Here is a 112,637-nt window from a genome sequence, read left to right on the forward strand (position 1 = left end):
AAATCATCTGGTTCTGTCGTTCAACCTGTCTCCGATCCAGCTGAGCGACCGGTTGCTGGGCCTCAGGATTCTGAAGATATTGGGCGATGTCGGCCTGCCCGCGCACAGGATCGAGCTGGAGGTGACGGAGAGCGCCATCATCCAGGATGCCGTCACCGCACGAATCGTCCTCGACGATCTGGTGAACGCCGGCGTCCGGATTGCTCTCGACGACTTCGGCACGGGCTATTCCAGCCTCTCGCAGCTCTCGAACTACCGGTTCGACAAGATCAAGATCGACCGGAGTTTCGTCGCTTCGTTCCAAACCAACGACAAGCAGGACAAGGTGATCAAGGCCATTATCGCTCTCGGCGCGGGCCTCGGCGTGAGGATAACGGCCGAAGGCATCGAAGAGGAAAGCCAACTTCAACGGCTTCAGGATCTCGGCTGCGATATCGGCCAAGGTTACCTGCTTGGCAGGCCGGCGCCGGCCGAGAGCCTTGCCGCAGATCAGGTCAGCGCCAGGATAGCGCAACGTCGCTGATGCGCCGACGGGTCGTCGAGGCTGGCTTGGAAGTCTTGTCGCACTGTTTCGAAAGACGAGCGGCCAGTATTAAACAAATGGTCAGGTGGGCTCGCGTGTCATGCTGCACATCTTCTGTTTTCGCCTGTCTTCAGCGCAAGACCGCTGCACGCAATTGCGCGACATGCTCTAGACTTCGGCAGTTTGCCGATTTACGCTGGTATTCGCGAGCCTGAAACTGCATCAGGTCTCGGCCCTTGCGCAACGCCGACCGCAGTGAGTCTCGGTTCCGGCCTGCTCCTCAGCCCACAATGTCAACGTATCTCACCGCGCAAGCGGAAGGAGTTTCCATGGCCGATGCCCAATGCGCCTGTGGCGCTCTCCAATTGAAGCTTAGCGAACCACCACGATTGACTGCGCTGTGTCACTGTTATGCCTGCCAGCGGCGAACCGGTGCACCGTTCAGCGCCAATGCGTTCTACTCGATTGACTGTGTCGAAATATCTGGAACGTCTACGGAATTCATTCGGACCGCCGACAGCGGTCGTCAGGTCCGCATGCATTTCTGTCCAACGTGTGGGTCGACCGTCTATTGGAAGGCCGATGCCGCGCCACTTTGGATCGGGGTGGCGATCGGGTCACTTGCCGACCCGGCCTTTGCGCCGCCTGAACTATCGGTATTCGAGCAATCGAAACATGGATGGGTGCAGCTTGCGGAAACGGTCGAGCATTTCCAGGGCCGTCCAAGCGGCCGGACTTAAATCAAGCTGGGAGCCTCGGTCCAAGGTCATTGCGGTCCGGTTGCGCATAATGGCTGCCACTCACCCTAGCCCTTACCTGGGTCGAGCCACTGGTCTCGACCCGTCCTGCGGACCCCCCGTAAACGGGGCGAGGGGACATGCCCTGCGAGAGGTTGGTGGGGAACGGAGAGGTCGCGGCATGGTCCCTTCGCCCCGTTTACAGGGAGAAGGTGGCGGCAGCCGGATGAGGGGCCGGCTTGCCCAATCTCCTCGGTTCGACGCCGCTCAAATCTCCCCAGCTTGCGGCCCCCAGACATCCGTCAAAGCAAAGCCGCCGGGGTGCGGGTCGAAGGGATCGAGCGCGACCTGGGTGAGGCCGAAGGTGAAGCCGCGGCCGGTGATGGTGGGGATGACCGCCGGGCGGCCGGCGACTTCGGTCACTGCCTGCAGGCCGACCTCGAATTCCGAGCCAATGATCGACTTCGAGGTGAAGACGTCACCGACCTTGGCCTTGCCGCGGGCATAAAGGGTGGCGAGATTGGCGGAATTGCCGGTGCCGCAGGGGGAGCGGTCGGCCCGGCCTGGCCACATGGTGGTGCAGGTGCGCACCGTGCCGTCCGGCTCGATATCGCGGAACATCACATAGGCGACGCCTGAAATCGCCGGGATTTCGGGATGGACGACCTTAAGGTCGCGGTTGATCAGCTCTTTCAGGATCATGCCGGCCTGGACGAGGCCGGCCGCATTGGCCTTCTCGATCGTGAGATTGATCTGGCCGACATCGACGAGGGCATAGAAGATACCGCCATAGCAGAGATCGGCTTTGATCTTTCCCCAATGGGGCGTGTCGATCCCGATGTCGAGCTCATGGACGAAGGAGGGCACCATGGTGAGCTTCACCTTCTCGCAGCGCCCGTCGCGGCAGGTCGCCACCGCCTTGACGAGACCGGCCGCGGTCTCCAGCGTCACGATCGTCTCCGGCTCCTTCATTTCGACGATGCCGGATTCGAGCAAGGCCGTCGTCACGCAGATCGAGTTCGAGCCGGAGCTCGCATGTGCCTGGTCGGGCTGCAGGATGATGAAAGCAGCGTCGGCGTCGGGGTGCCTCGCCGGCAGCAGCAGGTTGACCGAGCCGATCGGAGCACCGCGCGGCTCCAGGCAGAGAAAGCGGCGAAGCTCGTCACCCTTCGGATCGGTGTTCAGCCAATGCAGCTGGGCGGCGATGGTATCGCCGGGGATCTTCGGAACGCCGCCGATCGCGACGCGACCGATCTCGCCCTCGGCATGAACGTCCAGCAGCTGGATCGTGCGCTTCCATCTCATCTCGAAACTCCAGTTCGGACGTGACGGCTGATGCCGCCGACGCGGTTCTAACTTGTTTTAACGCAATTCCGAACGGAAAACCGCTTCACACTTTTCCTGGAATTGCTCAGTATCGGTCTATCCGGAACGGGGTCATGTCGACCGACGGTTTTGCTCCGCTCACCATATCGCCGATCAACCGCGCTGTCGTCGCGGCATATGTCAGGCCGAGATGGCCATGGCCGGTGGCATAAAAAACCCCCGGCATCTTCGAGGACGGCGAAATGATCGGGATCGTATCGGGCAAGGCCGGGCGGTGACCCATCCATTCCGTCGTCTCCTCGGCCTTCAGCCCGGGAAGCGCGCGCTGGGCGTGGCGCACCAGCACCCGCGGACGGCGGAAATCGGGAGCGGCGTCAAGCCCGGCCAGCTCGACATTGCCGCCGACGCGGATGCCGCCGGCAGTCGGCGTCACCATGAAGGCGCGATGCGGCCAGATCAGCGAGTAACGCATGGAAATGCCGGGCTTCATGATCTGCGTGTGATAACCGCGCTCGGTCTCCAGCGGGATCGGTTCGCCGAGCTTGGCCGCCAGGAAACGGGTGTGGACGCCGGCGGCAAGCACAACGGAAGCCGCCTCGACACGGCTGCCATTGTCGAGGAGGACGACGACGCTGCCATCGCCCTTGCGCTCGATATTCCTCACGGTGCCGGAGACGAAGGTTGCGCCGGCCGCCAGGGCGGCGTCGGTCAGTTTGACCACCAGCTTGTAGGGATCGCGGACCGACTTATTGTCGGGGAGCAGCACCGCTTTGGCGATGACAGACGACAGGGCGGGCTCATAATATTGGATGGCGCCGTTGCTCAACACCTCGAATTCGAGGCCGTAGCGCTGCATCATGGCGAGGTGGCCGCGATCGGCGGTAAACTCAGCCTCCGTCTCGTAGATCGCCAGGCAACCTTCCTCGGTCAGCAGATCGGATGCGCCGATCGCCTTCAGCATTTCGCGGAAATCGGCGAGCGCCCGCAGCGACAGGCTCATGCCGGCATCCTCGATCTCCCTCAAGCGCGAAGGCCGGCCGGCGGCGAGGAAGCGCAGGAACCAGGGCAGCATCTTGGCGGCATAGGACGGCCGCAGCCAGACCGGGCCTTCGGGGTCGAGCAGCCAGCCGGGGATCTTCTTCCAGGTCGAAGGGCCGGAGCCGGCGGCGAAATCGAGCGCGATGCTCGCCATATTGCCGAAAGAGGTGCCACGTCCGGGCTCACCCTTGTCGATCAGCGTGACCTGAAATCCGCGCCGCTGCAAATCGAAAGCGATCGAGGCGCCGATCACGCCCGCGCCGACGACAGCCACCTTCTTCTTCGTCTCATCCGTCATGCGATCAACCCACCCGCACGGCATACAGTATCGCCGTTCGCAAACCTGATATATCAGATCAGCGATGCTGCCTAGAGCGGTTCAGTTTTTCACGGAAACGCGGAACCGCTCTAACCTTTTGGATTTACGCAATTCCGAAACGCGAAACCGCCGTGCACTTTTGCTGGAATTACTCCGCGGAATTCTTACTGGCTTTCGGGCAGGCCGGCGCCGACACTGTCACCGACCGAACCGACGGTGTTGTCCATCGACTGGCCGAGCCGCTTCAGCTGCGCATCGTAGTTGCGCCGGGTGCGCGGATCGAAGATTGCGATCGGCGTGCTGACGGCGACGCTGACCGCACTTCCGGCCGTCTGAGCCGCCCCCATCGCCACCGCGCCGACGGCCTCGCCGAGGCCGACATTGGAATCGGTGATCGTCTGGCCGGCAATCAGCCGGTCGCCGATCAGCTTCACCACTTCCGGGCTTTCGGCGAATTTGCCGTGGTTCAGCCGGTCGCCGCCCTTGAGCTTGGTGAGATCGAGCACGGTGATGCCGGCCGCCTCCAGCTTGCTGCGGTAAGGCTCGGCGGAAGGATCGATCTGGCCGAGCCGGTCGATATTGCCCGAGATGCGCCGCGACAGCGCCAGCGCCCGATCATCCCTGGAGACGAAGATGGTGAAATGCGGCCGGTCCTTGCCGAGGCTCATGAACTGCCGGCCGAAGACGTCGACATCGAGATCCGGCGAGGCAAGGATGACATTGTTGATCTTCGAAGCGACGTGACCGTTGCGGATCGCCATCTGCCGGAGTGCTTCGACGGTCAGCCAGGTGCCCATCGAATGGGCCATGACGGTGACGTCGCTGACGGCGGGATTGGCGGCGGTGCGGGTCAGCAGCTCTTCCAGCGCATCGCGGGAATAGTTGGTGCTTTCCTTGTCGTAATTGTAATCGAAGATGCTGGCGCGCGACGGCCAGGTGAAGACGACGGGCGCAACGTCGGCATGCGAATCGTGGACGATCTGCGCGAAACGATAGACCGCGTCTTCATAACGGTTGTTGAAGCCGTGCACGAAGACGAGCACGCGGCGGCTCTTCGGCATATGGGTTTTCAGCCAGCTCTCGCCTGCCCGCTCGCCCTCGAGCGGATCGACGGAAACGGTGACGAAGTCACGGAGCGGATCGGCCGGCAGGCGCTTCGGCCATTGCACCTGGCCGACCGTGCGGTTGGCTTCCGGCGGAATCGAGACATCGACGGCGTTAACGGCAAGCCCCGTGCCGCGTTCGCCGGAGAAAAGCACGGCCGGGTTGTCATCGGCAGCGCGCGTCGTCGCCACCAGGAGATCGACCTTCGACGTGCCCGGAGGCACGGTGCCGGCCGCCTGCATCACCCCGACCGGTCGGCCGCCGCAGCCGGCGAGCACCATCGTTGCGACCAGAAGCCCTGTCAGAGCCGCATGCGAGCCGCGCCATCTGCCGATCATGACTAACTCCAACCGGTTCACGCGCCGGACAGACGGCACAGGTTCAAATAGTCCGGCGAAGGCTGTCGAGTCAAATTGTGCACGGCAAAGCAGCGCCGGCGAAATGGCATGAGGGGAAAAGAAAAGAGCCTGGCGCGGGAGGAGGTGCGCCAGGCTCTCGATCCTGACCGACAACTGGGAGGAGGAGTGTTGCCGGTCCGATGTAAGAGCGCTTGGGAGGAGGAGTGCGCTGCTTACGAAGATAGTGATACCCCATTCATTTGATCGGGAATAGCGAAATTACCGCAATGCAGCAATGCAATGAGCGCAATGCTCGCCACTTCAAGCGGCAGTGCGCGCCTCATTTTGCGGCATCTTTGACCGGGTGGTCAAAATTTGCTGAAAGATGTGGCAGTGGCGGCAGCCCCTCATCCGCCTGCCGGCACCTCTGCCTGGGTCGAGCCGCGGGTCTCGTCCCGTCCTTCGGACCCCCGTAAACGGGGCGAAGGGATATGCGGCAACCTCTCCGTCCCTCGCCAACCTTTCCCAGGGCACGTCCCCTCGCCCCGCGAGCGGAGAGAGGGTTAGGGTGAGGGGGCCGCCGCTTGCATCACTCCTCAAGCGGCCTTGAAGACCTTCCTGCCCTCGGCGTCCAGCGCGGTAAACTCCTCATCGGACAGCGTGATGTCCACCGCCGCGACGTTTTCTTCCAGGTGCCTGACCTTCGAGGTGCCGGGGATCGGCAGCATCACCGGGCTGCGCTTCAGCACCCAGGCGAGCGCGACCTGGCTGGGAGCGGCATTGTGCTTCCTGGCGATCGTATCGAGCAGCGAGCCTGATTTGGCAAGATCGCCGGCGGCGAGCGGGTACCAGGGGATGAAACCGATATTGTGCTTGGCGCAATAATCGAGCACGTCTTCGCTGGTGCGATCGACGAGGTTGTAGCGGTTCTGGACGGTGGCGACCTTGAAGTGCTTCGAGGCCGCCTCGATCTCGGCGACGGAGACTTCGCTCAAGCCCGCATGGCGGATGAGGCCGGCATCGAGCAGCGATCTGATCGCGTCGAACTGCTCCTTGGCAGGCACCTTCGGATCGATGCGGTGAAGCTGCCACAGATCGATCTGCTCGACGCCGAGATTGCGCAGGCTCTTATGCGCCTGCTGGATCAGATATTCCGGACGGCCGACGGGCAGCCAGATGTCGGGACCATGGCGGGTGAGGCCGCCCTTGGTGGCGATGACGGATCCCGCGTCATAGGGATGCAGCGCCTCCTTGATCAGCCATTCGGAGACATCGGGGCCGTAGGAATCGGCCGTATCGATGAAATTGACGCCAAGCTCCGGCAGGCGCTTCAGCGTCCGCATGGACTCGGCATGGTCATCGGGCTCGCCCCAGATCCCCTTGCCGGTAACGCGCATGGCGCCGAAGCCGAGACGATTGACCTCGATCTCGCCGCCGATCCTGAAGGTTCCTGACTTGGCTGCGTTGTGACTGAACATGATCTTTCCTCCCTTCGTCACTAAAATCATTCAATGTCGATGAAATGGCCGAAGCCGCCCGCTTCGCCAGGGCCGGGATGCCGGGCTGGCGAGGATGGATCCAGTTCTGAATGTCTGCCGGGTCTGGTGATGCCCGGCATGGTGATGACCCGGCCGCCGCGGCGATATCGGACATGCGGCCGTGGCGACGCTTGCACATATAGGACGACCCCGACGGGATAACAGGGAGGGGCCGAAAACATCGTCCTTCGACCGGCGCCGCTGCGGTGCGCCGGAATATCGGCCGGGCTGCGACGAAGCCTGTCGCTTCCGCTCAGCCGTTGCCGCGTTCAGCCGGCCGATTCGCCGGAAAAGGCGGCGACTTCGATGTCCGCCTCGCGGTATCTCAGGCGCTCGCGCGAGAGTTCCAGCGGCTTGCGGCGCGAGATCCGGTAGACGGAGGCTGGCGGGAGGTTGCGAACCGTACCGCCGATGCGCACCGCCTTCAGGCCGAGGCGATCGAGGATCGGCCGCGGCACCGGGCAGCGCGGACCATAGGTGAATTGATAGACGGCTCCGCCCGGGCGCATATAGGTGAAGACGCCGGCAAGGATCGAGGCGATCTTGCGCGGCGACATCGACAGAAGCGGCAGCCCGCTGATGACGGCGCCGACCGGTTCGCCTTCGAAAATATCGGCCTGGGCAAGGTGGGCCGCGTCCATCTGTAATATGCGCGCCGCCGGGAACCGCGCCTGCAGCGCATCGATGAATTCCGGGCCGTATTCGATCAGCGTCAGATCCGTCTCGCTGATGCCGCGGGCAAGCAGCGCCCGGGTGAAGACGCCCGTGCCGGGGCCGAGCTCGATGATCGGCCCGTCGAGCGCCGCAATTTCGCTGGTCATGATCCTGGCAAGTGAATCACCCGACGGCGCGATGGCGGCCACCCGAAGCGGATTGCTAATCCAGGAGCGGAAAAAATGCAGGAAATCCGAGCATGCAGCCTTTGCGGTCATGACTGTCCCACCTGTCTGAAATTCAATTGATTATGAATGCGACCATCGCGGCTAGCATGGCAATTCCAAGGCAGAGACGTCAATCGCCCTTGTGAGCCGGCATTTCCCACCTCTTTTCCCACTGGCGTCCGGCATTTTTGCATCTATGCAGCTATGACATAGCGAGCGCCCTCGTCTGCGGCAAAAAGGGCGGCCGGGAAGCCGCCCCTCACCGCGATGGCCTGGTCGCCACCGCAAAGCGCCGCGTTAATAGTTGCAGCCGGAACTGCTGGTCGGATTGAAGCCGAGCTTGCAATCCATGTTCAGCGGCTTCTTCGGGTTCATCATGGAGGGCGAGGCCATGCCCTTCGGGTTGCCTTCACCGATCGAACCGGTCGTGCTCCTGTCGTGCTGCAGGCGGGTCTCATGCTCGACAACCTGCTGCTTGACCGAACCCTGCTGCGTCGCGCTCGACTGGAGGGGAGCCGCTTGCGCCGCGAAGGTGGCAAGGCCAAGCATCGCACCCAGGACCGCGGCGGCCAGGCCGCTCTTGAACGTCGTCATATTGTCATCTCCTTGGGAGGATCGGGTGATTTACGCCGAGGAGGTAGGAAGCGGATTTGTCACAATCTACCGCGACGCAATAGAGGTCACGAACATGTGAGCGGCGCCCGAACAGGAAAAAGGCGGCACGCGCCGCCTTTTTCATTTGCCGGCTCAATAGCCGTTATCACAGGGCATGCTGGACCGATCGACCCCGAAAACGTAGGGTTGCACATCGTCGGAGCCACCGGCCTGTCGGCGGGTTGGCGGACGATGGAGTCGGTGGCGCCGGCCTCATCGCCGAAGGCGGCAAGCGGGTACCAGTAGCCATCGGAGTGACGGTGGGTGCCGGGGCGCTCCGTTCGGAAACCTCGATAGCCCTGCCAGAGACCGGCATGCGGCTTATATTGCACGGTTTTTGCTTCGGAAATATCGGGCGGTCGAACCGTTTGAACGGGAGCGGCTTCAGCTTGGCCGATCGGCGCAAGGGCGAGAAGTACACTGAACGCAATGGCGGAACGGACAAATTGAAGATCTTCATGTTAAACCCTCCTTCGTGGATTTAACCTGAGAAAATGCCGACACGAAGGGCGCGCTTCCCAGCGCGTGCGAAACTTCCAAAACTCGTGATTGCAGGCGATCCGGCGTGAGTTTTTCGCGAGAAAACGTGAAAGCTGTAACAGCAGAATGGCGCGATCCGGCGCTGGTCAAGAATGCGAATTCTCTGTTTTCAATTCGCGTATAATGCCCGGTAACCTTGGGCCGAGAGACAGGCGACATACTGGCGATGGGCGGCGGCGCGCGCCACGGTTTCCGCTTCGAACGCATCGGCCTGCGCATATCCGGTCAACTGGGCGCGCAGCTCATACTGGCGCTTCGCCTCGCCATACATGGCATTGCCGTCAGTCATGCAAAGGCTGTGCGCAACGGACGGCGGATTGACCGGTAAGCCGACTGCCAGCAGCACCGGCTCGTTGGCATGGTCGATGCAGCCGGCAAGGGCGGCTATCGTCGCGAGGATCGCCAGGACCCGAAAAATTCCCACCGTCATGCATTCCTCCGAGATCATCAGGCCTGCGAATACATCAGGAAGGTTGCGCGAAGCTAAGCATGCGGGAAAACCAATGCCGCTGCCGACCGAGGACGGTCGTCACGCTCCACCGCGGGAACCCCCACCAAAATCTATATAGCACCTCGGAATCCCGAAATAGGCCGCGGCGTTGAAATCATTGCGTTTCCGCTCAGCCGAAAAGCTTACGAAGCGCGGCGAATTTCGGAATCCCGAAGCGGACGGATTTCGGGATCCCGAAGCGAGGTTTTTTTCTTCCGGCCGAGGCGGCCGCGTTTGTCGGCGGCGATTTTGCGGTCGGTCTCGGACCATTTCCGGCACCTTTCCGCCGTGCACCGCTTCCACTCGTCGGTCGGCGGCGCGCCTTCAAGGTCGCCGACGAAGGTGAGCGTGAACAGGTTGGGATGGGCGACCCCGCTTCCGGCCCGGCCGCGGCGGACCTTTACGAGCCCCTTATATTCAAGCTCGTCGAGCGCATCGGCGACATATTCTCCGGTGACGCCGTAGGAGACGAACTGGTGATGCGTCACGACAAGCCTGCCATTCTGCAACGCGGCATGCGAGAGGTGCTCGATGACGATGCGGAAGAAGGCGCGGCAGGCATTCGCACTCAAGGTGGTAAAGGCCGCCGATTCCAGTAGCTGGATCGTCAACCATTGCCATCGCAGGCTGCCGTCATCGCTGGCGCTCGGCGGCGCGGTGTGTTTGCGCACCAGCGATCGCGTCTTGCCGGAACTGGTGCGGCTCTTGTCACGAGAGTTGAATTCCGCCATCAGCCCCTCGCCCCGGCTGCGAGCACGTCCTTCCGGCAAGCAGCAGAAGAACTGGTTTTTTCCCGCATGCAGAGGGAAAGACCCGGCCAAGCGCCCACTGCGCCAATCGCTACAAAATTCTTTGACATTCAACATTCCATGGTTGCAACAGCGTGCAATCTAGCGTAAGAACGTTTCAAGAACTAGGAAAATAATCTTAGGATTCGGATTAGACCCGATCACCGTTTGGAGGGCAGGATGCGAATGATCTGCATGGGGGAAAAGTTCATGGTGGGTTACAGCAGCCGATTGCTGGCATTGATTTCGCTCTTGCTGGGAAGCGCCGTCCAGGCGTTTCCCTGCGATCAACCGATCACGATATCGAATTGGTCGTTCTGCGCGACCGGCAATGTGAGCGCTGAGGGCGGCGCCGCTGATTGGAAGGTCGTTCCTGCATGGACTCGCGAGCAAGCCATAAGCGCGTATTTCGGAAACGATCCGCGGCTTCTGGCAAACCACGGGCTTTGCAATGCCAAATTCCATCGCGTCGTCCTCTGCCAGCCCGGATGGCAAACGGGCAACCCGGATGCGTGCTCATATCTGGTTTGCAGCGGCTTTTACTCCGCCGTGTTCGGGAAGGAAGAAAGGGAAGCCTATGAGAGAGAGCATCCGAACGCTCAATAGCTTTGCCTTGCTGCCTTGCGGCAAAGACGGCAGCGGCCGACGAGAAGCGGCGGCCGGAAATAAATATGCCGGCGTTTCAGTAAGCAGCTCACTGCTCCGGAAAACGTCTCGTTCAGACGGCATCTCGACACGCCGGAACAATTGCCTTAGGCGAGCAGGTGGCCGAGAAGGCGCAGCGGAGATCCTGCATTATGCAAACCCTATGGAAGAAGCCGGTGACGCTTGCCCTTGAAGGGCCGGATCAATGGGCGGTCATCCAGACGACCCAGGCCGCAACATGGGCGCTGATCGAAGACTGGCCGACCGAAGAGGGGCCTGCGCTCGACAGAGCGTGTGCGGTTTGCGCCGATGTCATATCTGGGAAACGAAGCCGGGAAGAGGCGCGGCAGGCGTTCATCGAGGCTGCGATCGAAGCCGGGATTCCCATCAAGGAATGAGGCGGCCGCCCCAGCTATTGTTCACGCCTCCAAGGAGGCGAAGCGAGGAGCGAAGCGCTGATTGGAGCGGCACCGATTTCGGGCGCCTGGAACTTTGCTGATGCATTTGGGAAGAATGGCGCACCCGAAGAGATTCGAACTCCTGACCCCCAGATTCGTAGTCTGGTGCTCTATCCAGCTGAGCTACGGGTGCGTGCAAATTGCGGCGGTGCCGCTTGCGTGGGCGATCCTCTAAAGGGTCCTTTCGGACATTGCAAGAGCATTTCGAAAAAAATCGCGTCTTTGCCTGCTTGCGGCCGCGCCGGCTGAAATTCCGTCACTTCTCGCCATGCGTCCGGTTGCGGTAATCGTCCAGCGAAACCGGGCGATCGGGGATCTCGATGCGGAATTGGGTGCCGACCGTCGGCTTTTCCACCAGCGCGATCGTGCCGCCATGGGCGAGCACCAGTTCGCGGGCGATGGTCAGGCCGAGGCCGGTGCCGCCGGAACGGGCCGAGCCGCGGAAGGCGGCAAAGAGGTTCTGGCGCGCCTTCAGCGGCATGCCGGGGCCGGTATCGTCCACGGTGATGCTGACGACGCTGCCGACACGCTGGGCGGAGACGGTGATGCGCCTGATGGCGCCGGGGCCGCCCTCGCCCGGTGATGTCAGCGCCTGCAGGGCGTTGCGGCAGAGATTGTGAATGACCCGGAAAAGCTGCTCGCCGTCGGCATCGATCTCGAGATCGGCAGCGAACTGTTCGACAAACTCGATGCCGCTTTGCGGATCGATCGCCAGCATGTCCCTGACGTCCTGCGTGAGTGCCAACAGCCGAACATGGCGGCGGCGCGGCGCCGATTCGCTCGCCTTGCCGTAGGACAGCACCTCCGTCGTATAGCCGACGGCGCGGTCGATGGTGCGCAGCAGCTTCGGCGCGAAGCTCTTGACCATCGGATCATCGACATCGACGAGCCGGTCCGACATCAGCTGCGCGGAAGCCAGGATATTGCGCATATCGTGATTGATCTTGGAAACGGCGAGGCCAAGAGCGGCAAGGTTCTTCTGCTGCTTCAGCGTCTTCTGCAGCTCCATCTGCATCGAGGTGAGATTGCGGCCGGCCACCGCCAGCTCGTCACGGCCGCCGTCTCCGATATAGATGTGGGCCGGGTTCTCGGGATCGGAGGAGAATTGCTGCATGCTGCCGGTTAGCCGGCGAATCGGGCCGATGAGAATGCGGTTGATCGCAAAGAAGATCAGCGTCGCCGTGAAGAGCGAAATCAGCACCGAAAGCAGCAGCACGTTGCGGGAATAAGCAAACATCGCCGTGCGCAGCGGCCGGTCCTTCATGACAACCTCGACGCCGACCTTGTTTTCGCCGACGGGGCCGTAAACGCGGATCATCCTGCTGCCGCCGAAGATCAGGGTATCGAGCGCGTCGCGGATCGCCGTCAGCGGCGGCACGTCGGTGAGATCGTAGGATTCGTCGACGGAGGTCGGCATGTCGGTCGTCGCCAGCAGCCGCGAAGTGCCCTCCTTGCGCAGCACGATCGCCTTGGTGCCGGTCGCCTCCAGCGTTTCCTTCTGCAGGGCGCGCGGCAGCTCGATCGGCTGCAGCCCGTCGATGACGATGGCGGCGGCGGCGGCCGTGTTCAGCCTGTCCTGCAGCCAGCGCATCCGCATGCTGGCGACCGAGGGAAAGAAAATCAGGATCTCGGCGAGCATGATGAAGACGACGGTGAGCCAGAGCAGCTTGCCAGACAGCCCGCCGAACAAGCCGGACGGACACCGCCCCTTGGCAGCCTCGCCGGCCGCCGGGATGTCAGCCGAAGGATCTTCGCCCTGGTCTCGAACCGGCATGGTCATCTCGCCCGATCGGCAGCGCTCGCCGCCCTCACCGTAGGGTTCTTATATTAGACCAAGACGCTCCGCTTTCAAATCTTTGCGAGCAGCGTCACCTCGTCACAACAAAACGCCGCCCGGGGGCGGCGTCGTGCTTTCGTTATGTTGGTGCAGTAGCTCTCTGGTTCGCGCAAGGGGCAGCCCCTCATCCGCCTGCCGGCACCTTCTCCCCACTCGCGGGGCGAAGGGAATATGCCGTGATCTCTCCGTCCGTCGCCAACCTCTCGTGGGGCACGTCCCCTCGCCCCATTTTACGGGGAGAGGGCGAGGGTGAGGGTGAGGGGCAAAAGCCAGGCATTGGAAAAGTCTTCTATTATGGAAAATCAGAACTCTTCCCAGCTCTGTTCGGCCGGGGCGGAACTGCCGCCGAAGGCGCGGGCGACCTTGGCGATCGCCCGGCGGGCGGGCGAGGCAACCGGCTGCCTGTGCGGCTCGTTGCGCACAAGCGCCACGGGCGCCGCCGCATCCGACAGCTTGAAGCGGGCGATGAGATGTACCAGCCCATTGGCTTCGGCCGAAAGCCGGTGCGTGGCGGCAGAGGTTTCCTCCACCATCGCGGCATTCTGCTGGGTCACCTGATCCATCTGGTTGACGGCGGTGTTGACCTCCTTGAGGCCGGTCGACTGTTCGACCGCGGCCGTGGCGATCGAATGGATATGGTCGTTGATGGCGATGACGCGGGTGCCGATTTCGGACAGAGCCTCACCGGTCGCCTGGACGAGCTTGACGCCGACCTGCACCTCGTCGCCGGACTTGGTGATCAGCGCCTTGATGTCCTTGGCGGCCGTCGCCGAACGCTGGGCGAGTTCGCGCACTTCCTGCGCGACCACCGCGAAGCCCTTGCCGGCCTCGCCGGCGCGGGCGGCTTCGACGCCGGCGTTCAGTGCCAGGAGGTTGGTCTGGAAGGCGATCTCATCAATGACGTTGATGATCTGGCTGATTTCGCGCGAGGCCTGCTCGATGCGGCCCATGGCCTCGACGGCGTTGCGGACGACGACGCCGGAGCGGCCGGCATTTTCCTTGGCTTCGGACACCATGACGGTTGCTTCATGCGCCCGCTCGGTCGAGTTCTGGACGACGGCGGTAATCTCGTCGAGTGCCGCAGAGGTCTGTTCGAGCGCTGCCGCCTGCTGCTCGGTGCGCTTCGAGAGGTCGTCGCTGGCATTGCGCAACTCGGCGGTGTTGCCGTTCATCGCTTCGGTCGTCTCGCGCACTTCGCGCATCGTCGCCTGCAGCGTTACGAAGCTGTTGTTGACGTTCTGCTGCAGCTCGGCGAAGGCGCCCTGGAAATTGCCGTTCATCGTCTGGGTGAGGTCGCCTTCGGCAAGGCTTGCGATGACGCGGCGGGTCTCGCCGATGCCGGCATCGACGCTCGACAGCAGCGTGTTGATATTGCCGGCGAACTGATTGAGGTTCTCGTCCTGATAATCCTTGTCGATGCGATGGCTGAAATCGCCGGCCGCAGCCGCGGCCACGACGACGGACATGCTCGACTGCAGGTCATCGCTCTTGGCGCGCATCGCCGCCTCTTGGGCGTTCAGGCGCTTGACGGCAAGGCCGTTCTCCTTGAAGACCGCCACCGCGGCGGCCATCTCGCCGATTTCGTCCTTGCGGCCGGCAAAGGGAACCTCGGCGTCGAAATTGCCGTTGGCGACCTCCTTGATCGCGTGGGTGACACGCTTGATCGGGCGGCTCAGATGGCTGGTGCCGATATAAAAGCCCATGCCGATGCCGACCGCGATACCGATGCCGGTAATGCTGAGCACGAGCATCAGGACCCAGGAGCGGAAACTTTCGATCTCGGCGTTGACGGCTTCGAGCGCTGCCTTGTCGGTCGCGACGACCGCGTCGATTTCAGCCTGGAAGGCCTTGCGGTTGGCGCGATTGGCCTCATTGTTGCCCTGCTGGCTGGCGGCCTCGGGCCCGACTTCCGTGCCGAGGCGGGCCGTTTCCGTGCGGAAGGTGCGGAATTCGGCGGCGCGGGAGACGAGCTTGGCGAAATCGGCCTTCTCGCTTTCGGGAACGAGCGGCGCCCAGCCGGCGATGACCTTATCGATCTCGTCGAGAGCGGCCGTGATGCCCTTGGCGAAATTCGGCGTATCCTTGATCGTCTTGGCCGCATAGATGCCGCGCGATTCCATGACGACCGCGGTAACGAAACGGTTGAGGCGCTCGCCGGCATAGGCGCGGGCGGCGGCCTGCTCGTAGGCCGTGAGGTTGCGGCTGTATTCGTGCATGGCCGACAATGCCGTTGCGCCGATCAGAAGCGCCACCGCGCCCATCACGCAAACCAGCAAATTAATTTTCCCGCGGATCTTCAATGCAGTGCCTCCTAGCTACCCCAAACTGCCTGGAAAGCAAATTCCCAGCCGATGAGCCGACTATCGGCGAAATTCCTTAAAGTTGGATTTCTAATATTTACGATTATGTCACTGAGAATGAGCGATGCCGGCGCCCGCCCCGAACGCAAGTCGCTGAAAATCATGATTTTCTATCGCGGCTGCGACAAAGCACAACCTGCCAGAGCAAAGCAAACTTGTTAACACTTGCGTGCGAAAACCAAGCGCCGATCAGCATTACCAGTGAAATGATCTGATATAATTGACTTTGGCGGCCTTCATCCGTATAAGCCGCCGCACGTCCGGTCACCCAAGGCCTTCATGGCCCGCCCGTTCGAAAAACAACGCTCCTTGCATCATGCAAATTCAAGAAGGGCCGCACTCCGCGGTGTTTAAATAAATGAAGCGTACCTATCAACCATCCAAGCTTGTTCGCAAGCGTCGCCACGGCTTCCGTGCGCGCATGTCCACGAAGGGTGGCCGCAAGGTCATCGCTGCCCGCCGCGCGCAGGGCCGCAAGCGTCTCTCGGCTTAAGGCCGGGTTGCCCGAGAAGAGATGGCGGGCGAATTGACGACCAGTGAGAAGAAACACACTGTCGGGCGGCTGAAAAGCCGCCCGCAGTTTCTTGCCGCGCGCGAAGGCGAAAAACGCCGCGGCGGCCTCTTCCTGCTCGAAGTGCTCGACCGGAAGGAACCCGACAGCCAGGCGCGCGTCGGTTTTACAGTCACCAAAAAACATGGCAACGCGGTCGAACGGAACCGTATGCGCCGCCGCCTGAAAGAGGCGGTGCGGCTTCATGCGGGATTTGCAATGCAGCCCGGACACGACTATGTGGTTGTCGCGCGCAGGGACGTACTTGATGCGTCCTTCCAGGAATTGGCCGCGGAGCTGAAGCTTCGCGTGGAAACCAGGCCGAAACACCGGCGCTCCGGAGACGGACGCCCCAGGAACGTATGATGGAAAACAACCGCAATTATTTCATTGCGATCGCTCTCTCGGTGCTGATCGTCCTCGGCTGGCAGTTTCTCTATATGAATCCGCGCATCGAAGCCCAGCGCAAGACGCAGGAAGCCCAGAAGGCGCAACAGCAGACCGAGCAGACGCAGCAGCCTGCGGCAGGCGGCGGCCAGGCACCTGCCCAGACGACCGGCGCGGCCCCGTCCGGCCAGGCGGCCGCGACGGCGACGCGCGAGCAGGCGCTCGAAAAGACGCCGCGCATCGCCATCGATACTGCTGCGCTTTCCGGCTCGATCAACCTTGCCGGCGCCCGGCTCGACGATCTGAAGCTCAAGGGCTATCACGAGACCGTCGACGACTCGAGCCCGACCATCACGCTGTTCAGCCCGGCCGAAACCAAGGATGGTTACTTCACGGAGCTCGGCTATATCGGCAGCGACGCCACGGGCACCGTCCCTGGTCCGTCGACGCTGTGGACGGCTCCGGAGGGCGCCAAACTCACCGAGAAGACACCGGTGACGCTCTCCTATACCAATGACAAGGGCCTGACCTTCACCCGCACGATTTCCGTCGACGAGCGCTACATGTTCACCGTCGTCGACAAGATCGAAAATACCGGCCAGGCGCCCGCCTCGCTCTCCTCCTACGGCCGCGTGATGCGCTACAACAAGCCGACGACGCCGTCCGTCTACGTCCTGCATGAGGGCTTTATCGGCGTCATCGGCGACGACGGCCTGATCGAAAGCAAGTATAGCGCCGTCGAGAAAGAAGCCGTGTCGCCGGCGAAATCCACCGGCGGCTGGCTTGGCATTACCGACAAATACTGGGCGGCGACGATCGTTCCGCCGCAGAGCGCTGCATATGAGGCGAAATTCTCTTATTTTTCTGACGGTCAGCCGCGTTATCAGGCCGACTACAAAGATGACGCCTTCACAGTTGCGCCAGGTCAGTCGATCGAGCTCAAGAACCTCGTTTTCGCCGGCGCCAAGGAAGTGCCTGTTATCGACGGCTACGAGGCCTCCTATTCGATCCCCAAGTTTGACCGGCTGATCGACTGGGGCTGGTTCTATTTCATCACCAAGCCGATGTTCAAGCTGATGGACTTCTTCTATCGCTTCTTCGGCAATTTCGGCGTGGCGATCCTGTGCACCACGATCGTCGTCAAGGCGCTGTTTTTCCCGCTCGCCAGCAAGCAGTACGCTTCGATGGCGAACATGAAGCGCATGCAGCCGAAGATGGAGGAGCTGAAGGCGAAATTCGGCGACGACCGCATGGCGCTGCAGCAGGCGACGATGCAGCTCTACAAGGACGAGAAGATCAACCCCATCGCCGGCTGCTGGCCGGTGGCGCTGCAGATCCCGATCTTCTTCTCGCTCTACAAGGTGATCTACATCACCATCGAGATGCGGCACGCGCCTTTCTTCGGCTGGATCAAGGACCTTTCGGCGCCCGATCCGACGACGATCGTCAATCTGTTCGGCCTGCTGCCCTTCGAGGCGCCGACCTTCCTGCATCTCGGTGTCTGGCCGCTGATCATGGGCGTCACCATGTTCCTGCAGATGCGCATGAACCCGACGCCACCCGATCCGACGCAGGCAATGATCTTCAACTGGATGCCGCTGGTGTTCATGTTCATGTTGGCAAGCTTCCCGGCCGGTCTCGTCATCTACTGGGCCTGGAACAACACGCTCTCGGTGATCCAGCAGTCGGTGATCATGAAGCGCCACGGCGTGAAGATCGAACTCTTCGACAATCTGAAGGGTCTGTTCCGACGAAAGACGGCGCCGTCGAAATGATGCCCACAAGCCCCGCTCCGGCGGGGCTTTTCATTTCCGGCCGCCTCGTACGCAAGACGCTGCCCGCCTGAAAGCTTGACATCCGCCCGTAAAACCACGAAGCCGACAGAAGACCGAACCCCGAGATTGCCGAGCCCGCATGCCCGAAACCGAAAAGCCGCTCTTCGGCCACCCATGGATCTTCATCCGCGGCGTCCCGTCGCTCAACTTCCTGCCGCCGGAAGGACCGCCTGAAGTCGCCTTCGCCGGACGCTCGAATGTCGGCAAGTCGTCGTTGATCAATGCGCTGGTCGGCCAGAAGGGCCTGGCGCGCACATCGAACACGCCGGGGCGCACGCAGGAGCTCAACTATTTCGTTCCGGACGGTTATTCCGGCGAGGCCGGCGACCTACCGCCGACGGCAATCGTCGACATGCCGGGCTATGGTTACGCGCAGGCGCCGAAGGAGCAGGTCGACAAGTGGACCAAACTCGTCTTCGATTATCTGCGCGGCCGTGCGACGCTGAAGCGCGTCTACGTGCTGATCGACAGCCGCCACGGCATCAAGAAGAACGACGAGGAGGTGCTTGATCTGCTCGACAAAGCGGCCGTCTCCTACCAGGTGGTGCTGACCAAGACCGACAAGATCAAGGCGCCGGCCGTGCCGAAGCTTCTTGCTGAAACGGCGGAGAAGATCCGCAAGCGCCCGGCCGCCTATCCCTATGTGCTGTCCACCTCGTCCGAAAAGGGCGACGGACTCGATGATTTACGCCAGGCGATCGCGGAAACTGTCGGGATAGCAAACTGGAAATAACGATCCGACCTCCATGCACTCGCTGAAACAGCTAAAAGTTTATTTTACCATCAAACAGAAAAACTAAAGGTTGACGCGCCGGAATAGGCGACCTATATAGTGCTTATCGAATTTTGCTTGCTGGCTTGGTTATCGCGCGATTAGCACCGCGGCCTGAACGAACTTCCTTTCAAAAATCGTTACCACCATCCGCATCGCGTTGACGCCTTGCGGTTTCTCAATATTGCTATGAAAGGGTTCATCATGACCACTGGCACAGTTAAATGGTTCAACTCCACCAAGGGCTTCGGCTTCATTCAGCCCGACAATGGCGGTGCTGACGCCTTCGTTCATATCTCCGCCGTCGAGCGCGCTGGAATGCGCGAACTCATCGAAGGCCAGAAGATCGGCTTCGATCTCGAGCGAGACCACAAGTCGGGCAAAATGTCCGCTTGCAATCTCCAGAAGGCTTAAATCGGTATCTGCTTCCCTTTGACCACGGATGTACTGGCACTGCCGGAAGCACCGATTCATTTAAGGCCGGGCAATCTGCCTGGCCTTTTTGTTTTCGCTCGCAGTCGAGCCCTTCAATATCGGAGAAGAAATGACAGAAACATACAGCAAATCGCGTCAACGGGCGGAGATCGCCTTCGGCAACATCCAGTCCCAGTTTTTCGCGAAGAACAAGGCGATGGAAGAGCTGGAATCCAACGCCCAGTCGCAACAGGCAAAGACGATGCGATTGCGGGAAGCACGGCTGGCGAAGCAACGCGACGATCGCGCCTCGGCCATGTCTGCTCTCCTTGCGAAACGCGCCAAAGCCTTCTGATCACCGGAAAAAGGTCGCTGCGAGCCCTATGCGGCTACCCGCAGACATGCCGATCTGCGCCGGTTCTCGCGCACGAACCGCACCGCATCGCACCGTCCGACGCAACTTTCAAGAGGAAGTATTCGCGGGTTCAAAAAGCGGCAACAGGACGGGCAGAACCGTGCTGACAGTTCACTCATATCAAAGGACACCGCAATGGCAGAGGATACGAAGGAACTCCAGTCGATCAATACAGCATGGCAGATCGCCATCCAGGAGATTTTGCGCATGGTGATCCGAGACATGTATCATGGCGGCGGCGAGGCGTCGTTCAAGTCGCATATCAAGCGCATAGAGGAGGCAGCCGTAGACAGTATTTATACGGATTTGCGGCTGCGCGGGACGGACGAGTGGACGGAAGTTCTGGTCAAAGAAAGGGCCAGCAATTTTGTCACCACGCTACTGACCTCGTTCACTTTTGACCGGGCGTAAGCTCGCGACCGACGCTGACGCATGATCTTGCGGCCAACAGAGGCCTGCCGACCAGTAACGTCGACCGCCGCGTTCACGGCAGCTGCAGAGCATCGAGATCCCTGACAGTTGCAGCATTTGAACACCGGCTGTTTAGACGTGCGACATCGATTGTGCTTGCGCCATCGCAGTTTTTGAAGCAACGCTTGATCTCATGCTGTTGAAGCGCAGCGGCGTCCGCGAGAAACCATCCATGACTGACAGCAAAGACGAAGCCCTTTCGCCAGAAGGCGTCGGCAACCTGCCCCATCTTGCCGAAGCCCTCGATGACGATCGGTTTCGACACTTTCTCGATCATGTCCCATTTGCAGTGGCGGTCTCCGAGCTCGGCACCTGTGAAAAGCTAATTTACGTAAACCTCGAATTCGAACGGCTGACAGCGCTGACCGCCAGACAGGTGGAGGGGAAACGCTGGACGGACATCGAGGTGAATTGCAGTGCAGTCTCCGGGGAGACAACGCTTGCAGCCGCTGTGACCACGGCGGAGGAATATATTGGCGCCTTCTCGCTCGTGGCAGAACCGGAAAGCGATGTGACTATCGACGTGTGGTCGAACACGATCGTCAACGATGATGACGTCCCGCTTTTCCGTCTGGTCGCCTTCGCTGCCCGCAACGAGGTGACGGGTGGCCAGAGCTTCAGCGAGCTGCTGGCCGAGAAGGATGTCCTTCTGCGAGAACTTCAGCATCGTGTGAAGAACAATCTGCAGATGATAACGGCGCTGATCCGAATGGAAGCGCGTAATGCTCAAAAGAACGAGGAGAGCGAGCGGTTTGCACGTCTTGCGGGTCGGATCGAAGCCTTGGCTCTGCTTTACCGCGCACTGTCGGACGAAGACAAAGGCGCGATGATCGATCTCGGCAGCTATGTGAGCCAGATCGCCGCGTCGGTCATGGCCGCCCACGCTGTGGAAGGGATCCGAATCGACATGAAGGTGGACACCTGGCCGGTTTCCGTGAACGTGGCAATGCCTGCCGGACTCGTCGTTAACGAGCTCCTGACCAACACATTCAAGCATGCCTTCGTAGGGCGAGATGGCGGAGAGATCATGCTGCGTTGTGTCGTCAGCGACACCGGATGCAGGATCACTGTCGCCGATAACGGGGTCGGCCTTCCTGAGAATGTGCCTTGGCCGAACCCCGGAAAACTGAGCGCCATGATCATCCAGTCCCTGAAACAGAACGCCCGCGCCCAGGTCGAAGTCAGCTCTTCCCCCGGCAGGGGAATGAGTGTCTCGCTCGCGTTCCCAAGAGTCGAAGCGGCCCAATAGCTATATCAGCGGCGCCGCCGCTCCATTAGCTAGCGGAACCGCTAGACGCTGGGCACCATTCGCAGGTAGTTTGGAGCGCGCCCGAAGAGCGCGCCCTCCGCCGATACACACACTTACATCTTCGGCAGCAGAACCTTGTCGACGACGTGGATGACGCCGTTCGACTGCTTGACATCGGCGATGGTCACATGGGCGACAGTGCCGTTTTCGTCGGTCAACGTGATCTTGCCCATATCCTCCCTGGCTTTGATCACGCAGCCGCCGACCGTCCTGATGTCGTGTTCGCCGCCGTCATCCTTGATCATCTTGGCGACGGTCCTCGCCATCGCGTCGGCCGCCACCACGTGGCAGGTCAGAACCTTTGTGAGCGTCGCCTTGTTCTCCGGCTTCAGCAAAGTATCGACGGTGCCCTTGGGCAAGGCGGCGAAAGCCTCGTTGGTCGGCGCAAAAACGGTGAAGGGCCCTTTGCTCTCGAGTGTGCCGACGAGACCGGCAGCCTTGACGGCGGCGACCAGCGTCGTGTGATCCTTGGAGTTTACGGCATTTTCGACGATGTTTTTGGTTTCGAACATCGCAGCGCCGCCGACCTTGGGGTTCTTCGCATAAGCGGCGAAGGCCACGGCTGAAATGGCAGCCGCGAAGGTGAGGCCGCGCAACAAATTCTTGGTCATGATTTTCTCCTCTGGCCGGGCACTGTCCGCCGGCTTTATGCCTGAGCGTCGTCCCGACATTTCGAACTACGAAAGGCAGCGCCGAAGAGTTTCAGGCAGGAGAGATGATTTTCGTTCTAGCCAGCGTTATGGCCGGTGCACCGTGCCGCTCGCGATGACCGGACCGGTCGCCTGCCCCGTCGGCGAACCGCCGAAAGGTTCGAGGCTGACGGCAAGGTTTGCGCCGTCGGCAAGATTCTTGCGCAGTTCGGCGGGAATGACGAGCTCGCCGCTTTCGCCCGGCTGGAAGACGCCGAGCGATTTCGGCACGCCACTGCCCGGCACCAGCCAGAGTTCCAGCGACTTCTCCTCCGGCTTGCCGGCTGCGACCGGCACGATCTTCAGCCGACCGCTCTGGATCTCGTAGGAGGCGCGGAGATTGATGGCGTTGTTTTGGCCCGAAAGTTCGGCGACCAGCGGTGCCGGCCCCTGCGGCTGGGGTACGAGGCCGGAGGCGAAGATGACGGCGCTGACGGCAACGACGATGCAGGCGAAGGCCAGTGAGCGCCAGAAGACCGCCGAATTCCACAGTCCCTGCGAAAAGGATCCGGGCTTTCCGGCATCGCCGAACAACCGAGACTCGATCTGCTTGAAGGTTTCCCGGCTCGGCGCGACGCCGTCATATTCGTCGTTGAAGGCGGAAAGGTTGGTTTCCCAGCGGCTGACGATGGCGGCAAAGGGCCGATCGTGGCGCATGCGTTCTTCCACCACCCGGCGATCCTGCAGCGATAGGACGCCAAGCACATATTCGCCGGCGAGAACCTCGTCGCGGGAGCGGTCTCCCTTGCTTTTGTCGGGCGATGTCATCGTTCCATGCACTCTCTCAGTTTCAAGAGGCTGCGCCTGAGCCAGGTCCGCATCGTGTTCAGCGGAACGCCGAACTGATCCGCCAGTTCCTGATAGCTCAGCCCTTCGACATAAGCCCGTTTCACCGCGACCGCACGATCAGCTTCCAACTCTTCCATGCAGGTGTCAATCCGCCTTCCTTCATCCTTCGTCACCGTCTGCCTTTCCGGGTCGGGTGCGGCATCGGCAAGATCGTAGGCGCTGTCGATTTCGTCGGCGACGGGCTTGCGCGCCCGCAGCGCATCGATCGACCGGTTGCGGGCAATCGCCGAGAGCCATGCCGAGGACGAACCCGCGGCTGCCTGGAAGCCTCGGGCCCTCTGCCAGATGCTGATATAGACTTCCTGCAGGGCCTCCTCGGCTTCCATGCGATCCTTCAAGATGCGCAGGCAGATCGCAAAAAGTTTCGGTCCGGTCTGGTTGTAGAGAGCCGTAAAGGCCGTGCGGTCGCCAAGCGCGACGCGGCCGATCAGGTCTGCAATCTCATCGCCTTGCATGCAGTTCCTCATATCATGCTCACGTATGCCGGACGGTCAGGGCCACCGGCTCCGCGCCAGATACGAAAAACTATTGCCCTCTGGATTATTCCCTCTGTCAGAAACTTGCGATAAAAGGCCCGCGATCAACTCCTGCGGGGTCCCCATGAACGAGTCCGAAAGCGAAATCCAGGCACGTCTTCTCGCCCAGGCGCTGCCTTTCATGCAGCGTTATGAAAACAAGACGATCGTGGTGAAGTACGGCGGCCATGCGATGGGCAATCCCGAGCTCGGCAAGGCCTTTGCCAGCGATATCGCGCTTTTGAAGCAGTCGGGCGTCAACCCGATCGTCGTTCACGGCGGCGGCCCGCAGATCGGCGCCATGCTGACCAAGATGGGCATCGAATCGAAATTCGAAGGCGGGCTTCGCGTTACCGACCAGAAGACGGTCGAGATCGTCGAGATGGTGCTCGCTGGCTCGATCAACAAGGAGATCGTCGCGCTGATCAACCAGACCGGCGAATGGGCGATCGGCCTTTGCGGCAAGGACGGCAACATGGTCTTCGCCGAAAAGGCGCGCAAGACCATTAAAGATCCGGATTCCAACATCGAGCGGGTGCTTGATCTCGGCTTCGTCGGCGAAGTGGTCGAGGTTGACCGCACGCTGCTCGATCTGCTCGCCCGCTCCGAGATGATCCCGGTCATCGCGCCCGTGGCGCCGGGGCGCGACGGAGCCACCTACAATATCAACGCCGACACTTTCGCCGGCGCCATAGCCGGCGCGCTCAACGCCACCCGTCTGCTGTTCCTGACCGACGTGCCCGGCGTGCTCGACAAGAAAGGTCAGCTGATCAAGGAGCTTTCCGTCGCCGAAGCGCATGCGCTGATCGCCGACGGCACGATCTCAGGCGGCATGATCCCGAAGGTCGAGACCTGCATCGATGCGATCAGGGCCGGCGTCCAGGGCGTCGTCATCCTGAACGGCAAGACCGCCCATTCCGTCCTGCTCGAGATTTTCACCGAGCACGGCATCGGAACGCTGATCGTTCCCTGATCAAGGCTGCGCCCCTCAGCGGAACGAAGGGCGCATCTTTTACACGCCGCGCACGGGCGCAAATCGGAGCCGCTAGCAGGCGCTCAATCGTCGCGCCCTTTTTAGCCCATCGGAGGACGCAGGCGTCTGCCCGGCGCTCAAGGCGCCTCCTTCACGCGGGCGCGCGCCTTGCTTTCCTTCTTGATCGGCCGACCGACCGGGCAGACCTCCTGCACGAAGCCGTTCAGCGTATTGACGAGATTGTTCTCGATCAGAGAATAATGGACGAACTGGCCCTGTTTCTCCCGTCTGATCAACCCCGCAGTTTCGAGGACGGACAGATGCTGCGAAACGGCAGGCTTGGACATGCTGAAGCGGTCGGCGATCTCGCCGGCAGTCAGGCCGCAGGCCGAGAGATAGGCAAGGATCTTCCGGCGCGGCGCACTGGAAAGCGCGTGGAACACCCGCTGGGCAGCGCCGACAGAGCTGCCTTCTGCAATGTCATCGAAAGTCTCGCCTTCCAAGTCCCGTCTCCGTGCTGCGGCATCATCGCGTCGATCCATGAATTAAGCAATTAATGTATTGCTTAATTATTTTCATTGGCGCAAAGTAATTAGGTAATTGCTTAATTAATGAATTAGCGGGTGATGTTCAAGGACAGAATGCGCCCGGTCGGAAGGAGTTTGCCATGAGCAGTATTTCCACCGGACGGATGATCGACGACAGCAGCGATTCATTGAAGGGCAAAGTCGTCTGGGTTCCGGGAAAGTCGATCTGGATCACCGCCATGACCGTGATTGCCGCTATTGGCGGGCCGCTGACCTTCAGCTGGAGCGCTTTTGCCGTCTTTATCGTCCTGACTGCCGTCACGATCTGCCTCGGTCATTCGGTCGGCATGCACCGGCTGCTCATCCACCGCTCCTTCAGCACACCTCTCTGGATCGAGCGCTTCCTCGTCTATCTCGGTACGCTGGTCGGAATGGCCGGTCCCTTCGGCATGATCTACGCGCACGACATTCGCGACTGGGCGCAACGGCAGCGAGACTGCCATGACCTCTTTGCCCATCGGAAACCTTTCTTCTTGGATGCCTTCTGGCAGATGCATTGCATGGTGGCGCTGGACCACCCGCCACGTTTCGTCCTCGATGATCGCGAGCGACGCGACCACTTCTATCGCTTCCTGGAGGCGACATGGATGGGGCAGCAGATTCCCTTGGCATTCGTGCTTTTCGCGCTCGGTGGGCTGCCGTGTGTGGTCTGGGGTATTGCGGTGCGGATATCAGTCTCGCTGACCGGGCACTGGCTGGTCGGTCATTTCGCACATCGAGCCGGCCATCAGGGCTGGAGTGTCGACGATGTCGCGGTGCAGGGTTATAACCTGCCGCATTTCGGGCTGGTGACCTTCGGCGAGAGCTTCCATGGCAACCACCACGCCTTTCCGGAATCAGCCCGGCTCGGCGTCGAACCGGGGCAAGTGGACCTCGGTTGGCATTTCATACGGCTGCTGGCCGGGCTCGGCCTTGCTTCGGCGATCAAACTTCCACACATGATCGCGCCAAGAAGAGGGTTGAGGCGCGTCGCAGTCTCTGAAGCTGCTGACAACCGGCATCCGCCACAAGGTTCGATGGACACCGCCTGATGTCCGTGGCGGCATCCAGGTTGGGGCAGATGGAGGCCGGCCCGACCTTCGAGGCCCCTGCGGGGCATACACGGATGAGGGAGGTCGGAGGATGCCGCGGCTGATCGTCAGCGTGGTTGCAAGCCTCCGCAGCGACGATATTCGCTCCGACAGGTCGCAAAACGCACGATCTAGCCTTGGCAAGATTTCGAATCGTGCTTTAGGTTGCGGCCCGAAATATAAACGGGTCGAGCAAAAGATGCGCCTTACAGACTGCTATAATTTCCACGATTTCCGGCGCATGGCCAAACAGCGTCTTCCCGGGCCGATCTTCGACTATATCGATGGTGCCGCCGATGACGAGGTGACCTATCGGCGCAATAGCGCGGCCTTCGAGGCTTGCGATCTGGTGCCCGACGTCTTGCGCGGCGTGGCCGAGGTCGACATGTCGGTGACGGTCATGGGGCAGAAGCTCGCCATGCCGGTCTATTGCTCGCCGACGGCGCTGCAGCGGCTTTTCCATCACCAGGGGGAACGGGCGGTCGCGGCGGCAGCGGCAAAACACGGCACGATGTTCGGCGTCTCCTCACTCGGCACGATCAGCCTGGAGGAGGCCAGGCAGATCAGCGACGGGCCACAGGTCTATCAGTTCTATTTCCACAAGGACCGCGGGCTGAACCACGAAATGATGGCGCGGGCGAAAAATGCCGGTGTGCAGGCGATGATGCTGACGGTCGACAGCATCACCGGCGGGAACCGCGAGCGCGACAAGCGCACCGGTTTTGCCATTCCCTTCAAGCTCAATCTCGCCGGCATGATGCAGTTTGCCATCAAGCCGTCCTGGGCGATCGACTGGATGACGCATGAGGCGTTCCGGCTGCCGCAGCTCGAAAACCACGTCAAGATGGACGGCGGCGCGCTGTCGATCAGCCGCTACTTCACCGAAATGCTCGACCCCTCCATGTCATGGAACGACGTGGCTGACATGGTGCAGGCCTGGGGCGGGCAATTCTGCCTGAAGGGCATCATGTCGGTTGAGGACGCCAAGCGCGCGGTCGAGATCGGCTGCACCGGCATCGTGCTTTCCAATCATGGCGGACGCCAGCTCGACGGCTCGCGCAGCGCCTTCGACCAGCTCGCCGAGATCGTCGATGCCGTCGGCGACCGCATCGACGTGATGATGGATGGCGGCGTGCAGCGGGGAACGCATGTTCTGAAGGCCCTGTCGCTCGGCGCGAAGGCCGTCGGCCTCGGCCGCTACTATCTCTTCCCCCTCGCCGCTGCCGGACAGCCCGGCGTCGAACGTGCGCTGGAGACGATGCGCACCGAGATCGAGCGCGACATGAAGCTGATGGGCTGCACCTCGGTCGACCAGCTGACGCGGCGCAATCTGCGCTTCCGCTCTTGAGCGCAAACGCGATGTCGCTGCGGGCCGCAACCTTTCGTGCGGATGCGGCCCTCGAGCGTATTGGCTTCAGAGCTGGCTATAAATCGCCGCCGCCGCCTGCTTCAGCTTTTCCATCATCGACCGGTAGGGTCCCGGCCCATAGCTGATGCGGCCGACGCCGAGCTTTGCCAGGGTTTTCACATCGGGGGCGCCTGCCCGCATCATGATGTTGACCGGCAGCGACGATGCCGCGCAGATCTTTTCGATCAAGGCGGGCTCGATCAGGCCGGGCACGAAGAAGCCGCTGCCGCCCGCTGCCGCATAGGCCCTGCCCCGCTCGATCGCCTCATCCACCAGGCCGGCATGTTTGGAGAGATCGCTCTCGGCCAGAAAAAGGTCGGTGCGGGCGTTGATGAAGAAGGCGATGTCCCTGCCGTCGGCCATGGCGCGAATGGCGCGGATGCGGGCCGCCTGGCTCTCGACAGGATAAAGTCCGTCGCCCGAGACCACACGGTCCTCGAAATTGATGCCGATGGCGCCGACCTCCATCAGCTGGGCGACATTGGCGGCCGCCCTGTCAGGATCTGCGGAATAGGCGCCTTCGAAATCAACCGAAAGCGGCAGGTCGACGGCATCGGAGATGGATTTGGCCGTCTCCACAAGCACCGACATCGGCAGTTTCTCGCCGTCGGCAAAGCCGTGGGCGGCGGCGACCGACCAGCTTCCCGTCGCAAGCGCCTTGGCGCCGGCATCGGCAATGGCCTTTGCCGTGCCGGCGTCCCAGATATTGTAGAGCACGATCGGATCGCCCTTCCGGTGAAGCGCGGCGAATGCCTTGGCGTTTTCAGTCTGGTTCATGCTGTCTCCTCTATCCTTGCTTGCGTACTGATCTTCTCTTCGTGCCGCAGCAGCCATTGCTTGCGCCAGAGCCCGCCGCCGTAACCGGTCAAAGAACCATCGGCGCCGAGGATACGGTGACAGGGCACGATGATGGCAAGCTGGTTGGCGCCATTGGCGCGGCCGACTGCACGCACGACCTCCGGCCTCTCCATCTCCCTGGCGAGATCGCCATAGGCGCGCGTCTGCCCGAGGGGGATCTCCATCAGGCTTGCCCAGACATGCTTTTCGAAGGGCGTGCCGCCAAGCGCCAGAGGCGTCCTGAAGACGGTCAGCCGACCTTCGAAATAATCGCGGATCTCCGCCTCGATCTGATCGATCACCAGGGTGCGGCCGATCGCGACGGAGGAGCGGACGCGCTTCTGCAGCACTGCCAGTTCGCTCGGCAGCGCCTTGCGATCGTGAAATTCGAGAAGATGCAAGTGTGTCTTGTCGGCGACCGCGATCATCGGTCCGAGCGGCGTATCGAACCAATCGGCAAAGAGCAGCTCGCGATTCTGCGAGAGCTCCGGCGCCTTGCCGACGAGCCGCTGGAACGCCGACCGGAAACCGCTCGACGATTCGTACCCGGCGTCGATCTGGGCATCGATGACACGCGCCCCATCCGCCAGCTGCCGGGCCGCTTCTCCGAGCCTGATATAGCGGACGATGTCATGGAAGGTCATGCCGAGCGCCCGCTTGAAGGCGCGCCGCACGGTCGAGGGATCAAGGCCCCGGCGCACGAGCTCATCCTCACACCAGCGAACCTCCGGCTCGTCGTCGAGCGCGGCAAGCAGCAGATCGACGACCGGTTCCCTGCCGGGCTGTTCCAGCGGCCTGCAGCGCCGGCAGGGGCGGAAGCCGGAATGCATGCAGGCGGCAATCGTCTCGAGGAAGAACGTGTTTTCCCGCTTCGGCTTGTGCGCCGGGCAGGTTAGGCGGCAGAAGATGCCCGTCGTCTTCACGCAGACATAGGCTTGGCCCTCATAATCGGCGCTGCGCGCAATCAGGGCATCATAGAGCGTATCGTCGTCGGGGCGTTGGAAAAGCATGTGCGCTTTCTAACATCCAACGCCGGCCGCGTCCGCCGAAAATCGGGCGTCTATTTTTTCTTGTCGATTTCCTTGGGCGAGCAGCCGTGCGATAAGGGCGGCCATGACCAAGATCGACCGTACGCCTGAAAAAGCCGATTTCGAACACGTGACAGACTGGGTGTTCGACCTCGACAACACCCTCTATCCCCATCACATCAATCTTTTCGCGCAGATCGACAAGAACATGACCGCCTATGTCGCGGCGCTGTTACAGATGGAACGGGAAGAAGCGCGCAAGCTGCAGAAGCAGTATTATCTCGACCACGGCACGACGTTGCAGGGCCTGATGATCCATCACGGCATCGACCCGAACGACTTCCTCGAAAAGGCCCATGAGATCGACTATTCGGCGCTGATGCCACAGCCCGAACTCGGAGAAGCGATCAAGGCGCTGCCGGGGCGCAAATTCATCTTCACCAATGGCAGCGTCAAACATGCCGAAATGACCGCCGGAGCGCTCGGCATTCTCGAGCATTTCGACGATATCTTCGACATCGTCGCCGCCGATTACGTGCCGAAGCCGGCGCAGGCGACCTACGACAAGTTTGCGGCGCTAAAGCGCGTCGAAACGAACAAGGCGGCGATGTTCGAGGATCTGCCGCGCAATCTGACCGTGCCGAAGGCGCTTGGCATGCAGACCGTGCTGCTGGTGCCGCGCAATCTGGAAGAGACCGTCGTCGAATGGTGGGAAAAGACCAGCGGCGACGAGGATCACATCGATTTCGTCACCGACGACCTCGTTGCATTTCTCGGCAAGGTGACCAGATCCGGCGGCTGACCGCCAGGTTACGAAAGTTTCACCCAACTTACCGATGTTTAACTGGGTCTTTGAGGCCCGCTGCCGTAGCGTCTTTCGTGAGGGGACACCTTACGAAAGGGAAATACGATGTACCGCAACAAGCCGATACTGGCAGCGCTCTCCTCCGTCCTTATCTTCGGCGTCGCAGCCGGGGCAAGCTTTGCCGCACCGGGCGACGGACCGCGCCCGCATCATGCCGGCATGGACCGACCGGGCCGCGACGCCTTCCTTGAAATCACCTATGTCCGCATGCTCAAGGAGTTCGACGCGAACAAGGACGGAAAGGTCTCCAAGGAGGAGGCGAGCAGCGGCCTCGACAAGATCTTCGCTGCGATCGACACCAACAATGACGGGTCGCTGACGCCCGGCGAAATCCGCCAGTACCGCCAGACGCAGCTGCAGGCGATGAGAGATCAGCACAAGCAGGACGCCGGCGACGAGAAGGACGCGAACGCCGCGCCCGACATGCCGGACAGCGAATCCGGGCGGCCGCCGCGCGACGGCCATGATGGTCATCGCTGGATGCGCCACGGCGGCAACATCATGCACGCCTCGATGATGATGCATCGGATCGACACCGACGAAAACGGCCAGATTTCCAAACAGGAGGCGGTCGCCGCCTTCGACAAGCTGTTTACGCGGATGGACCGCGACAAGGACGGCGTCATCTCGATCGACGACATGCCGGATCGGCCGCTGCTGTAAGGGCGGACGAACCATTGCCCTTGCTCTTTCCCCGTTGCGACGGGGAAAGAGACGTGTCTTACGAGTGTTCGTAGAAATCCTGGACGATCTTCCATGCGGCGTCGGCGGTGTCGACGAAGCTGATCAGCTTGACATCGTCGGGTGCGATCGTGCCGAATTCGGCCAAGGCCTCGAAATTGATGATGCGGCGCCAGAAGGCCTCGCCGAAAAGGATCAGCGGCAGACGTTCCATGCGGCCGGTCTGGATCAGCGTCAGGCATTCGAAGAATTCGTCGAGCGTTCCGAAGCCGCCGGGAAAGACCGCGATTGCCTTGGCGCGCACCATGAAATGCATCTTGCGAATGGCGAAATAGTGGAAGTTGAAGCTGAGTTCCGGCGTGACATAGACGTTCGGAGCCTGTTCGTGCGGCAGCACGATGTTGAGACCGATGGAGGGTGCGCCCTCGTCGGCCGCACCGCGATTGCCCGCCTCCATGACGCCGGGGCCGCCGCCGGTGACGATGACATATTCCTGAAAGTCGAAGCCCGCCGAATATTTCGAGCAGAGCCGGGCAAATTTGCGCGCCTCGTCATAATAGATGGAGGCCGCCTCCAGATTGGCGCGCTGGATGTCGTTGCGCGCCGCCCAGGCACTCTGGCCGGGGGCGGGAATACGGGCGCCGCCGAACATGACGACGGTCGAGCGGATGCCGCGTTCGGTCAGCATCATCTCGGTCTTCAAGAGCTCCAGCTGCAGCCGGATCGGCCGCAACTCCTCGCGGCAGAGGAAATCCTCGTCGACATAGGCGAGGCGATAGGCCGGCGACAACGTCTGCGGCGTCTTCGGCACGGCTTCGGCGCGCTGCCTGTCGGTCGAGCTGCTCTTCAACGGGTCCCATACGCCATCCTTGCGCCGCGAACCGCCGTTTCGTCCCTTTGCCATGTCGAAATGCCTTTCAGTATTGCCGGCCGTGAAACCGGATATGTCGCTATAACGCCTTGAAACCAGGTATGATCTTGTTCGAAAAATCATTCCGTTCTACGGGTGCATGCTGTAGAGCAGGACAAACCCACGCCGATCGCATCTCCGGAGACTCCGCCGTCTCCACGATAAAGATCGAAGTTTAAGGAATTCTCATGAGCGCCACCGACCTCGCATCCCTGGAAAAGACCATCGAAGCTGCCTTCGACAATCGCGACAATGTGAACGTGTCGACGAAGGGCGAGGTCCGTGATGCGGTCGAAGCGGCGCTCGATCTGCTCGATTCCGGCAAGGCCCGCGTCGCGACCCGCGGCGCCGACGGCGCCTGGACGGTCAATCAGTGGCTGAAAAAGGCGGTGCTCTTGTCCTTCCGCCTCAACGACATGGAGGTGGTCAAGGGCGGCTCCGGCAACTCCACCTGGTGGGACAAGGTTCCCTCGAAGTTCGAGAATTGGGGCGAAAACCAGTTCCGCGCCGCGGGCTTCCGCGCCGTGCCGAATTGCGTCGTGCGCCGCTCGGCCTATATCGCCCCGAATGCGATCCTGATGCCCTCCTTCGTCAATCTCGGCGCCTATGTCGGCGAAGGCACGATGGTCGACACATGGGCGACGGTCGGCTCCTGCGCGCAGATCGGCAAACACGTGCATCTCTCCGGCGGCGTCGGCATCGGCGGCGTGCTCGAACCGATGCAGGCCGGCCCGACCATCATCGAGGACAATTGCTTCATCGGCGCCCGTTCCGAAGTGGTCGAAGGCTGCATCATCCGCGAAGGCTCGGTGCTCGGCATGGGCGTCTATATCGGCAAGTCGACCAAGATCGTCGATCGCGCCACCGGCGAGGTGATGTACGGCGAGGTGCCGCCCTATTCGGTCGTCGTCGCCGGCTCGATGGCCTCGGCCAATGCGACGATGGCAAACGGCCAGCCGGCGCCACACCTCTACTGCGCCGTCATCGTCAAGCGCGTCGACGAACAGACCCGCTCAAAGACCGGTATCAACGAGCTGCTCAGAGATTGATGACACCGGGGCATTGATCCGGTAAACAGGCGACGTCTTTTTGGGCGAGGCGGCCTCGCCTTGCCATGTCTTTGCCATTCCCGCCGGATAGTTCGACCGCCATGACCGCTACCGATCCCGTCGCCAATCTGCAGACGCTGATTCGCTGCCCCTCCGTCACACCAGCCGAAGGCGGCGCGCTGACGGCGTTGGAAGCGATGCTCGCACCGCTCGGCTTCAACGTCGACAAAGTGAAGGCGAGCGAAGAGGGAACACCCGACATCGAGAACCTCTATGCCCGCCTCGGCGGCGACGGACCGCATCTGATGTTTGCCGGCCATACCGATGTCGTGCCGGTTGGCGATGAAGCTGCCTGGACGCACCCGCCTTTTGCCGCGGAGATATCAAAGGGCGAGCTCTTCGGACGCGGCGCCGTCGACATGAAGGGCGGCATCGCCTGTTTCGTCGCCGCCGTCGCCCGCCATATCGAAAAACACGGGCCGCCGGCCGGCTCGGTCTCTTTCCTGATCACCGGCGACGAAGAAGGCCCGGCGATCAACGGCACGATCAAACTGCTGCAATGGGCGGCGGAGCGCGGCGAACGCTGGGACGCCTGCCTTGTGGGAGAACCGACCAATCCGGACCGGCTCGGCGACATGATCAAGATCGGCCGGCGCGGCTCGCTGTCGGGCAGGATCATCGTACACGGCGTTCAGGGCCATGCCGCCTACCCGCACCTTGCCGACAATCCGGTGCGCGGCATGCTGCAGCTGACGCAGGCGCTGATGGATCCGCCTTTCGACGGCGGCACCGACGATTTCCAGCCGTCGAACCTCGAAGTGACGACGGTCGATGTCGGCAATCCTGCGACGAACGTCATTCCGGCCAAGGCATCGGCAAGCTTCAACATCCGCTTCAACGACAGCTGGACCGTCGAAACGCTGCGCGCCGAAATCCTGCGCCGACTCGAAGCCGCCGCCGGCCATGGCCAGTTGCGTCCGGGCCGCGAGCCGGTCAGATACGATATCGTCTGGGCCGACCGGCCAAGCCATGTCTTCCTGACCCGCAACAACGCCCTGATCGCTTCGCTGTCGTCTGCCGTCGAAAGTGTGGCCGGCCGGTCCCCGGCGCTTTCGACCACCGGCGGCACGTCGGATGCGCGCTTCATCAAGGACTATTGCCCGGTCGTCGAGTTCGGCTTGGTCGGCCAGACGATGCACATGGTCGACGAACGCGTCACTGTTGCCGATCTGGAGACGCTGACGGCGATCTACGAGACTTTCATCGACCGCTGGTTCGCCCATGCCGGGTCTTAGGGAAGTCCAGTATTACCTGGCCGGCCTCTGGCTGCTGATCCGGATGGATCCGCGCGGCTTCCGCTTCCTCGATCTGTCGGAGCGCGGCGTCAACCGATCGTTTTGGGCAATGGCCTGGTGCCTGCCGCCGATGGGCATTTCCTGGCTCTGGTGGCGACAGGCCTTCCTGCGGTCGATGCCGCCGGAGGCCGATGTCGACTTTGCCTTCTACATCAGGCTCGGCCTCGTCGAGGTCGCCAACTGGTTCGTGCCGCTGGTCTTTGCCGGACTGCTGCTGCTTGCCTTCCGCATGGGCGAGCGCTTCGCCCCCGTCGTCGTCAGCGTCAACTGGCTCGGCGTACCGCTCTCCTATATCAACGGTCTGCTGCTGGCTCTGGTGTTCTTCCTGCCCGGCACCGTCGGCCTCGTCTCGCTGCTGCTGCTCGCCTTCATGCTGGCGCAAGTCTTCGCTTTGGCGCGCATTCTCAGAATGATCTGCCACGATCACGCGCTGATGGTCGGGGCGCTGACGCTGGTGCTGCTGGTGCCGTCGATGATCCTTTCGGAATATCTGCAGCACTTCCTCGGCATTTATCCGGCCTGACCAGCCTCGGCGGAGGCTTTACGACAGATCATCGTCGTTTTCATCGGCGGGCCTGCGCCGGTCGGTGATCACCTCGGGATAATCCACCTGCATGAAATAGAGCCCTTCGGGCGGCGCCACCGGGCCGCAGGCCTTGCGGTCGCGCGCCTCCAGCGCTGCCTGCACATCTTCGGGCGTCCATTTGCCTTCGCCGGCGAGCTTCAGCGTGCCGGCGAAGGAACGGATCTGGTTGTGGAGGAAGCTCTGCGCGGTGGCGCGGATTTCAATCAGTTCGCCGCTGCGCGTCACATCAAGCCGGTCGAGCGTGCGCACCGGGCTGTTCGCCTGACAATGGGCGGAGCGGAAGGTGGAGAAGTCATGCCGGCCGACCAGCTTCTGGGCGGCGGCGTGCATGACTTCGTGATCGAGCGCCTTCGGCACCCACCAGGCCTTGCCGGCTTCGAGCGCCAGCGGCGCCCGGCGGCTGACGATGCGATAGAGGTAATGGCGCCGCAGCGCCGAAAAGCGGGCATCGAAAAAATCGGGAACCGCCTCGACGTCGAGAATGGAGACACGCTCGCCGGCAAGCCTCAGATGCGCATTCAACGCGTTCTGCAGCTTGTAAGGCGACCAGGCCTTGGAAAGATCGGCATGGATCACCTGTCCCATGGCATGGACGCCGGAATCGGTGCGGCCGGCGCCGCGGATCGACACGGTCTCGCCGGTCAGCGACAGTACTGCCGCCTCAATCGCCCCCTGCACCGAGGGCCCATTCTCCTGCCGCTGCCAGCCGACATAGGAGCCGCCGTCATATTCGACGGTCATGCGGAAACGCGGCATCAGGAAAGCCTCGTGCCCGCCGCAAGCGGCGTGCCCCTGAGGAAATCGGCCGCGGCGAGCGGCTTGCCGCCTGCTTTTTGCAGCCGTGTCAGCCGCACTGCGCCAGAGGCGCAGGCGACGACCAGATCGTCGGTCAGCAACTGTCCGGCCGTCCCCTGCCCCTCAGCCAGCTCTGAGCCCAGGACCTTCACCCGTTCAGGCCTGCCGCCGATCTCAAGCTCGAACCAGGCGCCCGGAAACGGCGCCAAACCGCGGATATGGTTGTGCACATCCCGCGCCTGCCTGGCGAAGTCGATGCGCGTCTCGGCCTTGTCGATCTTGGCGGCATAAAGCACGCCGTCTTCCGGCTGAGGCGTCAGTGGCAGGTCGTTCATTTCAAGCTTCACCATGGCTTCCGCCATCGCCTTGGCGCCGACCTGCATCAGTCGGTCGTGCAGTTCGCCTGCCGTCATGTTCGGGCCAATCTCGACCTCGCGGGTCAGCGCGACAGCGCCGGTGTCGAGCCCCTTGTCCATCTTCATCACCATCATTCCGGTCTTTGCATCGCCGGCCATGATCGCCCGCTGGATCGGTGCGGCACCCCGCCAGCGCGGCAGCAGCGAGGCATGGCCGTTATAGCAGCCCTCGCGGGTGCCGTTCAAAACCGCCTCCGGCAGCAGCAGCCCGTAGGCGACGACAACGGCGACATCGGCCTTGAACGCGGCAAACTTCTCGTGCTCCTCTGGATCCTTGAAATTGACCGGCGTGAAGACCGGCAGACCGAGCAGTTCGGCCGCCTGATGCACCGGCGATTTCTGCAGATCGAGCCCGCGCCGGCCCCCCGGCCGCGGCGGCTGCGTATAGACGGCGACGATGCTATGGCCGGCATCGACGAGCAGGCGCAGGGTCGGAACCGAGAACTCCGGGGTTCCCATGAAGATGATGCGAAGAGACATTTTATCTCGCCAGTTGAGGATCAGCCGTCTTCAAACGGGTTTACGAGCTTGAGATCAAGCCCCTCGAAATCTCTGGTCCTGCGGGTGGCGAGCAGTGCGCCGTTCCCGACCAATTCTCATTGCGTTATCAGAGCGCCTTGGATTTCGCAGCCTTGGTGAACTTCTTGATCACCATCTCCCGCTTCAGCCGCGAGATATGGTCGATGAAAAGCACGCCGTTCAAGTGGTCGATCTCGTGCTGCAGGCAGGTGGCGAGCAGCCCGTCGGCTTCCACTGTCTGTTCCTTGCCGTTGCGGTCGAGATACTTGACCGAGACGGCAGCCGGCCGCTCGACCTCGGCATAATAATCAGGAATCGACAGGCAGCCTTCCTCATAGACTGAGCGCTCGTCGGACGATTTGACGATCTCCGGATTGATGAAGACCTGCGGCTGCTTTTCCTCGCCCTCGCGGGAGACGTCGATGACCAGCATGCGGCGCGGCACGCCGATCTGGATTGCGGCAAGGCCGATGCCCGGCGCGTCGTACATGGTTTCCAGCATGTCGTCGGCAAGGCGCTGCAGGTCGGCATCCACACGCTCGATCGGCTTGGAGAGCTGACGAAGAACGGGGTCGGGAAGAATGATGAGTGGCTTGATGGTCATGGGCGTTCCCATAACCCATCTTTTCCCGCTATGGAATTATCCGGCGCGCGGGGAAGGCGCTTTTTTGCATCCCCGCCCGGAATTTCGCCATATTCGCCTCACGCCACCCGGCGAGCCGCGACGACGGCAGGGCCTTCCGAGCGGGCGCGGAAGCGGCGCAGCAATTCGATCAATTGGTCCACCTCGTCCTTGAGGCGACCGGTTTCCGCCGACGTGCGCTCAACCATGCCGGAATTCTGCTGGGTGATCTCGCCCATGCTGCGGATTGCCACGCTGACCTCGTTGACGCCGGTCGCCTGATCGCGAGCGGCGGCGGCGATATCGGCGACGAAGCGGTTGATGATGTCGATGCGGCCGATCATGTCGTTCAGCGCTTCGCCAGTGCTGGAGACGATGCCGACACCCTCATTGACCTGGGTCGAGCTCTGCGAGATCAGGTTCTTGATCTCCTTGGCAGCCTCGGCCGTGCGCTGGGCAAGTTGGCGCACTTCCTGGGCGACAACGGCAAAACCCTTGCCGGCATCGCCGGCGCGCGCTGCCTCGACGCCGGCGTTCAGCGCCAGAAGATTGGTCTGGAAGGCGATTTCGTCGATGACGCCGATGATCTTGGAAATCTCCGTCGAGGATTTCTCGATGCCGGCCATCGCCGAAACGGCGCTGGTGACGAGCTCACCCGAATTCTTCGCCTTCTGCTGCGTCTCGCGTACGGCGTCCGAAGCCTTCTCGGCATTGGCGGCCGTCTGGCCGACGCTGACGGAAAGCTGCTGCAGGGCGGCCGAGCTCTCCTCGACGCCCGCCGCCTGCTGGGCAGTGCGCAACGCCAGGTCGTTGGTCGCATTGGAAATGACGTCGGCGCCGTTCATGATATGGCCGGACGTGTCCCGCACCGATGCAAAGGACTGGCGAAGCGCCTTGACGGCACGATTGTAATCCTCGGCCATTTGCCGGAAATCACCTGGCAGGTCGGACGGCAGGGTAGCCTCGAGATCGCCGTTCGACAGCGCCTCCAGGCCGCGGCGCAGCTGCTCGAGCGCAAGCGCCTGGTCGGATTGGGCTTGGGCGCGCTGCTCTTCAAGAGCCTGGCGTTTGGCTTCAAGCGTCTCGAGATAGACCGAGATGGAATAATCCATGTCGAGCATGCCCGCCTTGATGACCGCCGACAGCTTCTCGGCGAGCAGTTTGCCCTGCTGGCGCGCGAAGACCGACGGCCACTGCTTCTCCATGATGCCCTTGACGAGTTCGGACATGACAAGGGCGTAGCCGCCGACATACCAGCGCGGCTCCAGCCCGATGCGGGCATGCGTTCGGCCGACCGCGGTCACGCCGTCCACATAGCTCTCGTCGAAGGCGCCGCCGGCAAGCTTGCTCCAATGATCCTGCTGGTGCTTCTTGGCGTGGGCGACATGGTTCTTATCGGCGAAAAAAGCCGATACGGTGGGGGTCCTGGCGATCTTGGCATAAAACTTATCGAGGGCAGCGCCGATCAGCTCTGATATGACGGGGCTGATATCCCGCATCGACCGGCGCGCCGCCTCGTCCAGTTTGATGAAATCGAGACGCTGTCTGAGGGCACTGTCGGTCTGCTGGGATGTCATGGAAATCTCTGTACTTGGCGCAACGGCGCGGGAGGGAATTCATTGGCACAGATTTTGGCCAATATGGTTGAGCAATGATTAAACTGGCAGCGATTTTCCGCGTCGGCGAGGAAAGCGACAGAGAGGATATTGGGAATTGCCGATTTTGTTCACGTTTTGATCTATATATTGCCCCATCTTCTGTTATGGTTGCGGCATGACCGTTCATCCCGAATCGCTCGCCCTCTCCGTCGCCTCGCTCAGTCCGGCCATGCTGGCGCTTGCCGGCGGCGTTCTCATCGCCTTTGTGCTTCTGGTGATCATCCTTCTCTTGCGCGGCATCAGCCTCCGCCGCGAGCAGGCGGAGGAGGCGAGCCTGCGGGCTGGCGAAAGCGAGGCGCGCATGGCCGAGCTTTTGAAGATCCAGGCGGAGATGCAGGGCCGCATCACGGCCATGGCCGAGGTTTTCGGCGCGCGTCAGAGCGAGCTCAATCAGGCAATCAGCCAACGTCTCGACGGCATGTCGCAGCGCGTCAGCTCGACGATCACCGAGCAGACGAAATCGACGCATGAGAATCTGCAGCGGCTGCAGGAGCGGCTGGCGGTCATCGATGCGGCGCAGAACAATATCCAGACGCTCGCCAAGGACGTCGTCGGACTGCAGGCGATTCTCTCGAACAAGCAGACGCGCGGCGCCTTTGGCCAGTCGCGGATGGAGACGATCGTCGCCGACGGCCTGCCGATGGGCGCCTATGCCTTCCAGCAGACGCTCTCCAACGGCTCGCGGCCGGACTGCACGATCCGCATGCCGAACGGCGCGCCGCCGCTTGTCATCGATGCGAAGTTCCCGCTCGAAGCCTGGAACGCCATCCGTGACGCCGGCAGCCCCGAGGCCGCCAAGATCGCCGGCCAGCAGTTCCGCCGCGATATGGAGATCCATATCCGGGATATTTCGGAGAAATATCTGATTCAGGGGGAAACCCAGGAGACGGCCTTTCTCTTCGTGCCGTCGGAATCGATCTTCGCGGAGATCCACGAGAACTTCGAGCCGCTGGTGCAGAAGGCACACCGAGCGCGCATCGTCATCGTCTCGCCATCACTTCTGATGCTGTCGATCCAGGTCATCCAGGCGGTGCTGAAAGACCAGCGCATGCGGGCGCAGGCGCATCTGATCCAGGGCGAGGTGGCACTGCTGATGGACGATCTCGGCCGCCTCGACGAGCGGGTGCGCAAGCTGCAGGGCCACTTCGCCATGGCGCAGAAAGATATCGACATGGTGGTCACGTCAGCCGACAAGCTCACCAGGCGCGGCGCCAAGATCGAGGCGCTGGAATTCGAGGCAGGCGGTGACGCCAAGCCCGCCCGCGATGGCGAGGCTCCGGCCAAATCGGTGGAAAGCCGTACCGGCCTTCTCAAGCTTCGGGTGGTTGACGAGGAGTGACCGCTTCGGGCAGTGTCTCGCCCCATGGAATAGCAGGGGCATGATGTCATTCGCATGCTCTAAAAGACGGGACAGCCTGATGATCACAGTTTTCGGATCCATCAACATGGATCTCATCGCCACGACCGAGCGACTGCCGAAGCCCGGCGAGACGGTGGCCGGCAACGGTTTTGCCACGGCTGCCGGCGGCAAGGGCGCCAACCAGGCGCTGGCAGCCCGCCGCGCCGGCCGCTATGTGCACATGGTCGGCGCCGTCGGCAAGGATGCTTTTGCCGCCGATGCGCTTGCCCTGCTCGATGCGGCGGGAACCGATCTCTCCCTCGTGAAGCATGTCGACGGCCCCACGGGCACGGCGCTGATCCTGGTCGGCGCCGACGGCGAGAACATGATCGCCGTGGTTCCGGGCGCCAACGGCCTGGTCACGCCAGCTGATGCGGAAATCGCGGTCGGCCGCATGAACGAAGGCGACATGCTGATGTTGCAGCTCGAGGTGCCTGTCGCGGCCGTCGAACGCGCGCTCTCGGCCGCGCGCGCCAAGGGCATCACCAGCATCCTCAACCTCGCCCCCTTGATCCCCGATGCACCGCGCCTCGGTCGCCTGGCCGATATCGTCATTGCCAATGAGACCGAGTTCGAGCGGCTTGCCGGACAGGACGGCATGGACGCACAAGCGCGCGAGGCAGCGCTTGTCCGCCTGCATCAGGAAACCGGCCAGACCCTGATCGTGACGCTCGGCGGCGATGGCGTCATCGCCATCCGGGATGGGGTCATTTCACGGGCGCAAGGGCTGGCGATCGATCCTGTCGATACGGTCGGGGCAGGCGACACCTTCTGCGGCTATCTCGCCGCCAGTCTCGACGAGGGCCTCGACTTTCGGACGGCGCTGCACCGGGCGGCAGTCGCCGGTTCACTCGCATGTCTCAAATCAGGAGCGCAACCGTCGATTCCTGTGAGTGAGGAAGTCGCAGACAGAATATAGGCTAGCCTGCCTGCGAAACTCGCCAGATCTCCTTCAATTTTAAGGGAGATTTCTGCGGCTTTCATCATACAAACCGCTAAAGTTTCACTCAAATTTAAGAGGTCTCCGGCGATCTTCCCAGTGATCGCCGGGTCTTCGCGCTTGCGGATCCGCGGCTGATGCGGCTGCTCCATGACGGAGCCATGCCTTCGCTCCTGCGCCGGAGAATGCACGTTCGGCGTATCCTTGCCCGAGGACCCCATGTTCATTTTTCGCATGAAATCGCTTGCGGCGAAGCTCATCGTCATCACCGGCGTCGCTATCGCGCTTGTTCTCATCGTTTCGAATCTCTTCCTCATCGGCCAGACCCGGGACCGCGTCCAGACGCTGACGATGGACCAAGCCAATCTCGAGGCGAAAGCGATCGCCAACGAAATCGCCGCCAATGTCGGCGAACTCGCCAGTGCCGCACGCAGCATGACAGGCGTGATCGGTCGAGCCCACGAAGGCAAGTCGCTCGACCGCGGGGGCATGATCAACGTGCTGAAAGCTAATCTCGAACAGAACGCCTTTGCCTTCGGCAGCTGGTTCTGCGAGCAGCTCGGCGCGCTCGACGGCAAGACCACCGAGATCGCCAACAATAATGACGAAGGCACGAACAAGAACGGCGCCTTCACGCCCTATTGGTCGAAGACCAAGGACGGTGGAATCCAGTACTCCACCTTCGACAATGATTATACCGCCGAATGGTGGAAGCTTGCTGCCGACAGTGGCAAGGGCGCGATCACGACCCCCTACCTCGCCCAGGGAACAGATGTGCCGACGCTGCTGACGTCCATTGCCTATCCCGTCATATCGGGCGGCAAGATGATCGGTGTCGGCGGTGTCGACATCTCGCTGAAGTCGCTGACCGACAAGCTGCAGGCGCTGCATCCCTTCGGCTCGGGCCGGGTGACGCTGCTGTCCCAGGCCGGCAACTGGATCGTCGCACCGATCCCCGACCTGATGACGAAGCAATATGACGGCGAAGGCGCCGACGTCGTCAAGGCGGCGCTGTCGAACAAGCAGCCCGGCCTCGTCCGCAACCTCACCTATGACGGCTTCGATCCCTTCGACCGCGTCGTCTATCCGTTCGAGGTCCCCGGCGTCAATGCCACCTGGCTCGTGCTTGTCGACGTCCCGCACGCCGCGATCAACGCGCCGGTACAAGACCAGACTTACATGATGATCGCCACCGGCCTGATCGTGCTCGGCGCGGTGATGCTCGCGCTCTATTTCGCCGTCCGCTCACTCGTGCAGCGGCCGCTCGGCAGCCTTGTCGCCAGCGTCAAAACCCTCAGCGACGGCGAATATGCCGTGCCGGTCACGGGGCAGGATCGTACCGACGAAGTCGGTTCGGTCGCCAAGGCGCTCGAAGGCTTCCGCTTCAAGCTCGCCGACTCCAGGCGACTCGAAGACGAAGCCGCCAGAGAGCGGGGGGCCGCGGAGGCCGAGCGCGGCCGTTCTGAATCGGAACGCCAGGAATCGCTATCGCTGCAGCGCCAGATCGTCTCGATCGTCGGCGCCGGTCTTTCGGAGCTGTCGCGGGGCAATCTCGGTCACCGCATCACCGACGAATTTCCCGGCGAATACGGCAAGCTGAAACAGGATTTCAATGCCGCGCTAGCAAGCCTCGAAGAGACCATCGTTACAATGAACCTCAGTGTCGTCAATATCGGCGCCGGCACCGGGGAGATCAGCAACAGCGCTTCCGACCTCGCCAAACGCACCGAGCAACAGGCGGCAAGCCTGGAAGAGACGGCGGCAGCGCTGAATGAGCTCACCGCCCAGGTCGATTCGAGTGCCGAGAATGCACGCACGGCTGCCGACAACGTCAACCTCGCCTGCCAGGATGCCGAAAAATCCGGCGAAGTGGTGCAGAAAGCCATCGCCTCCATGCAAGGGATCGAGCAGTCTTCGACGGAGGTTTCGCGGATCATCGGCGTCATCGACGAAATCGCCTTCCAGACCAACCTGCTGGCACTGAACGCCGGCGTCGAAGCGGCGCGCGCCGGCGAAGCCGGCAAGGGTTTTGCTGTCGTCGCCCAGGAAGTGCGTGAACTCGCGCAGCGTTCGGCCAATGCCGCCAAGGAGATCAAGACGCTGATCAACACCTCGGCCGTCCAGGTCAAGGAAGGCGTCGATCTCGTCGGGCGCGCCGGCGGTGCGCTGCACAAAATCGCCGAGCAAGTGATGGGGATCAACAGCCTGATCCGGGAGATTTCGGCATCGGCCAGCGAACAGGCGGTCGGGCTGAAGGAAATCAACCAGGCCATGAACCAGATGGATCAGGTAACTCAGCAGAATGCGGCGATGGTGGAGGAAGCGACTGCCGCCAGCGTGGCGCTCAACGACGAGGCGCAGACACTGAAGGCGCTCGCTACGCGCTTCAGCGTCTCCGGCTCCGCCAATGCGACTGCACTCGCCTCCGTGGCAAGGCAGATGCGTGCGCCGGCTGCAGCCCCCTCGCATTTCGCGGCCGCTCCCGCCGTTCGCCACGCCCCGGCGACCCGCCGCACCACACCTCAATCGCATGGCTCGGCTGCCCTGGCTGGGGATAACTGGGAAGAGTTCTGACCGTTCAGCCCTCCATAAACAAAAAGGCCCCTGCGAAATCAGGCGCCTTTTTCGTTTGGGTATCCATGCAGCTCAGGCAGCGTTCGACGTCTGCTCCTCGTTGAGGAAGGCATAGATCGCCGAGGCGGAATCGGTGGCGCGCAGCTTTGCAACCAGGTCTTGATCGCGCAGGACGCGGGCGATGCGCGACAGGGCTTTGAGATGATCGGCGCCGGCGCCCTCCGGCGCAAGCAGCAGGAAGACGAGGTCGACGGGCTGGTCGTCCAGCGCTTCGAAATCAACAGGCTGCTCCAGCCGGGCGAAGATGCCGACGATGGAATGAATGTTCACCAGCTTGCCGTGGGGAATGGCGATACCGTTGCCGACGCCGGTCGAACCCAGGCGTTCGCGCTGCAGGATGACGTCGAAGATCTCCCGTTCGGAGAGCCCGGTGATCCTCGCGGCTCTTGCCGCCAATTCCTGAAGCAACTGTTTCTTGGAATTTACTCTGAGGGCGGGAATGATCGCATCCTGATGGAGCAAATCTGCCAATGCCATTTCTTTTTCCTTCTGTCGCCGGGATCAGTTGATGCGAGGAGCGGCGGCGATACCGCCGCTCACCGCCCTGATCTCAGGCTTTGATATTGGCCGAATCGATCCAGCCAATATTTCCGTCGTGCCGACGATAAACGATGTTCAGATGTTCCTTGCCGGGACTGCGGAACAGGAGAAGCGGCTCATCGGTCATGTCGAGCGCCATCACGGCGGTGGCGACGGACATGGTCTTCAACTGCTTCGTGCTTTCAGCGACGATCGCCGGGGCGAAATCGTCGGGGATTTCATCCTCGTGATCAGGAACGGAGTCCATGACCGTGTAGGAGACTTCTGCAAAGCCATTCAGGTGGTTTCCGGCATGGTGGTCCTTCAGCTTGCGCTTGTAGCGACGCAGGCGTTTCTCGATGCGCTCGGAAGCGGCGTCGAAAGCAAGCTGCGGATCCGTGGCTTCGCCGGCGGCATGAAGCACCACCCCGCTGTCGAGATGAAGCTTGCAGTCTGCCGAGAAACGAGAACTCGCCTTTTCGACGGTCACTTGACCGGAATACCCCCCATCGAAGTATTTCGTGATGGCCGTAGCAATTTGGTCCTCGATCTTTTGACGGAAGGATTCACCAATTTCCATATGTTTCCCGGATACACGCACACTCATGGAGTTTCCCTTCTTATGGTCGTTTGCGGGTATCAGTTTACGCCAAGCCTCGGGTTCATCCAAGCACTTCGCGCAATCTCAAGCAAGATCGGCGTAGGCCTGTGGGCCCTCGGTTCCCTTGGGATGATGGGGATAACTTCAAAACGCCGTTCACGGCGCCGATTGCGGCGGGCTTCTAGCCACAGGTTACCGGAAAGTCAATAGGACGTCGAATCAGGCCCGGGCGCGCTCGCAGAAGGTGTGGCAAATCTCTTGCGGAAGGAGCCTTCCAGCGACTTTCCTTTCATGATCTCACGCGCTTCGCGCCTGCGTTGTGCGCGGCATCGTCATGGCGATGACACCGAGAATGACGCAGGTGAGCCCGATCAAGGCCGTCGGGCTTAGACTTTCGCCGAGGAAGATGGTGCCGATCGCGACACCGATCGGCACGCGGAGATAGGCTTGCGATGTGGTTCCGACCGAACCCAGCGTCTGAACGAGACGGAAATAGATCGTAAAGGCAAGCGCCGTCGAGAAGGCGGAAAGGGCAAGCAGCGCCAGCACCGATGCGGCCGAGGGATCGAGCCCCCACGGCCGGTCGACGAGCAGGCTCACAGGCATCAGAATGACCGCGCCCGAGATCAGCGAGCCGGCCGCCGGCACGGCAGGATCAAGGCCTCTGAAGTTCTTGCTGAAAATCGCGGCCCCGGCATAACAGATGGTCGCCAGGATGATCGCGATTTGCGCCATCAGGCTTTCGCCAAGACCGCCGAGCGCTTCGACGCCGATGACAAGGCAGATGCCGGCAAGCCCGGAGACGACGCCGAAGAGCTTTCGCGCCGTCGCCTGCTCATGGCGGGTTATCGACACGGTCAGCAGGAAGGTGAAGATCGGCGTCGCCGAATTCAAGATCACCGCCAGTCCGGCATCGACGGACTGCTCCGCCCAGGCGATCAGCGTGAAAGGAATGACGCTGTTCAGGCAGGCCTGGACGACGAACAGGCGCCATGTCGCGCCATCGCGCGGCAGGCGGACATGCCGATGGCAAAGCACGGCCAGCAGAATGGCGCCGGCAATCAGTGTGCGCACGGCGATCAAGGTCACCGGCGGGATCGTTTCGACCCCGATCTTGATGAAGGTGTAGGAAGAACCCCAGAGGGTCGCCAGCACCAAAAGCAGGACAAGTTCTCTGGCAAGCTTCGGCTTTTGCGGCGTCATAGACACGTCGATATTCGTTCAAGACACGGGAGAAATAGGCCAATTGCGAAGTGGATGCTTCGATCAAGATCGAAGCGTTCTGCTGCGTCAGAAGCCCGCGACCTTGGCGAGCGCCCGTTTCTCGCGGCGGCGCTGGACCGAGGAAGCGATGTTCATCGCTTCCCGGTATTTCGCGACCGTGCGGCGGGCGAGATCGACGCCGCCCTTCTTCAGCATGTCGACGATGTCATCATCGGAGAGCACTGCGTCCGGGCTCTCCTGCATGATCAGCGCGCGGATCTTGTGACGCACTGCCTCGGCCGAATGGCTGTCGCCGCCCTCGACGGCGCCGATCGACACGGTGAAGAAATATTTGAGCTCGAAGAGGCCGCGCGGCGTCAGCATATATTTGTTCGAGGTGACGCGGCTGACGGTGGATTCATGCATCTTGATCGCCTCGGCCACCGTCTTCAGGTTCAGCGGCCGCAAGTGGTCGACACCGTGCAGCAGGAAGGCGTCCTGCTGGCGGACGATCTCGCTTGCCACCTTCATGATGGTCTTTGCCCGCTGGTCGAGGCTGCGGGTCAGCCAGTTGGCGCTCTGCAGGCACTCGGAAAGGAAGGCATGATCCTCACCGTTCCGGGTCACGCGGGAAAAATAGGACTGATTAACAAGCACGCGCGGCAGCGTATCCGGATTGAGCTCGACCAGCCAGCCACCCTCCGCGGAGGGCCTGACAACGACATCCGGCATGATCGCTTCGGAAACACCCGTCTCGAATCCGCTGCCGGGCTTCGGATTGAGCTGGCGGATCTCGCCGAGCATGTCGAGAAGATCTTCCTCGTCAACGCCACAGAGCCGCTTCAGCGTGACGAAGTCACGCCGCGCCAGGAGTTCGAGGTTTTCGACCAGCGCCTGCATGGCAGGGTCGTAACGGTCCTTCTGCCGGAGCTGGATCGCCAGGCATTCGGCGAGGCTGCGGGCGAAAACACCCGGCGGATCGAGTGTCTGGAGTGCGGCGAGCACGTGTTCGACCTGCGTGAGACCCGTGCCGAGCCGCTCGCCGGTCTCGACGAGATCGAGCTGGATGTAACCGGCATCGTCAAGCTGATCGATAAAATTCTGGGCGATCAGCCGATCGCTCATATCGGGCAGGACGAAGGGGATCTGCTGGGCGAGATGATCGCGCAGCGACACCTGACCGGCGACAAAATCATCGAGATCGTAATCGGCGCCGTCGGCGCTGCCCGGCATGGACTTCCACTGACCGACGAGTTCCGGTGCATCGAGGCGCTGCGGACCACCGTCATCGGGAAAAACATTGGTGTAATTGGCGTCGAGCTCGTCGTTCAGCCGGCTGCTGCTTTCGCTGCCGCCATTATCGTACCAGTCGCTCGACAGCGCCTCGGCGCGATTGTCGGCGCTGTCGTCCGAGCCGGCATCCTCCGGCGTGTGACCGAATTGCTCGTCCTCGCCTGCCGCCCGTTCGTCGCCCGCCTCGCCGTCATTCGACGGAAATTCGAGCAGCGGGTTCTTCTCCACTTCCTGAGCGATGAACTGGTTGAGCTCAAAATGGGTCATCTGCAGCAACTGGATGGATTGCATCAGTTGCGGCGTCATGACCAGGGACTGGCTCTGGCGCAGAAATAGATTGGCGGACAGTGCCATGACGGACGCGAAACTCCCTCGACTCCAGGAAACCGCGCCCGATCCACGCTTCAGGCCACGGAAATCCGAGTTGGCCCAAAAATTGCTTTTTTATCTCATTTGGTCAAGCGGAACTACGCGGGAAGGTGAATCAGCGCGGGGTCAGAGGCTGAACTTGTCGCCGAGATAGAGTCGGCGCACTTCCGGATTGTTGACGATGTCGTTCGCCCGGCCGTGGGTCAGCACCTCGCCGGCATGGATGATATAGGCGCGGTCGATGAGGCCAAGCGTCTCACGCACATTGTGGTCGGTAATGAGAACGCCGATGCCGCGCGCCGTCAGGTGGTGGACGAGGTTCTGAATATCGGCGACCGAAATCGGGTCGACACCGGCGAAGGGCTCGTCGAGCAGCATGAAGGTCGGGTCGGTTGCAAGCGCTCGCGCGATTTCGAGACGGCGGCGTTCGCCGCCGGAAAGGGCGACGGCGGCACTCTTGCGCAGCTTCTGGATATGAAATTCCTCCAGCAGCTCGTTCAGCTTCTGCTCGCGCTCGGCCTTGTCCTTCACATGCACTTCGAGGACGGCGCGGATATTTTCTTCAACCGTCAGTCCGCGAAAGATCGAGGCTTCCTGCGGCAGGTAACCGACGCCGAGCCGCGAGCGGCGGTACATCGGCATGGTCGTGACATCGTTTCCATCGATCTCGATCGTGCCTTCATCCACCGGTACCAGGCCGGTGATCATGTAGAAGCAGGTCGTCTTGCCGGCGCCGTTCGGGCCGAGCAGGCCGACGGCTTCGCCGCGACGCACGACCAGGGAGACGCCGTTGACGACACGGCGCGTCGCATAGGTCTTGGTCAGACCACGGGCGATCAGCGTCCCCTGATAGCGGCTCTTGTCGGCGGCACCCGCAGCTTGCGGCTCAGGCCTGCCGAACATGGTGGATAGCGATGATAATTTCACGTGGGAGGCCGGTTCAGTTCTGCTTCTGCGCGTTCGGCTGCGATTTCGGATCGAGCTGAATCTGGACACGACCGCCGCAGCTTTCAAGCTCCGCCTGGCCGGTTTGCATGTGAACGGTCAGCTTGCAACCGGTGAAGACGTTCGGACCGTCCGACAGGATGACCTTGTTTCCCTGATCCGCGGTCAGGATGAATGTCTGCGAGGCCATGTCGAAATTGCCATCGTCGGCAGTCGCCGTCTGCGTGCCCGAGACCAGGTAGACCTTGTCCGTCACCAAGATTTTGTCGATATCCGCACTTCCCGACGCCAGGGAGGCCGACTGCTCGGGTTTCGCCTCGGGCTGGGCCGGCGCGCCGGCGCCCGACTTTGCCGCCTTGTCCTTGTAATAGACGGTCATCTTGCCGGATTGCATCGTCGTCGTGCCCTGGACGACCTTGACGTTGCCGGTGAAGAGCGCCGTGTGCTCCTGGTCGCGAATCTCCAGCTTGTCGCTTTCGATCTGGATCGGCTGGTCGTTGGAAAGCTTCATGCCCGACATGGTCGTCGACTGCGCCCCCGCGCCCGAGACCGTCAGAATAAGGGCAAATGCGCCGGCAACGAATGCGATGCCCGTCTTGCAAGCTGAAATGCGACAATCTTTTGTCATGGGTGACCCGGCTGGTTAAGTGCCCTGTTTATGAATGGTGGATGGATCGACATTCATGCGAACATTCCCCTCGAATGTGATCACGCGCCCCTTATCGGTTATCTCCAGCGTCTTCGCAACAATGGAAGCATTGTCCTTGGTGATGGTGACGGGATCGTCGCTGCGCATGTTGCCGCCCTTGATGTCGAGCCGGGCGGACTGGAATTGTGCGTTGAGGCCGCTGCTCAGCACCAGGGTGAAGGGAGCCGTCATATGCAGATTGTCGGTGGCGCGGTTATAATCGGCAGTCGAAGCGATGACGCGGGCAACCAGCCCGTCATTCATCGGAACAGCGGCCTTGATGGTCTCGAGGGTGATGAGATCGGGATTGCGGATATCCTGCAGCGCCCTTTCGGCAAGCATGGAATAATTGACGCCGTCGGAGTTGCGTCCGGCAATTGCCGGCTTTTCCATCACGACCTTGCCGTTCTCGATCTTGGCGCCTTCAAACTTGACGTTTTCAGGCAGGTACAGGCTCACCAAGGCCACCGTCGTGAGGGCGCCGGCGACGACAAGGGCGGCCAACGGCAGCAAAATCTTCAGCCGCCGCACGCGGGCGGAATGGAACAACGCATCGCCATAGGGGCTCCTGCCGGAGCCCGCATAAGCGGCATGTCCGTTGTTCTTCAGGGTATCGAGCATAGGTCTCGTTCCATGTGCGGTGATTGCCTCGCCTGCGTAACAAAGCCGGCCGGCAATCACAGTTCGTTTCGCATTATTACATTGGCTTGCCAATACGGAATTTTTTCTGCAACAAGCAACAAAACGGAAAAACATACAAAAGTGGCATTCATACGCGCCGCTTCCACCAATTTCACCGGGCCTATCGGCGCCATGCCGACCCTGGGCCAGCGCTGGAGGTTTCTATGGACAGTTCGATCATCGCGGATCGCCGGCGGCTGCGCCGCAAGCTCGGCTTCTGGCGCATCGTCGCGGTCGCCCTCGTCGTGGCGCTCGGTTTCGCTTTCTACCGTTTCGCCGTCGGCGAGGCCGGCACGGCAAGTCCGCATATCGCCCATGTGACGATATCGGGGCTGATCGTCGATGACGACGAGCTGCTGGAGCGGCTAAAGAAGGTCGAGACCAGCGATCAGGTGAAGGCCGCGGTGATTTCGATCTCCTCGCCCGGCGGCACGACCTATGGCGGGGAAAAAATCTTCAAGGCGATCCGGGCCATATCAGCCAAGAAGCCCGTCGTCTCCGACGTGCGCACGCTGGCCGCCTCCGCCGGCTATATGGTCGCCACCGCCGGCGACACGATCATTGCCGGCGACAGCTCGATCACCGGCTCGATCGGCGTTATCTTCCAGTACCCGCAGATCCAGCCGCTACTCGACAAGATCGGCGTATCGCTGCAGGAGATCAAGTCCTCGCCGCTGAAGGCCGAGCCCTCGCCCTTCCACGAGGCGAGCGAGGAGGCCAAGGCAATGATCCGCAACATGGTGGTCGACAGCTACAACTGGTTCGTCGACCTGGTCGCCGACCGGCGCAAGCTGCCGCGCGAGGAGGTGCTGAAACTCGCCGACGGCACAATCTATACCGGCCGGCAGGCGCTGAAGGCAAAGCTCGTCGATACGATCGGCGGCGAGGCGGAAATCCGCGCCTATCTCAAGTCGCGCGGCATCGACACCGATCTGCCGATGGTCGATTGGGACAAGAAGAGCAACACGCCTTTTCTGCTCGCTGGAGCTGTTTCGCGGCTCATTACTATCCTGGGTTATGATGATCTGGTCAAAGGCCAGGATATCAACGGAATCCTGCCCCCAAAGTTGCTTCTTGACGGGCTGCTTTCAGTTTGGCAGGTTGGCCGCGATTGATAAGAAATCAATAATTTAAGGGGGCGACTGTGATCAAGTCCGAATTGGTGCAGATTGTTGCGGCACGCAACCCGCATCTCTATCATCGCGACGTCGAAAATATCGTCAACGCGGTTCTCGACGAGATCACCGATGCACTGGCTGCGGGCAACCGCGTCGAATTGCGCGGCTTCGGCGCGTTTTCGGTCAAGAACCGCCCGTCCCGATCCGGCCGCAACCCGCGCACCGGCGATACCGTCTTCGTCGAAGAGAAGTGGGTTCCCTTCTTCAAAACAGGCAAGGAACTGCGCGAGCGGCTCAATCCCGGCCAGGCCGACGAAGAGGATTGAGCGGCGCGAGCCGCCTGCGGCGAAACCGCACTTGAACTTGAACACCGTTTTCCTATTCTGCTAGCGCATCGGCCTGAAAGTCGGAATCGATTTTCGGGCCGGTGCATATAAGGCGCATGGAGAGCTCAAATGGCCAAGAAGATCGTCAACCTGTTGATTTTGCTGCCGCTCGGCGTCATCCTCATCGTCTTCTGCGTCGCCAACCGGCAGAGCGTCACGCTCGCCTTCAATCCCTTCAGGCCCGAAGACCAGGTGCTTGCAGTTTCCGCGCCCTTCTTCGTCTTCCTGTTCATCGCGCTGATAGCAGGCATGCTGATCGGTTCGGCCGCTACCTGGTTCAGCCAGGGCAAACACCGCAAGCGTGCCCGCACCGAGGCCAAGGAAGCCATTCGCTGGCAGGGCGAGGCCGATCGTCACAGGAGCCGCGCAGAAGATATCGCCGGCCAGCTGCCGTCGCGGTAAGATCGGCTTTACCGCCCGCGTCAAATCGGAGAAAAACTCAGCTCCTCATAATCGCCTTCCGGCGACGCGCCATTGCCGGTCACGGCAAAACCGTGGGAAAGATAGAAGGCCTTCGCCCGCCGGTTGTTCACCAGGCATTTCAGCCGGTACTTATGTCGCGGCCATTCCGGCAGCGCCCTGAGCAGCGCCGTGCCGGCGCCGAGCCTCTGGAATTCCGGCCTTACATAAAGCATATGAATGAAATCATCCTCCGGCCAGAGCGACAGGAAACCGGCAAGGCTACCATCGGTATGTTCGCAGACGAGGATGGTTTCACCGTTGGTATGAGCCGAAAAATCCTCGCGGTGAAACTTGCCGGGATCGACCCAGACGAATGTCTGGCGACGCACGGCAAGATAGATGTCCGCGAGCATTTCCTGGTCTTCCGCCCGCGGCGGCCTGATGGTCCATGTCATCCTGCCGGAATAGCTCAGGCGCAGGTCCGCGCCAAGCCGCAGCGAAAGCCTTTGGCGCTCAATCCGCAGCCATTTTTGCAACGACCGCAGCATTGAAATCCGAGAAGAAGCCTTCAGCGAGCTTCTGCGAAGTCGAGTCGAGCAGACGGGCGCCGAGCTGGGCAAGCTTGCCGCCGAGCTCGGCCTTGGCCCGGTAGTGCAGGATCGTCTCCTCGCCCCTCGCCTTGAGTACGACATCGGCGCTGCCCCTGGCGAAGCCGGCAAGGCCGCCCTTGCCTTCGGCCGATAGCGTATAGCTTTCCGGCGCATCGATATTGGAAAGCGTCAGCACCCCATGGAAGCTGGCGGAGAACAGGCTGAACTTGACCTTGATCGTCGCCTCGAAAGCGCTTGGCGACAGTCGCTCAATGCCCTGGCAGCCGGGAATGCAGCCACGCATGATCTCCGGATCGTTGAGCGCTTCCCAGACCATGTCCCGCGGCGCGGCGATGCGTTCTTCGCCGGTGAAATCCATTCGATAGCCCCATCTGCGATTCGCCCATCTTATCCCAGCGGTAAAGCGCTTTGCTACGGCGGAGGGGAATGTTATCTGGCTGGCTTGCGATCCCGCGCGTGGAATGACGCCCGCACCCATGCGCAGTTGATCCGGTACGGTTTTCTGGGCTACTGCATAATACAAGGTGCTGCCGAGGACGCAGCGCTATCACGCCACCCCGACAGAGACGCGGAAGAGCACGTTGAAACAAAGAGAACGCCGGCCGGGCCAGAAGAAGACATCGGGTCCCGCCGGTGAAAGCCGCAGAGACGATCGGGCCGGCCGAGCACCGAAGTCCGCGGCACGGCCTGCGGCCACACGCGACACGGTTCGCGAGACTGCGCCGGCCGCGGTTTCGCGCCCGCTCATGGCGCGCAGCGGCGATCGGCCGGCGGAGCGCGTGCCTGTCATTCTCGAATCGCTCGGCGCCGGCGATTTCCACCTGATCGACAGCGGCGACGGCCAAAAGCTGGAGCAATATGGCCCCTACCGCATCATCCGCCCGGAAGCCCAGGCGCTGTGGCGGCCTTCGCTAGCACCGCAGATCTGGGAGAAGGTCGATGCCGTGTTCACCGGCGACACTGACGAGGAAGGCACCGGCCGCTGGCGTTTCCCCGAGGAGGCGCTCGGCGAGGCCTGGCCGCTCAACCTGCTCGGCGTCGATTTCCTCGGCCGCTTCACCTCCTTCCGTCACGTCGGCGTCTTTCCCGAGCAGATCGTCCACTGGAGCTGGATGAAGGAGGCGGTCGAAAAGGCCGGCCGGCCGCTGAAGGTGCTGAACCTCTTCGGTTATACCGGCGTCGCCTCGCTGGTCGCCGCCGCCGCCGGCGCCGAGGTCACCCATGTCGACGCGTCGAAGAAGGCGATCGGCTGGGCGCGCGAGAACCAGGCGCTCGGCCGCATGGAGAAGCTGCCGATCCGCTGGATCTGCGAGGATGCGATGAAATTCATCCTGCGCGAGGAACGCCGCGGCAGCCAGTACGACATCATCCTCACCGATCCGCCGAAATTCGGCCGCGGCCCCAATGGCGAAGTCTGGCATCTCTTCGAGCATCTGCCCCTGATGCTCGATATCTGCCGCGAGATCCTGTCGCCGAAGGCGGTCGGCCTGGTGCTGACGGCTTATTCGATCCGCGCCAGCTTCTATTCGATCCACGAGCTGATGCGTGAAACGATGCGCGGCGCCGGCGGCGCGGTCGAATCCGGCGAGCTGGTGATTCGCGAGGCAGGCCTCGACGGCAAAACGCCGGGCCGCGCGCTTTCCACCTCCCTCTTTTCCCGCTGGGTGCCGCAATGAGCAAGGACTTCCACGATCAGGGGCCGCGCAGGGTCGGGCAGGTGAAGGAAGTCACCTCGCTCGCCAATCCGATCATCAAGGACATCAAGGCGCTGACCAACAAGAAGTCGCGGGAGGAAAGCGGGACTTTCCTCGCCGAAGGGCTGAAGCTCGTCATCGATGCGATAGAGCTCGGCTGGACGATCCGCACGCTGGTCTATGCCAAGGCGGCCAAAGGCAAGCCGCTGGTCGAGCAGATGGCGGCAAGGACCGTCGCCTCCGGCGGGCTGGTGCTCGAAGTCAGCGAAAAAGTCATTGCCGCGATCACCCGGCGCGACAACCCGCAAATGGTCGTCGGCATCTTCGAGCAGCGCTGGGCGCCGCTCAAGGGCATCCGGCCGCAGGAGGGTGAGACGTGGGTGGCGCTCGACCGGGTGCGCGATCCGGGCAACCTCGGCACCATCATCCGGACGGCCGATGCGGCCGGTGCGTCCGGCATCATTCTGATCGGCGAGACCACCGATCCCTTCTCGCTGGAGACCGTGCGGGCAACCATGGGCTCGGTCTTCGCCGTTCCGGTCGCACGGGCGACGCCGGAAGAATTTCTCACCTGGCGGAAGTCGGCCGGCGTTTCCATCATCGCCACCCATCTGGCCGGCGCCGTCGACTATCGCACGATCGACTATCGGAAGAAGCCCGTCGTGCTGTTGATGGGCAACGAACAATCCGGGCTGCCAGACCAGCTCGCTGGGGAAGCCGATGCGCTCGCCCGCATCCCGCAGCAGGGCCGCGCCGACTCCCTCAACCTCGCCGTCGCCACCGCCATCATGCTTTTCGAGGCGCGCCGCCATCTCCTCTCACTTGCCGAGGGCAAATGACCGAACCGACGCATGCACGCCCCGCCCTGTTTTCGCGCCCGGCGCCGATCCTCTTCTTCATCCTCTTCGCCGTTTTGATCGACCAGGTCGTGAAGGTCGCCGTCGATCATTACCTGCCGCTGCAGGAAGCCGTGCCCGTCATTCCGATGCTGGCGCTCTATCGCACCTATAATCTCGGCGTCGCCTTTTCGATGCTGGAGGGCATGGACGGCTGGTTCATCGTCGGCATGCGGCTCGTCATCGTCGCCTTCGTCATCTGGCTGTGGTACCGCACGGCAAAAGACCGCTGGCTCGCCCATCTCGGCTATGCGCTGATCATTGCCGGGGCGATCGGCAACCTTGTCGACCGTTTCGCCTACGGGCATGTGATCGACTATATCCTCTTCTACACCGAAAGCTGGTCGTTTGCGGTGTTCAATCTCGCCGACAGTTTCATCACCATCGGCGCCGGCTGCGTCATTCTCGAGGAACTGCTGCTGCCGAAAAAGGCCGGCCGCTAAAATTGTATCGAATTCCTGAAGGCATTCGGAACAAGCCTCATGTTATCCAGATACCATGCAGAGTTTGGGACAGTTGCAGGAAAGATTGTCCGCCGCCTTCGGCGGAACCGCCGTCAAGCCGCCTCAGGAGCGGACGGAGGAACCCTCTCCGCGTCCCGGCGTATCGACAGCGCACCCGGGTGCCGCTTCCCTATCAGGGCCTGCAGCGACGCGGCGCATGCTGTTCTACTGGCTGAGCGGCGTCGGCTTTCTGGCCGCCATGATCCTGACGCTGCTTGCTCATGCCGGCGAGCCGCTGCTCCTTTCGGGCGGTCTTGTTGCTCTCGGCCTTGCCGTCATCGCCTGTTATGCCGTGCTGATGGTTCGCCGGCAGAGAAGCCGGCAGCCGGCCGGTCGATCCACTCCGAACGGCGATGATGGCGCGAAGCTCTTCGCCGAGGTGCATGACGTGCTCGGCGACATCACCCTCACCCGCGCCATGGACCGGCGCATCATCTCGGCCAACGACACGTTTCGCCGTCTGACCGGCCGGCTGCGTCCGGAAGGGCGGACCTGCGAAGAGATCGGGCTTGCCTTCCGCCCCGGCCCGATCCCGCACTGCTACGACGTCGAGATATCGACGCCGGAAGGCCAGCGCATTTTCCTCTGGCGCGACGTTGTCACCCGCGATCCGGGCAGCGGGCGCCTACTGCTGCAGAGCGTCGCCCGTGATGTCACGGAGGAGCGGCTCATCGCGCAGAGCCGCGAGTCGGCCCGCCAGAAAGCCGAGTATAACAGCGCCGCGAAATCGCGGCTGCTTGCAACCGTCAGCCACGAAGTGCGCACGCCGCTTTCCGGCATTCTCGGCATGACGCATCTGCTCGCGGAAACGCGGCTGACGCAGGAACAGCAGAATTATCTGGCCAACATCCGCCAGTCAGGCCACGCCTTGACGCAGCTCGTCGAGGATCTGCTCGATTTTTCCACCATCGAGGTCGGCCGATTCGAGCTTCACCCGCGCTCGGAATCGCTGCGGAAGCTTCTGGAAAGCGTCGTCGAAATGCTCGCTCACCGGGCGCATGAAAAGGGGATCGAGATCGGCGCTACCGTGTCATCAGACGTTCCGGAGAAAATGAACTTCGATGCGGCGCGGCTGCGCCAGGTTCTGTTCAACGTCATCGGCAATGCCGTCAAATTCACCCAGGCTGGGGGCGTTTTCATCCGCGTATCGCTCGATGCCCGCAACCTCCTGATCACCGTCACCGACACCGGTCCGGGCATGACGGCGGAGGAGCAGGCGCGCGTCTTCGGCGAGTTCGAACAGGGTGGAAACGTTGCCGACAAGAGCGGCGGCACTGGGCTCGGCCTTGCCATCTCAGCCCGCATCATGCGCGAATTCGACGGCGCCCTGACGGTCACCAGCGAAAAGGGCAAAGGCAGCACGTTCACCATCCGCTTCCCCATCGAACTCGACAGCGAGCGATCCGAGCGGCGAAACACGCTGCTTGCCGGCAACAGCGTCGTGCTGCTGGCGCCGGCGGGGGCCGCCCGCTCCGCCATTGCCGAAACGATCACCGCGCTCGGCGGGATCTGCCATCTGGTCGACACCGGCGAGGCTGCGCGCGCGAGGCTGCTCGGAATGGCGAGCGGCGGCCGCCGGCCGACCGATATCATCGTCGATCATCGTATGTCGGCGGAATTTTCAGCGCATCTCGCCGATCGCGCCGAGATCGCTGCCCTCGGCCTGCGCAAAGTCCTGCTCGTCAATCCGGAAGAGCGCAGCGCCCATCCGCTCGACCTGTTCGACGCCTGGCTCATCCGGCCGCTGCGCGAACAGTCGCTGATCGATGTGCTGCGCGGGCGCATGCGCGGCATGGAGAAGCGCGACGCGCTGAACGACAACCAGCCGGGTTTCGGCCTGCCGATGGCCGAGACCGTGGTTGCCGCACACGGGCTGCGCATCCTGCTCGGAGAGGACGATCCGATCAATGCTATGCTGGTGCGCGTCATGCTCGAAAAGGGCGGACACAAGGTGCACCATGTCGAGGATTTCGAGACGCTTCTCGATTGCGCCCTCGGCGAGGCGAACGCTCGGCCCGACATCATCATCAGCGATCTATCGATGCCCGGCGGCAACGGCATCGACATGCTGGGACGCCTGCGCGGCCACGAAAGGCGACTCGATCTCGACCCGGTGCCGGTGATCGTGCTCACCGCCGACAAGAGCGACGAGTCGCGCCGCCAGGTCTTGCTCAATGGCGCCAACCGCGTCATGGTAAAGCCGGTCGACCCGGTGCGGCTGCTGACGGAAGTTCAGGCGGTCGCCGCTCTTTCCGCCCGCCGGGCAGAGGCGCGATAGGTCACTGGATTGACTGCGCGCGCTGCTTGCGCCGGGAAATTCAATATGTCACTTTCCTGTCGTACAGAAGTGTTTTATGGCGTCGATAAGCCGGCAACGGGAGAATCGCCATGTCCTCCATCGACATCCTGAATCACGACGTTACCGCGGAGGCTGCACGGCCGTCGGCGGCTGCGCAGAAAGACGGCGACATCCTCGGCCGGATCGGCAATCTCGAAACCCGCCTTGCCCGCACGGCACGTGAGATCGATGCGGCCCAGGCCGTGCGCTACCGCGTCTTCGTCGACGAGATGAAGGCGCAGCTGCCGCCGGAAGCCATGCGTCGCGAACGCGATTTCGATGCCTATGACGCTTTCTGCGACCATCTTCTCGTTCTCGACCGCTCGCTCGAGGGTGATCCGGAAGACCAGATCGTCGGCACCTATCGGCTGCTGCGCCAGGACGTCGCCATCGCCAATGGCGGTTTCTATTCGGCTTCCGAATTCGAAATCGAGAGCCTCCTCGTCAAGCATCCGGACAAGCGTTTCATGGAACTCGGACGCTCCTGTGTGCTGCCGGAATACCGCACCAAACGCACGGTCGAGCTTCTCTGGCAGGGCAACTGGGCTTATGCGCTGAAGCACGGCATGAGCGCGATGTTCGGCTGCGCCTCGTTTCCCGGCGTCTATCTCGAAAGCCACGCGCTGGCGCTGTCCTTCCTCTACCACAATGTGCTGGCGAAGGACGAGTGGGCCATCGGCGCACTGCCGCATCTCGCCCGCACCATGGACCTGATGCCGGCCGAGGCCGTCAACCCGAAACGGGCGCTGATGGCCCTGCCGCCGCTGATCAAGGGCTATCTGCGTCTCGGCGCGATGGTCGGCTCCAGCGCGGTCATCGACCATGCCTTCAACACGACCGACGTGCTGATCGTGCTGCCGATCTCCAGCATTTCCGACCGCTACCTGAACTACTACGGCGCCGACGCCGGCCGCTTCGCAAGCTGATCGCTTCGTCGCACTGACGTCTGGTAGGCTCAATGGCTGCCCCACTCTAACCCTCTCCCCGTAATGACGGGGAGAGTGGACGTACCCTATGATAGACCTGCGAGGAACTGAGAGGTCGCGGCACGGTGCCGGCAGGCGGTTGAGGGGCCGATTCGCCGAACTCCCCGGTCACTGAATAGCTCGCTGTGCGAGCAGATGGCCTTATGATCCGCCATAGGCGGCAATCGCCGCCATGTTGACGATGTCGCTGTCCTTGGCGCCCATCGAGGTGATCTGCACCGGCTTGTCGAGGCCGACGAGGATCGGGCCGATCACGGTGGAGCCACCGAGTTCCTGCAGCATCTTCGTCGAGATCGAGGCCGAGTGGAAGGCCGGCATGACGAGGACATTGGCGGGGCCGGAGAGCCGGCAGAACGGATATTGCTCCATCACCTTGCGGTTCAGCGCCACATCGGCCGCCATCTCGCCGTCATATTCGAAATCGACGCGCCGCCGGTCAAGGATCTTCACCGCTTCGCGCACCCGCTCGGACCGTTCGCCGGAGGGATGGCCGAAGGTGGAATAGGCAAGCAAGGCGACGCGCGGCTGATAACCCATGCGCCGTGCGAGACCGGCGGCCTCTTCGGCGATATCGGCAAGCTCTTCGGACGTCGGCATATCATGCACGGCCGTATCGGCGACGAAGACGGTGCGGCCGCGGCAGAGCGCCAGCGACACGCCGATGACACGGTGGCCGGGCTTCTCGTCGATGCAGCGGCGTATATCCTCGAGCGCGGTGGAATAGTTGCGGGTGATGCCCGTCACCATGCCGTCGGCGTCGCCGAGCGCCACCATGGTGGCGGCGAAGTGGTTGCGGTCATTGTGGATCAGGCGCTGAGCATCGCGATGGAGATAACCGCGCCGCTGCAGCCGGGCATAGAGATAATCGATATAGGCCTCGACGCGGGTCGAGATACGGGCGTTGACGATCTCAAGGCCCGGCCGGTTGAGATCGATGCCGGCGCGCTCCGCCGTCGCCCGGATCAGGTCCTCGCGGCCGAGCAGGATGGCGGTGCCGAGCTGCTGGTTGGCGTAGGACATGGCGGCGCGCAGGACCTGTTCTTCTTCGGCCTCGGCAAAGACGATCCGCTTCGGGCGGCGGCGGACACGTTCGTAGAGGCTGGCAAGCGTCGAGGCGATCGGATCGCGGCGCGCCGAGAGCTCGCGGGCGTAGCCGGCCATGTCGGTGATCACCTTGCGGGCGACGCCGCTTTCGATCGCGGCCTCAGCGACCGCCACCGGGATTGCCGAGATCAGGCGCGGATCGAAGGGAACGGGAATGATGTATTGCGGCCCGAAACGTGGGCGGTTGCCCTGGTAGGCGGCGACGACATCATCGGGCACGTCCTCACGGGCAAGGTTTGCCAGCGCCTTGACGGCGGCGATCTTCATCGCGTCGTTGATGGTGGAGGCGCGCACATCGAGGGCGCCGCGGAAGATATAGGGAAAACCGAGGACGTTGTTGACCTGGTTCGGATAATCGGAACGCCCCGTCGCCATGATGGCGTCGTCGCGGATGCGGGCGACCTCCTCCGGGGTGATCTCGGGATCGGGATTGGCCATGGCGAAGATGATCGGCCGATCGGCCATCGAGCGGATCATCTCGGCCGAGAAGGCGCCTTTCTGCGACAGACCGAAAATGACGTCGGCGCCGTTCATCGCCTCTTTCAGCGTGCGCGCGTCAGTCGTTGCCGCATGCGCCGATTTCCACTGGTTCATGCCCTCGGTGCGGCCCTGATAGATGACGCCCTTGGTATCGCAAAGGATGACGTTTTCGGGTGCAAAACCCATCGCCTTGATGAGCTCGACGCAGGCGATCGCCGCAGCGCCGGCGCCGTTGCAGACGAGCTTCGTCGTCTTCAGGTCGCGGCCGGTCAGTTCGAGCGCGTTGATCAGGCCGGCGGCGGCGATGATCGCGGTGCCATGCTGGTCGTCGTGGAAGACGGGAATGTCCATCAGCTCGCGCAGCCGGCTCTCGATGACGAAGCAATCCGGCGCCTTGATATCCTCGAGATTGATGCCGCCGAAGGAGGGGCCGAGGAAGCGCACGCAGTTGATGAACTCGTCGACATTTTCCGTATCGATCTCGAGGTCGATGGAATCGACATCGGCGAAGCGTTTGAACAGCACAGACTTGCCTTCCATGACCGGCTTGGAGGCAAGCGCGCCGAGGTTGCCGAGGCCGAGGATCGCCGTCCCGTTCGATATGACGGCGACCATATTGCCGCGTGCGGTATAGTCATAGGCGGTCTGCGGATCGGCGGCGATCGCCTTGACCGGGACGGCGACGCCCGGGGAATAGGCGAGCGAGAGATCGCGTTGCGTTGCCATGGGCTTGGTCGGGTTGATCTCCAGCTTGCCGGGGCGGCCCATGGCGTGAAAATCAAGCGCCTCCTGATCGGTCACCGAGGTCACCGGTCGGTCCTTCTTGTCGATATCGGGCATAAATCCTCCAACGTCCTGTGGGCGACGCTTCGCTCTTCCTCAAATGCAGTTGTCATCTATAGCGGCGCGCGGATAGGGTTGGCACCTGTTTTTTTGGGAAAAACTGCACCTCCGTGAACGCACGTATAGACATTGGGAATGAAGCCTTTTCGGCTGCCGAGCTCGCCACGGCGGAAAGCCGCGCCTCGGCGACGCCGATGATGGAGCAATATATCGAGATCAAGGCGAACAATCCGGGTTCGCTGCTGTTCTATCGCATGGGCGATTTCTACGAACTGTTCTTCGAGGATGCGCTGGAAGCCTCCCGCGCGCTCGGCATCACGCTGACGAAGCGCGGCCAGCACATGGGTCAGGATATCCCGATGTGCGGCGTGCCGGTGCATGCGGCCGACGACTATCTGCAGAAGCTGATTTCGCTCGGCTTCCGCGTCGCCGTCTGCGAACAGATCGAGGATCCGGCCGAGGCCAAGAAACGCGGCGCCAAATCGGTCGTCAAACGCGACGTGATCCGTCTCGTCACGCCCGGCACGATCACCGAGGAGAAGCTGCTCTCGCCTTCGGAATCGAACTATCTGATGGCGCTTGCCCGCATCCGCGGCGGCGGCGAACCGCAGCTGGCGCTCGCCTGGATCGATATTTCCACAGGCGTCTTCCGGCTTGCCGAGACGGAAAGCGCGCGGCTGCTGGCCGACATCCTGCGCATCGATCCGCGCGAATTGATCCTGCCCGACACGATCTTCCACGATGCCGAGCTCAAGCCGGTCTTCGACGTGCTTGGCCGCACGGCGGTTCCACAGCCTTCCGTGCTCTTCGACAGCGCCAGCGCCGAAGGCCGGATCGCGCGCTATTTCGGCGTCTCGACCCTCGACGGCTTCGGCAGCTTCTCGCGCGCCGAGCTGGCGGCGGCCGCAGCCGCCGTCGCCTATGTCGAGAAGACGCAGATCGCCGAACGGCCGCCGCTTGGCAGGCCGGAGCGGGAAAGTGCCGCGTCGACGCTCTTCATCGACCCGGCCACCCGCGCCAACCTGGAGCTTGCCCGAACGCTCTCCGGAGATCGCAATGGTTCGCTGCTGAAGGCGATCGATCGCACCGTCACCGGCGGCGGCGCGCGACTTCTCGCCGAACGGCTGATGTCGCCGCTCACCGACCCCGCCCGCATCAATGCGCGGCTCGATTCGATCGGCTTCCTGATCGAAGAGCCCGCGCTCTGCGGCAAGCTCCGCGACACGCTGAAACATGTGCCCGACATGCCGCGCGCGCTCTCCCGCCTGGCGCTCGACCGCGGCGGACCGCGCGATCTGTGGGCAATTCGCCAGGGCCTGCAAGCGGCCGGCGGACTTGCCGATCTGCTTGCAAGCGCGATGCTGCCGGAAGAGCTTGATCAAGCGCTCTCCGGGCTGCAAGCCCTTCCGGCGGGCCTCGAAACCCTGCTTGCCGAGACGCTCGCCGATGAATTGCCGCTGTTGAAACGCGATGGCGGTTTCCTGCGCGACGGCGCCAGCGCCGAGCTTGACGAGGTCCGGGCGCTGCGCGATCAGTCGCGCCGCGTCATCGCCGGGCTGCAATTGCAATATGCCGAAGAAACCGGCATCCGGTCGCTGAAGATCAAGCACAACAATATCCTCGGCTATTTCATCGAGGTGACCGCCGGCAACGCAGCTCCGATGACGGACACGGCCGAAGCGAAGGCCCGCTTCATCCATCGCCAGACGATGGCAAGCGCCATGCGATTCACCACGACCGAACTTGCCGATCTCGAAAGCCGCATCGCCAACGCAGCCGACCGGGCGCTCGCGATCGAACTCGAAGCCTTCGACAGGATGACGGCGGCCGTCGTGGCGCAGGCCGAAGCGATCAAGGCGGGCGCGCGGGCGCTTGCGGTGATCGACGTCGCCGCAGGCCTGGCGCTGCTCACCGAAGAGCAGGCCTATTGCCGGCCGCAGGTCGACGGCTCGAAGATGTTTGCGATCGAGGGCGGGCGCCATCCGGTCGTCGAACAGGCGCTGCGCCGCCAGGCGGGCGGCCCCTTCGTCGCCAACAATTGCGATCTGTCGCCGAAAACGGGCGACAAGGACGGGGCGATTTGGCTGCTCACCGGCCCGAATATGGGCGGTAAATCGACGTTCCTGCGTCAGAACGCGTTGATTGCGATCCTGGCGCAGATGGGTTCCTTCGTGCCGGCGACATCGGCCCATATCGGCATCGTCGACCGGCTGTTCTCCCGCGTCGGCGCCTCCGACGATCTGGCGCGCGGGCGCTCGACCTTCATGGTCGAGATGGTGGAAACGGCTGCTATCCTCAACCAGGCGAGCGACCGCTCGCTCGTGATCCTCGACGAGATCGGCCGTGGCACCGCCACTTTCGACGGGCTGTCGATCGCCTGGGCCGCCGTCGAGCACCTGCATGAGGCCAATCGCTGCCGCGGCCTCTTCGCCACGCATTTCCATGAGTTGACCGTGCTGTCGGAAAAGCTTGGCCGGCTATCGAACGCGACGATGCGTGTCAAGGAATGGGACGGCGACGTGATCTTCCTGCACGAGGTCGGGCCGGGTGCCGCCGACCGCTCCTACGGCATCCAGGTCGCTAGGCTTGCCGGACTACCGGCCTCGGTCGTGTCGCGGGCCCGCGACGTGCTCACCCGCCTCGAAGATGCCGACCGCAAGAACCCGGCGAGCCAGCTGATCGACGACCTGCCGCTCTTCCAGGTGGCGGTGCGCCGCGAGGACACTGCCCGCGGCCCCTCCAAGGTCGAGGAGACGCTGAAGGCGATGAGCCTCGACGACATGACGCCGCGCGAGGCGCTTGATGCGCTTTACGATCTCAAGAAAAAGCTGAAATAGGAGCGCAGCCGATGTTCATGGCGAAGCTGGTCCGCGAAACCGAGCGCCTCTCGCTCATCTGCTCCATGCTCGACACGATGCGGCGCGCCGACAAAGACCGCAACGCGCGCGGCTGGACATCGCCGATCGGCCTGCTGAAAATCACCCGCTCCTGCGCTATGATCTCTGAACTTGGAACGTCGATCGCTAAGGCGGGCTACCGCGAGTGCGACAGGGCGACGCTCGAGGAGATCCAGCGCGAGACCCGGCAGGTGCTGTATTCGCTGCATGCGCAGATCGCAGACTAGGCTTTAGGGAAAGGCCGCCGCTTGCGGCAAAGCGTCCCGCATCGCAGCATGGCAACACCATTTCGCCAAATTTAAAGGTTCTTGCAATATGAAGGCCCGTGTCAATCGCCGGGCAAAGAGGTTATAGCGCATGCAGACGAAACGTGAGGCGAGCCCCGATCAGGCAGCCCGGCATGGACAGGAAACCACCCCTGTGAGCGCGACGCGCAACCTCGATTTCTCGGAGATCCTCGACACCGAGCTCTTGCAGACGCAGTGCGACGCCGTTGCCGAAGCCAATCGGAACCGGCCCGACATCATGCGCGCCGATCTTCTCGCGGCGCTGAAAAAGGCGAGCGCGGACGGCCGGCAGAAGGCGCGCGCAGCCCTTGCCGCCGACGGCAGCGGTCTTAATTGCGCCTTTCGGATATCCTGGCTGCAGGACCAGATCATCACCGTCCTCTACAATTTCGCCACTGCCCGTATTTTTCCGCTGCAGAAGGACAAGTTCGCCGTCACCGCCGTCGGCGGCTACGGCCGCGACACGCTGGCACCGGGCTCCGATATCGACCTGCTCTTCCTCTTCCCGCCGCGGCCTTCGGAGGAGACGCACAAGGCGGTCGAATTCATGCTCTACGTGCTCTGGGACATGGGCTTCAAAGTCGGCCACGCCACCCGCACGGTGGAAGAATGCATCGCGCTTTCCAAATCCGACATGACGATCCGTACCGCGATCCTCGAGATGCGCTATATCTGCGGCCTGCAGCGGCTGGAAACCGAGCTCGAGGCCCGTTTCGACAAGGAGATCGTCACCGGAACCGGCCCCGAATTCATCGCCGCCAAACTGGCCGAGCGCGACGAGCGCCACCGCAAGGCGGGCGACACGCGTTACCTCGTCGAGCCGAACGTCAAGGAAGGCAAGGGCGGGCTTCGAGACCTGCACACGCTGTTCTGGATCTCGAAATATTACTACCACGTGCGCGACCAGGCGGAGCTGATCAAGCTCGGCGTCTTGTCAAAACACGAATATCGCCTGCTTGAGAAAGCCGACGATTTTCTCTGGGCGGTGCGCTGCCATATGCACTTCCTGACAGGCAAGGCCGAGGAGCGCCTGTCCTTCGACATCCAGCGCGAGATCGCCGAAGCCTTCGGGTATCACACCCGCCCGGGCCTTTCGGCGGTCGAGCGTTTCATGAAGCACTATTTCCTCGTGGCCAAGGACGTCGGCGATCTCACACGCATCCTGTGCGCCGCGCTCGAAGACCAGCAGGCGAAGTCGATCCCGGGCCTCACCGGCGTCATCAGCCGCTTTACCCATCGCACCCGCAAAATCGCCGGCAGCGTCGAATTCGTCGAAGACCGCGGCCGCATCGCTCTCGCCGACGCCGATGTCTTCAAGCGCGATCCGGTCAGCATCCTCCGGCTCTTTCACGTCGCCGACATCAACGGGCTGGAATTCCATCCGGATGCGCTGAAACGCGTCACCCGTTCGCTCGCGCTGATCGACAACAGCTTACGGGAAAACGACGAAGCGAACCGCCTCTTCATGTCGATCCTGACGTCGAAGCGCGACCCGGCGCTGATTTTGCGCCGGATGAACGAGGCCGGCGTGCTCGGCCGCTTCATCCCCGATTTCGGCAAGATCGTCGCGATGATGCAGTTCAACATGTATCACCACTACACCGTCGACGAGCATCTGATCCGCACCGTCGACGTTCTCTCCGAGATCGACAAGGGACGCGCCGAGGATCTGCATCCGCTTGCCAACAAGCTGATCTCGAACATCGAGGATCGCGAGGCGCTCTACGTCGCCGTTCTGCTCCACGACATCGCCAAGGGCCGCCAGGAGGATCACTCGATCGCCGGCGCCCGCGTCGCCCGCAAGCTCTGCGCCCGCTTCGGACTGTCGCAGAAGCAGACGGAACTCGTCGTCTGGCTGATCGAGGAACATCTGACGATGTCGATGGTGGCGCAGACCCGCGACCTCACCGATCGCAAGACCATTATCGACTTTGCCGACCGCGTACAGTCACTCGACCGGCTGAAGATGCTTCTGATCCTGACGATCTGCGATATTCGCGCCGTCGGGCCCGGCGTCTGGAACGGCTGGAAGGGCCAGTTGCTGCGCACGCTCTATTACGAAACCGAGTTGCTGCTGGCCGGCGGCTTTTCGGAGGTCTCCCGCAAGGAGCGGGCCAATGCCGCCGCCGAGGCGCTGCGCGGCGCCCTTTCCGCCTGGAGCCAGAAGGACCGCAACACCTATACGAAGCTGCATTACCAGCCCTACCTGCTGTCCGTGCCGTTGGAAGACCAGCTCCGCCACGCCGACTTCATCCGCCAGGCTGACAAGGCGGGCCAGGCGCTCGCCACCATGGTGCGCACCGACAGTTTCCACGCCATCACTGAAATCACAGTGCTGTCGCCCGACCATCCCAGACTGCTCGCCGTCATTGCCGGCGCCTGTGCTGCGGCCGGCGCCAACATCGTCGACGCACAGATCTTCACGACCTCGGATGGACGGGCGCTCGATACGATCCATGTCAGCCGTGAATTTTCCGACGACGCCGACGAGCTTCGCCGCGCCGGCACGATCGGGCGGATGATCGAGGATGTACTGGCCGGCCGCAAGCGCCTGCCCGAGGTCATCGCCACGCGCACGCGCAACCGCAAGAAAAGCAAGGCTTTCGATATTCCGCCCTCGGTCAACATCACCAACAGCCTGTCGAACAAGTTCACGGTCATCGAGGTCGAATGCCTCGACCGGCCGGGCCTGCTGTCGGAGATCACCGCCGTGCTCTCCGATCTGTCGCTCGACATCCAGTCGGCGCGCATCACCACCTTCGGCGAGAAGGTGATCGACACCTTCTACGTCACCGATCTTGTGGGTCAGAAAATATCGGGCGACAGCAAGCGCGCCAATATCACCGCCCGCATGAAGGCCGTGATGGCAGAGGAGCAGGACGAGCTGCGCGAGCGCATGCCCTCCGGCATCATCGCGCCCGCCGCCACCCGAACATCGCCCGCCGCCGAAAAGAAAGCCGATTCCCCCGCATGAGCCCCAAAGCATGAGCCTCGTCAAGAAATTCGCGACCGTCGGCGGCGCCACTCTCGGCAGCCGGATCTTCGGGTTCGCCCGTGAAACGCTGATGGCGGCGGCGCTCGGCACCGGACCGATGGCCGACGTCTTCTACGCTGCTTTCCGTTTTCCGAACCTCTTCCGGCGGTTGTTTGCCGAAGGCGCCTTCAATGCCGCCTTCGTGCCGCTCTTTGCCAAGGAAATCGAGGCGAACGGCACGGACGGCGCCAAGCGCTTTTCGGAAGAAGTCTTCGGCGTCTTGTTTTCGGTGCTGCTCCTCATCACCATTGTGATGGAGCTTGCCATGCCGCTCTTGGTGCGCTTCATCATCGCGCCGGGTTTTGCCGACGATGCCGAGAAATTCTCGATCACGATCCGCATGGCGGCGGTGATGTTTCCCTATCTGATGTGCATGTCGCTGACGGCGATGATGAGCGGCATGCTGAATTCGCTGCATCATTTCTTCGCCGCCGCCATCGCCCCCGTCTTCCTCAACGTGGTGATGATCGGGGCGCTGTTTTATTCGCTCTATACCGGCGCCGATCCGCTCGCGACGGCCTGGTATCTCTCCTGGGGCGTGCTTGCCGCCGGGGTGCTGCAGCTCGCCGTCGTCTATGTCGGCGTGCTGGCGGCCGGCATGAGCATCAGCCTGCGCTTCCCGAAAATGACTGCGAATGTCAAGCGGCTGCTGATCCTCGCCGTGCCGGCCGCCGTCACCGGCGGCATTACCCAGATCAACCAGCTGATCGGCCAGGCGATCGCCTCCTCCCGCGACGGCGCGATTGCCGCCTTGCAATATGCCGACCGCATCTATCAGCTGCCGCTCGGCGTCGTCGGCGTCGCTGTCGGCGTCGTGCTGCTGCCGGAGCTCGCCCGGGCACTGAAGGGCGGGGCGCTACGCGAAGCGGCAAACCTGCAGAACCGCTCGATCGAATTCGTGCTGTTCCTGACCATCCCCGCCGCTTTCGCGCTCTGGATCCTCTCCGACGAGATCATCCGCGTGCTCTACGAGCGCGGCGCCTTCCATCAGGAGAACACCGCGGTGGTCGGCTCGATCCTGGCGATCTACGGCATCGGCCTGCCCGCCTTCGTGCTGATCAAGGCGCTGCAGCCGGGCTTTTATGCCCGCGAGGACACCAAGACGCCGATGCGCTTCTCGGCCATCGCGGTGGGAACCAACTGCGCGACGGCGCTGACCCTTTTTCCCTTTATGGGCGCGCCCGGCATCGCCGTCGCCGAAGCCACAGCCGGCTGGATCAGCACGCTGCTGCTGTTCACCACGCTTCTGCGCCGCGGCCATCTGACATGGGAATGGGCGTTGGCAAAACGCGCCGCCCTGCTGATCGTCGCCTCGGCCGTCATGGGCGCGGCAATCGTCTTCCTCAAGCACTATTGGGCGCCATGGCTCGCCTCCGGCGCGCCGCTTCTGAGCAAGGTCGGTACGCTGGGGCTGCTGATCGCAATCGCCATGCTCATCTATTTCGCCGCCGCCTTCCTGATCGGCGGGGCGGATCTTGGCATGATAAGGCGCAACCTCAACCGCAAGCCGGTGCCGGCGAAGGACGCGTGAAACGAGGGAAATTGGCGAAACCTGCCCCTCACCCGGCTGCCGCCACCGACGGCTTTGGGCGGGTCCGAACCGGACAGCTCTTGCACAAGGCCGAGCCGCACGTTTCTCAAATTGCTTTAACAATCGACCCATCGTCGTTGCGGGCCGACATCGACATGAATGATGCCGTTGCAATAGCTGCCGATGCCGCCGATGCCTGGAGCTGTCCTGGCGGCAGCAATGATTGTTCGTTCCGAGAGGCCGGGCACCCGGATATCGGCCGCCAGGCATTTTCCATGCAGGGAGCCATGACGGCGGGGATGCGGCCGGAGGCCGGAGGTGACGATCGGGCGGCGTCCGGTCTTTGCGGCGATATGCGAGAGGATCGCTCGCAGACGCTCTGGAAAACAGCCGGCGCGCACGCTGACGGTCTGGACCGCATAGGCGAGACGCGCCTCATGCGTGGGAAGATGAATGGCCGGTCTCTTGCTGTCTTGACCGACGGCGCCGGTTGCGGATTGTAGGGCGAAAAGGCCTGCCATGGCGAGCAAACTGACGTTCTGCATGGTCCCTCCGGGCGGTTAGCTGGCGATCGTTGGACTGGCCAGCGCGGCCGAGGATTCTCAGTTCAATAAAAGCTTTTCTGTGAAATTTTATACTCAATTTTAACTAATGGCGCTGATCAATTCGGCTTAAAAGTGAGCTTCATTCGCGTCCTAGGTGGAATAAACATCCAAACATGGGAGATCACATGACGCTTCAGTCTCTTTTTCTCGTCACGCTCGTCGTCGACGATTACGACCGCGCCAAGGGCTTTTATTGCGGCACCCTCGGTTTCGATTGCCTTCAGGACGAGCCCGAGCCGGAGGGCAAACGCTGGGTGGTGGTGAAGCCGAAAGGCGGGGATGGCGCCGCCTTTCTGCTGGCGCAGGCGGCCAACGAGGCGCAGCGCGCGGCGATCGGCAACCAGACGGGTGGCCGCGTCGGCTTCTTCCTGAAGACCGACGATTTCGCTCGCGATCATGCCGCCATGCTCGGCGCCGGCGTGCGTTTTCTCGAGCAGCCCAGACATGAGGTTTACGGTACGGTCGCGGTCTTTGCGGATCCTTACGGCAACACCTTCGACCTGATCCAGCATGCCGCAGCCCGAACCTCTTGATTGCGATCGGCCGCCCGTGCATAAGCCGCGGCGTTAGCAACATAGGCGAGAAGCCTTGGGGCCCTCCACCAGCCTATTGAGGACGACATGAGCGAATTCAAGAAACTCGTATTCTCCGGCGTACAGCCGACCGGCAATCTGCATCTCGGCAATTATCTCGGTGCGATCCGCCGGTTCGTGGCGCTGCAGGAAGGCAACGACTGCATCTACTGCGTCGTCGACATGCATGCGCTCACCGCCCAGCTGGTGCACGAGGACATGCCGAGCCAGACGCGCTCGATCGCCGCCGCCTTCATCGCCGCCGGCATCGATCCGGAAAAACATATCGTTTTCAACCAGTCGGCTGTGCCGCAGCACGCGGAACTCGCCTGGATCTTCAACTGTGTCGCCCGCATCGGCTGGATGAACCGCATGACGCAGTTCAAGGACAAGGCTGGCAAGGACCGCGAGCAGGCCTCGCTCGGCCTTTACGCCTATCCGAGCTTGATGGCCGCCGACATTCTCGTCTATCGCGCCACTCATGTGCCGGTTGGCGAGGACCAGAAGCAGCATCTGGAGCTTGCCCGCGACATCGCGATGAAGTTCAACCTCGATTATGCCGAGCATATTCGCAAGAGCGGCTACGGCATCGACATCACCGTCGGCGACGAGCCGGTGCATGCCTATTTCCCGATGGTCGAACCGCTGATCGGCGGACCGGCGCCGCGCGTCATGTCGCTGCGCGACGGCACCAAAAAAATGTCGAAATCCGATCCCTCCGACCTTTCGCGCATCAATCTGATGGACGACGAGGACGCGATCTCGAAGAAGATCCGCAAGGCCAAGACCGATCCGGACGGTTTGCCGAGCGAGGTTGACGGGTTGCAGGGCCGTCCGGAAGCCGACAATCTGGTGGCGATCTATGCCGCGCTCGCCGACAAATCGAAGGCGGAGGTACTGGCCGACTTTGGCGGCCAGCAGTTCTCCGTCTTCAAGCCGGCACTGGTCGATCTCGCCATCCATGTGCTGGCGCCGATCACCGGCGAGATGCGCCGGCTGATGGACGATACCAGCCATATCGACGCGATCCTGCGCAAGGGCGGCGAACGGGCGAGAGCCCGCGCCGAAGTAACGATGAGCCAAGTACGCGACGTCATCGGCTTCCTCTACTGAGGCAGATCTCTTCTTCTGCCTTCTTGGGGGAGAAGAGGATCTCCGTCAGAGCGAGAGGCGCCAGAAAACTGCGCTTGCAATTTTTCCGCTTCGGGTGTCAGAGTCCGCCCCATGGTATCGAAGCGACTCTCACGGCTCGAAGGCCACCGCCGCAAATTCATGGCGGTGATCGACGGGACACCCGAATGCCAGCGCGCCGTTCATTATGCCGGCCGGCGCGCGAAGAATTCCAATGGCGGCCTGGTGCTGCTCTATGTGATCCCCAACGGCGATTTCCAGCAATGGCTCGGCGTCGAGGAGATCATGCGGGCCGAGGCGCGCGAGGAAGCCGAGGCAACCGTTGCCAAGATCGCCCAGATCGTGCGCGAGACGATCGGCATCGAGCCTGAGGTCGTCATCCGTGAAGGCAGTGCCGCCGAGCAGATCAACGCCGTGATCGAGGAAGACCGCGATGTGGCGATCCTCGTTCTTGCCGCCGGCTCGGCAAAAGAAGGTCCGGGACCGCTTGTTTCGTCGGTCGCCGGACGCGCGGCGGCGTTTCCGATCCCCGTTACCGTCCTGCCGGATACGCTGACCAACGAGGAAATCGACGCCCTCTGCTGAGCCTATTTCTTGAGTGCAAGTCTCTTGATTAGATCAGGCAATGGGCTTATCTTCTTTTGAAGAATTCTAAAGACGGCCGAGGTCTCGAGCCTGTCACATGGAGAGCCAGATGTTCATTCAGACCGAAGCCACGCCGAACCCCGCCACACAGAAGTTCCTGCCAGGCAAGGTCGTCATGGAAAACGGCACCGCCGAATTCCGCAGCGCCGAAGAGGCTGAAGCCTCGCCGCTCGCCGCCCGACTGTTCGATATTCCCGGTGTGACCGGTGTCTATTTCGGCTATGATTTCATTTCCGTCTCCAAGGACAACGCCGAATGGCAGCATCTTAAGCCGGCTATCCTTGGCTCGATCATGGAGCATTTCATGTCCGGCAAGCCAGTCATGGGGGATGCTTCCATCCTTTCCGAGGATGCCGATGCCGGCGACGAGTTCTTTGATGAAGCCGATGAATCGATCGTGCTGACCATCAAGGAGCTTCTGGAGACCCGCGTGCGCCCGGCCGTCGCCCAGGACGGCGGCGACATCACCTTCCGCGGCTTCAAGGACGGCAAGGTCTATCTGAACATGAAAGGCTCCTGCTCCGGCTGCCCGTCTTCGACGGCGACGCTGAAGCACGGCGTCCAGAACCTGCTGCGCCATTTCGTTCCCGAAGTGCAGGAAGTGATTGCCGCTTAAGAATTTCGAATTCGCTCCGGCCGTTCATCTCAGGTTCGGCCGGACGGTTTATGGTTAGGCGACAAACAGTTTATTCGGAAATTGATGGCATGATCGTTCTGGCGCTCGACACGGCAGGTGTGGATTGCGCTGCCGCCATTTATGACAGCGGCAGGAATACGGTGCTGGGGGAGGCATCGGACATGATCGGCAAGGGGCATGCTGAACATCTGATCGGTATCGTCGATCGCGTGCTGGATCAGGCGGGAGTGACACTTTCTCAGATCAACCGCGTTGCCGTCACGATCGGCCCCGGCTCCTTTACCGGTATCCGCGTCGGCGTTGCCGCAGCCCGCGGTTTTGCGCTTTCCCTCAATGTGCCCGTCGTCGGCGTCACCACGCTCGAGGTGATGGCCGCCGCCCAGCGTGAGAAGACGCCCGGCCGCGCCGTGCTGGCGGCGATGGACGCCAAGCGGGACGAAATCTATCTCCAGTCCTTCGCAGCCGATGGTTCCCCGCTCGATCAGCCGCGGGCGGCAAGCGTCGCCGAGGCCCAGGCTTTAGCGGCCGGCTTCGACGGTGAAATCACCGGTTCGGCAACGCCGCTCCTGAAGGCCAGCGCCGGTGGCGATCACCCCAACGTCTTTCCGATTTCGATTGTCGCGCGTCTGGGGGCTGCCGCCCCTGCCGATGCCGGAAAGCCCAAGCCCCTTTATCTGCGCGGACCGGATGCCAAGCCGCAGGCCGGATATGCGATTGCGCGACGAGTGTGACCATGCTGGAAGCCTATCTGACGCTGAAGCCGGAATTTGAAATCATCGCCATGGAGCGCGAGGATTGCCGCGACGTCGCCGTCCTGCATGGCGAGCGTTTCGCCCGGCCCTGGGGCGACGGCGAATTCCACAGCCTGCTGTCGCAGGAGACTGTTTTCGGCTTCGTCGCGCGCCAGACCAATGCCATCCTGAAAAAGCCGCTTCCCGGCTTTATCCTTGCCCGCCAAGTCGCCGGCGAGGCCGAGATCCTGACGATTGCCGTGCAGGCGAAGGTCGCCCGTGCCGGGCTGGGCTGGCGGCTGATGCAGGCGGCGATGCGCGAGGCGCGGGCGCGTGGCGGCGAGAGCATGTTTCTCGAGGTCGACAGCGGCAATACGGCGGCGCTCGGCCTATACCGCAAGCTCGGCTTTGAAAAGGTCGGCGAGCGCCAGGGCTACTACAAGCAGGAAAACGGCGCCCGTTCCACGGCGCTTGTCATGAAGCGCGTTCTTCGATAGTTCCCTGCAGAGCATGACATGCGGACCGGCGCAAACGCCGTGCAGGCATTGTGAAAACGCGATTATTTTTGAAGGCGGGCCATGACCGACGTAGCCAAGACCCTCGAGGAGCTTTGCGCCGAACGTGGCATGCGCATGACCGAGCAGCGCCGCGTGATCGCGCGCATCCTCGAAGAGTCGGAAGACCATCCTGACGTCGAAGAGCTTTACCGCCGTTCCGTGAAGGTCGATGCGAAGATCTCGATCTCCACGGTCTATCGCACCGTCAAATTGTTCGAGGATGCCGGCATCATCGCCCGCCACGACTTCCGCGACGGGCGCTCGCGCTACGAAACGGTGCCGGAAGAGCATCATGACCACCTGATCGACCTGAAGACCGGCACGGTCATCGAATTCCGTTCGCCTGAGATCGAGGCGCTGCAGGAGCGCATCGCCCGCGAGCACGGCTTCCAGCTGGTCGACCACCGCCTGGAGCTCTACGGCATTCCGTTGAAGAAGGAAGATCTCTGAAGCGATGGCAGCCCGGGAGTGCCGCATTTGATTGCCTGGCTGCGCATTGCCTTCGCTGCGGTCGTCATCCTTGCCGTCAGCATCGTGCTCATGCCGCTGCAGGTCTTGGCCCTGCGTTTCGATTGGCGGCTGCGCCGTAGTCTTCCGCGCGTCTGGCACCGTATCATCTGTTATTGTCTCGGCCTCCGCGTCCGGGTGACAGGCAGGCTGGAAGACCGCCGACCGCTGATGCTCTGCTCCAACCATTCGTCCTGGCTCGACATCATGGTGATGTCGGCCGTCGCCGACGTCGCCTTCATCGCCAAGATCGAAGTCGCCGATTGGCCGATCTTCGGCACCCTCGCCAAGCTGCAGAAGAGCGTGTTCGTCGTGCGCGAGGAGAGGCGCAAGACCGGCCATCAGGCAAATGAAATCGCCGGGCGCATGGCCGACGGCGAGATTGTCGTGCTCTTCCCCGAGGGCACGACCTCGGACGGCAACCGGTTGCTGGAGGTCAAGTCGTCGCTGTTCGGCGCTGCCGCGATGGCGGTGCCTTATTCGCCGACGGGAACCGTCGTGGTGCAGCCGGTGGCCGTTGCTTATACCAGAGTGCACGGCCTTCCGATGGGACGCTACCACCGGCCGCTTGCCGCCTGGCCGGGGGATATCGAGCTCCTGCCGCATCTGATCGACATTCTCAGATGCGGCGCCATCGACGCGGAAATTTCCTTCGGCGAGGCGGTGGAATACCGCGCCGACAGCAATCGCAAGGAGGTAAGCGCGACGATCGCCTCGCGCATCCGCAGCCTTCTCATCACAAGCCTGCGCGGTCGCGATATCGGCTAAGCCGAGAGGTCTCTTTTCTCGGGCGGCAAAAACCACTAAATAGCGCGCCATGACACAGGATAACGCCCTTCTTCAGGCCCCGGAGGTTTCTCTCCGCGACGGCAGCAACAGCCGCAAGGTCTTCATCAAGACCTATGGCTGCCAGATGAACGTCTATGATTCCACGCGCATGAGCGATGCGCTTGCCCGCGACGGCTACGAACCGACCGAAGACATGGAACAGGCGGATCTCGTTCTGCTCAACACCTGTCATATAAGAGAGAAGGCGGCGGAGAAGGTCTATTCGGCGCTCGGGCGGCTGCGCGAGATGAAAAAGAAAAAGGCCGCCGACGGCCGGGAGATGATGATCGGCGTTGCCGGCTGCGTCGCCCAGGCCGAAGGCGAAGAGATTCTGCGCCGCGCCCCCGCCGTCGATGTCGTCATCGGGCCGCAGACCTATCACCGCCTGCCGGAGGCGCTGCGCCGGGCCAAAGAGGGCCAGCGCGTCGTCGATACGGAATATGCGATCGAGGACAAGTTCGAGCACCTGCCGCTCGCCGAGAGCCGCAAGATCCGCGCCCGCGGCGTCACCGCGTTCCTGACGGTGCAGGAGGGTTGCGACAAGTTCTGCACCTTCTGCGTCGTGCCCTATACGCGCGGCTCGGAAGTGTCGCGGCCGGTTTCGCAGATCGTCGAGGAGGCTGAAAAGCTCGTCGAAGCCGGAGTGCGCGAAATCACCCTGCTCGGCCAGAACGTCAACGCCTGGCATGGCGCCGGACCGCGCGGCGAGGCGTGGAGCCTCGGCGACCTCCTCTACCGCCTTGCCGAGATCCCCGGCCTGGCGCGGCTGCGTTACACCACAAGCCATCCGCGCGACATGGACGACCGGCTGATCGAGGCGCATCGCGACCTCAGGGCGCTGATGCCCTACCTGCACCTGCCGGTGCAATCGGGCTCCGACCGTGTCCTGAAGGCGATGAACCGGCGTCATACGGCGGCCGAATATCTCAGTCTGATCGAGCGCATCCGCGCCGTGCGCCCGGACATCGCGCTGTCGGGCGATTTCATCACCGGTTTTCCGGGGGAGACAGACAAGGATTTTGCGGATACACTCAGACTTGTGGAGGAGGTGCGCTATGCGCAGGCCTTCTCGTTCAAATACTCGACTCGGCCGGGCACACCCGGCGCGGAACTGAAGGACCAGGTGCCGGAAGAGATCAAGGCAGAACGGCTGGAACGCCTGCAAGCGCTTCTTTTGAAGCAGCAGCAGGAGTTTGCCGAATCCTGCATCGGCAAGGAGATCGATCTGCTGCTCGAAAAACCCGGCCGCATGCCGGGCCAGCTGATCGGACGTTCTCCCTGGCTTCAATCCGTGAATGTTGATGCAAAAGCATCGCAAATCGGTGACATTATCAAAGTGCGAATCACCGGAACCGGAACGAACAGCCTGTTTGCCGAACGCGCAGAGGCTGCGGTCTAACCCAAGGAGCCCGACCGCTTGAACGGACAAGAATTGGTTTCTTCTTCACCGCGCCACCCCCGCACGCCGAGCGACACCAATCACTTCGTCCTGACGTTCGAGAACAATCGGTTCGCCAGCGAACTCTTCGGCCAGTTCGACCAGAACCTCAAGCTGCTCGAGGAGCGGCTGAACATCGATGCGCGGGCGCGCGGCAATTCCGTCGTCATATCGGGCGATGTCGTGACCACCAATCAGGCACGGCGCACGCTCGATTATCTCTATGAAAAGCTTCAGAAAGGCGGCAGCGTGGAACGATCCGACGTCGAGGGCGCAATCCGCATGGCGGTCGCCGCCGACGATCAGCTCAGCCTTCCCACCATGGAGCGCAAGGCCAAGCTGACAATGGCGCAGATTTCGACGCGCAAGAAGACGATCATCGCCCGCACGCCGACGCAGGACGCCTATATCAGGGCGCTGGAGCGCGCCGAACTCGTCTTCGGCGTCGGCCCGGCCGGCACCGGCAAGACATATCTCGCCGTTGCCCATGCCGCCCAGATGCTCGAGCGCGGCGCGGTCGAAAAGATCATCCTGTCGCGCCCGGCCGTCGAGGCCGGGGAGCGCCTCGGCTTCCTGCCAGGCGACATGAAGGAAAAGGTCGATCCCTATCTTCGCCCGCTCTATGATGCGCTCTACGACATGATCCCGGCCGACAAGGTCGATCGGGCGATCACCGCCGGCGTCATTGAAATCGCCCCGCTCGCCTTCATGCGCGGCCGCACGCTCGCCAACGCCGCCATCATCCTCGACGAAGCGCAGAATACGACATCGATGCAGATGAAGATGTTCCTGACGCGTCTCGGCGAAAATGCCCGCATGATCGTCACCGGCGACCCGAGCCAGATCGACCTGCCGCGGGGCGTCAAATCCGGCCTCGTCGAGGCCCTGGAGCTGCTGAACGGCGTCGAGGGCATCTCGATCGTGCGCTTCAAGGACACCGACGTCGTGCGCCATCCGCTGGTCGGCCGCATCGTCAGAGCCTATGACGCCACCTATCTTGTCGAAGCCGAAGACGTCGGTCGGCAGGACTGATGGCCGAACTCGATATCCAGATCAGCATCGAGGACATCGGCTGGCCCGGCGAGGAAACGCTGCTGGTTTTTTGCGAGCGCGTGCTCGGGGCCGCCGCGGTCTATCTCAGCGACAATGAGAAGCAGCCCTTTCCGAAGATGCCGCCGGAAGTTTCGCTGGTCTTTACCGACGATGCCTCGATCCAGGACATCAATGCCGAATGGCGCGGCAAGGACAAGCCGACCAATGTCCTCTCCTTCCCGGCCTTTCCGGTTGAGCGCGGCAAGATGCCCGGGCCGATGCTCGGCGACATCATCATCGCCCGGGAGACGGTGGAGCGGGAAGCCCAGGAACTCGACAAGAGCTTCGACGACCACCTGACCCATCTTCTGGTGCACGGTTTCTTGCATCTTCTCGGCTACGACCATATGAATAATGCCGAAGCCGAAATTATGGAGGGGCTGGAGACTCGCATTTTGGCGCAGCTCGGCCTATCTGATCCCTACGAGGGTCAAGACCTTAAAATGGAACCATGAGCGACTTTACGACGAAGCCGGCGACAGACGCCAAGGACTCCGAATCATCATCTTCTTCGGATGAGGTAGGCAGTAGTAGTCGGCCATCCGGCCGATCCCAATCCTTCTGGTCGCGCGCCGCCCGCATTCTCCGCCCGCAGCAGGGCTCGCGACTGCGCGAGGATCTTGCCGACGCGCTGATGACCGATGCGGCCGGCGACGACGCTTTTTCGCCCGACGAACGGGCGATGCTGCACAATATCCTGCGCTTTCGCGAGGTGCGCGTCGCCGACGTGATGGTGCCGCGCGCCGATATCGAGGCGGTGGACCAAAATATCACCATCGGCGAACTGATGATCCTTTTCGAGGAATCCGGCCGCTCGCGCATGCCTGTTTATGCCGATACGCTCGACGACCCGCGCGGCATGGTGCATATCCGCGACCTGCTCTCCTATGTCGCCAAGCAGGCGCGCAACAAGCGCCGCGGCCCGGCAAAGCCGGCCGCTGCAGCGCCGGCGATCGACGTCGCGCCGGAGAACATCCAGAAGCCGCCGCGCTCGACCAAGCCGAATTTCGATCTTGCCCGGGTCGACCTGCAGAAGACGCTGGCCGAGGCCGGCATCATCCGCAAGATCCTGTTCGTGCCGCCGTCGATGCTGGCCTCCGACCTGCTGCGCCGGATGCAGGTGAACCGTACGCAAATGGCGCTCGTCATCGACGAGTATGGCGGCACCGACGGGCTCGCCTCCCATGAGGACATCGTCGAAATGGTGGTCGGCGACATCGACGACGAACATGACGACGAAGAGGTGATGTTTAAGCGCGTTGCCGAAGACGTTTTCGTCGCCGACGCCCGTGTCGAACTGGAAGAGATCGCCGAAGCGATCGGACCGGATTTCGACATCAGCGAACAGGTCGACGAAGTCGACACGCTGGGCGGGCTGATCTTCTCCGCGCTCGGCCGCATCCCCGTTCGCGGCGAAGTGGTCCAGGCTCTGCCGAACTTCGAATTCCATATTCTCGACGCCGATCCGCGCCGCATCAAGCGGCTGCGCATCACCCGCAAGCGCCACGCGATCCGCCGCCGCGCCAAAGAGGCTGGCGACATCACGCCGGGATCCGAGACCGGCGACGACCGGCCGGCCGAATCGACCACCAACTAGGCATCGGTACGAGAGTCGGAATCGCCTTTCGGGCCGACGCGGAAACAGGACAAAGAGCCGCTTTTTTGAAAGACTGCGAATGGGTTGATTCGCGGTTTGATGGGAGTGCGCATGGAGCGGCTTGCGGACAGGGTTATCCTCGTCTGGGGGTTAAAACGGTCGTTGCTGGCCGTCGCCGCTGGAGCATTCGCCGCTCTGGCGCTGCCGCCTTTCGGTTTTTTCGCGGCGATGTTTCTCTCCTTCACGCTGCTCGTCTGGCTGCTCGACGGGGCGGCGGCTTCTCCTGAAAGCGGCCTGATCGGCAGGCTATGGCCGGCCTTTGCCGTCGGCTGGCTGTTCGGCTTCGGCTATTTCGTCGCCGGCCTTTGGTGGATCGGCCATGCCTTGCTGGTCGATTCGGAGGAATTTGCCTGGGCACTGCCCCTGGCAGTCCTCGGACTGCCGGCCGGCCTTGCGGTCTTCTACGGGCTGGCGACTGCACTTGCCCGGATCGTCTGGTCCGACGGCATGGGACGGATCGCCGCGCTGGCGGCCGGCTTCGGCCTGATGGAATGGCTTCGAAGCATGATCCTCACCGGCTTTCCCTGGAATGCCATCGGCTACGGCCTGATGCCCGTTCCGCTGATGATGCAGTCGGCGCATGTGATCGGTGCGATGGGGGTGACTGCACTTGCCGTCTTCGTCTTTTCCGCCCCGGCGCTGATCGGAACGCGACAGGGCGCGAAGTCGGGAATTGCGCTCGCCGCCCTGCTGTTTGCCGCCCACCTCGGTTACGGCGCCTATGCCGTCCATCTGGCGCCGCGGCCGCAGCCCTTGCCCGAGGACAAGCGTCCGGTGGTGCGGCTGGTGCAGCCGGCCATCGACCAGTCGGCGAAGATGGACAACGACGCCGACCGCAATGCGATCTTCGAGACCCATCTGAAGCTTTCCGCCGAAGCGCCCAGGAATGGCGGCCGCAAACCCAACATTATCGTCTGGCCGGAAACCTCGATCCCCTTCATCCTCACCGACAACCAGGATGCGCTGACGCGGATCGCCGATACGCTCGACGACGACCAGGTTCTGATCGCCGGCGCGGTGCGCGCCGAGGAGATGGGGCCTGGCACACCGGTGCGCTACTACAATTCCATCTATGTGATCGACGGCCGCGGCCAGATCATCGCCGCCTCCGACAAGGTGCATCTCGTGCCTTTCGGCGAATATCTGCCCTTCGAGGACATCCTCACCGAACTCGGCATCCAGAACGTCGTCGAGATACCGGGCGGCTTTTCGGCCGCCGCAAGCCGGCACCTGCTGGCGTTGCCCGGCGGTCTCAATCTCTACCCGCTGATCTGCTACGAGATCATCTTTCCGGGCGAAATGACCGGCGACATCGTGGATGCCAACGCGCTCCTCAACCTCACCAACGATGCCTGGTTCGGCATCACGCCCGGGCCCTACCAGCATTTCCAGCAGGCGCGTGTTCGAGCAATCGAGACAGGCCTGCCGCTGATTCGCGACGCCAACAACGGCATTTCGGCAATCGTGAACGCGCATGGGGAAATCATCGCGGGCCTCGATCTTGGTGAGACTGGCTTCATTGATGCAACTGTTGATGGGCTCGGCAATGGGTTCGGAACCACATACCCCCGTGAGACATACTTCTGGTTGACCGAAGCACTGTTGATGTTGATTGCGCTAATTTCACGCGGAAGTTTTATTTTAGGGTTGAATTGACCAAAAACCCCTAAAATTGCATAGTGGTGTCAATCGGCGTTCTTAACGTATGTTTGTCGGCGGGTTCCCGCCGCTTACAACGTGGCGTTTTGGGATGGATCAGGGGCATGCCGGTTGGAAACAGAAATTCGTAGCTAGGGCACGACCATGATTGAAAATAAGAAGAAGCCGAATCCGATCGACATCCATGTTGGCAGCCGCATTCGCCTTCGCCGAACGATGTTGGGCATGAGCCAGGAAAAGCTTGGCGAAAGCCTCGGCATCACCTTCCAGCAGATCCAGAAATATGAAAAGGGCACCAACCGTGTCGGCGCAAGCCGTCTGCAGAACATCTCGAGCATCCTCAATGTTCCGGTCTCCTTCTTCTTCGAAGATGCGCCCGGCGAACATGCCGGCGCCGTCGGCGGCATGGCCGAAGCCTCCAGCTCGAATTACGTCGTAGACTTCCTCTCCTCCTCGGAGGGCCTGCAGCTCAACCGCGCCTTCGTCAAGATTTCCGATCCCAAGGTTCGCCGGAAGGTCGTGGAGCTGGTCAAGGCGCTCGCTGCCGAAGCTGACGCTGACTGATCCAGCTCTCATCGCAAAATGGAAAGGCGGTCGAAAGGCCGCTTTTTTTGTGTTTTTGGGGCAAAATTTGTCACTTCGCCGCGGATATAAAGATATATTTATGTCCTTGTGCGCTTGTCATCGGCGCTCGAACTGAGTACCTACTAGCTGGCTTTTATTCTTTGAGGGGAATCCCGGAATGCGCGCGAATTATCTCTTTACCAGCGAATCTGTTGCCGAAGGTCATCCGGACAAAGTGTGTGACCGCATCTCCGACGAGATCGTCGACCTGGTCTACCGCGAAGCGGCCAAGACCGGCGTCAATCCGTGGGGCGTGCGCATTGCCTGCGAAACGCTGGCAACAACCAATCGCGTCGTTATTGCCGGCGAGGTCCGCCTGCCACCGAGCCTGATGAAGAAGGACAAGGACGGCAAGGACGTCATCAATCCCTCGAAGTTCAAGGCCGCCGCCCGCCGCGCCATCAAGGATATCGGCTACGAGCAGGACGGCTTCCACTGGAAGAAGGCAAAGATCGACGTGCTGCTGCACTCTCAGTCGGCCGACATCGCCCAGGGCGTCGACAGCGCCGCCGACCAGCAGGGCGACGAGGGCGCCGGCGACCAGGGCATCATGTTCGGTTACGCCTGCAAGGAAACGCCGGACCTGATGCCGGCCCCGATCTATTATTCCCACAGGATTCTGCAGCTGCTAGCAGCCGCCCGCAAGAAGGGTGACGGCGAAGTCGCCAAGCTCGGCCCCGACGCCAAGAGCCAGGTGACCGTGCGTTACGTCGACGGCAAGCCGTCGGAAGTGACCTCGATCGTGCTTTCGACCCAGCATCTCGACGAGAGCTGGGATTCCAAGAAGGTTCGCGCGGTCGTCGAACCCTATATCCGCGAAGCACTCGGCGAACTGAAGATCGCCGAGGATTGCAAGTGGTACATCAACCCGACCGGCAAGTTCGTCATCGGCGGACCGGACGGCGATGCAGGCCTCACCGGCCGCAAGATCATCGTTGACACCTATGGCGGTGCGGCTCCGCATGGCGGCGGCGCATTCTCCGGCAAGGACACGACCAAGGTCGACCGTTCGGCTGCCTATGCCGCCCGCTACCTCGCCAAGAACGTCGTCGCCGCCGGCCTTGCCGACCGCTGCACGATCCAACTCTCCTACGCCATCGGCGTCGCGCAGCCGCTGTCGATCTATGTCGACCTGCACGGCACCGGCAAGGGTGTGTCGGAAGACCAGGTCGAAGCGGCGATCCGTCAGAATATGGACCTCTCGCCATCGGGCATCCGCCGTCACCTCGACCTCAACAAGCCAATCTACGCCAAGACCTCGGCCTACGGCCATTTCGGCCGCAAGGCCGGCCGTGACGGCTCGTTCTCCTGGGAGCGCACCGACCTCGTCAAGGCGCTCAAGGAAGCCGTCAAGACCAAGGCTGCTGCATGACGGATATGGAGCGCCGGGGACGGGCGACCGAAGCCTTTTTCGGTCGCCGCAAGGGAAAGGCCCTGCGCGAACAGCAGGCGGAAACGCTGAACAGCCTGCTCCCGGCATTCCTCATCGATCTCTCGGCGGCTCCCCCGGAGCCGCTGACATCCCTCTTCCCGATCCCGGTCACGACATTGCGGCTGGAAATCGGTTTCGGCGGCGGCGAACATCTGATTCATCGGGCGCTCGAAAGACCTTCGACCGGTTTCATCGGCGTCGAACCCTTCGTCAATTCGATGCAGAAGCTTTTGTCGCGCATCGGCGAAACCGGTGCCTCCAATATCCGCGTCTATAATGACGATGCAACGCAACTGCTCGACTGGCTGCCGGATGGCACGCTCGACAAGATTGATCTGCTCTATCCCGACCCATGGCCGAAGCGGAAGCACTGGAAGCGCCGCTTCGTCTCGAAGACCAATCTCGACCGCTTTCATCGCGTGCTGAAGCCCGGCGGCCTTTTCTGCTTCGCCTCCGACATCGACACCTATGTGAACTGGACGCTGATCAAATGCCGCGACCATGGCGGCTTCGACTGGATGGCGGAAAACGCGGCGGATTGGCTGACCCCCTATGAGGGCTGGCCGAGCACGCGCTACGAGACGAAAGCGCGCCGCGAGGGCCGTTCCTCGGCCTATCTGACATTCAGGAAGATCTGACTTCAGCGAACACTGCGCTGGAAGCAATTGAAGGCCATGTAGTGCCGTGCGGCACCAACGACGATTAGTTCCGAAGCAGTATGGCTTTCAAATGCATGATGGCATTTGGTTTTTCATAGGCACTGATGGCGTTTGACGGTCAGTGCAGACTGACTGTCTTCAATTCGTCTTCGGCCGCCTTGAAGAAGGTGCTGGAGCGGTTGTCCGTCAGAAGGATGGGCGTGCCGTCGGCGCCGAAGAGTGCCCAGAGATCGACGTTCGGATCGATATCCGGTGCCTCTGGGAAGCACTTGGCGACCTCTTCAGTGCGCATCTTTCTGATATAGGCGACCTCGCCGTTGCCGATGTGGGCAAGCTCGGATTTGGTCAAGCGAGACGTGGCTTCTTTCATCAACATTCCTGTTCCTCCGGGAGAAGGGACCAACGGTTCGACAAACCGTTGTGCTACTGTGAAACCGAAATGTTAATTTTCTTGACCATGCGGGCGGGTTCGGGACGAATTAGATCGACGGAGAGCAGACCGTTCTTGAGGCCGGCGCCAAGCACCTGCATGCCGTCGGCCAGCACGAAGGTGCGCTGAAACTGGCGGGCGGCGATGCCGCGATAGAGATAGTCCCGCTCGCCCTGCTCCAGCTGGCGGCCGCGGATCACAAGCTGGTTCTCCTCGGTGGAGACATCAAGCTCCTCCTCGCTGAAACCGGCAACCGCAAGGGTGATGCGCAGACGTTCGGGGGCGCCGCTGTCGGCGGCGATGCGTTCGATATTGTAAGGCGGGTATCCGTCGCTCGCCTTGGAAATGCGCTCCAGCGTCTTTTCCATGGCGTCGAAGCCCAGAAGCAAAGGGCTGGCGAAAGGCGTAATGCGGCTCATCTCTTTTCAAGTCCTTGATGCAAGCGACCATCCCGGACCTCAAGCGCAGCATCCGGATGCCGCTAATATGGGGGCATGATTACGGCGCTGCAAGGCGCGCACGACCCTCCCCAATTTAAACATCTGTCAATTTTCGAATGGCCGCGGCCGCCTCCTTGCTTGACAAAGGACCTGCTGCCTCGCATCAAAACATGCCCGCGCGTAATGTGCCGATTTGCGACGGGAAATGAAGAGATGGTGTCTGCCGGGACAACCGGCATGGCGGAAACGGGACGAGTGGAATGGCAAGCGCGAGAAAGATCATCATCGACACGGATCCCGGCCAGGATGACGCGGCCGCCATCATGCTGGCTTTCGGCAGCCGCGATGAGCTCGAGGTGCTGGGGATCACGACGGTCGCTGGCAACGTGCCGCTGTCATTCACCAGCCGCAACGCGCGCATCGTCTGCGAGCTCTGCAGCCGCACGGATGTAAAGGTTTTCGCCGGAGCCGATAGGCCGATCGCCCGCAAGCTGGTGACGGCAGAGCATGTGCATGGCAAGACCGGGCTCGACGGCCCTGATCTGCCCGAACCGACGATGGCGCTGCAGCCCGGCCACTCCGTCGATTTCATCATCGAGACGCTGCGCCGCGAGCCGGAGGGCACAGTGACGCTCTGCACGCTCGGGCCGCTCACCAATATCGGCATGGCCTTCCAGAGGGCGCCCGACATCGTTGCCCGCGTTCGCGAGCTGGTGATGATGGGCGGTGGCTTTTTCGAGGGCGGCAACATCACACCGGCCGCCGAATTCAACATTTATGTCGACCCCGAAGCCGCCGACATCGTTTTCCGCTCCGGCGTCCCGATCGTGATGATGCCGCTCGACGTGACGCACCAGCTGCTGACCCGCAAGGACCGGGTCAAGCGCATGGCCGAGATCGGCACGGCGCCGGCAAAGGCCATGGTCGAAATGCTGGAATTCTTCGAACGCTTCGATATCGAGAAATACGGTTCCGACGGCGGGCCGCTGCACGACCCGACGGTTGTCGCCTATCTGCTGAAACCAGAGCTTTTCCAGGGCCGGGACTGCAATGTCGAAATCGAGGTCCAGTCCGAACTCACCGTCGGGATGACCGTCGTCGACTGGTGGCATGTGACCGACCGCAAGCGCAATGCCAAGGTCATGCGCCATGTCGATGCGGACGGCTTCTTCGATCTGCTGATCGAACGCTTCGCCCGCATCTGATTTTTATCTCCTTCTCCGAGCCGGAGAGGGAAACCGAGCTCAGGCGTCCTTCTCGTCGAAGACGGAATTGATCTCGGCCTCGACCGGCTTCGGGCCACCCTTGGCGACGCCGACCATGGCCGGGCGCAGGACGCGTTCGCCGATGGTGAAGCCGGCCTGCACGACCTGGACGACGGTATTGTTCGGCACTTCGGAGTTCGGCACTTCGAACATCGCCTGATGGAAATTCGGATCGAATTTCTGGCCAACCGGCTCCAGCTTGCGAACGCCGTGGCGCTCCAGCGCCGCGAGCATCGCGCGCTCGGTCATCTCCACACCTTCGATCAGCGTGGTGAGGCCGGCATCGGCCGTGGCCTTGGTCTCCGGAGAGATGGCGTCCAGCGCCCGGCGCAAATTGTCCGAGACGGCGAGCATGTCCCGGGCGAAACCGGCGACGGAATAGGATTTTGCATCCTTGACCTCGCGCTCGGTGCGGCGGCGCAGATTATCCATCTCGGCGGCAAGGCGCAGATAGCGGTCACGCAGCTCGGCATTCTCGGCCTTCAGGAGGTCGAGCGGATCCGGCTGGTTTGCCTCCTCCTGCCCGGCAGTGGCTGTTTCGACGTTGACGGCAGCGTCGGCTGCGGCGTTGGCCGCAGTTGCGTCAGGTCCGTTTTTCGTCGTTTCATCGGTCATGACGGTCTCCGGTTGGTGTTTTCAGATGCGCCCGATATCGAGGTTTGACCGGAAAAAATCAAGTCTGCGTGACGAAGAAGCGAAAATTCCGCAGCTTCGCCAGTGATGACATCAAAGCGGATTGCGCGACAGGCGGGAGACGAGCTGGGCGGTATAATCCACCATCGGCACGATACGGGAATAATTGAGCCGCGTCGGGCCGATGACACCGACAGCGCCGACAATCCGGTCGTCCTCGTCGCGATAAGGCGCGACGATGAGCGACGAGCCGGACAGCGAGAAGAGCTTGTTTTCCGAACCGATGAAGATCCGAACGCCCGAACCACTTTCGGCCAGGTTAAGAAGCTCGATCAGGCTATCCTTCTTTTCGAGATCATCGAACAGCATGCGCAGCCGGTCGAGATCCTCGGCGCCGGCGAGGCCTTCCAGCAGATTGGCGCGGCCACGGATGATCAGCTGGGCGGGCTTTCCCTCGTCCGGGCTGCCGGCCCAGACGGCGATGCCGCGCTCGACAAGATCGCGCGAGAGCGCATCGAGTTCGTGACGGACATCATCCTTCAGACGGCTTAATTGTTTGCGCAGCTCCGGCAGCGTCTGGCCGGACATGTGGGCGTTGAGGAAATTCGCCGCCTCCGTCAATTGCGACGAGGTGATGCCTGCCGGCAGTTCGATGATGCGGTTTTCCACCTGATCGTGATCGCCGACGAGTACAGCGAGCGCCTTTGTCGGCTCAAGCCGGATGAACTCGACATGTTTCAACACCGGATCGCTTTTCGAGGTGATGACGAGGCCGGCCCCGCGCGAGATGCCGGAAAGCATGCGACTCGCCTCGTTCATCATCGATTCTACCGGATTGCCGCCGCTTTCGGCCCGCACCTGGCGATCGATGCTGGCACGCTCCTCGGCGGAGAGATCGCCGATCTGCATGAAGGCATCGACGAAGAAGCGCAGCCCGATCTGGGTCGGCAGCCGGCCGGCGCTGACATGCGGGGAATAGATGAGACCGAGCTCTTCGAGATCGCTCATGACGTTGCGCACCGAGGCCGGCGACAGCGACATCGGCAGCAGGCGCGACAGATTGCGCGAGCCGAGCGGCTCGCCGCTTTCAAGATACCCTTCGACGATGCGGCGGAAAATTTCCCTGGAGCGTTCGTCCAGTGCAGCAACGGCATCCGAAACCGACGTCGACCTGATGCCCATGAACCTTTTCAAACCCACGCTGATGATGCTCCCGAAAATATAGTCAAACTCGCACCCGTGGCAAAAGGGAATTTGCAAATGGGCGCCGCCAATCGTAGAAGCGGTCAACAACTCCAGGAGATGAGAATGCGGCCTTCAGGCAGAAAAACCGACCAGATGCGCAAGGTCTCGTTCGAGCGCAATTTTTCCAAGCATGCGGAAGGCTCGTGCCTGGTGAAATTCGGCGATACGCACGTGCTTTGCACCGCGAGCCTCGAGGAAAAGACGCCGCCATGGCTGCGCAACACCGGCAAGGGCTGGGTCACGGCCGAATACGGCATGCTGCCGCGGGCAACCGGCGAGCGCATGAAGCGCGAGGCCGCCGCCGGCAAGCAGGGCGGCCGCACGCAGGAAATCCAACGGCTGATCGGCCGGTCGCTGCGCGCCGTCGTCGATCTGCAGGCGCTCGGCGAAAAGCAGATCACGCTCGATTGCGACGTCATCCAGGCCGACGGCGGCACACGGACGGCCTCGATCACCGGCGGCTGGATCGCGCTCTACGACTGCCTGAAATGGATGGAAAGCCGCAACATGATCAAGGTCGACCGGGTCCTGAAGGACCACGTCGCCGCCATCTCCTGCGGCGTTTTCGCCAGCCAACCGGTCATCGACCTCGATTATCTCGAGGATTCCTCGGCCGAGACCGACGCAAATTTCGTCATGACCGGCGCCGGCGGCATCGTCGAAATCCAGGGCACGGCCGAAGGCACGCCGTTCAGCGAAGAGGAATTCAGTTCGCTGATGCGGCTTGCCAAGAACGGCATCGGCGAACTCGTCGCCCTGCAGAAAGAGGCGATTGCGGGATGAACCCCATGCTGGAAGGCATGTTGGAAACGGCGCTCTATGCGCGCGATCTCGATCAGGCCGAGACGTTCTACGAAGACGTTCTCGGGCTTGAAAAGATCACCCGCGCCGGCAATCGGCATGTCTTCTTCCGCTGTGGGCCTGGCGTTCTCCTGATCTTCAACCCCGAGGAAACGATAAAGCCACCGGCACCCGACGCACTGCAGGTGCCGCCGCACGGCACGACCGGGCAAGGCCATGCCTGTTTCCGGGTGTCCGGTCGCAATATCGATGCGATGGCCGAACAGCTGATGGCGGCTGACGTCGCGATCGAATCCGAGGTGTACTGGCCAAACGGCGGCCGCTCGATCTATTTCCGCGACCCTGCCGGCAACAGCCTGGAATGCGCGGAGGCAAAAATCTGGGGCATCGAACAGGATATCTGAATGCGCAAGCTCGAAACCAAAACCATCGTCGTCGCCAGCCACAATGCCGGCAAGATCCGCGAGATCCAGGAACTGATCGGACCGCTCGGCTTCACCGCCAAGTCTGCGGCCGAACTGAATTTCGTCGAACCTGACGAGACCGGCACGAGCTTCGAGGAGAATGCGACGATCAAGGCGGTCGCTTCAGCCAATGCCGCGGGCATGCCGGCGCTTTCGGATGATTCCGGCCTGGTGGTCGACGCGCTCGGCGGCGATCCCGGCGTCTACACCGCCAACTGGGCGGAGACGGCAGACGGCACGCGCGACTTCGACATGGCGATGGCCAAGGTGGAAAAGGCGCTGCAGGATGCGGGCGCCACGACGCCGGAACAGCGCGGGGCGCGTTTCGTCAGCGTACTTTGCCTGGCTTGGCCGGACGGGCACACGGAGCTTTTCCGCGGCGAGGTCGAAGGCAACGTCGTCTGGCCGCCGCGGGGCACCCAGGGCTTCGGCTATGATCCGGTTTTCCAACCCGAGGGTTACGACGTTACCTTCGGCGAAATGAGCGGCGAGGAGAAACACGGCTGGAACGTCGGCAAGCCACAGGCGCTGTCGCACCGGGCCCGTGCCTTCAAACTTTTCGTCGAAACCTGCCTGGAGGCATAAGGTCTGTTCGTGGGCAATTTCGATACGCCAAGCCTCTCGCGCGACGCCGCGCTGCTGCCCGATACCGGCGAGCCCGGCTTCGGCGTCTATGTGCATTGGCCCTTCTGCGCGGCGAAGTGTCCCTATTGCGACTTCAACAGCCATGTACGCCATCAGCCGGTGGACCAGGAGCGCTTTGCATCAGCCTTTTTGAAGGAGATGGCGGCGGTCCGGGCAATGAGCGGTCCGAAGACGGTGACGAGCATCTTTCTCGGCGGCGGCACACCGTCGCTGATGAAGCCGGAGACGGTCAATGCCATTCTTGACGGCATCGCACGGCACTGGCATGTGCCCGCCGGCATCGAAATCACCATGGAGGCCAATCCGTCGAGCGTCGAGGCCGAGCGGTTTCGCGGCTACCGGGCTGCCGGCGTCAATCGTGTCTCGCTCGGCGTGCAGGCGCTGAACGACCGGGATCTGAAATTCCTCGGCCGGCTGCATGACGTCGCCGACGCGCTGAAGGCGATCCGGCTGGCGCGCGAGATCTTCCCGCGCATGTCTTTCGACCTCATCTATGCCCGGCCGGAGCAGACGGTCGAGGAATGGGAGAAGGAACTGAAGGAAGCGATCTCCTATGCAGTCGACCATCTGTCGCTCTATCAGCTGACCATCGAGGAAGGCACACCCTTCTTTGGCCTGCACAAATCGGGCAAGCTGATCGTGCCGGACGGCGAGCAATCGGCCCTGCTCTACGAGGCGACGCAGGAGATCACGGCGCGTGAAGGCATGCCCGCCTACGAGGTCTCCAATCATGCCCGGCCGGGCGCCGAAAGCCGCCATAACCTGACCTACTGGCGTTACGGCGACTATGCCGGCATCGGTCCGGGCGCACACGGCCGGCTGACGCGTGGGCATGAGAAGCTTGCGACGGCGACCGAGCGCAAGCCGGAAGCCTGGCTCGAGATGGTCGAGCGCGACGGCCACGGCATTCTCGACCAGGAACGGCTCGGTTTCGAGGAACAGTCGGACGAGTTGCTGCTGATGGGACTGCGGCTCCGGGAAGGTGTCGATCTCGCCCGCTGGCAGCAGCTTTCGGGCCGTGAGCTCGACCCGAAACGAGAGGAATTCCTGCTCGAACATAAATTCGTCGAGCGGATCGGCAATTCGCGCCTGCGCTGCACTCCATCGGGCATGCTGATCCTCGATTCCGTCGTCGCTGATCTCGCCTGCTGACATCCAACGAGGTTGATCCGGGCGCGGCAGCGACATCGCCGTCCGCGCCGGAAAACAAGTCTCAGCCGTGGCTGGTCGCGCCCGCCTTGAACAGGCTGCCGGTCGGCGTCTTCAGGAACATCTCGAGCGGAATGTGTTCCTGGTGCAGGAAGCCGGTCGCCGGCAGCAGGCCGTCGCGGACCATTTCTATGACGGCGACGACAGAGGCCGACGTCGTCCAGGCAATCGCCGTGCGGCGGGCGCCGGCAATTTCGATCGGGTAATAGGCGCGCACGAATTCCTTGCGGCGCAGGTTGCCGTTCTCCGTGCCTTCCGCGGCGACATGGACATAGACGACATCGTCTTCAACAGGCGGCTTGGCATTGGTCAGGATTTCGCCGGCGAGCCTGCGCTTGTCGCGCATCAAGAGCTCATGGAAGAAGAAGTTCATCAGCTCCATGTGCCCGGGATAACGCATGGTCTTGTAGTCGAGATTGTCGACCTTATCGAGCATGGTGTCGCACATGGTGCCGAGGCCGCCCGATGTCGTGAAGGCTTCGAGCTTGACGCCGCCGACATAGATGGTCTCGTGCCACTCCATCGGCGAGACGAGCTTGCGCACGCCGCCTTCGATGACCTCACAGTCGTTCAGATATTCGTTGACGACGCCTTCCGGCGACCAGTTGAAGGCATAGCCGAGGAGACCCGTCGGATGCTGCGGCAGGGCGCCGACGCGCATGCGGATCGATCGGCAGCGATCGAAGCCATCGGCGAGGCTTGCCCCGACGACGCCGACGAAACCGGGCGCCAGGCCGCATTGCGGCGCCATCAGTCCGCGGGCGGTCTTCGACAGCTCGATGATGAAATTGGTGGTCGGGACGTCTTCGGTCAGATCGAAGTAATGGACGCCGGCAAAATGGGCGGCACGGGCCAGCTCAATGTTCAGATGATAGGGCAGGCAGGACAGCACCGCCTCGACATTCGAGAGCAGTTCGCCGATCAGCTGCGGATCGGATACGTCGCCTGCGCGGCATCTGAAGGGCACCTCGCCCGGGGGCAGCTGCGCATCGACACCGATAACCTCGAAGCCGCCTTCATGCAAAAGCGTTGCCGCCAGCCGCCCGACCTTGCCCAGGCCGAGAACGGCGATCTTTTCGAAACTCATTCATTCCCTCCCATGCGCCCTTTCGGCGCTCGTTCTCGAATGCGGGAGGTATAAAATAAAAAACCTATAAAGGAAAACGGCTGGAATCGCTTCCAGCCGTCAAATTTCCCGACAGGTCCGCCGGTTATTCGTTGATCAGCCGCTTCAGCAGCTCGATTTCGTGCGAAAGCTTGGTGTCACCGGATATCAGCTCCTCGATCTTGCGCACGGCGTGCAGCACGGTCGTGTGATCGCGCCCGCCGAAGCGGCGGCCGATTTCCGGAAAGGAGCGCGGCGTCAGCGTCTTCGACAGATACATGGCAATCTGGCGCGGCTTGACGATGACGCGGGTGCGGCGATTGGAGACCAGTTCCTGGCGCGAGACGTTGTAGTGCCTGGCGACGATGCGCTGAATATCCTCGATCCGCACGCGGCGCGGTTCGCCCGAACCGACGAGATGGGCGAGCAATTCGTCGACGCGCTCGATCGACAGGTTCGGTTCGAAGGAGCGGCGGAAGATCAGTTGGTTGAAGGCGCCTTCGAGTTCGCGGCCGCTGGCCGTGATGTTGCGGGCGACGTGCTGAAGCAGATCTGCCGGAATTTCGAGCGACGGATCCTCGAGACGGGCCGCGGCCAGACGCCGCTTGAGGATTTCGAGGCGCATTTCGTAATCCGGCGCGTCGAGTTCGATGGCAACGCCGCCCTGCAGGCGTGAGCGGACGCGCGGATCGAGAGACTCCAGCTCCCATGGCGCGCGGTCGGCGGCGACGACGACCTGCTTGGCGCTGTCGAGCAGCATATTCAGGAGGTGGCAGAATTCATGCTGGATCATCTTGCCCTGCAGGAACTGCATGTCGTCGATGATCAGGAGATCGATGTTGCGCAATGAATCCTTCAGCGTCAGCGCGTCGTTGTCGCGGATCGCCGTGGCGAAGCGCCACATGAAATATTCGGCCGTCAGATAGACGACGCGCAGGGCTCGCGGGTTCTGCACCGCCGCATTGGCGATCGCCTGCAGCAGATGGGTCTTGCCGAGCCCGACCGTCGAATGGACGAAGAGCGGATTGAAACGTACGGCGCCGGAGCCAACTTCCGCGATCGTCTTGGCAGCCGCAAGCGCGACGCGGTTCGAGCTGCCTTCCACGAAGGTATCGAAGGTGAAACGGCTGTCGAGCGGCGAACCGAACAGCGGCGTACCGAGGCTTGCGGGCCTTGCGGCGGCAACGGCCGAAACCGCCTGCTGGACGGCCTGACCGGCCGGCTGGGCGCTTGGCGGACGGCGCATCTGCGCGGGAGCAGCCGGCTCGGGCTGGACCACCTCGTCGACGGCCTTCATGCCGCTGCGGGTTGCCGTGCGCACCAGGATTTCGATCTTCAGGATTTCCGGGTCTTCGGCCTGAAACAGACCGGTAATGAGATCGAGATAACGATTGTTGATCCACGACTTCAGGAAGGTCGTGGGAACCGAAAGGCGAACAACGCTCTTTGATACCGAATGCAGCTTCAGCCTGGCGAACCAGCTGGCATAGACGTCAGGACCGACCTGGGCCTTCAAGCGCGCGCTGACACGCTCAAACAAAATGCTCTGCTTCATTTCCGCCTTTGCTTCCCCCACTTCCTGGCGAATGGAGCCGAACGCCTGCGGTGCCGCATCCCCGTTGTCGAGCCCGCCCGCCATCATCGTATTTATCTGCATAATGCCGCCTTTCAATTCCACCGGGCGGCCTCCGCTAAAACAGCCGCCCGATCATTCCCCGCTTTGACGGGCTGGCGGCATCCTCATGAAGCCACCCGCCTGCCGGTTCACTCAAACACGGCACAGAAGCCCGTTGCAGGTACCGCGTTCATGCGGCGCCTTCATCGGCTTTCCATGCCAAGCTGTCGGTCAATCCTCGTTTTCGGCCGACCAGCCCGAACGCAATATTACTATCCCCTATCCGGCAGCCTCACGCTAAACGTGTGATTGCCATAGGCACAAAACATCCCTGCCCCGTAACAGCCACGTTACGGCCCAAATCCGTCAAGTGCTTGAAAAAACGGAAGCGCAAGGCTCCGTAACAGATGGCACAAATTCATCGCCCTGCCGACGTGGCAGTTAAGACCGAACTCTACAGGTGATGTCCGCGCCCTCTGTTGGACGCCATTTAGGCAGGATCAAATGGCAAGATCAACGATGAATTTTACGCAAAATTAAGATGCGGCCATTGACTCCAGCGACCCTTTTCGGGCGTCACACCAGCGTCAAAAAAGAATCGCAGTTGAATCAACGAGATTCCCCGTTCGGGCTATTTTGACACGCAAAGAAAGAAAAAAAATAAAAATCTGCTTGACTCGCCCCTGATCCGCAAAGGTTCGGCCAGAGTCGCGCAGCGAGAAAGCATCCTTGCGCAAGTCATTGTTTTTGAACACTTTTTCCTGTCATGGCACTGACACGAAACAGTCGTGAGATTCACCATGCAGAGGCCGTTCGGCAGAATCGAAAAAGCCCGGTAAAATTACCGGGCTAATCATAACGAGGAGGTCGTTAATGGATTATTACGCGGTCGTGGAGACCGACAGAGCCTTCACACGAGCGGCCAGGCGAGAGACCTTGCGCGACGCCGTGTTGGAGTGCAGCACGCCCTTGCTGGCGGCGCGGGCGAGTTCCGGCTGAGCGGCCAGGAAAGCTGCCTTCGCCTTGTCGGCGTCACCGGATGCGATGGCCTCTTCGACCTGGCGAACGAAAGTACGAACGCGCGAGCGACGAGCCTTATTGACGTCGGTACGGCGGGCGATCTTGCGGGTCGCTTTTTTCGCCGAAGTTGTATTGGCCATGGATGCCTCTCTCAAGAATTCGAACAAACTCCGCCATTACCGCGGGCCCTGCGGCCACCAAATCCAGCAATGCGGGAGCAATCGCGGAAAACCAGAGCGGCTTTCCGAACCGTGGGCGGGCATATAACCCTAAAGCCGGCCCACGTCAACGCGGATTTTCAAGCTTTCCGGCGGCAAGCGCCGAAAAGCATTCAACGGTGCTTGAAGGCAGGTTTGCGCTTCTCGATGAAGGCGGTCATGCCTTCCTTCTGATCGTCCGTGGCAAAGAGACTATGAAACAGGCGGCGTTCGAACCGCAACCCTTCCTCCAGCGTCGTCTCGAAGGCGCGGTTGACCGCCTCCTTGGCCATCATGACCGAGGGCTGCGACAGCGCGGCGATCTTTTCGGCGGCGGCCAAAGCCTCATCGATGAGACGCTCGGGCGCCACCACACGCGAAACGAGTCCCGACCGTTCCGCCTCGGCCGCATCCATCATGCGGCCGGTCAGGATCAGATCCATGGCCTTCGCCTTGCCGACGGCGCGTGTCAGCCGCTGAGAGCCGCCCATGCCGGGAATGACGCCAAGGTTGATCTCCGGCTGGCCGAACTTCGCGGTCTCCGAAGCGATGATGAAATCGCACATCATGGCGAGCTCGCAGCCACCACCGAGGGCAAAACCGCTGACGGCAGCGATCACCGGCTTGCGCGCCTTGGCGACATCATCCCAGCCGCTGATGAAATCACTCTTATAGATATCGGCGAACTGAAGCGACTGCATCTCCTTGATGTCGGCGCCGGCGGCAAAGGCGCGTTCGGAACCGGTGAGCACGATCGCGCCGACGGCATCGTCTTCATGGAAAGCGGCATAGGCCTGCTTCAGCTCCCTCAGCACGGTAGAATTCAGCGCGTTCAGCGCCTGCGGGCGGTTCAGCGTGACGAGGCCGACAGTGCCTCGGGTTTCGACGATCAAGGTCTCGTAAGCCATGCTGTTCTCCCGGTTTCTCACTGTTACTTCTGACAGGCGGCGCAATAGAAGGTGGAGCGGCCCGCCTGCACGACACGGGCGACCGTACCGCCGCAGCCGGGCGTGCCGCAAGCCTCACCTTCGCGATCATAGACGGAGAAGGAATGCTGGAAATAGCCGAGCGATCCGTCGGCCTGGATATGGTCTCGCAGCGACGATCCGCCGGCGGCGATCGCATCGGCGATGACGTCGCGGATCGAGGCGACCAGCAGGTCGAGCTGCTGCTTCGGCCGGCCGCCCGGTGTCACCAGCGTGCCGGCAGCACGCAGCGGCGACAAATGCGCGCGCCACAGCGCCTCGCATACATATATATTGCCGAGACCGGCAATGTTCTTCTGGTCGAGCAGCGCGCTCTTCAGCGGCTGTGCCTTGTCGCGAAGACGTTCGGCCAGATAAGTGGCGCCGAGTTCGTTTCCCGTCGGCTCCGGGCCGAGATCGCGGAAGAAGGGATGGGCGGCGAGATCGGCGCGTCCGACCATATCCATGAAGCCGAAACGACGCGGGTCGTTGTAGATGACGCGGCGCGCACCGTCCGGACCCTGCAGATGAAAGACGACGTGATCGTGTTTCTCATCCTTCGAGCGGGCGTGGTGGAATTCGCCCGCCATTGCGGAGGCGGAGCCCTTCTCGATGCGAAAGGAACCGGACATGCCGAGATGGGAAATCAGCGTGTTGCCGTCGTCGAGATCGACCAGCAGATATTTGGCGCGCCGACCAAGGCCGATGATGGTGCGGCCGGAAACCCTGTCCGCCAAGGCATCGGGAAAGGGGAAGCGCAAATCCTTACGCCGCAGTTCCAGCCTGGCAATGAGAGCTCCTTCCATCGCCGGCGCCAGGCCGCGTTTGACGGTTTCGACTTCTGGCAATTCCGGCATCTTAACCCATCTCTATTGAACGTGTTTCAACCGAGGACGATGTGCGCTATAGCGCCAGTGTGCCGCGGAGAGCGCGGTCCAGTGATAACGTCGCGCGCGGTCTTTCGCTACGGTCGCCGCGCCGATCTTCAAGGAACGGAGCAGCCTGATGTCAGAAAGCCGCACTTCCGCCGATGGCGGCATGGAGACCTCCTACGGCTTCCGCGAGGTGCCGGGCGGCGAGAAGCAGGGCCTGGTCAACCAGGTGTTCCACAAGGTCGCCAAGCGCTACGACATCATGAACGACGTTATGTCGGCCGGCATGCACCGGGTCTGGAAAGATGCGATGATCTCGGCGCTCAACCCGCGCAAGGAGGCGGGCTACAAGGTGCTCGACGTGGCCGGCGGCACCGGCGACATCGCCTTTCGCATCATCGAGGCCTCGGGCCGGCAGGCACGCGCGACGGTGCTCGATATCAACGGCTCGATGCTCGGCGTCGGCGCCGAACGGGCGGCAAAGAAGAAGCTTTCCGACAATCTCACCTTCATCGAGGCGAATGCCGAGGAACTGCCGTTCGAGGCCGCCAGCTTCGACGCCTATACGATCGCCTTCGGCATCCGCAATGTGCCGAGGATCGACAAGGCGCTGTCTGAGGCCCATCGCGTGTTGAAGCGCGGCGGACGGCTGCTGGTCCTGGAATTTTCCGAAGTCGACATGCCGCTTCTCGACAAGATCTACGACGCCTGGTCGTTCAACGCTATTCCCCAATTCGGCAAGGTGATCACGGGCGATGCCGAACCCTACCAGTATCTGGTGGAATCGATCCGCAAATTCCCGAACCAGGAGAACTTCGCGGCGATGATCCGCCAGGCCGGCTTTTCGCGCGTCACCTACACCAATTATACCGGCGGCATCGCTGCGCTGCATTCCGGCTGGAAGCTCTGAGGGAATGATGCAGTCTCCACGTTTTCCCTCATTCCCTTCCTCGGGTTTTGCCCGAGGGATGTCACAGGAAGCCAGCGCAGCCCGGTCCCGGGCTGCAAAAGATTCTTTTATATTTCCTGACTCATTCACCGCGCAGACGCGCGGTGGCCGGATTCCTGTGACGAGCACAGGAATGAGGGAGGAGAGATTGGCCGCGCCTTCACAAGCAGGCCAGCCTGCATGAGCACTTTCGGAGCCTATTTCCGCCTCTGGCGCGTCGGCTGGGTGCTCGTGCGTGAGGGCGTCGTGTCGGCCCTGCCGTCCGAAGGCCTGCCGCCTTCGGTCGCGCTTGCCAAATCCTTCGTCACGATATTCGAGCGCGGCAGGGCGCGGTATCAGAAGCGCAGCGATCGGCTGGCACAGGCGGTCGAGCGGCTCGGCCCCTCCTATGTCAAGATCGGTCAGTTCCTGGCGACGCGGCCCGACGTCGTCGGCGTCGAATTCGCCAACGACCTGTCACAGTTGCAGGACCGGATGGCCTTCTTCCCCTCGGCGGCCGCAAAGGCGAGTATCGAAGGATCGCTCGGGCGGCCGGTCGACGAACTCTATGCGAGCTTCGGCGAGCCGATCGCCGCCGCCTCGATCGCGCAGGTGCATCCGGCCGAAGTCGAAACGGTAGAAGGCCGAAGGAAGGTCGCCGTCAAGGTCGTCCGGCCGGGCGTGCGCCAGCGTTTTGTCCATGACATCGAGGCAATGTATCTGGTCGCCCACATGCAGGAGCGGTTCATGCCGTCCAGCCGGCGGCTGCGGCCGGTCGAGGTGACGAAGACGCTGGAACAGACGACGAAGGTGGAGATGGACCTTCGCCTAGAGGCGGCAGCGCTTTCGGAGATCGCCGAAAACACCGGCAGCGACCCCGGCTTTCGCGTGCCGAAGGTCGACTGGGAGCGCACAGGGCGCGACGTCATCACCATGGAATGGATCGACGGCACGAGAATGTCCGATGTCGAGGGCTTGCGCGCGGCCGGCCACGACCTCAACCTGCTCGCCGATACACTGATCCAGTCCTTCCTGCGCCACACGCTGCGCGACGGTTTCTTCCATGCCGACATGCATCCCGGCAATCTCTTCGTCGATGCCGGCGGTTTGATCGTCGCCGTCGACATGGGCATTGTCGGGCGGCTCGGCAAGAAGGAGCGACGGTTCCTGGCCGAGATCCTCTATGGCTTCATCACCCGCGATTACATCCGCGTCGCAGAGGTGCATTTCGAGGCCGGCTACGTGCCCGGCCACCACAATGTCGAAAGCTTCGCCCAGGCGATCCGGGCGATCGGCGAGCCGATCCACGGGCAGCCGGCCGAAACGATCTCGATGGGCAAGCTCCTGACGCTGCTGTTCGAAGTGACCGAACTCTTCGACATGGCGACACGGCCGGAACTGGTGATGCTGCAGAAGACCATGGTCGTGGTCGAAGGCGTGTCGCGCATGCTCAACCCGCGCTTCAATATGTGGAAGGCCTCCGAGCCTGTCGTCGGCGACTGGATCCGCACCAATCTCGGCCCGAAGCGGATCGTCACCGATCTCAAGGACGGGCTGAAGGCGGCGGTCAAGCTCGCCGAAGCCGCGCCGGAAATCGCGGCGAAAACTGAGAAATTCCACCATCAGCTGCTGCATATGAGCGAGCACGGCCTGCGTTTCGACGATCAGACGGCCGAGGCGATCGGCACGGCCGAGGCGCGGCACAACCGCTCGGGCAGGATCGCGCTCTGGGTGATTGCATTGACGCTCCTCTATATTGCCTGGATGCTGAGCTGACCATTCCGATAACATGCTGTGTTCGGCATTTAGGATATCCCATGTGACGGAGGGCTGGCTTAGTCTCGCAGTTTAGGAGATACGGCACATGCAGCACGAACGCCTTGGCATCGAACTTTCCGGACGACCGCTCGGTTTTGCCGAGATGGTGACGATTGGTGCCGGCAAGGCGAGGATTTCGGCTTCACCGACCGGCATGGCCCGCATCGCGATTGCGCGCGAGATCGTCGAGGACGCGATTGCTTCAGGCACGCCCGTTTACGGATCGACGACCGGCGTCGGCGCCATGAAGGACGTGGAGTGGTCGGCCGACGAACTCGACACCTTCAATCTCGGCCTGGTGCGTGCCCATCACTTCGGCACCGGCACACCCTTTTCCTGCAATGTGGTGCGCAACGCCATGGCCATCCGCGTCAACACGGCGCTGACCGGCCAGGTCGGCTGCACGCCGGAGCTGATCGAGGCCTATATCAGAATGCTCGAGGCCGATCTCATCCCAGTCGTGCGCCGCACCGGCTCGATCGGCTGCGCCGATATCGGCCTGATGGGACAGATCGGCGCGGTGTTGACCGGCGTCGGCGAAGCAGTCTACCGCGGCAGCCGGATGCAGGCGGCCGACGCTTTCCGGGCAGCGGGGATAGAACCGGTGCGGATGGCGCCGCGCGACAGCCTCGCTTCGCTGAGCGTCAATGCGGTGAGCTTTGCGGCGGCAGCGGAAACGACGCGCAATGCCGCGGCCTCGATCCGCATCCTGCTCGCCACCGGGATGATGGCGGCCGGCGCGCTCGGCGCCTCCCGCGATCCATGGAAGGCAGTGCGCCATGTCGGCACAGCGCGCGAGGCGCTGATCGGCGCCTGGCTCTGCAACGCCTCGGACGAATGGGACTGGCCGGTTGCAACGCATGTGCAGGATCCGCTCAGCCTGCGCATGATCGCCCAGGTGTTCGGCGCCGTCATCGAAAATCTGCTTTCGACCGGTCACAAGATCCTTGCCGCCACCGGACGCTCGGACGACAATCCTGTCGTCGTCGAGGGCCGGGTGATGACATCAGGCGGTTCGCTTCCGCTCGATGTGACGATCCTGCTCGAATCGGCCGCACTCTGTATGGCGCATGCGGCGCGCAACGCCTTCAACCGCTGCGTCATTCTCGGCAACGGCCAGCGGCGCGACCTCCCGGTCAACCTCGTGCCGCCGGGACGGATTGCCACCGGCTTCGGGCCGATCATCAAGCTTGCCGGCGAAATCTTCTCGCGTGTCCTGTCGATGTCCGGTCCCGTTTCGGCGCAGTCGCTGGTCGTTGCGGCCGGCCTGGAGGACGAGGCCGCCTTCCTGCCGCTGGTCATCGAGCGTTTCGAGCGGCAGATGCAGGCGCTGAAGCGCCTCGCCGCTCTCGAGGCGCTCTTGTCTGCCCAGGCGATCGACATTCTCGGCGATGAACCGAAGGGTGTGGCCGGCATGCTCTTTGAGGTCGTGCGCAAACATGCGGCTTTTTACACCGTCGACCGGCCGCTTTCAGCTGAGGTGGAGGCGATCGAGGAAGAGCTCGGATCGGACGATTTTCTCGCGAAGCTGACCGAGCAGGTTCCGATCGCCTCCTTCGACGATTTCTTCGCTCTCGGTTCGCCGGAGCCCATCGAAGGGCGCCTGGCCAGCCGAGCAGGATGATTGTGGGCCGAGGCCCAAAATCTCAATCCTGCTCTACATTAACCGGTGCGTGATCCATCCGAAAGGCGTTCAAGCCTTGGCATCATGCTCCAGCCGGCAACGGTTCCGACGTCAGTCTAGGAGGAAGCGGCATGGACTTCGATCTCGTTCTGCAGGGCACGGTGGTGCTGCCGGACCGCATCGTCGAAGCGGGTTATGTCGCCGTGTACGCCGGCAAGATCGCCGAAGTCGGCCTCGGCGTGCCGCCCGCGGCGCGCGAACGGCATCTGCTCGGAAGAGCGCTGATCCTGCCCGGCGCCATCGATGCGCAGGTGCATTCGCTGTCCCAGAAGGATCAGGAGGATTTCGTCTGGTCGACGCGGTCGGCAGCGGCCGGCGGCGTGACCACGATCGTCGACATGCCTTATGACGAGGGCAATCTCGTCTGCTCGGCGGCGGCGGTCAAGCGAAAGATCGACCATGCCGCCCCGCAGGCGCGTGTCGATTTCGCGCTTTACGGCACCATCGATCCGCAAGAAGGCCCGGCGCGAATCCCGGAGATGGTCGAGGCCGGCGTCGCCGCCTTCAAGTTTTCGACCTTCGGTACCGATCCCAGACGATTTCCGCGCATTCCGCCTGCCCTGCTCGAGGCCTGCTTCGCGGCAATCGCGCCGACTGGGCTGACGGCAGGCGTGCATAATGAGGATGACGAGGCCGTGCGCAGCTATATGGAGCAGGTGAAGGCAAGCGGCATCACCGACTGGCGGGCGCACGGCCTGTCTCGGCCGGCGATTACCGAGCTCCTGGCGATGCACACGATCTTCGAGACCGGGGCCGATACCGGCTGCCCCGCACATGTGGTGCACTGCTCGCTCGGGCGCGGCTATGACATCGCACGCGCCTACCGCCGCGACGGTTTTGCCGCGACTGTCGAGTGCTGCATCCATTACCTGACGCTGGACGAGGAAAACGACGTGAGGCGCCTCGGCGGCAAGGCGAAGATCAATCCGCCGGTTCGGCCGCGCGCCGAAGTGGAGCGGCTCTGGCGGAAAGTGGCCGAGGGCGACGTCTGGCTGGTCTCGACCGATCACGTCAGCTGGTCGGAGAACCGCAAGACCAACCCCGACATGCTCGCCAATGCATCCGGTGTTCCCGGCCTCGAGGTTATGGTGCCGCTATTCGTCAAAGGCGCTCTCGAGCGCGGCATTCCCCTGACCTGGGCGGCGCGGCTGATGGCGGAGAATCCGGCGAAACATTTCCGGCTCGACCACATCAAGGGGGCGCTGACACCAGGCAAGGACGCCGACATTACCGTGCTGGAGCCGCGCGAAAGCACCTATGATGCGGCTGCGAGCGGCAACAACGTCGTCGACTGGAGCCCGTATAATGGCATTCGCCTGCCCTGGACCGTCTCCGCCACCTATCTGCGCGGCGAAAGGATCGCCGAGGGCGGCAAGGTGCTGGCCGCGCCCGGCACCGGCCGATTCGTCCGGCCGCCGTCGCGCCAGGTCATTTCGGGAGCAGCCGCATGAGCCGCAATCTTCCCGTGAATGCCGGCCGGATCGCTGAAGATATTGAGGCGCTTGCCGATATTACCGAGCCGGCGCGCGCCTGGACACGGCGGGCTTTCACGCCGGTCTTTCTGGAAGGCCGGGCCTATATCGAGGCGCGGATGAAGGCGGCAGGGCTGGAAACGCGGATCGATGCCGCCGGCAATCTGATCGGCCGGCGCACCGGCAGGAAACCCTGGCTCGGCACGATCATGCTTGGCTCGCATTCCGACACGGTGCCGGACGGCGGCCGCTTCGACGGCATTGCCGGCGTGGTCTCGGCGCTTGAGGTGGCGCGGGCGCTTCGTGACCACGGCATGGAACTGGACCACGATCTCGAGATCATCGATTTTCTTGCCGAGGAGGTCAGCATCTTCGGTGTCTCCTGCATCGGCAGCCGCGGCATGACCGGGCAATTGCCGGAAGCCTGGCTGTCGCGGGCAAGCGGCGGCCTCGATCTTGCCGGCGGCATCGCCCAGGTGGGCGGCGAGCCTGGCGTGCTGGGACGGCAGAAGCGGCCCGATTTGGCAGGCTTCCTGGAGCTCCATATCGAGCAGGGGCCGGTGCTCGAAGCCGAAAGGGAGGATATCGGCATCGTCACCGCAATATCGGGCATCACCCGTATCGAGATCACCATCGAGGGGCGGGCCGACCACGCCGGCACGACGCCGATGGACAGGCGGGCGGATGCGCTGGTCGCGGCTTCGGAGCTGGTGCTCGACATCCGCAACGCCGCCGCCGAGCTTGCCAGAACGCCGGGACATTTCGCGGCGACAGTTGGCGAGTTCAGGATCGAGCCGAATGCGGCCAATGTCGTGCCCTCCAAGGTCGTGCTGCTGATCGACGGGCGCGCGGAAATCCGCGCAGATATGGAGGCCTTCTGCCGCTGGCTCGACGGCCATGTCGAAAAGCTGGCGACCGCTTACGGCGTGACGATCGAGGCGCCGAATCGGGTTTCCGACAATCTGCCGACGCCCAGCGATGCCGCGCTGCTTTCGACGCTGGAGGCCGCCTGCGAACGCGTCGGCGCAAAATACCGGCGCATGGCCTCCGGCGCAGGGCACGATACCGCCTGGATCGCCAAGGTGGCACCGGCAGCAATGATCTTCGTGCCCTGCCGGGGAGGTCGCAGCCACTGCCCCGACGAATGGGCCGACAATGACGATATCGCGCTCGGCGCAGCCGTGCTTTTCCAAGCGGTGCGCGAGATGGACAAGGATTCGAAGCGGGAGAAGGCCGATGGGACGCATACTGGTTGAGAAGGATGTCGAAGCCGCCGTCAAAGGCGGCTCCGTCTATGCCGCCGGCGGCGGCGGCTGGGCCGATCACGGGCGGATGCTTGGGCTTGCGGCCGTCACCATCGGCAAACCGGAGTTGGTATCGGTCGACGAATTGAAGGATGACGACTGGATCGCCACTGCGGCCGCGATCGGCGCGCCGGCCTCCACGACGCCCTGGGAAATGCAGGGCGTCGATTATGTGAAGGCGGTGCAATTGCTGCAGGAGGCGCTCGGCGAAAGGCTCTCCGGGCTGATCATCGGCCAGAACGGCAAATCCTCGACGCTGAACGGCTGGCTGCCGTCGGCGATCCTCGGCACCAAGGTGGTCGATGCCGTCGGCGATATCCGCGCCCACCCGACCGGCGACATGGGCTCGATCGGCATGGCCGCCTCACCCGAGCCGATGATCCAGACCGCCGTCGGCGGCAACAGGGCCGAAAACCGTTACATCGAGCTGGTGGTGAAGGGCGCGACGGCAAAGATCTCGCCGGTGTTGCGCGCCGCCGCCGATCAGTCCGGCGGTTTCATCGCCAGCTGCCGCAATCCGCTCCGGGCCTCCTATATCAGGGCGCATGCGGCCCTCGGCGGCATCTCGATGGCGCTTGCGCTCGGAGAAGCGATCATTGCGGCGGAGAAGCGGGGCGGGCCAGCGGTCATCGATGCGATCTGCAGGACGACGGGCGGGCATGTCCTCGCCGAAGGCGTCATCAGCCGGAAGGACGTCGTCTATACCAAGGAAGCCTTCGATATCGGCACCATCGCCGTCGGCTCGGGTGATAAATCGGTGACGCTGCATGTGATGAACGAATATATGGCCGTGGACGATGCGGGCGGCGGGCGGCTTGCGACCTTCCCCGCCGTGATCACTACGCTGTCGTCTGAGGGCGAGCCGCTGAGCGTCGGGCAGTTGCAGGAAGGCATGCATGTCTTCATCCTGCATGTGCCGATGGATATCATTCCGCTGTCGGCTAGCGTGCTCGATCCGACAGTTTATCCCGTCGTCGAAAAGGCTATGGGAATCGAGATCGCGCGTTATGCACTGGCGGCGAAGGCCTGAGCCATGGCACGCGATCCCGGCCTTGAAGAACTGCTGCGTGAGGAACTCGGCGATCGTCCTGGCCTCAGCGAAAAATCCATGTTCGGCGGCCGCGCCTTCCTGCTGAACGGCAATCTTCTCTGCGGCGCGCGCAGTGACGGCATGTTGATCCGTCTCGGCAAGGGCAATGATGATTGGGCGCTGGCGCTGCCCGGCGTAATCCGGATGCTGATGGGCGAGCGGGTCATGCACGGCTGGCTGCGCGCCTCCGCCGAGGCTTACGGCGACGATGCCCTGAGACGGCGTCTGCTCGATGCGGCGCTTGCCTATGTGGAATCGCTGCCGGGCAAGTGACCAATTAGCTTCCCCTTCTCCCCAGCGGGGAGAAGGAAAAAGCAGAGAACCAAGCGAGGAACCCGTGATGCCGAAGGCCAATCCACGCCATCCGAAATTTCCAATTCCCGGCGGACCGGAGTTGCGTGCCAAGGGCTGGCGACAGGAGGCGCTGCTGCGGCTCCTCGAAAACGTGCTCGCCGTCGGCGAGGATCCCGACAATCTGATCGTCTATGCCGCGCTCGGCAAGGCAGCGCGCAACTGGCCGGCGCACAAGGGCATCGTCAAGGCGCTGACGGAGATGGATGAGGACCAGACGCTGCTCATCCAGTCAGGCAAGCCGATCGGGGTCGTAAAGACCCATGCAAAGGCGCCGCTCGTCATCATGGCGAACTGCAACATCGTCGGGCAATGGGCAAAGGCCGAAGTGTTCTACGAGCTGCAGCGCAAAGGGCTGATCTGCTGGGGCGGGCTGACGGCCGGCGCCTGGCAATATATCGGCAGTCAGGGCGTCATCCAGGGTACTTACGAGATTTTCATGCGCATCGCCGAACGCCGCTTCGGCGGTGATCTCCATGGCCGATTCGTGCTGACGGCCGGCCTCGGCGGCATGGGCGGGGCGCAGCCGCTCGCCGGCCGCATGGCAGGCGCGGCGATCCTCTGCGTCGACATCGATCCGGAGCGGGCGCGAAAACGCCAGCAGATCGGCTATCTCCAGAAAATCGCTCCCGATCTCGATACCGCGCTTGAAATGATCGATGCGGCGGCGAAGGAGAAGCGGGCGCTGTCCGTCGGCCTCGTCGGCAATGCGGCGGAGGTTTATCCCGAGATCGCTCGGCGCGGCATCGTGCCCGATATCGTCACCGATCAGACCTCGGCGCATGACCTCGTCTATGGCTACGTACCGAAGGGCATGAGCCTTGATCAGGTCAGAGGCCTGCGCGACGACGGCCAGGGGCAATTGATGGCGGCAAGCCGCGCCTCGATCGTTGATCATGTCACCGCGATGCTGGAGTTCCAGAAGAAGGGCTCCGAAGTCTTCGACAATGGCAACCTCATCCGCACGCAGGCGAAAGAGGGCGGTGTCGCCAACGCCTTCGATATTCCGATCTTCACCGAGGCCTATCTCAGGCCGCTCTTTGCCCGGGCGATCGGGCCGTTCCGCTGGATGGCGCTGTCGGGCGAGGAGAGCGATATCGCCCGGATTGACGACCTGCTCATCGAGATGTTTCCCGACAACAAGATCATCACCAATTGGATCCGGCTGGCGCGCGAGCACGTGCCCTTCGAGGGGCTGCCGGCACGCATCGCCTGGCTCGGACATGGCGAACGTACGGCGCTTGCTCTTCGCGTCAATGCGCTGGTGGCGAGCGGTGTGCTGAAAGGTCCCGTCGCCTTCTCCCGCGACCATCTCGATGCCGGCGCCATGGCGCATCCGAATATCATGACCGAGCGGATGAAGGACGGGTCCGACGCGATCGCCGACTGGCCGCTGATCGATGCGATGATGCTCTGCTCCTCGATGGCCGATCTCGTCGTCGTCCATTCCGGCGGCGGCGGCTATGCCGGCTACATGACGAGCTGCGGCGTCACCGTGATCGCCGATGGCACCGATGCCGCCGAAGAACGGCTCGACCACGCGCTCACCAACGACACGGCGCTCGGCGTGATGCGCTATGCCGATGCCGGATATGACGAGGCGCTTGATGAGGTGGCGAGGAAGGACGTGCCCTATCTCAGACTAGATTGATTCAAGGGCGGGCCTTACCTGAAGCATGACGGCGATATCGGCGACGGTCAGCACGAGATGGCCGAGACGGTCGATGCTGATCATGCCTTTCTCCTTGCGAAGTGGTGCGCGACACAGGCCGACATAAAGGCGAGCGCCAGCATGGCAAGGGTGAAGATGACGACGGCTGCCCAGCCTTCGACCGCGAAGAACCAGCCGCCGGCCGAGCCGATGAGGCTGGAGCCGACATAATAGGCCAGCATGTAGATCGATGAAGCGTGCCCCTTGTTGCCGAGGGCAAGCTTGCCGACAAGGCCGCTGGCGATGGAATGGCTCATGAAGAAGCCGGTCGTCAGCACGATGATACCGAGGATGATCGACGGCAGCGACGCGAAGAGCGTCAATGCGCTGCCGGCGGCCGTCAGCGCGAGGCCGAAGAGAAGCACCGGAAAGTGGCCGATCCGGTCTCCCAGCAGGCCGCCGATCGAGGTGGCGCCGATGCCGAAGAGATAGACGGTGAAGATCAATCCGAGTTCGGTCTGATTGAGGCCGTAAGGCGGCGCCATGAGGCGGAAACCAGCGTAATTGTAGATCGTCACGAAGGAGCCCATCGCCAGGAAGGCGATGGCGAAGAGGAAGGGCAGCGCCGGATTTCTGAGATGGCCAAGCCAGGCTCTGGCGTGAAAACGCGGATCGAAACCCGGCCGACGGACGAAATTCTTTGACGGCGGCAGGAGGGCGATAAAGCCGATCGCCGCGGCAAGTCCGATGGCGCCGATCAAGAAGAGCGCCGGGCGCCAGCCAAGATATTCGGCGAAGATGCCTGTCAGCACGCGGCCGGACATGCCGCCGAAGGCCGTGCCGCCGACATAAAGGCCCATGGTGGCGCCGAGGCCGCGGGGATCGATCTCCTCGGCAAGATAGGCCATGGCGACGGCGGGCACGCCGCCGAGAACGAGACCCTGGAGGGCGCGGATGACGAGCAGCAGATGCCAATTCGGGGCGAAAGCCGTAGCAATCGTCAGCAACGCCGCACCGACCAGCGATATCGACATCAGGCTGCGGCGGCCAAGGCCTTCCGAGACGGCGGCGGCGCAGACGATGGCAACCGCCAGGAAACCGGTGGAGAGCGACAGCGACAGCGAGCTTCCGGCCGGGCTGACGGAAAACTCCTGCGATAAGACCGGCAGCAGCGGCTGCACGCAATAGAGCAGCGAGAAGGTGGAAAAACCGGAGAGAAAGAGCGCCAGGCTGGCGCGGCGATAGGCACCTGTGCCGCGCGTCAGGTAATGCTTTTCTCCTGCGATCACGGTTTTCACGGTTCGCGCTGGCGGCGGCATATCTTCATTCTGGTGGGCGTTCGAATTCATGTGTTAACCCGCTGGATCCCAATAGGGCGGATCCCCGAAGCTCTTCCTCAAGTGATCGGCGATAGCGCGGAGCTTGGCCGAGGGATTTCGGCCCTCGGGATGGGCCAAATAGATGAATTCGGCCTCCGGCCTGTGACCGACATCGATTTCGGCAAGCCGGCCCTCGCGAATGGCCGGGCCGGCGATGAAGGCCGGCAGCAGGGCGATGCCGAGGCCGGCAATCGCGGCATCGCGCAGCATGTCGCCATTGTTGATGCCGAGCGCCAGTTTGGCGCGGACGACGACCGCCCCCTCCGGGGTCTCGAAGCGCCAGTCGGCAACGCCGCGATTGGTATAGAAGACGCCGCGATGGCGGTTCAGATCGGCGAGCGACGATGGCGTTCCCTCGCGGGCGAGATAATCCGGCGAAGCGCAGAGAAGTCGGCGGCTGCGGGTGAGCTTCCAGGCGACCAGTCGGCTGTCGGCGATCGGGCCGTTGCGGATGATGGCGTCGTAGCCGTCCGAGGCCGCATCGACGCGGCGGTCATCGATGTCGAGCGTCAACTCGATGTCGGGATGGTCGGCAAGAAAGGGGTAGAGCGCCGGGCCGAGATGCATGCGGCCGAACGTGACCGGGGCGGCGATGCGGATCGGGCCGGACAGCGTGCCGCGCCGCTCGGCCATGTCGGCGGCGGCCTCGTCAATCTCACGCACGATGCGCGCGGCGCGCTCGAGAAATGCAGATCCGTCCTCCGTCAAGGTGAGCTTGCGGGTCGTTCGGTGCAGCAGGACGCCGCCCAACGACTTCTCCAATTCCGCCAGCCTTTCGCTGACGACGGACTTGGAGAGCCGCAGCCTCCTGGCCGCCTCGCTGACCGAGCCTGCCTCCGCCACGGCGACGAAAGCCGCAATGCCTTCTATCCTGATCATCGTTCGGTATTTCCGAATTCGAGTTCCTTAATCTGGAGACTAACCCGAACGAAATGAACATGCCATCTTCTGGTCAACGAAAGGGACGGCAGGGGCCGCCTCGGATCAACAACAGGAGATGGAACCATGAACCGCTTAAACAACAAGGTCGCGATCGTTACCGGCGCAAGCTCCGGCATCGGCCGCGTCACGGCAAAGCTCTTTGCGGCCGAAGGTGCGAAGGTCGTCGTCGGCGCCCGTCGCGAGCGTGAACTCGACAGCCTGGTCGCGGAGATCGAGGCAGAAGGCGGCAAAGCCATTGCCGTTGCAGGCGACGTCCGCTCGGAAGATTATCATAAGGCGCTGGTCGCGGCTGCCGTCACCAACTACGGCAAGCTCGATATTGCCTTCAACAATGCCGGCATCATCGGCGAAGCTGGGCCGAGCACCGGTATCTCGGAAGCAGGCTTCAGCGAGGCACTGGCCGTCAATCTGACCGCCTCCTTTCTCGCTGCCAAGCATCAGATCGTCGCGATGACGAACAATGGCGGCGGCTCCGTGATCTTCACCTCGACCTTCGTCGGCTACAGCTTCGCCTTTCCCGGCATTGCCGCCTATGCCGCCAGCAAATCCGGCCTGATCGGCCTGACGCAGGCGCTGGCCGCCGAGTTCGGACCGCAGGGCGTGCGCGTCAACGCCATCCTGCCGGGCGCCGTCGATACCGACATGTACCGCGACGTGAACAATACGCCCGACAAGCAGGCCGCCATCACCAATATGCACGCGCTGAAACGCGTCGCGACACCGGATGAAGTCGCCCGCTCGGTACTCTACCTCGCCTCCGACGATGCGAGCTTCGTCACCGGTACGGCCTCGCTGGTCGACGGCGGCATCTCGATCACCCGCAGTTGAGACCGGGCTGCCGCCATCGACCAGGGTCGGGCGCGGAAAGACCCCTCCCCCTTGTGGGGAGGGGTTGGGGAGGGGTCCTCGCCGACGCAACCAGTCGCCCGTCTCGAGCAGATCCGATACCTGTCGTCCGCGCGATTGCATGTTCTCCGCCAAAGGCTTAGGGTCGAGGCCGGTCAGAAAAGCGACGGGTACAAGACCATGGCTCTCAGCGGCAAACGCATCCTCCTCATCATCTCGGGCGGCATCGCCGCCTATAAGAGCCTGGATCTGATCCGCCGGCTGCGGGAGCGCGGCGCGAGCGTGCGTCCGGTCATGACCAAGGGGGCGCAGGAATTCGTCACGCCGCTTGCCGTCGGCGCTCTGGCTGCCGACCACGTCTTTGTCGATCTGTTTTCGCGGCAGGACGAACAGGATGTCGGCCATATCAGGCTGGCGCGCGACTGCGACCTCGTGCTGATTGCCCCCGCCAGCGCCGACCTGATGGCGAAGATGGCGAACGGCCTAGCCGACGATCTCGCCTCGACCGTGCTTCTCGCGACCGACAGGCCGGTGCTGGCCGCACCAGCGATGAACCCCAGAATGTGGGCGCATCCGGCGACACGGCGCAATGCGGCGAGACTCAGGGACGACGGCGTGCGCTTCGTCGGGCCGATGGCCGGCGAGATGGCTGAGAGCCGGGAGGCGGGGCTCGGCCGGATGGCGGAGCCGCCGGCGATCGTCGCGGCGGCCGACACCATGCTCGAGGAGGGGGAAAAGCCGCTGAAAGGACGCAAGGCGATCGTCACCTCGGGACCGACCCATGAGCCGATCGATCCGGTGCGCTATATCGCCAACCGCTCCTCCGGCCGGCAGGGGCACGCGATCGCCGCAGCCCTGGCGAAGCTCGGAGCCGACGTGACGCTGGTCTCCGGGCCGGTGTCGATCGCCGACCCGATCGGCACCAATGTTGTCCATGTCGAGCGGGCCGAGGAGATGCGCGATGCCGTGCTGGCGGCGCTGCCGGCCGATATCGCCGTGATGGTGGCGGCGGTGGCAGACTGGCGGGTGGCCTCGGCCGCCGACCAGAAACTGAAGAAACATCCGGGTGAATCCATTCCGACGCTGGCGCTGACCGAGAACCCAGACATCTTGAAGACCCTCGGACATCACACGATGCGACCGAGGCTGGTGATCGGCTTTGCCGCCGAGACGCAGGACGTGGAAAGCAATGCCAAGGCGAAGCTCGAGCGAAAGGGCGCCGACCTGATCGTCGCCAATGACGTTTCTCCTGCGACCGGCATCATGGGCGGCAGCCGCAACAGCGTCAAACTCATTCGCCACGACGGCGTCGAGCAATGGCCAGACCTGACGAAGGAAGAGGTCGCCGAAAGGCTGGCGGCGCTGATCGCCGAACGCTTCCGCGCATAATCCCTCATCGAAAATCGATCCCGTTTTTCGGAAAGGATTATGCCGAGACAGCCATGCGTTGCGATTTGGCTTTGCTCGGCTTTTCCGGCCGGAATTCCGCGACATCGATACTGTTTTTGCCGACGATGACGGCGCTGCCATCAGGAATCTCCGCCCAGGCGTCGACATCGTCGTTCAACGGTTCGGAGACCAGGCAGTAGCCGGCACCGACGGGCGAGGCATAGAGCGTCGGCGCCTTGCGATCCGTGGCATAGCGGATCGCATAGAGCGACTTGCCGTCGGAGAAGGCGGCGGTAAAGCGCAGCAGGATCGAGCCGATGGTGTTTTCGGCCAGATCCTCGACGAAACCAATCATTTCAGCCATAGCGGCGATCGGCGCCTCGCGCAGGCCGAATTGCAGCGCCAGCAAGAACATCAGCTCGGAATCGGTCGTGCCGCTGCGGGCATTGAACAGCTCGTCGTCAAGCGTCGCCTCCATCGGCCGGCGCAAGCGCTCGAAGCCCGATATCTGGCCGTTGTGCATGAATGACCAAGTATCGTGGGTAAAGGGATGGCAATTGTCCCGGCGCGTGCCGCCGCC

The 112,637-nt window shown here is 62.4% G+C and carries 110 protein-coding genes, 1 tRNA gene and 2 pseudogenes (2 of these 113 cut by a window edge); 66 read left to right on the top strand and 47 right to left on the bottom strand.

What is annotated here, in order from left to right; translation table 11 throughout:
* Together J7U39_RS17780 and J7U39_RS17785 are read left to right on the top strand one after the other, a co-directional pair.
* A protein-coding gene (locus tag J7U39_RS17780; protein ID WP_210629386.1) for an EAL domain-containing protein crosses the window boundary here: on the top strand, positions 1-523 show its end. It extends 1,025 nt beyond the left edge of the window; 523 of the gene's 1,548 nt are visible here — the last part of the coding sequence; its start codon lies off the left edge, out of view; the stop codon is at positions 521-523.
* A 329-nt stretch (positions 524-852) separates the two neighbouring features.
* Entirely contained in the window at positions 853-1,263 is a 411-nt protein-coding gene (locus tag J7U39_RS17785; protein WP_210629387.1) for a GFA family protein, read from the top strand.
* Between the two features lie 264 nt (positions 1,264-1,527).
* Here the strand turns inward: J7U39_RS17785 and J7U39_RS17790 are convergent, their stop codons facing one another.
* From J7U39_RS17790 to J7U39_RS17825, 9 genes and pseudogenes are all read right to left on the bottom strand, one after another.
* The gene (locus J7U39_RS17790; RefSeq protein ID WP_210629388.1) at positions 1,528-2,565 is read right to left on the bottom strand and encodes a proline racemase family protein; all 1,038 of its coding nucleotides are present in this window, start codon (positions 2,563-2,565) and stop codon (positions 1,528-1,530) included.
* Positions 2,566-2,671: 106 nt separating this feature from the next.
* Positions 2,672-3,922, bottom strand: coding sequence for an FAD-dependent oxidoreductase (locus J7U39_RS17795; RefSeq protein ID WP_210629389.1), 1,251 nt, complete (start codon positions 3,920-3,922; stop codon positions 2,672-2,674).
* Between the two features lie 185 nt (positions 3,923-4,107).
* Positions 4,108-5,385 (bottom strand): alpha/beta hydrolase, encoded by a 1,278-nt coding sequence (locus J7U39_RS17800; RefSeq protein ID WP_210629390.1) that lies wholly within the window; start codon positions 5,383-5,385, stop codon positions 4,108-4,110.
* A gap of 596 nt (positions 5,386-5,981) precedes the next feature.
* Positions 5,982-6,863, bottom strand: coding sequence for an aldo/keto reductase (locus J7U39_RS17805; protein ID WP_210629391.1), 882 nt, complete (start codon positions 6,861-6,863; stop codon positions 5,982-5,984).
* A gap of 329 nt (positions 6,864-7,192) precedes the next feature.
* On the bottom strand, positions 7,193-7,855 hold the full coding sequence (locus J7U39_RS17810) for a methyltransferase domain-containing protein (RefSeq protein ID WP_210629392.1): 663 nt from the start codon (positions 7,853-7,855) through the stop codon (positions 7,193-7,195).
* A gap of 246 nt (positions 7,856-8,101) precedes the next feature.
* Positions 8,102-8,398 (bottom strand): hypothetical protein, encoded by a 297-nt coding sequence (locus J7U39_RS17815; protein ID WP_210629393.1) that lies wholly within the window; start codon positions 8,396-8,398, stop codon positions 8,102-8,104.
* A gap of 153 nt (positions 8,399-8,551) precedes the next feature.
* Positions 8,552-8,889 (bottom strand): annotated as a pseudogene (locus J7U39_RS31825) (cell surface protein).
* A gap of 218 nt (positions 8,890-9,107) precedes the next feature.
* Positions 9,108-9,428 (bottom strand): hypothetical protein, encoded by a 321-nt coding sequence (locus J7U39_RS17820; RefSeq protein WP_210629394.1) that lies wholly within the window; start codon positions 9,426-9,428, stop codon positions 9,108-9,110.
* Positions 9,429-9,631: 203 nt separating this feature from the next.
* The gene (locus J7U39_RS17825; RefSeq protein ID WP_210629395.1) at positions 9,632-10,219 is read right to left on the bottom strand and encodes a hypothetical protein; all 588 of its coding nucleotides are present in this window, start codon (positions 10,217-10,219) and stop codon (positions 9,632-9,634) included.
* 237 nt (positions 10,220-10,456) lie between these two features.
* Between J7U39_RS17825 and J7U39_RS17830 the strand changes: the two genes are divergently transcribed.
* Positions 10,457-10,882 carry a hypothetical protein gene (locus tag J7U39_RS17830; protein ID WP_210629396.1) on the top strand — a complete coding sequence of 142 codons (426 nt, stop codon included), beginning with the start codon at positions 10,457-10,459 and terminating at the stop codon, positions 10,880-10,882.
* A gap of 191 nt (positions 10,883-11,073) precedes the next feature.
* The gene (locus J7U39_RS17835) at positions 11,074-11,319 is read left to right on the top strand and encodes a DUF982 domain-containing protein (RefSeq protein WP_210629397.1); all 246 of its coding nucleotides are present in this window, start codon (positions 11,074-11,076) and stop codon (positions 11,317-11,319) included.
* Between the two features lie 116 nt (positions 11,320-11,435).
* On the opposite strand, the gene J7U39_RS17840 is transcribed toward J7U39_RS17835, so the two are convergent.
* The 3 genes from J7U39_RS17840 to J7U39_RS17850 all read right to left on the bottom strand — a co-directional run bounded on the left by J7U39_RS17840 (position 11,436) and on the right by J7U39_RS17850 (position 15,516).
* Positions 11,436-11,512: transfer RNA gene (locus tag J7U39_RS17840), tRNA-Arg, on the bottom strand.
* 123 nt (positions 11,513-11,635) lie between these two features.
* Complete coding sequence (locus J7U39_RS17845; protein ID WP_210629398.1) at positions 11,636-13,153, bottom strand: HAMP domain-containing sensor histidine kinase; 1,518 nt, start codon at positions 13,151-13,153, stop codon at positions 11,636-11,638.
* A 365-nt stretch (positions 13,154-13,518) separates the two neighbouring features.
* On the bottom strand, positions 13,519-15,516 hold the full coding sequence (locus J7U39_RS17850; RefSeq protein ID WP_210629399.1) for a methyl-accepting chemotaxis protein: 1,998 nt from the start codon (positions 15,514-15,516) through the stop codon (positions 13,519-13,521).
* A gap of 418 nt (positions 15,517-15,934) precedes the next feature.
* Between J7U39_RS17850 and rpmH the strand changes: the two genes are divergently transcribed.
* The 8 genes from rpmH (at position 15,935) to J7U39_RS17890 (ending at position 21,669) form a co-directional block, all read left to right on the top strand.
* Positions 15,935-16,069, top strand: a complete 135-nt coding sequence (rpmH, locus tag J7U39_RS17855) for a 50S ribosomal protein L34 (RefSeq protein WP_008524438.1) — start codon at positions 15,935-15,937, stop codon at positions 16,067-16,069.
* Positions 16,070-16,090: 21 nt separating this feature from the next.
* Positions 16,091-16,492: a ribonuclease P protein component gene (gene rnpA / locus J7U39_RS17860; protein ID WP_210629400.1), complete on the top strand. Its 402-nt coding sequence runs from the start codon at positions 16,091-16,093 to the stop codon at positions 16,490-16,492.
* Positions 16,492-18,288 (top strand): membrane protein insertase YidC, encoded by a 1,797-nt coding sequence (yidC, locus tag J7U39_RS17865; protein WP_210629401.1) that lies wholly within the window; start codon positions 16,492-16,494, stop codon positions 18,286-18,288. The genes rnpA and yidC overlap by 1 nt, the downstream gene beginning before the upstream one ends.
* A gap of 139 nt (positions 18,289-18,427) precedes the next feature.
* Positions 18,428-19,081 (top strand): ribosome biogenesis GTP-binding protein YihA/YsxC, encoded by a 654-nt coding sequence (yihA, locus tag J7U39_RS17870; protein WP_210629402.1) that lies wholly within the window; start codon positions 18,428-18,430, stop codon positions 19,079-19,081.
* 243 nt (positions 19,082-19,324) lie between these two features.
* Positions 19,325-19,534: a cold-shock protein gene (locus J7U39_RS17875; protein ID WP_210629403.1), complete on the top strand. Its 210-nt coding sequence runs from the start codon at positions 19,325-19,327 to the stop codon at positions 19,532-19,534.
* 130 nt (positions 19,535-19,664) lie between these two features.
* Positions 19,665-19,889: a hypothetical protein gene (locus J7U39_RS17880; protein ID WP_210629404.1), complete on the top strand. Its 225-nt coding sequence runs from the start codon at positions 19,665-19,667 to the stop codon at positions 19,887-19,889.
* A gap of 195 nt (positions 19,890-20,084) precedes the next feature.
* Entirely contained in the window at positions 20,085-20,360 is a 276-nt protein-coding gene (locus J7U39_RS17885) for a hypothetical protein (RefSeq protein ID WP_210629405.1), read from the top strand.
* 232 nt (positions 20,361-20,592) lie between these two features.
* Positions 20,593-21,669 (top strand): sensor histidine kinase, encoded by a 1,077-nt coding sequence (locus J7U39_RS17890; protein ID WP_210631701.1) that lies wholly within the window; start codon positions 20,593-20,595, stop codon positions 21,667-21,669.
* A gap of 113 nt (positions 21,670-21,782) precedes the next feature.
* Here J7U39_RS17890 and J7U39_RS17895 read toward each other — a convergent pair whose 3' ends face one another.
* From J7U39_RS17895 to J7U39_RS17905, 3 genes are all read right to left on the bottom strand, one after another.
* The gene (locus J7U39_RS17895) at positions 21,783-22,340 is read right to left on the bottom strand and encodes a fasciclin domain-containing protein (protein ID WP_210629406.1); all 558 of its coding nucleotides are present in this window, start codon (positions 22,338-22,340) and stop codon (positions 21,783-21,785) included.
* Between the two features lie 126 nt (positions 22,341-22,466).
* The gene (locus tag J7U39_RS17900; protein WP_210629407.1) at positions 22,467-23,186 is read right to left on the bottom strand and encodes an anti-sigma factor; all 720 of its coding nucleotides are present in this window, start codon (positions 23,184-23,186) and stop codon (positions 22,467-22,469) included.
* Positions 23,183-23,722 carry a sigma-70 family RNA polymerase sigma factor gene (locus tag J7U39_RS17905; RefSeq protein WP_210629408.1) on the bottom strand — a complete coding sequence of 180 codons (540 nt, stop codon included), beginning with the start codon at positions 23,720-23,722 and terminating at the stop codon, positions 23,183-23,185. Before J7U39_RS17905 ends, J7U39_RS17900 begins: the two co-directional genes overlap by 4 nt.
* 145 nt (positions 23,723-23,867) lie before the next feature.
* Between J7U39_RS17905 and argB the strand changes: the two genes are divergently transcribed.
* Positions 23,868-24,755, top strand: coding sequence for an acetylglutamate kinase (gene argB / locus J7U39_RS17910; protein ID WP_210629409.1), 888 nt, complete (start codon positions 23,868-23,870; stop codon positions 24,753-24,755).
* Between the two features lie 137 nt (positions 24,756-24,892).
* On the opposite strand, the gene J7U39_RS17915 is transcribed toward argB, so the two are convergent.
* Complete coding sequence (locus tag J7U39_RS17915) at positions 24,893-25,258, bottom strand: metalloregulator ArsR/SmtB family transcription factor (protein ID WP_210629410.1); 366 nt, start codon at positions 25,256-25,258, stop codon at positions 24,893-24,895.
* Positions 25,259-25,422: 164 nt separating this feature from the next.
* Here J7U39_RS17915 and J7U39_RS17920 point away from each other — a divergent pair, with 164 nt between their 5' ends.
* Positions 25,423-26,373 (top strand): acyl-CoA desaturase, encoded by a 951-nt coding sequence (locus tag J7U39_RS17920; RefSeq protein ID WP_210629411.1) that lies wholly within the window; start codon positions 25,423-25,425, stop codon positions 26,371-26,373.
* 238 nt (positions 26,374-26,611) lie between these two features.
* A complete protein-coding gene (locus J7U39_RS17925) occupies positions 26,612-27,760 on the top strand; it encodes an alpha-hydroxy acid oxidase (protein WP_210629412.1) in 1,149 nt (382 codons plus the stop codon).
* 66 nt (positions 27,761-27,826) lie between these two features.
* Here the strand turns inward: J7U39_RS17925 and J7U39_RS17930 are convergent, their stop codons facing one another.
* Together J7U39_RS17930 and J7U39_RS17935 are read right to left on the bottom strand one after the other, a co-directional pair.
* Positions 27,827-28,597 (bottom strand): isocitrate lyase/phosphoenolpyruvate mutase family protein, encoded by a 771-nt coding sequence (locus tag J7U39_RS17930; RefSeq protein WP_210629413.1) that lies wholly within the window; start codon positions 28,595-28,597, stop codon positions 27,827-27,829.
* A complete protein-coding gene (locus tag J7U39_RS17935) occupies positions 28,594-29,667 on the bottom strand; it encodes a trifunctional transcriptional activator/DNA repair protein Ada/methylated-DNA--[protein]-cysteine S-methyltransferase (protein ID WP_210629414.1) in 1,074 nt (357 codons plus the stop codon). The genes J7U39_RS17930 and J7U39_RS17935 overlap by 4 nt, the downstream gene beginning before the upstream one ends.
* Before the next feature lie 103 nt (positions 29,668-29,770).
* On the opposite strand from J7U39_RS17935, the gene J7U39_RS17940 reads away from it, so the two are divergent.
* Complete coding sequence (locus J7U39_RS17940; protein WP_210629415.1) at positions 29,771-30,487, top strand: pyrimidine 5'-nucleotidase; 717 nt, start codon at positions 29,771-29,773, stop codon at positions 30,485-30,487.
* 108 nt (positions 30,488-30,595) lie between these two features.
* Complete coding sequence (locus J7U39_RS17945; protein WP_210629416.1) at positions 30,596-31,213, top strand: EF-hand domain-containing protein; 618 nt, start codon at positions 30,596-30,598, stop codon at positions 31,211-31,213.
* A 58-nt stretch (positions 31,214-31,271) separates the two neighbouring features.
* Here the strand turns inward: J7U39_RS17945 and J7U39_RS17950 are convergent, their stop codons facing one another.
* Positions 31,272-32,135, bottom strand: a complete 864-nt coding sequence (locus tag J7U39_RS17950) for an LOG family protein (RefSeq protein ID WP_210629417.1) — start codon at positions 32,133-32,135, stop codon at positions 31,272-31,274.
* A gap of 194 nt (positions 32,136-32,329) precedes the next feature.
* Between J7U39_RS17950 and dapD the strand changes: the two genes are divergently transcribed.
* From dapD to J7U39_RS17965, 3 genes are all read left to right on the top strand, one after another.
* Complete coding sequence (gene dapD / locus J7U39_RS17955) at positions 32,330-33,190, top strand: 2,3,4,5-tetrahydropyridine-2,6-dicarboxylate N-succinyltransferase (protein ID WP_085776755.1); 861 nt, start codon at positions 32,330-32,332, stop codon at positions 33,188-33,190.
* A 101-nt stretch (positions 33,191-33,291) separates the two neighbouring features.
* The gene (dapE, locus tag J7U39_RS17960) at positions 33,292-34,485 is read left to right on the top strand and encodes a succinyl-diaminopimelate desuccinylase (RefSeq protein WP_210631702.1); all 1,194 of its coding nucleotides are present in this window, start codon (positions 33,292-33,294) and stop codon (positions 34,483-34,485) included.
* The gene (locus tag J7U39_RS17965) at positions 34,472-35,068 is read left to right on the top strand and encodes a hypothetical protein (protein ID WP_210629418.1); all 597 of its coding nucleotides are present in this window, start codon (positions 34,472-34,474) and stop codon (positions 35,066-35,068) included. The genes dapE and J7U39_RS17965 overlap by 14 nt, the downstream gene beginning before the upstream one ends.
* Before the next feature lie 18 nt (positions 35,069-35,086).
* On the opposite strand, the gene truA is transcribed toward J7U39_RS17965, so the two are convergent.
* The 5 genes and pseudogenes from truA to J7U39_RS17990 form a co-directional block, all read right to left on the bottom strand.
* Positions 35,087-35,887: a tRNA pseudouridine(38-40) synthase TruA gene (truA, locus tag J7U39_RS17970; RefSeq protein WP_210629419.1), complete on the bottom strand. Its 801-nt coding sequence runs from the start codon at positions 35,885-35,887 to the stop codon at positions 35,087-35,089.
* The gene (fmt, locus tag J7U39_RS17975) at positions 35,887-36,822 is read right to left on the bottom strand and encodes a methionyl-tRNA formyltransferase (RefSeq protein WP_210629420.1); all 936 of its coding nucleotides are present in this window, start codon (positions 36,820-36,822) and stop codon (positions 35,887-35,889) included. The genes truA and fmt overlap by 1 nt, the downstream gene beginning before the upstream one ends.
* Positions 36,823-36,842: 20 nt before the next feature.
* Positions 36,843-36,932, bottom strand: a pseudogene (locus tag J7U39_RS17980) (type II toxin-antitoxin system VapC family toxin); the annotation flags it as partial.
* 17 nt (positions 36,933-36,949) lie between these two features.
* Positions 36,950-37,465: a peptide deformylase gene (gene def, locus J7U39_RS17985; RefSeq protein ID WP_088390317.1), complete on the bottom strand. Its 516-nt coding sequence runs from the start codon at positions 37,463-37,465 to the stop codon at positions 36,950-36,952.
* A 98-nt stretch (positions 37,466-37,563) separates the two neighbouring features.
* Positions 37,564-39,060 carry a globin-coupled sensor protein gene (locus J7U39_RS17990; protein WP_210629421.1) on the bottom strand — a complete coding sequence of 499 codons (1,497 nt, stop codon included), beginning with the start codon at positions 39,058-39,060 and terminating at the stop codon, positions 37,564-37,566.
* A gap of 196 nt (positions 39,061-39,256) precedes the next feature.
* Between J7U39_RS17990 and J7U39_RS17995 the strand changes: the two genes are divergently transcribed.
* The 3 genes from J7U39_RS17995 (at position 39,257) to J7U39_RS18005 (ending at position 44,054) form a co-directional block, all read left to right on the top strand.
* On the top strand, positions 39,257-40,480 hold the full coding sequence (locus J7U39_RS17995) for a DNA recombination protein RmuC (RefSeq protein WP_210629422.1): 1,224 nt from the start codon (positions 39,257-39,259) through the stop codon (positions 40,478-40,480).
* A gap of 79 nt (positions 40,481-40,559) precedes the next feature.
* Positions 40,560-41,459, top strand: a complete 900-nt coding sequence (locus J7U39_RS18000; RefSeq protein ID WP_210629423.1) for a ribokinase — start codon at positions 40,560-40,562, stop codon at positions 41,457-41,459.
* A 240-nt stretch (positions 41,460-41,699) separates the two neighbouring features.
* Positions 41,700-44,054 carry a methyl-accepting chemotaxis protein gene (locus tag J7U39_RS18005; protein WP_210629424.1) on the top strand — a complete coding sequence of 785 codons (2,355 nt, stop codon included), beginning with the start codon at positions 41,700-41,702 and terminating at the stop codon, positions 44,052-44,054.
* A 72-nt stretch (positions 44,055-44,126) separates the two neighbouring features.
* Here J7U39_RS18005 and ptsN read toward each other — a convergent pair whose 3' ends face one another.
* The 7 genes from ptsN to lptC all read right to left on the bottom strand — a co-directional run bounded on the left by ptsN (position 44,127) and on the right by lptC (position 50,353).
* Positions 44,127-44,591, bottom strand: a complete 465-nt coding sequence (gene ptsN / locus J7U39_RS18010) for a PTS IIA-like nitrogen regulatory protein PtsN (RefSeq protein ID WP_011423788.1) — start codon at positions 44,589-44,591, stop codon at positions 44,127-44,129.
* Between the two features lie 73 nt (positions 44,592-44,664).
* Entirely contained in the window at positions 44,665-45,240 is a 576-nt protein-coding gene (gene raiA / locus J7U39_RS18015; RefSeq protein WP_210631703.1) for a ribosome-associated translation inhibitor RaiA, read from the bottom strand.
* Positions 45,241-45,531: 291 nt separating this feature from the next.
* Positions 45,532-46,437 (bottom strand): EamA family transporter, encoded by a 906-nt coding sequence (locus tag J7U39_RS18020; protein WP_210631704.1) that lies wholly within the window; start codon positions 46,435-46,437, stop codon positions 45,532-45,534.
* Positions 46,438-46,524: 87 nt separating this feature from the next.
* Positions 46,525-48,084 carry an RNA polymerase factor sigma-54 gene (gene rpoN, locus J7U39_RS18025; RefSeq protein WP_210629425.1) on the bottom strand — a complete coding sequence of 520 codons (1,560 nt, stop codon included), beginning with the start codon at positions 48,082-48,084 and terminating at the stop codon, positions 46,525-46,527.
* A gap of 141 nt (positions 48,085-48,225) precedes the next feature.
* Complete coding sequence (lptB, locus tag J7U39_RS18030) at positions 48,226-49,002, bottom strand: LPS export ABC transporter ATP-binding protein (protein WP_210629426.1); 777 nt, start codon at positions 49,000-49,002, stop codon at positions 48,226-48,228.
* A 37-nt stretch (positions 49,003-49,039) separates the two neighbouring features.
* The gene (locus tag J7U39_RS18035; protein ID WP_210629427.1) at positions 49,040-49,672 is read right to left on the bottom strand and encodes an LptA/OstA family protein; all 633 of its coding nucleotides are present in this window, start codon (positions 49,670-49,672) and stop codon (positions 49,040-49,042) included.
* Positions 49,673-49,687: 15 nt separating this feature from the next.
* Positions 49,688-50,353 carry an LPS export ABC transporter periplasmic protein LptC gene (lptC, locus tag J7U39_RS18040; protein WP_210629428.1) on the bottom strand — a complete coding sequence of 222 codons (666 nt, stop codon included), beginning with the start codon at positions 50,351-50,353 and terminating at the stop codon, positions 49,688-49,690.
* Between the two features lie 224 nt (positions 50,354-50,577).
* On the opposite strand from lptC, the gene sppA reads away from it, so the two are divergent.
* From sppA to J7U39_RS18055, 3 genes are all read left to right on the top strand, one after another.
* Positions 50,578-51,528, top strand: coding sequence for a signal peptide peptidase SppA (sppA, locus tag J7U39_RS18045; RefSeq protein WP_210629429.1), 951 nt, complete (start codon positions 50,578-50,580; stop codon positions 51,526-51,528).
* Positions 51,529-51,557: 29 nt separating this feature from the next.
* On the top strand, positions 51,558-51,857 hold the full coding sequence (locus J7U39_RS18050; RefSeq protein ID WP_003544934.1) for an integration host factor subunit beta: 300 nt from the start codon (positions 51,558-51,560) through the stop codon (positions 51,855-51,857).
* 129 nt (positions 51,858-51,986) lie between these two features.
* On the top strand, positions 51,987-52,319 hold the full coding sequence (locus J7U39_RS18055; RefSeq protein ID WP_210629430.1) for a LapA family protein: 333 nt from the start codon (positions 51,987-51,989) through the stop codon (positions 52,317-52,319).
* A gap of 20 nt (positions 52,320-52,339) precedes the next feature.
* Here the strand turns inward: J7U39_RS18055 and J7U39_RS18060 are convergent, their stop codons facing one another.
* Positions 52,340-52,774 (bottom strand): GNAT family N-acetyltransferase, encoded by a 435-nt coding sequence (locus J7U39_RS18060; RefSeq protein ID WP_210629431.1) that lies wholly within the window; start codon positions 52,772-52,774, stop codon positions 52,340-52,342.
* A 58-nt stretch (positions 52,775-52,832) separates the two neighbouring features.
* On the bottom strand, positions 52,833-53,288 hold the full coding sequence (locus tag J7U39_RS18065; RefSeq protein ID WP_210629432.1) for a carbon monoxide dehydrogenase subunit G: 456 nt from the start codon (positions 53,286-53,288) through the stop codon (positions 52,833-52,835).
* Positions 53,289-53,511: 223 nt separating this feature from the next.
* On the opposite strand from J7U39_RS18065, the gene J7U39_RS18070 reads away from it, so the two are divergent.
* The 5 genes from J7U39_RS18070 to J7U39_RS18090 all read left to right on the top strand — a co-directional run bounded on the left by J7U39_RS18070 (position 53,512) and on the right by J7U39_RS18090 (position 59,287).
* On the top strand, positions 53,512-54,606 hold the full coding sequence (locus tag J7U39_RS18070) for a class I SAM-dependent methyltransferase (protein WP_210629433.1): 1,095 nt from the start codon (positions 53,512-53,514) through the stop codon (positions 54,604-54,606).
* A complete protein-coding gene (locus J7U39_RS18075; protein ID WP_210629434.1) occupies positions 54,603-55,463 on the top strand; it encodes an RNA methyltransferase in 861 nt (286 codons plus the stop codon). The genes J7U39_RS18070 and J7U39_RS18075 overlap by 4 nt, the downstream gene beginning before the upstream one ends.
* Complete coding sequence (lspA, locus tag J7U39_RS18080) at positions 55,460-55,963, top strand: signal peptidase II (RefSeq protein ID WP_064800454.1); 504 nt, start codon at positions 55,460-55,462, stop codon at positions 55,961-55,963. The genes J7U39_RS18075 and lspA overlap by 4 nt, the downstream gene beginning before the upstream one ends.
* Positions 55,964-56,018: 55 nt before the next feature.
* Positions 56,019-58,301 carry an ATP-binding protein gene (locus J7U39_RS18085; RefSeq protein WP_210629435.1) on the top strand — a complete coding sequence of 761 codons (2,283 nt, stop codon included), beginning with the start codon at positions 56,019-56,021 and terminating at the stop codon, positions 58,299-58,301.
* A 110-nt stretch (positions 58,302-58,411) separates the two neighbouring features.
* On the top strand, positions 58,412-59,287 hold the full coding sequence (locus J7U39_RS18090) for a GNAT family N-acetyltransferase (protein ID WP_210629436.1): 876 nt from the start codon (positions 58,412-58,414) through the stop codon (positions 59,285-59,287).
* A gap of 201 nt (positions 59,288-59,488) precedes the next feature.
* Here J7U39_RS18090 and J7U39_RS18095 read toward each other — a convergent pair whose 3' ends face one another.
* A complete protein-coding gene (locus J7U39_RS18095) occupies positions 59,489-61,771 on the bottom strand; it encodes an NADP-dependent malic enzyme (RefSeq protein ID WP_210629437.1) in 2,283 nt (760 codons plus the stop codon).
* Between the two features lie 113 nt (positions 61,772-61,884).
* Between J7U39_RS18095 and mutS the strand changes: the two genes are divergently transcribed.
* From mutS to murJ, 4 genes are all read left to right on the top strand, one after another.
* The gene (gene mutS / locus J7U39_RS18100; protein ID WP_210629438.1) at positions 61,885-64,611 is read left to right on the top strand and encodes a DNA mismatch repair protein MutS; all 2,727 of its coding nucleotides are present in this window, start codon (positions 61,885-61,887) and stop codon (positions 64,609-64,611) included.
* 11 nt (positions 64,612-64,622) lie between these two features.
* Positions 64,623-64,898, top strand: a complete 276-nt coding sequence (locus J7U39_RS18105; RefSeq protein ID WP_210629439.1) for a hypothetical protein — start codon at positions 64,623-64,625, stop codon at positions 64,896-64,898.
* Positions 64,899-65,028: 130 nt separating this feature from the next.
* Positions 65,029-67,932 (top strand): [protein-PII] uridylyltransferase, encoded by a 2,904-nt coding sequence (locus J7U39_RS18110; protein ID WP_210629440.1) that lies wholly within the window; start codon positions 65,029-65,031, stop codon positions 67,930-67,932.
* A gap of 10 nt (positions 67,933-67,942) precedes the next feature.
* Positions 67,943-69,523 (top strand): murein biosynthesis integral membrane protein MurJ, encoded by a 1,581-nt coding sequence (gene murJ, locus J7U39_RS18115; protein WP_210629441.1) that lies wholly within the window; start codon positions 67,943-67,945, stop codon positions 69,521-69,523.
* 116 nt (positions 69,524-69,639) lie between these two features.
* On the opposite strand, the gene J7U39_RS18120 is transcribed toward murJ, so the two are convergent.
* Positions 69,640-70,068, bottom strand: a complete 429-nt coding sequence (locus J7U39_RS18120; RefSeq protein ID WP_210629442.1) for a D-Ala-D-Ala carboxypeptidase family metallohydrolase — start codon at positions 70,066-70,068, stop codon at positions 69,640-69,642.
* A gap of 185 nt (positions 70,069-70,253) precedes the next feature.
* Between J7U39_RS18120 and J7U39_RS18125 the strand changes: the two genes are divergently transcribed.
* The 16 genes from J7U39_RS18125 to J7U39_RS18200 all read left to right on the top strand — a co-directional run bounded on the left by J7U39_RS18125 (position 70,254) and on the right by J7U39_RS18200 (position 84,276).
* A complete protein-coding gene (locus J7U39_RS18125) occupies positions 70,254-70,661 on the top strand; it encodes a VOC family protein (protein WP_210629443.1) in 408 nt (135 codons plus the stop codon).
* A gap of 87 nt (positions 70,662-70,748) precedes the next feature.
* Complete coding sequence (gene trpS / locus J7U39_RS18130; protein ID WP_210629444.1) at positions 70,749-71,813, top strand: tryptophan--tRNA ligase; 1,065 nt, start codon at positions 70,749-70,751, stop codon at positions 71,811-71,813.
* Positions 71,814-71,924: 111 nt separating this feature from the next.
* Positions 71,925-72,416, top strand: a complete 492-nt coding sequence (locus J7U39_RS18135) for a universal stress protein (protein ID WP_011423764.1) — start codon at positions 71,925-71,927, stop codon at positions 72,414-72,416.
* Between the two features lie 109 nt (positions 72,417-72,525).
* Positions 72,526-73,092: a NifU family protein gene (locus J7U39_RS18140; protein ID WP_210629445.1), complete on the top strand. Its 567-nt coding sequence runs from the start codon at positions 72,526-72,528 to the stop codon at positions 73,090-73,092.
* An 89-nt stretch (positions 73,093-73,181) separates the two neighbouring features.
* Positions 73,182-73,844 (top strand): tRNA (adenosine(37)-N6)-threonylcarbamoyltransferase complex dimerization subunit type 1 TsaB, encoded by a 663-nt coding sequence (gene tsaB / locus J7U39_RS18145; protein WP_210629446.1) that lies wholly within the window; start codon positions 73,182-73,184, stop codon positions 73,842-73,844.
* A gap of 2 nt (positions 73,845-73,846) precedes the next feature.
* A complete protein-coding gene (locus tag J7U39_RS18150; RefSeq protein ID WP_210629447.1) occupies positions 73,847-74,341 on the top strand; it encodes an N-acetyltransferase in 495 nt (164 codons plus the stop codon).
* Between the two features lie 81 nt (positions 74,342-74,422).
* Complete coding sequence (locus tag J7U39_RS18155) at positions 74,423-74,851, top strand: Fur family transcriptional regulator (protein WP_085776722.1); 429 nt, start codon at positions 74,423-74,425, stop codon at positions 74,849-74,851.
* A gap of 27 nt (positions 74,852-74,878) precedes the next feature.
* Positions 74,879-75,676, top strand: coding sequence for a lysophospholipid acyltransferase family protein (locus J7U39_RS18160; RefSeq protein ID WP_210629448.1), 798 nt, complete (start codon positions 74,879-74,881; stop codon positions 75,674-75,676).
* A gap of 49 nt (positions 75,677-75,725) precedes the next feature.
* Positions 75,726-77,135: a tRNA (N6-isopentenyl adenosine(37)-C2)-methylthiotransferase MiaB gene (miaB, locus tag J7U39_RS18165; RefSeq protein WP_210629449.1), complete on the top strand. Its 1,410-nt coding sequence runs from the start codon at positions 75,726-75,728 to the stop codon at positions 77,133-77,135.
* 18 nt (positions 77,136-77,153) lie between these two features.
* Positions 77,154-78,206 (top strand): PhoH family protein, encoded by a 1,053-nt coding sequence (locus J7U39_RS18170; RefSeq protein WP_064707756.1) that lies wholly within the window; start codon positions 77,154-77,156, stop codon positions 78,204-78,206.
* The gene (gene ybeY, locus J7U39_RS18175; protein WP_210629450.1) at positions 78,206-78,721 is read left to right on the top strand and encodes an rRNA maturation RNase YbeY; all 516 of its coding nucleotides are present in this window, start codon (positions 78,206-78,208) and stop codon (positions 78,719-78,721) included. Before J7U39_RS18170 ends, ybeY begins: the two co-directional genes overlap by 1 nt.
* Positions 78,718-79,863, top strand: coding sequence for a hemolysin family protein (locus J7U39_RS18180; RefSeq protein ID WP_210629451.1), 1,146 nt, complete (start codon positions 78,718-78,720; stop codon positions 79,861-79,863). The genes ybeY and J7U39_RS18180 overlap by 4 nt, the downstream gene beginning before the upstream one ends.
* A gap of 111 nt (positions 79,864-79,974) precedes the next feature.
* On the top strand, positions 79,975-81,579 hold the full coding sequence (gene lnt / locus J7U39_RS18185; protein ID WP_210629452.1) for an apolipoprotein N-acyltransferase: 1,605 nt from the start codon (positions 79,975-79,977) through the stop codon (positions 81,577-81,579).
* Between the two features lie 147 nt (positions 81,580-81,726).
* The gene (locus J7U39_RS18190) at positions 81,727-82,146 is read left to right on the top strand and encodes a helix-turn-helix domain-containing protein (RefSeq protein ID WP_064707753.1); all 420 of its coding nucleotides are present in this window, start codon (positions 81,727-81,729) and stop codon (positions 82,144-82,146) included.
* A 178-nt stretch (positions 82,147-82,324) separates the two neighbouring features.
* On the top strand, positions 82,325-83,578 hold the full coding sequence (gene metK / locus J7U39_RS18195) for a methionine adenosyltransferase (protein ID WP_210629453.1): 1,254 nt from the start codon (positions 82,325-82,327) through the stop codon (positions 83,576-83,578).
* Entirely contained in the window at positions 83,575-84,276 is a 702-nt protein-coding gene (locus tag J7U39_RS18200; protein WP_210629454.1) for a tRNA (guanosine(46)-N(7))-methyltransferase TrmB, read from the top strand. The genes metK and J7U39_RS18200 overlap by 4 nt, the downstream gene beginning before the upstream one ends.
* A gap of 139 nt (positions 84,277-84,415) precedes the next feature.
* On the opposite strand, the gene J7U39_RS18205 is transcribed toward J7U39_RS18200, so the two are convergent.
* A complete protein-coding gene (locus J7U39_RS18205; protein WP_088684489.1) occupies positions 84,416-84,673 on the bottom strand; it encodes a DUF1150 family protein in 258 nt (85 codons plus the stop codon).
* A 47-nt stretch (positions 84,674-84,720) separates the two neighbouring features.
* Positions 84,721-85,146 (bottom strand): Hsp20 family protein, encoded by a 426-nt coding sequence (locus tag J7U39_RS18210; protein WP_210629455.1) that lies wholly within the window; start codon positions 85,144-85,146, stop codon positions 84,721-84,723.
* A gap of 281 nt (positions 85,147-85,427) precedes the next feature.
* Here J7U39_RS18210 and J7U39_RS18215 point away from each other — a divergent pair, with 281 nt between their 5' ends.
* On the top strand, positions 85,428-86,372 hold the full coding sequence (locus J7U39_RS18215) for a nucleoside hydrolase (RefSeq protein WP_210629456.1): 945 nt from the start codon (positions 85,428-85,430) through the stop codon (positions 86,370-86,372).
* A gap of 39 nt (positions 86,373-86,411) precedes the next feature.
* Here J7U39_RS18215 and grpE read toward each other — a convergent pair whose 3' ends face one another.
* Together grpE and hrcA are read right to left on the bottom strand one after the other, a co-directional pair.
* A complete protein-coding gene (gene grpE / locus J7U39_RS18220; RefSeq protein ID WP_210629457.1) occupies positions 86,412-87,047 on the bottom strand; it encodes a nucleotide exchange factor GrpE in 636 nt (211 codons plus the stop codon).
* Positions 87,048-87,158: 111 nt separating this feature from the next.
* Positions 87,159-88,247 (bottom strand): heat-inducible transcriptional repressor HrcA, encoded by a 1,089-nt coding sequence (hrcA, locus tag J7U39_RS18225; RefSeq protein WP_210629458.1) that lies wholly within the window; start codon positions 88,245-88,247, stop codon positions 87,159-87,161.
* A 126-nt stretch (positions 88,248-88,373) separates the two neighbouring features.
* Here hrcA and rph point away from each other — a divergent pair, with 126 nt between their 5' ends.
* Genes rph through hemW form a run of 4 tightly spaced genes read left to right on the top strand, consistent with a single transcriptional unit; the run spans position 88,374 to position 91,372 of the window.
* Positions 88,374-89,093, top strand: coding sequence for a ribonuclease PH (rph, locus tag J7U39_RS18230; RefSeq protein ID WP_064809389.1), 720 nt, complete (start codon positions 88,374-88,376; stop codon positions 89,091-89,093).
* Complete coding sequence (locus J7U39_RS18235) at positions 89,090-89,515, top strand: VOC family protein (protein WP_210629459.1); 426 nt, start codon at positions 89,090-89,092, stop codon at positions 89,513-89,515. The genes rph and J7U39_RS18235 overlap by 4 nt, the downstream gene beginning before the upstream one ends.
* Positions 89,516-90,160 carry an RdgB/HAM1 family non-canonical purine NTP pyrophosphatase gene (gene rdgB / locus J7U39_RS18240; RefSeq protein ID WP_210629460.1) on the top strand — a complete coding sequence of 215 codons (645 nt, stop codon included), beginning with the start codon at positions 89,516-89,518 and terminating at the stop codon, positions 90,158-90,160.
* A 9-nt stretch (positions 90,161-90,169) separates the two neighbouring features.
* Positions 90,170-91,372 (top strand): radical SAM family heme chaperone HemW, encoded by a 1,203-nt coding sequence (gene hemW / locus J7U39_RS18245; protein WP_210629461.1) that lies wholly within the window; start codon positions 90,170-90,172, stop codon positions 91,370-91,372.
* A 61-nt stretch (positions 91,373-91,433) separates the two neighbouring features.
* Here the strand turns inward: hemW and J7U39_RS18250 are convergent, their stop codons facing one another.
* From J7U39_RS18250 to mutM, 5 genes are all read right to left on the bottom strand, one after another.
* Positions 91,434-92,516: a saccharopine dehydrogenase C-terminal domain-containing protein gene (locus tag J7U39_RS18250; protein WP_210629462.1), complete on the bottom strand. Its 1,083-nt coding sequence runs from the start codon at positions 92,514-92,516 to the stop codon at positions 91,434-91,436.
* A 124-nt stretch (positions 92,517-92,640) separates the two neighbouring features.
* Complete coding sequence (dnaA, locus tag J7U39_RS18255; RefSeq protein WP_210629463.1) at positions 92,641-94,191, bottom strand: chromosomal replication initiator protein DnaA; 1,551 nt, start codon at positions 94,189-94,191, stop codon at positions 92,641-92,643.
* Between the two features lie 839 nt (positions 94,192-95,030).
* The gene (gene rpsT / locus J7U39_RS18260; RefSeq protein ID WP_064800423.1) at positions 95,031-95,309 is read right to left on the bottom strand and encodes a 30S ribosomal protein S20; all 279 of its coding nucleotides are present in this window, start codon (positions 95,307-95,309) and stop codon (positions 95,031-95,033) included.
* A 191-nt stretch (positions 95,310-95,500) separates the two neighbouring features.
* Positions 95,501-96,274 carry an enoyl-CoA hydratase gene (locus J7U39_RS18265; protein ID WP_210629464.1) on the bottom strand — a complete coding sequence of 258 codons (774 nt, stop codon included), beginning with the start codon at positions 96,272-96,274 and terminating at the stop codon, positions 95,501-95,503.
* 23 nt (positions 96,275-96,297) lie between these two features.
* Positions 96,298-97,188 (bottom strand): bifunctional DNA-formamidopyrimidine glycosylase/DNA-(apurinic or apyrimidinic site) lyase, encoded by an 891-nt coding sequence (gene mutM / locus J7U39_RS18270; RefSeq protein WP_210629465.1) that lies wholly within the window; start codon positions 97,186-97,188, stop codon positions 96,298-96,300.
* Positions 97,189-97,336: 148 nt separating this feature from the next.
* On the opposite strand from mutM, the gene ubiE reads away from it, so the two are divergent.
* From ubiE to J7U39_RS18310, 8 genes are all read left to right on the top strand, one after another.
* Positions 97,337-98,113 carry a bifunctional demethylmenaquinone methyltransferase/2-methoxy-6-polyprenyl-1,4-benzoquinol methylase UbiE gene (ubiE, locus tag J7U39_RS18275; protein WP_210629466.1) on the top strand — a complete coding sequence of 259 codons (777 nt, stop codon included), beginning with the start codon at positions 97,337-97,339 and terminating at the stop codon, positions 98,111-98,113.
* 219 nt (positions 98,114-98,332) lie between these two features.
* Complete coding sequence (gene ubiB, locus J7U39_RS18280) at positions 98,333-99,907, top strand: 2-polyprenylphenol 6-hydroxylase (protein ID WP_210629467.1); 1,575 nt, start codon at positions 98,333-98,335, stop codon at positions 99,905-99,907.
* Positions 99,908-99,995: 88 nt separating this feature from the next.
* Positions 99,996-101,573, top strand: coding sequence for an aromatic amino acid lyase (locus J7U39_RS18285; protein WP_210629468.1), 1,578 nt, complete (start codon positions 99,996-99,998; stop codon positions 101,571-101,573).
* Between the two features lie 131 nt (positions 101,574-101,704).
* Complete coding sequence (locus J7U39_RS18290; RefSeq protein ID WP_210629469.1) at positions 101,705-103,084, top strand: amidohydrolase family protein; 1,380 nt, start codon at positions 101,705-101,707, stop codon at positions 103,082-103,084.
* Entirely contained in the window at positions 103,081-104,361 is a 1,281-nt protein-coding gene (locus J7U39_RS18295) for a Zn-dependent hydrolase (protein ID WP_210629470.1), read from the top strand. Before J7U39_RS18290 ends, J7U39_RS18295 begins: the two co-directional genes overlap by 4 nt.
* Positions 104,342-105,439 carry a DUF917 family protein gene (locus J7U39_RS18300; protein ID WP_210629471.1) on the top strand — a complete coding sequence of 366 codons (1,098 nt, stop codon included), beginning with the start codon at positions 104,342-104,344 and terminating at the stop codon, positions 105,437-105,439. The genes J7U39_RS18295 and J7U39_RS18300 overlap by 20 nt, the downstream gene beginning before the upstream one ends.
* Positions 105,440-105,442: 3 nt before the next feature.
* Complete coding sequence (locus J7U39_RS18305) at positions 105,443-105,772, top strand: TfoX/Sxy family protein (RefSeq protein WP_064800414.1); 330 nt, start codon at positions 105,443-105,445, stop codon at positions 105,770-105,772.
* Positions 105,773-105,839: 67 nt separating this feature from the next.
* Entirely contained in the window at positions 105,840-107,501 is a 1,662-nt protein-coding gene (locus J7U39_RS18310; protein WP_210629472.1) for a urocanate hydratase, read from the top strand.
* Positions 107,502-107,581: 80 nt separating this feature from the next.
* On the opposite strand, the gene J7U39_RS18315 is transcribed toward J7U39_RS18310, so the two are convergent.
* Together J7U39_RS18315 and J7U39_RS18320 are read right to left on the bottom strand one after the other, a co-directional pair.
* Positions 107,582-108,820, bottom strand: coding sequence for an MFS transporter (locus J7U39_RS18315; RefSeq protein WP_210631705.1), 1,239 nt, complete (start codon positions 108,818-108,820; stop codon positions 107,582-107,584).
* Between the two features lie 33 nt (positions 108,821-108,853).
* Positions 108,854-109,759 (bottom strand): LysR family transcriptional regulator, encoded by a 906-nt coding sequence (locus J7U39_RS18320; protein WP_210629473.1) that lies wholly within the window; start codon positions 109,757-109,759, stop codon positions 108,854-108,856.
* 126 nt (positions 109,760-109,885) lie between these two features.
* Here J7U39_RS18320 and J7U39_RS18325 point away from each other — a divergent pair, with 126 nt between their 5' ends.
* Both J7U39_RS18325 and coaBC read left to right on the top strand, forming a co-directional pair.
* A complete protein-coding gene (locus tag J7U39_RS18325) occupies positions 109,886-110,650 on the top strand; it encodes an SDR family oxidoreductase (RefSeq protein ID WP_210629474.1) in 765 nt (254 codons plus the stop codon).
* 198 nt (positions 110,651-110,848) lie between these two features.
* The gene (gene coaBC, locus J7U39_RS18330) at positions 110,849-112,057 is read left to right on the top strand and encodes a bifunctional phosphopantothenoylcysteine decarboxylase/phosphopantothenate--cysteine ligase CoaBC (protein ID WP_210629475.1); all 1,209 of its coding nucleotides are present in this window, start codon (positions 110,849-110,851) and stop codon (positions 112,055-112,057) included.
* 37 nt (positions 112,058-112,094) lie between these two features.
* Here coaBC and J7U39_RS18335 read toward each other — a convergent pair whose 3' ends face one another.
* A protein-coding gene (locus J7U39_RS18335; RefSeq protein WP_210629476.1) for a class II glutamine amidotransferase crosses the window boundary here: on the bottom strand, positions 112,095-112,637 show its 3' portion. The gene runs 270 nt beyond the window's last position; the window shows 543 of its 813 coding nt (coding positions 271-813); the start codon falls outside the window, past its right edge; it ends in the stop codon at positions 112,095-112,097.

It is taken from the genome of Rhizobium sp. NLR16a, from assembly GCF_017948245.1.
In the GTDB taxonomy this organism is placed as follows: domain Bacteria; phylum Pseudomonadota; class Alphaproteobacteria; order Rhizobiales; family Rhizobiaceae; genus Rhizobium.

Bases quoted from the DNA above. Each gene is read 5' to 3' on its own strand.
- J7U39_RS17815 (WP_210629393.1), bottom strand. From the start codon at position 8,398: ATGACGACGTTCAAGAGCGGCCTGGCCGCCGCGGTCCTGGGTGCGATG.
- J7U39_RS17900 (WP_210629407.1), bottom strand. From the start codon at position 23,186: ATGACATCGCCCGACAAAAGCAAGGGAGACCGCTCCCGCGACGAGGTT.
- J7U39_RS17925 (WP_210629412.1), top strand. From the start codon at position 26,612: ATGCGCCTTACAGACTGCTATAATTTCCACGATTTCCGGCGCATGGCC.
- J7U39_RS17995 (WP_210629422.1), top strand. From the start codon at position 39,257: ATGACCGTTCATCCCGAATCGCTCGCCCTCTCCGTCGCCTCGCTCAGT.
- J7U39_RS17895 (WP_210629406.1), bottom strand. From the start codon at position 22,340: ATGACCAAGAATTTGTTGCGCGGCCTCACCTTCGCGGCTGCCATTTCA.
- J7U39_RS17945 (WP_210629416.1), top strand. From the start codon at position 30,596: ATGTACCGCAACAAGCCGATACTGGCAGCGCTCTCCTCCGTCCTTATC.
- J7U39_RS18215 (WP_210629456.1), top strand. From the start codon at position 85,428: ATGGCAAGCGCGAGAAAGATCATCATCGACACGGATCCCGGCCAGGAT.
- J7U39_RS18075 (WP_210629434.1), top strand. From the start codon at position 54,603: ATGAGCAAGGACTTCCACGATCAGGGGCCGCGCAGGGTCGGGCAGGTG.
- J7U39_RS18090 (WP_210629436.1), top strand. From the start codon at position 58,412: ATGTCCTCCATCGACATCCTGAATCACGACGTTACCGCGGAGGCTGCA.
- dapE (WP_210631702.1), top strand. From the start codon at position 33,292: ATGACCGCTACCGATCCCGTCGCCAATCTGCAGACGCTGATTCGCTGC.
- J7U39_RS17805 (WP_210629391.1), bottom strand. From the start codon at position 6,863: ATGTTCAGTCACAACGCAGCCAAGTCAGGAACCTTCAGGATCGGCGGC.
- J7U39_RS18320 (WP_210629473.1), bottom strand. From the start codon at position 109,759: ATGATCAGGATAGAAGGCATTGCGGCTTTCGTCGCCGTGGCGGAGGCA.
- J7U39_RS18235 (WP_210629459.1), top strand. From the start codon at position 89,090: ATGAACCCCATGCTGGAAGGCATGTTGGAAACGGCGCTCTATGCGCGC.
- J7U39_RS17890 (WP_210631701.1), top strand. From the start codon at position 20,593: ATGACTGACAGCAAAGACGAAGCCCTTTCGCCAGAAGGCGTCGGCAAC.
- mutM (WP_210629465.1), bottom strand. From the start codon at position 97,188: ATGCCGGAATTGCCAGAAGTCGAAACCGTCAAACGCGGCCTGGCGCCG.
- rpsT (WP_064800423.1), bottom strand. From the start codon at position 95,309: ATGGCCAATACAACTTCGGCGAAAAAAGCGACCCGCAAGATCGCCCGC.
- J7U39_RS18110 (WP_210629440.1), top strand. From the start codon at position 65,029: ATGCAGACGAAACGTGAGGCGAGCCCCGATCAGGCAGCCCGGCATGGA.
- dnaA (WP_210629463.1), bottom strand. From the start codon at position 94,191: ATGCAGATAAATACGATGATGGCGGGCGGGCTCGACAACGGGGATGCG.
- sppA (WP_210629429.1), top strand. From the start codon at position 50,578: ATGGACAGTTCGATCATCGCGGATCGCCGGCGGCTGCGCCGCAAGCTC.
- J7U39_RS18315 (WP_210631705.1), bottom strand. From the start codon at position 108,820: ATGCCGCCGCCAGCGCGAACCGTGAAAACCGTGATCGCAGGAGAAAAG.
- rph (WP_064809389.1), top strand. From the start codon at position 88,374: ATGCGGCCTTCAGGCAGAAAAACCGACCAGATGCGCAAGGTCTCGTTC.
- yidC (WP_210629401.1), top strand. From the start codon at position 16,492: ATGGAAAACAACCGCAATTATTTCATTGCGATCGCTCTCTCGGTGCTG.
- yihA (WP_210629402.1), top strand. From the start codon at position 18,428: ATGCCCGAAACCGAAAAGCCGCTCTTCGGCCACCCATGGATCTTCATC.
- J7U39_RS18065 (WP_210629432.1), bottom strand. From the start codon at position 53,288: ATGGATTTCACCGGCGAAGAACGCATCGCCGCGCCGCGGGACATGGTC.
- J7U39_RS17825 (WP_210629395.1), bottom strand. From the start codon at position 10,219: ATGGCGGAATTCAACTCTCGTGACAAGAGCCGCACCAGTTCCGGCAAG.
- J7U39_RS18085 (WP_210629435.1), top strand. From the start codon at position 56,019: ATGCAGAGTTTGGGACAGTTGCAGGAAAGATTGTCCGCCGCCTTCGGC.
- J7U39_RS18305 (WP_064800414.1), top strand. From the start codon at position 105,443: ATGGCACGCGATCCCGGCCTTGAAGAACTGCTGCGTGAGGAACTCGGC.
- raiA (WP_210631703.1), bottom strand. From the start codon at position 45,240: ATGAGTGTGCGTGTATCCGGGAAACATATGGAAATTGGTGAATCCTTC.
- J7U39_RS17820 (WP_210629394.1), bottom strand. From the start codon at position 9,428: ATGACGGTGGGAATTTTTCGGGTCCTGGCGATCCTCGCGACGATAGCC.
- ubiE (WP_210629466.1), top strand. From the start codon at position 97,337: ATGTCAGAAAGCCGCACTTCCGCCGATGGCGGCATGGAGACCTCCTAC.
- J7U39_RS17875 (WP_210629403.1), top strand. From the start codon at position 19,325: ATGACCACTGGCACAGTTAAATGGTTCAACTCCACCAAGGGCTTCGGC.
- J7U39_RS17905 (WP_210629408.1), bottom strand. From the start codon at position 23,722: ATGCAAGGCGATGAGATTGCAGACCTGATCGGCCGCGTCGCGCTTGGC.
- J7U39_RS18265 (WP_210629464.1), bottom strand. From the start codon at position 96,274: ATGGCTTACGAGACCTTGATCGTCGAAACCCGAGGCACTGTCGGCCTC.
- J7U39_RS18205 (WP_088684489.1), bottom strand. From the start codon at position 84,673: ATGTTGATGAAAGAAGCCACGTCTCGCTTGACCAAATCCGAGCTTGCC.
- J7U39_RS17935 (WP_210629414.1), bottom strand. From the start codon at position 29,667: ATGCTTTTCCAACGCCCCGACGACGATACGCTCTATGATGCCCTGATT.
- J7U39_RS17940 (WP_210629415.1), top strand. From the start codon at position 29,771: ATGACCAAGATCGACCGTACGCCTGAAAAAGCCGATTTCGAACACGTG.
- ubiB (WP_210629467.1), top strand. From the start codon at position 98,333: ATGAGCACTTTCGGAGCCTATTTCCGCCTCTGGCGCGTCGGCTGGGTG.
- J7U39_RS17835 (WP_210629397.1), top strand. From the start codon at position 11,074: ATGCAAACCCTATGGAAGAAGCCGGTGACGCTTGCCCTTGAAGGGCCG.
- J7U39_RS18150 (WP_210629447.1), top strand. From the start codon at position 73,847: ATGCTGGAAGCCTATCTGACGCTGAAGCCGGAATTTGAAATCATCGCC.
- J7U39_RS18055 (WP_210629430.1), top strand. From the start codon at position 51,987: ATGGCCAAGAAGATCGTCAACCTGTTGATTTTGCTGCCGCTCGGCGTC.
- lptB (WP_210629426.1), bottom strand. From the start codon at position 49,002: ATGTTCGGCAGGCCTGAGCCGCAAGCTGCGGGTGCCGCCGACAAGAGC.
- J7U39_RS18125 (WP_210629443.1), top strand. From the start codon at position 70,254: ATGACGCTTCAGTCTCTTTTTCTCGTCACGCTCGTCGTCGACGATTAC.
- J7U39_RS17965 (WP_210629418.1), top strand. From the start codon at position 34,472: ATGCCGGGTCTTAGGGAAGTCCAGTATTACCTGGCCGGCCTCTGGCTG.
- def (WP_088390317.1), bottom strand. From the start codon at position 37,465: ATGACCATCAAGCCACTCATCATTCTTCCCGACCCCGTTCTTCGTCAG.
- lspA (WP_064800454.1), top strand. From the start codon at position 55,460: ATGACCGAACCGACGCATGCACGCCCCGCCCTGTTTTCGCGCCCGGCG.
- J7U39_RS18035 (WP_210629427.1), bottom strand. From the start codon at position 49,672: ATGACAAAAGATTGTCGCATTTCAGCTTGCAAGACGGGCATCGCATTC.
- rpoN (WP_210629425.1), bottom strand. From the start codon at position 48,084: ATGGCACTGTCCGCCAATCTATTTCTGCGCCAGAGCCAGTCCCTGGTC.
- J7U39_RS18020 (WP_210631704.1), bottom strand. From the start codon at position 46,437: ATGACGCCGCAAAAGCCGAAGCTTGCCAGAGAACTTGTCCTGCTTTTG.
- ptsN (WP_011423788.1), bottom strand. From the start codon at position 44,591: ATGGCATTGGCAGATTTGCTCCATCAGGATGCGATCATTCCCGCCCTC.
- J7U39_RS18250 (WP_210629462.1), bottom strand. From the start codon at position 92,516: ATGAGTTTCGAAAAGATCGCCGTTCTCGGCCTGGGCAAGGTCGGGCGG.
- J7U39_RS17790 (WP_210629388.1), bottom strand. From the start codon at position 2,565: ATGAGATGGAAGCGCACGATCCAGCTGCTGGACGTTCATGCCGAGGGC.
- J7U39_RS17795 (WP_210629389.1), bottom strand. From the start codon at position 3,922: ATGACGGATGAGACGAAGAAGAAGGTGGCTGTCGTCGGCGCGGGCGTG.
- J7U39_RS18300 (WP_210629471.1), top strand. From the start codon at position 104,342: ATGGGACGCATACTGGTTGAGAAGGATGTCGAAGCCGCCGTCAAAGGC.
- J7U39_RS17845 (WP_210629398.1), bottom strand. From the start codon at position 13,153: ATGCCGGTTCGAGACCAGGGCGAAGATCCTTCGGCTGACATCCCGGCG.
- murJ (WP_210629441.1), top strand. From the start codon at position 67,943: ATGAGCCTCGTCAAGAAATTCGCGACCGTCGGCGGCGCCACTCTCGGC.
- J7U39_RS18325 (WP_210629474.1), top strand. From the start codon at position 109,886: ATGAACCGCTTAAACAACAAGGTCGCGATCGTTACCGGCGCAAGCTCC.
- grpE (WP_210629457.1), bottom strand. From the start codon at position 87,047: ATGACCGATGAAACGACGAAAAACGGACCTGACGCAACTGCGGCCAAC.
- hrcA (WP_210629458.1), bottom strand. From the start codon at position 88,247: ATGGGCATCAGGTCGACGTCGGTTTCGGATGCCGTTGCTGCACTGGAC.
- argB (WP_210629409.1), top strand. From the start codon at position 23,868: ATGAACGAGTCCGAAAGCGAAATCCAGGCACGTCTTCTCGCCCAGGCG.
- J7U39_RS18310 (WP_210629472.1), top strand. From the start codon at position 105,840: ATGCCGAAGGCCAATCCACGCCATCCGAAATTTCCAATTCCCGGCGGA.
- J7U39_RS17920 (WP_210629411.1), top strand. From the start codon at position 25,423: ATGAGCAGTATTTCCACCGGACGGATGATCGACGACAGCAGCGATTCA.
- rdgB (WP_210629460.1), top strand. From the start codon at position 89,516: ATGCGCAAGCTCGAAACCAAAACCATCGTCGTCGCCAGCCACAATGCC.
- J7U39_RS18180 (WP_210629451.1), top strand. From the start codon at position 78,718: ATGAGCGACTTTACGACGAAGCCGGCGACAGACGCCAAGGACTCCGAA.
- J7U39_RS18190 (WP_064707753.1), top strand. From the start codon at position 81,727: ATGATTGAAAATAAGAAGAAGCCGAATCCGATCGACATCCATGTTGGC.
- ybeY (WP_210629450.1), top strand. From the start codon at position 78,206: ATGGCCGAACTCGATATCCAGATCAGCATCGAGGACATCGGCTGGCCC.
- fmt (WP_210629420.1), bottom strand. From the start codon at position 36,822: ATGTCTCTTCGCATCATCTTCATGGGAACCCCGGAGTTCTCGGTTCCG.
- J7U39_RS18105 (WP_210629439.1), top strand. From the start codon at position 64,623: ATGTTCATGGCGAAGCTGGTCCGCGAAACCGAGCGCCTCTCGCTCATC.
- coaBC (WP_210629475.1), top strand. From the start codon at position 110,849: ATGGCTCTCAGCGGCAAACGCATCCTCCTCATCATCTCGGGCGGCATC.
- dapD (WP_085776755.1), top strand. From the start codon at position 32,330: ATGAGCGCCACCGACCTCGCATCCCTGGAAAAGACCATCGAAGCTGCC.
- J7U39_RS18095 (WP_210629437.1), bottom strand. From the start codon at position 61,771: ATGCCCGATATCGACAAGAAGGACCGACCGGTGACCTCGGTGACCGAT.
- J7U39_RS18060 (WP_210629431.1), bottom strand. From the start codon at position 52,774: ATGACATGGACCATCAGGCCGCCGCGGGCGGAAGACCAGGAAATGCTC.
- J7U39_RS17785 (WP_210629387.1), top strand. From the start codon at position 853: ATGGCCGATGCCCAATGCGCCTGTGGCGCTCTCCAATTGAAGCTTAGC.
- lnt (WP_210629452.1), top strand. From the start codon at position 79,975: ATGGAGCGGCTTGCGGACAGGGTTATCCTCGTCTGGGGGTTAAAACGG.
- miaB (WP_210629449.1), top strand. From the start codon at position 75,726: ATGACACAGGATAACGCCCTTCTTCAGGCCCCGGAGGTTTCTCTCCGC.
- J7U39_RS18000 (WP_210629423.1), top strand. From the start codon at position 40,560: ATGATCACAGTTTTCGGATCCATCAACATGGATCTCATCGCCACGACC.
- J7U39_RS17885 (WP_210629405.1), top strand. From the start codon at position 20,085: ATGGCAGAGGATACGAAGGAACTCCAGTCGATCAATACAGCATGGCAG.
- J7U39_RS18155 (WP_085776722.1), top strand. From the start codon at position 74,423: ATGACCGACGTAGCCAAGACCCTCGAGGAGCTTTGCGCCGAACGTGGC.
- J7U39_RS17830 (WP_210629396.1), top strand. From the start codon at position 10,457: ATGCGAATGATCTGCATGGGGGAAAAGTTCATGGTGGGTTACAGCAGC.
- J7U39_RS18005 (WP_210629424.1), top strand. From the start codon at position 41,700: ATGTTCATTTTTCGCATGAAATCGCTTGCGGCGAAGCTCATCGTCATC.
- J7U39_RS17880 (WP_210629404.1), top strand. From the start codon at position 19,665: ATGACAGAAACATACAGCAAATCGCGTCAACGGGCGGAGATCGCCTTC.
- truA (WP_210629419.1), bottom strand. From the start codon at position 35,887: ATGCCGCGTTTCCGCATGACCGTCGAATATGACGGCGGCTCCTATGTC.
- J7U39_RS18200 (WP_210629454.1), top strand. From the start codon at position 83,575: ATGACGGATATGGAGCGCCGGGGACGGGCGACCGAAGCCTTTTTCGGT.
- J7U39_RS18120 (WP_210629442.1), bottom strand. From the start codon at position 70,068: ATGCAGAACGTCAGTTTGCTCGCCATGGCAGGCCTTTTCGCCCTACAA.
- tsaB (WP_210629446.1), top strand. From the start codon at position 73,182: ATGATCGTTCTGGCGCTCGACACGGCAGGTGTGGATTGCGCTGCCGCC.
- J7U39_RS17930 (WP_210629413.1), bottom strand. From the start codon at position 28,597: ATGAACCAGACTGAAAACGCCAAGGCATTCGCCGCGCTTCACCGGAAG.
- trpS (WP_210629444.1), top strand. From the start codon at position 70,749: ATGAGCGAATTCAAGAAACTCGTATTCTCCGGCGTACAGCCGACCGGC.
- rnpA (WP_210629400.1), top strand. From the start codon at position 16,091: ATGGCGGGCGAATTGACGACCAGTGAGAAGAAACACACTGTCGGGCGG.
- rpmH (WP_008524438.1), top strand. From the start codon at position 15,935: ATGAAGCGTACCTATCAACCATCCAAGCTTGTTCGCAAGCGTCGCCAC.
- J7U39_RS18135 (WP_011423764.1), top strand. From the start codon at position 71,925: ATGGTATCGAAGCGACTCTCACGGCTCGAAGGCCACCGCCGCAAATTC.
- metK (WP_210629453.1), top strand. From the start codon at position 82,325: ATGCGCGCGAATTATCTCTTTACCAGCGAATCTGTTGCCGAAGGTCAT.
- J7U39_RS17990 (WP_210629421.1), bottom strand. From the start codon at position 39,060: ATGACATCCCAGCAGACCGACAGTGCCCTCAGACAGCGTCTCGATTTC.
- lptC (WP_210629428.1), bottom strand. From the start codon at position 50,353: ATGCTCGATACCCTGAAGAACAACGGACATGCCGCTTATGCGGGCTCC.
- J7U39_RS18290 (WP_210629469.1), top strand. From the start codon at position 101,705: ATGGACTTCGATCTCGTTCTGCAGGGCACGGTGGTGCTGCCGGACCGC.
- J7U39_RS17800 (WP_210629390.1), bottom strand. From the start codon at position 5,385: ATGATCGGCAGATGGCGCGGCTCGCATGCGGCTCTGACAGGGCTTCTG.
- J7U39_RS18140 (WP_210629445.1), top strand. From the start codon at position 72,526: ATGTTCATTCAGACCGAAGCCACGCCGAACCCCGCCACACAGAAGTTC.
- J7U39_RS17810 (WP_210629392.1), bottom strand. From the start codon at position 7,855: ATGACCGCAAAGGCTGCATGCTCGGATTTCCTGCATTTTTTCCGCTCC.
- J7U39_RS18210 (WP_210629455.1), bottom strand. From the start codon at position 85,146: ATGAGCCGCATTACGCCTTTCGCCAGCCCTTTGCTTCTGGGCTTCGAC.
- J7U39_RS18285 (WP_210629468.1), top strand. From the start codon at position 99,996: ATGCAGCACGAACGCCTTGGCATCGAACTTTCCGGACGACCGCTCGGT.
- J7U39_RS18295 (WP_210629470.1), top strand. From the start codon at position 103,081: ATGAGCCGCAATCTTCCCGTGAATGCCGGCCGGATCGCTGAAGATATT.
- J7U39_RS17950 (WP_210629417.1), bottom strand. From the start codon at position 32,135: ATGGCAAAGGGACGAAACGGCGGTTCGCGGCGCAAGGATGGCGTATGG.